The organism is Paramylibacter ulvae (assembly GCF_014652655.1).
Taxonomy (GTDB): Bacteria; Pseudomonadota; Alphaproteobacteria; order Rhodobacterales; family Rhodobacteraceae; genus Amylibacter; species Amylibacter ulvae.
Window position 1 is genome coordinate 1 of the sequence record NZ_BMZF01000006.1, and the last position, 114834, is coordinate 114834.

The following is a 114834-nucleotide window of genomic DNA, read 5'->3' on the forward strand; positions in this document are numbered from 1 at the left end:
AAACGCAACACCATCAATCAGCGCCGCTTGCAACACTTCAGAAAAGCGGCATAATCAAATCAACGACGAACCAGAGCCTCCATTAATTTATAAGCTCACGTGTTCCAATTTATCTGACGACGGACAATTAGCAGCTTAAATTTCATCATGGATGATATATGCACATAGATAAGTTGAGTCCCGATGTAGCTGTTCTCGAAGAACTGGGGCGCCGCTTACGTAATATACGGGAGCAAAGAGGATTTTCACGAGAGGAGTTATCCTGAGAGTCAGGGATCGTGTCGGCCACGCTGGAGCACATGGAAGCAGGGCTGCCTGCCCAATTGACAAGTTGGATACGCGTGTTGATGGCTTTGGAAATGTATGGGCGTTTAGATGAGTTGTTGCCTGAAAATTATTTATCTCCAATGTGGGAGGTCAAAGGCCGTAAAAAGCGCACGACTAAAGCGCCCAAAACGGCTGGCTTTAGACGTTGGGGAGATGAGTTATAATCACGTTAACGGTCTCGCTTTGTGCAAGCACCTTGGGCTTTGGCTCCCAGTCGATAGATGCCACCTTCCAGAAAAAAGAATCTGACAGTAAGAAAAAATATTAGTATATCGGCCAGAAATTTCTTTTACAAAGTCGGAAAATGTGTTTTTAATTCAGTATATTAATTCGCGTATCCGATCTCCTTAAGTTGAGTTTCAGTACGCGAAACACTATGGGTTATTAGCGAAAACTTTTGCGCAATTGCAGCGAAAATCTTTGGGCTTCAACTGTAGGAATTTTTGTTTGAAATCAGTAGGCTGCGCGAAATATTTCGCGCAGTCCTACATATAGCTTAAGTTCGTGCTTAGCATGTCGCGTGGCCTCGCAAGTTGTCGTGACTGTATCTGTATTACCCTAGGCGTTCAGGAAACCTGTTGCGTGTGCGATTTGCAAAGGCAACAAGTGAAAGCATTACAGGCACCTCAACCAATACACCGACAACGGTGGCAAGGGCGGCGCCTGAATGCAAGCCGAACAAGCTGATCGCGACCGCAACTGCAAGTTCGAAGAAATTGGACGTCCCGATCATCGCACAAGGTGCAGCGATGCGATGGGGAACCTTGAGCATGAAGGCCGCGCCATAAGCGATTGCAAAAATTCCGTAGCTTTGGATCACAATTGGCACAGCGATCAGTGCAATAACCAATGGTCTGTTCAAAATGACCTGTCCTTGTAATCCAAACAGGATCATCACGGTGGCGATTAATCCGATGATCGACCATGGTTTAACCTTTGCGCCAAACCGATCTATCGCGCGTTGCGACCCCAAAATGCGACGTGTAATTAAGCCCGCTGCCAGAGGGAGCGCAACATAGAGGATGGTTGCCAAAACCAACGTGCGCCATGGTACAACGATATCAGTTACCCCTAACAACAACGCTACAATCGGGGCAAAGGCGATTACCATGATTAGGTCATTCACCGACACCTGAACCAAGGTATAGGTTGCATCACCGCGCGTAAGTTGTGACCAGACAAAAACCATTGCTGTGCATGGTGCCGCACCCAGCAAAATCAGCCCCGCAATATATTGCGCCGCATCTTCTGGCGAAATGAACGGGGCAAAAACATATTCGAAGAATAGAACGGCCAGAAATGCCATGCTAAAGGGCTTAATCAGCCAGTTCACAACCAATGTAACGAACAAGCCCTTGGGCTGACGAGCGACGCCCGAAATGGCGCTAAAATCGACGTTGACCATCATGGGATAAACCATGGCCCAGATCAGAACAGCAACGACAAGATTGATAGATGCAATTTCTGCAGATGCAATTGCATTGACCAGCGGGGGCGAAGCAACGCCAATCGCTATCCCAATCACCATTGCTAGCGCAACCCACAATGTAAGGTAGCGTTCAAATAGACCGAGTTGAATTTCAGGAGGGGTGTTCGTGTGGTTCACGTGATGTCCTTTGGTCACAGAAAGTTGTGATTTCATTAACCCAATATCCAAGTGTGAGCGCAGTTGTAAAGTTTCGACCCCGCAAATAAGTAAGAGCATTGATCAAAGCCAGCAGATCGCAAATAATCCCGATATCGCTGGATGGTGCGAATTTAGTTTCGGACGAAGTTCATAAACCGCTTTTACAATAACCAGAAATGTGATTTTTCTGTTGTAAATCTAAGTAGGCGCAAAAATATCGCTGTGTCTTTTGTTATGAATTTGAGGAAATCCAGATGAAAAAAATCGTTTTAACGGGTGCGGCAGGACGTTTGGGATCATATCTGCGTGAACCATTGGCGGCGATGTGTGATACGTTGGTCAGTAGCGATTTGACGGAAGATATTGGCAAATTGTACGATGGAGAAACCTATGTGCGCGCCGATTTAGCAAGCCTGCCTGACATGAAAGCGTTGTTGGAAGGCGCAGATATGGTGGTTCATTTTGGTGCCATCGGGGATGAAGCGCCGTTTGATGCCATTTTGCAATCCAATATTGTTGGCGCATATAACGTATGGGAGGCTGCGTATCAAAATGGTGTGCGCCGCGTTGTTTATGCCAGTTCCGTTCATGCGGTTGGCATGCACAAATCAAGTGATGGCATTGGAACGGATGCAGCGCATCGTCCAGATACATATTATGGTTTGGCCAAATGCTTTGCCGAAGATTTGGCAAGCCTTTATTGGGATAAACGGGGGGTTGAATCTGTGTGTATGCGGATTTTTTCTTGTGCCAAGGTTACAAACCCGCGCGCCGTTGGCACGTGGCTGTCATATGACGATCTGATCCATCTTGTCGAACGTGCGATTAGCACACCTGTCACAGGGTTCAGTGTCGTTTATGGCATTTCCGACAATGACCGTGCGCCTGTTGATAATACCAAGGCAAATTTTTTGGGTTATCGGCCAAAGGATAACGCGGAACAATTTGCCAAAGAAATTTATGCAAATTCGGAACCGCTTGATCCTGCGGATCTGGCGCATCAATGCATCGGCGGCCCGTTTGCCACGGTTGAACTTGGCAACAGTGGCGTGGCAACATTGAACATCGTTGATGACGCTAAAAAAACCTAGCTTAGCCTTATGGGCAAGCTGACGGGCCCGCGAAATCCAAACCCGCGAAATGGAACATCACCTGCCAGTTGCATGTTGGGGAAACGCTCAAAAAGGATGGGTAACATGACCTGTCCGATTTGGCGACGTGCAACATGGGTACCTTGGCAAAAATGGGGGCCATTACCAAATGATTGGTGTTGGTTTTTGTCGCGAAACACATTGTACAAATGCCCGTCTGTTACGAAATCTTCGTCGTGATTGGCGGATGCCTGGATCGTCATTACGGTATCGCCTTTGGGGATGTCCAACCCACGGATTTGCGTATCGGTCATCACCAAACGCGAACTGACTTGAATCGGGGCAACCCAGCGGATCGCCTCTTCAAACGCATCGTTCCAGCGTTGGTTTTCAACGACTTCACGCTGTTGTTCAGGGTTTGAGAGCAAACCATATAAAACCGTCATCAATGCATCACGTGGTTCATTGATACCACCACCGATTGCGATTTTGATGTTTGATCGAATTTGGCTCAGCGGTAATGGGTCGTCCGCGTTTAACATCACTGATAATGCGGACGGGCCTTGTTCGGATTTGTGAAACGCGTCCATCGCCAATAATTCAGCGTCAATTTCATCATTCACCGTTTCGCAATTCGCGAACAGATCGTCGCGCCAGCCAAAATTACCTGCCCCGTCAATCAAGGTTTGTGACCAGCGTTGCATATCGTCATCGGTGGCATTTGGAATGCCCAACAGGTGCGATAAGCATTGCGCGGCAAACGGCCCCGCCAAATCGCCAAAAAACTCTACTGTTTCGCCTTTTGGCAGCGCATCGACATATTCATGTGCGATTTTTTCATAGATCGGCATCCACACATCGCGAATGTTACGTGCAGAAAACGCAGGTGCCATCGCGCCACGTTCGCGGGCGTGTTCTGCGCCATCTTTTCGCATCAATGTATGTGCACGAAACGCGCGTTCCATCGGTGTGTATGGATCGTTGCTTGAATAAAGCTCTGGGTCGTCTTTGACAGCTTTCGTATCAATCGCCTTGGTCAAAAATGTTCGCCCTACGGATTTCACCCGTAAAACGGGGCTTTCACGGCGCAGGCGGGCATAGATCGGATAGGGGTCAAGCGTTAACGCATCGATTGTGATTGTGTCGTCAAGTGGTGCGAGTGCCATGTGCTAACCTCCGCTTAAATATGCTGGGAGCCAAAGCGTGAGCGCGGGGAATGCGATCAGCAAGATAACCCGCACAATTTCGGCCATAAAAAACGGCATTACGCCTTTGAATGTTTCGATCATTGGGACATCTTTGGCCATGGCTGATATGACGAATACGTTCATACCAACGGGTGGCGTGATCAGCCCGAGTTCGACGACAATGAGCGCGAGAATACCAAACCAGATTTTCAAATCCTCGGTTGTCATACCAAACCCAGCGTTTGCTGCATCGACATAATCACCACCATTGATTTCAACCAGTACAGGCCAGAAAAATGGGATTGCCAACAGGATCATTGAAAGGCTGTCCATCAAACACCCAAGCACGATTAGTGCCACCAAAAGAATGATCATGATGGTCATTGGTGTAAGACCAGAATTCGCCATCCATTCGGCCATTGCCTGTGGCACGCCGCCCCTTGACATAAAGATTTTCAACATCTCAGCACCCAGCAAGATCAGATAGATCATCCCAGTGGTGCGCGCAGTTTCCAGCAATGCATCGCGCAATTCAGGTATCTTCACAAACCCGCGTGCCATGCCGTAAATCCAAACTAGAAATACACCGATGGCGGCGGCGGGTGTTGGGTTGAAATACCCAAAATAGATCCCGCCGATCACAAGGCCAAAAATGGTGAGCACTGGGATCAAGTTAACGGTCGCCGATATGAATTCCGCGCGATCAGGGCGTTCGCCAGCGGGGCCGGATTCTGGGTTGATCATGACATAAATCAGGATCGTTATCAAAAATAGTACGACGGCGATCAGGCCCGGGATCATTGCCGCCATGAACATGGTGACGATGTTTGCCTCGACGATAACCGCATAGATTACCAATACGATTGACGGAGGAATCAAAATTCCCAAAACACCACCAGCGGCCAATGTGCCGGTGGACAACGCCCCTGAATAATTCAAGCGCCGCAATTCGGGCAGCGCGACCTGGCCCATGGTGGAAGCGGTTGCAAGTGATGAACCGCAAACAGAGCCGAAACCCGCACAAGCCGCGATTGCAGACATCGCGACACCACCCGGTGCCCAACCAAGCCATGCGTTGGCGGCGCGAAACAAATCACGTGATAATCCCGCCTTTGATGCAATGTTGCCCATCAAAACAAACATTGGCACGACCGAAAGGTCGTAGATTGAAAATTGCCCATAGGCCAATGTCTTTAGTTGGCTGAAAAAGATGGCGGGGCCGTTTAGGATTGTTACCCCGATACCACCGACCAAGATCATTGATAATGCGATTGGCATGCGAATGGCAATCAAGCCTATCAATACGAATAGACCCGCAAACCCGATTAATAATGCATCCATATTAACGCCCCAAAGTACGTGTTGCGGCATCGCGCAAGGTTATCAAACTGGCACAAATCCAAAGTGCCAATGACATCAATATTGGAATAAACGCCCACCAATGAGGCACCAATAAAATGGTTGTTGTGTAGTCATATTCTTTTTGGTTCAACATCCCCGCATACATGCGCCAGATCAATAAACATGCGAATGCGAATGCGACGATTGATGCCAGCAATTCAAAGCGTGCAATCCAAACTGGAGAGGCGTTCGATGTGAATATATCTGCGGTTACGTGTGATCCACTGATTTGGCAGTATGGCAAAAACGCGAAAGCGGCGATTGCGACACCCATTTGGGTCATCTCAAAATCACCTGCGAATGGTGCGCCAAACATGCTTCCGATTACGGAATATGCGTTCATGAGAACAACCAACAATAACACCACGCCACCCGCCAAGGCCCAGCCTTGGATGAACCGTGCGACAGGGCCCATTGGCCCCGCCGTTTCGTTTACAGTGTCCGACATTTATTGTTGGTGTTTCGCAATTGCGGCGCGTGCAGCGTCAACCAGTGCGGCACCATCAATGCCCTTGGCAGATACTTCATCAACCCAACGATCGACAACAGGTGTCAGTGCAGTGTTCATCGCATCGGTTTCTTCTTGCGTCAGGGTGATATGTTCGTTCCCTGCTTTGACCGCCAACCCAATGCCGAATTCATCGGAAGCGCGCCAAATGTCGCCAACCTGTGCAACCCAAGCTTCATCAGATGCATCGCGGAATGCTTTTTGCACATCTTCTGGCAAGCTGTTCCAGCGATCAGCATTCATGGATACTTGGAATGTTGTTGTGCCAAAACGTACCTTGTCAGCGCCTTCGATTTGATACTTGGTCTGTTCTTGGATTTTCAACGGCGGAATAATTTCCCAAGGGATAAACGCGCCATCAACCACCTTTTTCGCCAACGCTTGGGGCAATGCAGGTACTGGCATACCAACGGGTGAGGCACCCAATGCCTCTATGATCCATGCGCCGGTACGGGTTGGAATACGCATCTTTAGGCCTGCGAAATCTTCGGGTTTGCGTGTTGCCTTGTCCACCATATGAATACCTTGGCCAGCATGAACATGCAGAAACATAACCTCTACGCCGTTGTATTCTTGTTTTAGGTCACTTTCGAACATGTCGCGCATCGCAAGGTTAGTTGCCACGGTGTCATTTGTGTAAACGGTAGGAAGTTCGAAAACCTCTGTGCGTGGGAACAGGCCAGGTGTGTATCCGTTAACCGTCCAGATGATATCAACCACACCATCGCGCGCTTGTTGAATTAGCTCTGGTGGTTTGCCGCCCAGTGACATTGCTGGGTAAATATCGATTTTAACTTTGCCACCTGAATTTGCGGCAACTTTTTCTGCCCAAGGTGCAAGCATCTGTGTGTGTGCTGGTGCTTTCTCGCTGAGCAAGTGGTGAAGTTTAAATGTATGTTCTTGGGCAAAGCTACCCGTCGCCCACAATGCGCTGATTGCGCCAATTGCAACGGCAGTGATTTTGTTAAATTTCATGATTTCCTCCCAAATCGTGATGAAAAAATAGGTTATGAAGAGATAACCCATCAAACAATCCGATTATTTCGATAGAATATATCGAATAATTAGATAATATAACACTATGAGCAGTCTTGAATCATTAAGAATAGATTTTGCAGCCCTGCGCACATTGCGCATGGTATTCGATCATGGTTCGTTTTCGGCTGCGGCTGAAATTATGAATGTGAACCAATCAACGGTGAGTTATACAATCGACCGCCTGCGCAAAGCATTCAACGACCCGCTGTTTGTACGCCAAGGGCGCGGAATTACGCCAACAGACAGATGCCGATATATCGCGGCATCTTCGGCAAGAATGTTGGATGAATTTGCGACATTGTCAGAGCCAAGCGCGTTTGATCCGCAAACCGCAACGGCAACGATTTCGATTTCGTCCAATTATTATGAGCGAATAATAATGTTGCCAAAACTTATGGCAGCGTTACGCAAAGAAGCACCGTTTTTGCGGCTTAAAATGATCCAGTCGTTGTCCGAAGGTGATATGCATTTACGCAGAGGAGATTGTGATATCTTGCTATCACCTGTCAATTACACTGCATCAGAGTTTTTCAAGCGAACACTGATCCCAGATCATTATGTTTGTGTAATGGATCAGAACAATCCGTTGGCCGATGTAACGCTAAGCGAGCAGGAATATGCGGCTGCAAATCATTTGACAGTGATTTATGGCGGTAATTGGCGATCACGCTATATGATTGATCTAGAAGCAAAAGGCCTAAGTCTTAATACAATCGTGTCGTTACCCACGCCCGAAGATCTGTCCAATTTGTTAAGGAATAGTGATCTGATATCAACCGTGCCAAGCCGAATAGCGCAAACATTGTCCGATGGGATTATCATCCGTGAATGTCCATTCCCAGCGCCACTTTCTGTGGATATGTATTGGACATCGCGTACGCATCATTCGATGATGTACAAATGGATAAGACAGCTTATTTCGGGGGTTGTTGGCGAAATTCTTCGCCCAGAACGTGATGAAATAAAACCTGTTGGCAAAACATGATTTTCACAATGCCAACAGGTATGTTGATGCGGGATTAACCGCGCATTTTTTTAACGATCATGCCAACGACGACCTGAACGATCATCCCTGACACACCGCCACCAACCAAGTTGCCAGCGATAGATGCAATATCAATGCCGCTTGCCGCCGCTGACGTGCCTGCACCCATCAAACTGCCGAGCAGTGAGCCACCGCCGATACCGCCTGCGGCACCTGCGATCAGGTTGCCAAGGCCACCCATGCTGTTGCCAGCAGAAACCTTGCCCCCTGCAGTGCCGCCCAATGCGCCACCAATTGCTTGTGCTAAAATTTGTTCCATTTGTAAGTCCTCCTGTTAGATAACGAAAGCGTTACTTGGTTTGGCTGGTATTGCAAGAATTGTTCGAAAGAATTGAGTTTAATTGCTTAATTTGTTGCTTTTTTGGATTTCCGTAGGGTCAAGATTTAACGAATTATAGTGTTAAAATTACCATGCAACTCATTCATCTCGGCAATGTCACGCCGATTGCGCGGATTTCTGCTGCGGATATAATAAATCGCGCTAAAATTGTTAAACTGGCGATGAAACATAACCAAGGGACAATGGTATATGCGGCTTTATCCAATAATACTGGGCATTTGTGTCTGCGGCACGGTTGTGTTTGCGCAAAATGGCACATTGAGCGGGACGAAAACGCGCGATCAGTTGTTCACAAAAGTTGGCGAGAGCGGGATAAAAGCAACCGAATTTTCGCCTGACGTTGTGACACTTGTCGATGATACGGGTTGGCAACAGGTGTTGCGCAATGGTGGGTTAACGTTGGATCAGCCAAGTCAAAACGAATTTATTTATAACGCAAGACTGAACGCCGAGCGACTAAACTTGCCAGAGCGAGACTGGGACGCCATTGCCAAAATGGGTTTGCCACATTTTTTTAGTACTGCGGTATTGAATATGCAGTTTGAGTTATCTCAACCATGGTCTGATCGCGCATTTGGTGATCGCGCGATACAGCGGATCGATCTGCAAAACCTGAACTTGGCACTTGCAGATATGACGTTGACGGCAAAGGGTGCGGTAAATTTCGATGACGATGCGCAAATGCAGGGCGAGATTTCTGCATATGTTACCAATTGGCGTGATGTTGTGGGTCTGCTTGATTTCCCATCCCCGACACAGAAAAAATTGACCGAAGCATTTTTAGAGGGGCTTGCAGACGGGAATGCCGTCGAAGTTACGTTTGATATCGTCGATAGCCAGCTCATGCTGGGCCCTATCCCGTTGACCAAAATTCCGTCAATCTTGCCAAAATAGCTGTTTATAGAAGCAAATATTCAGCAAAACATATGTTTTTAATTACCCTATTTACACATCTTGTTTGACGTGCGCCGATAATCGGTTCTAGTATCAAAGGGTTGAAGACGCTTGGGACGGCTGTCTGTTATGACATAGAACGACATCAGGCTTTCCCTTTGTGTTAACGCAAAACAAAAAATGAACAGGGGAAACAAATGTCCGCAAAACTAGTTATTGGTCTTGATGGCCAAGGGTCTGGTGATCGTGCCTTGGCATATGCCAAGCGTTTGGCCAAACTTATTGGCACATGCGACTTGATCATCGTCTATGTGATCGAATGGTCGCCATATTCATTCCAAACCGCTGAAGAAAACGCACAGCGCCACAAGCGCCGCGACGAAGAAATCGCAACCGCGAATGATCGGATCATGGAACCTGCTCTGGCTAGCCTAAAGGCAGACGGGTTTAATGCACGCGGTATTGTTCGCCATGGTGATGTTGCCGATACGCTGAATGCCATCTGTGTCGAAGAACGCGCTGAACAACTTGTTGTAAGCCGTTCGTCCGAAGGTGGTTTTGCCAAACGCATTTTCGGAAGCTCCACCGCGAATTTGGTAATGAGCGCAAGCGTGCCTGTAACGGTCGTAGGATAAGGGGACAGACATGAATATTTTTCAAAAATCGATGCTGACGGTTGGGGCGGCCTTTGCCACCACAGCCCCAGCAATAGCGCAAGAAGCGGCAAGCATGGATGAACGTGTGAACGCCGCATTTGCAAAGGCCACAGGCCCATTTGTAAACTTTATTTTTGCTCCCATTCCTGGCACTAGCTTTCCTTGGATTGTGATGTGGTTGGTGATTGCAGCTACAATTTTTACGCTGTATTTCGCATTTGTGCAGTTGAAATATTTTGGTCATGCAATTTCATTGGTCAAAGGTGACTATTCAGATCCAAATGATGCAGGTGAGGTAAGTCATTTTCAGGCGCTCGCAACGGCGCTTTCTGGTACTGTTGGATTGGGTAACATCGCTGGTGTTGCCGTCGCTGTTGGTATCGGTGGTCCAGGTGCTACGTTCTGGATGATCCTTGCTGGCCTGTTGGGCATGGCATCAAAATTCACCGAATGTACGTTGGGTGTAAAATACCGCAATGAATACGAAGATGGCACCGTTTCTGGTGGCCCGATGTATTACATTTCCAAAGGGTTCAAGGAACGCAACCTGCCCGGTGGCGGTTTCTTGGCAGCACTGTTTTCAGTGTTTTGTATCTTGGGTGCACTGGGTGGTGGCAACATGTTCCAAGCCAACCAAGCCCATGCGCAAATCTCTGGCATCGTTGGTGATTACCCGGGTTGGATCACGGGCATTATTTTTGCCATCGTGGTGTTTATGGTGATCGTTGGTGGTGTGAAATCCATTGCACGCGTAACCGAAAAAGTTGTGCCATTCATGGGTGTTCTATATGTGGCCGCTGCTTTGATTATCATCCTGATGAACTTTGATAAAATCGGTTGGGCATTCGGTCAAATCTTTGCGGGCGCATTCACTGGTTTGGGTGTTGCTGGCGGTATGGTTGGCGCCTTGATCCAAGGTTTCAAACGTGCGGCGTTTTCAAACGAAGCCGGCGTTGGTTCAGCGGCGATTGCGCACTCTGCGGTACGGACCAAAGAACCAATTACAGAGGGTTTTGTTTCCCTGTTGGAACCATTCATTGACACAGTGGTCATTTGTACAATGACGGCATTGGTGATCACCATTTCAGGTCAATTGATGATCGATCCTGCGACGGGCAACTATATTCTTGATGGCGGTTCAATCGCGACAGTGGGTGGAACGTCCGGTGTTGCATTGACATCCGCTGCATTCGCATCCGCGTTTAGCTGGTTCCCATACATCTTGGCGATTGCGGTGATCTTGTTCGCATTTTCAACCATGATCTCTTGGTCATACTACGGGTTGAAAGCATGGACATACCTGTTTGGTGAGGGTCAAACATCAGAACTGATTTTCAAAGTGATCTTTTGTATCTTCATCGTCATCGGTGCAGCGGCCAGCCTTGGCCCAGTGATTGATTTCTCTGATGCAGCGATCTTTGCGATGGCAGTTGTGAATATCACAGGTCTGTATTTCTTGATGTCGATTGTGAAGCAAGAACTGATTTCATATCGCACACGTTTACAATCTGGTGAGATTAAGAAATTCCACAACTAAAAAAGGCGGCCAGAAATGGCCACCTTTGATCATCTAAACGGCGCGGGTTTCTGCGCCGTTTTTTTATGTATCCATGACAACGTTTTGCCGCTGAGTTCCCAGCCCTTGGATATGTAATTCCATCACATCACCCGATTTCAAAAACACAGGATTTGGTTTCATTCCCAACCCGACACCAGGTGGTGTACCTGTTGAAATTACATCACCGGGATGCAAGGTAAACAGCGATGACAGATGTGCAATGATTTCGGCCACGCTAAAGATCATTGTTTTCGTATTCCCTGTCTGCATACGTTTGCCGTTTACATCCAGTGTCATATCTAAATTTTGCGGATCTTCGATTTCGTCACGCGTCACCAACCACGGGCCGATGGGGCCAAAGGTGTCGCATGATTTTCCCTTGGTCCAATTTCCTGACAGGGCGGTTTGAAAATGGCGTTCCGATACGTCATTCACAATGCAATAACCCGCCACATGATCAAGCGCATCATCTACGGAGACATATTTTGTGGTTTTACCAATCACAACGGCCAGTTCCACTTCCCAGTCGGATTTGTCCGATCCACGCGGCAGGGATACCGTATCGTCGGGGCCGACAATTGCCGATGTCGCCTTCATAAACAAAATGGGGTGTTCAGGGATTGATGCGCCCGTTTCTGCCGCATGATCAGAATAATTTAATCCGATGCACATGAATTTTCCCACGTCGGCGACACAGGGGCCAAATCGTGGCGTGCCATCAACGACGGGCAAATCCTCAACATCCAACGCTGCGATACGTGCCAATTCGGCATCCGATAATGCCGCGCCGTTGATATCTTTCACATGCCCAGACAGATCACGCAATACACCGTTTTCGTCAATCAATCCGGGTTCTTCGTGGCCCGTTTCGCCATATCTTACAAGTTTCATATTCGGCCTTTCTAATGGCTGTTCTAATGGCTGTGACGTAATTTGTATTTATGCGCCACGTCTTGGTAATTTGGAGCATCACGCAACACCATGCCCTCGGACAACGGCTGTACCAGATCGCGGAAAATTTGTTGCCAAGGTGTTTGGCTTTCGGGGAAGTTATATCCGCCAGCCTCGACCAGTGCTTTGTACCGTTGCTCGATCGTTTCATCGTCCAGCAACATCATGACCGTGCCTGTGTTCAGGTCAATCCGAATGGGGTCGCCGTTTTGCACAATGGCAAGCCCGCCGCCCGCGGCGGCCTCTGGTGATGCGTTCAAAATTGATGGTGATCCCGATGTACCCGATTGGCGTCCATCCCCGATACAGGGCAGTGAATTGACACCTTGTTTCAACAGATAACTTGGCGGACGCATATTCACGACCTCGGCGCCACCGGGATAGCCCAAAGGACCCGCGCCGCGCATGATCATGACACTATTTTCGGTGATGTTCAGTGCGGGATCATCAACCGTATCGTGGAAATGTTCTGGCCCGTCAAACACCATTGCGGTGCCTTCCATCGCGTTTGGATCATCAGGGTTTGACAAATACCGATCGCGGAATTCTTTGGAAATTACGGATGTTTTCATAATTGCACTGTCAAATAAATTGCCAGACAAGTTAAGGAAACCAGCGTCTTTGACCATCGGTTTTGCGATGGGAAAGATTACCTTGTCATTTGCGATTTCAACATCACGACAATTGTCGCCAATCGAATGGCCGTTTACCGTGAGCGTATCGGGGTTGGGCAACAATTTATTGCGCATCAATTCACCGACCACGGCGGGGACACCACCAGCGCGATGAAAATCTTCGCCCAGATATTCGCCTGCGGGTTGCAGATTGACCAACAATGGCAATTTATGCCCGATATTCTGCCAGTCGTCATTATTAAGTTCTACACCCAAGTGGCGCGCAATCGCGTTCAGGTGGATGGGGGCATTGGTTGACCCGCCAATAGCGCTGTTCACTGCAATTGCGTTTTCAAATGCTTGTCGTGTCATGATGTCAGATGGTTTTACATCATCCCAAACCATATCAACGATCCGTTTGCCCGTCTCATATCCCATCTGTCCACGTTCACGGTATGGCGCGGGGATGGCAGCGGAGCCGGGAAGCTGCATACCCAAGGCCTCGGCCAGTGAATTCATCGTGGTTGCCGTGCCCATGGTATTGCAAAACCCAGTGGATGGCGCGGATGATGCGATCAGATCAATCAAACCATCATCATCAATTTCGCCTTTGGCGTGTAATTCGCGTGCTTTCCAAACGATTGTGCCCGAACCTGTGCGTTCGCCGCCAAACCAGCCGTTCAACATCGGGCCAACGGAATATGCGATCGCGGGAATGTTCACCGTGGCGGCCGCCATCAACAGTGCCGGTGTGGTTTTATCACAGCCAATGGTCAGCACGACGCCATCAATGGGATAGCCATAAAGACTCTCAACAAGGCTTAAATATGCAAGATTGCGATCAAGGCTTGCCGTTGGGCGTTTGCCCGTTTCTTGGATCGGGTGGACAGGAATTTCGATCACCGTACCGCCCGCTGCGATGACCCCGTCGCGCACTCGTTTTGCCAGTTCCACATGGTGGCGATTACATGGCGACAGGTCGCTGCCCGTTTGGGCGATGCCGATAATGGGTTTTTTTCCTGCCAGTTCTTCGCGCGTGAGGCCGTAATTTAAATACCGTTCTAAATACAGCGCGGTCATTTCGGAATCTTCGGGATTGTTGAACCATGAACGCGAACGTAAATCGGATGGTTTGATTTTCTTTGTCATTGTCTTTCCTTAGCTGGCCCAACCGCCATCGATAATATGTGTTTGTCCCGTTGTGAAGCCGCTTTCATCGCTGGCAAGATAGACGACCAAGGACGCGATTTCATCAACAGTTGCCAAACGCCCCATTGGCTGTCTGGCGATGAACTGTTTCAGTGCAGCGTCATAATCACCCGTGTCGTGTAGGCGTTGTTGCAACGATGGACTGTCCACCGTGCCGGGGCAAATGCAATTGGCGCGGATGCCCGAAGCGACGTAATCTTTGGCGACGGATTTTGTCAGCCCGATCACGGCAGCTTTTGTGGTGCCATAGATAAATCGGTTTGGCGCGCCAACAATGGATGATGCGACAGATGACATGTTAATGATATTGCCCGCTCCACGATCCAACATAAATGGAAGGGCTGCGCGAATGGTGTGATACATGGATTGAACATTTAGCTGGAATGCAAAATCCCAGTCATCGTCGCTACATTCTAAAATGGTGCCGTGATGAACAAAACCTGCACAATTGAATACCGTGTCGGGTTGAATATCAGCGATAAACCGATCCACTTCCGATTTGTTGGTGACATCAAGGGGGCAGGTTTCCAAACCTTCGTGATGTTCATCGGCCAGTTGTAACATGGCGTCGGCATTGATGTCGGTGGCGTAAACGCGCGCACCTTGTTTTGCCATGGCGATGGCGCTTGCACGGCCAATGCCTTGGCCTGCGGCGCTGACAAATATGGTTTTTCCCTGCAATCGATGTTGTTGGGTCATGTGGTTTCCAATGGGTTGTGTACAGACACAACAGCAAAATTAAATGGTTTTGAAAAGGATTAGTTTTCAGCGGTTATATTTTGGGTTGCCTGTTGCCCAAAACAACGACCATCAATGCAGCCAGAGTAATCGCCGCAGCGCCGCCCAAAACAAGGGCATTCGGGTACTGAGAGAAAATCAATAAATCGAACGTAAGTGCCCAAATGATGCCCGTGTAATCAAATGGCGCAAGCGTTGATATCGGGGCGCGTGCCACTGCCTCTGTTCCTGCGATATGGGCTAAACCGCCCAAAATACCCGCCGCGATCAGCCAAAGGTACATATCATAGTCTGGCGTGATCCAGCCAAGTGGAATTGTCGAAATGCCTACCAGCGTGGATACCAACGCAAATGACAATGCGATGGTCGCGGGATGTTCGGTGGCGGTCATCGTTTTGATATGGACCCGTACAAACGCCATGGTGACCGCAAAGCCAAGCCCAGCAGCAATTCCAATGATCGCGCCATCAGTGCCAAAGGATAGCGCATCCCATAACATTGCAACAACGCCGCCAAATCCAATGGCTGTTGCGAAAATTACGATTTTGGAAATGCGCTCACCCACCATGATCGCCGCCAAAGGCAAGGTCATAATCGGTGCCATATAGGCCAATGCCTGTGCGTTTGCGACGGGTAAATATGCCAAAGATATAAACGAAAACGCCATGGACAGCACGCCAAACAATCCACGTATGAAGTGCATTTTTGGATATTTGGTTTTGAGTGCTGCGGGGAACTGACCGCGCAAAAACATATAGATTATAATCGGAATGATCGCGACCGCGCTGCGCCAGAATATGATCTGTCCGATGGGAACAGTTTTTGCAAGATGATGCACCACCGCCGACATGGCGGTGATCAACAATGCACCCAATAAGCGCAGTGCGATTCCATTGTAAATTGACACGTTTAGTATTCCAAAAGCGGGTTCTGGAATACTAAACGGTTTAACGTGTTAACGCGCAAGCTCGAAAAGTTTAGGCGGGCATGTCATCAATTGCGCTGCCACCTAACAATGCGGCGTTACCGCCCGCGGCGGTGGTATCTACGCAAACGTGGCGTTCCATCGTCAAATACTGCCCCATCGTTTCATCGCGCAACAATCCGATAATTGCCCCTTTGCGCTGGGCAAGTTTTTTGCGAATGTCCTTGGCGCTGGCGTCATCGCCCCAATACGCTACGGCATTAAATTCGCCCGTTTCAACATCGCCAGTTGTGACGGGTTCACACCCATGTTCGCGTGCAATTTTCGCCTGCGCGTCCACATCGGGACCCAAACATAGAACCCGCCCGCATGGGTGAAAGCTCAACTGGTTCGATTCCCCTGTCGGCCCTGGCAACAACATTTGTGTAACTGAGGGCGTGAGTTTTGCATTCTTTGCAAAGCGTCCCAAATACAACGGCCCACCGGCCTTGGGTCCTGTGCCAGACATACCATGCCCACCAAAGGGTTGTGAGCCCACGATTGCGCCAATTTGATTGCGATTAACGTAAATGTTGCCAGCGTGAATCGCATCGACGATATGTTGAACCCGATCATCAATACGAGTGTGCAAACCAAAGGTCAGACCATACCCCGTGGCGTTGATATCTGAAATAATCCGATCCAATTGATCTGATTTAAATCGCACAACATGGAGCACGGGGCCGAATATTTCCTCTTTCATGTCGGCGATACCGTTTACTGCAATCACCGTGGGTGGCACATAACGCCCTGTGTCATTATCGTTGAGCTGTTTTAAAACCCGACCGTCGGCGCGTGCCGTTTCGATATGCGCACGGATTTTATCCTGTGCCATAGTATCGATTACTGGCCCAACATCGGTGGATAAATCCCAAGGATTACCAACACGCAATTCATCCATTGCGCCGTATAACATTTTCAAAAATGTATCGGCGACATCGTCTTGAATATACAAACACCGCAGCGCAGAACAGCGTTGCCCAGCGGATTGAAAGCTTGACGCAACAATATCACGCACAGCCTGTTCGGGGAGCGCGGTTGAATCAACGATCATTGCATTCAAACCACCTGTTTCTGCAATCAACGGTGTGCCTGGCGCCATCGTGCCCGCCATGGCGCGATGAATTGTCTGCGCTGTTGCAGTTGAACCCGTGAAACAAATGCCAGAAACGCTTGGCGCGGATGTGAGCGCTGCACCCACAACCGAACCTTTGCCGATTAACAATTGTAACGCGGTTTTTGGCACGCCTGCTTTGTATAATAAGTTCACGCAAAACCATGCCAGCGCGGGTGTTTGTTCCGCAGGTTTTGCCAACACGGCGTTACCTGCCGCCAATGCAGCACTGATTTGGCCTGTGAAAATTGCCACAGGAAAATTCCACGGGGAAATACAGGTGAAAACGCCACGCGGGTTCAGCTTGTTCACGTTCGCTTGTTGTGCATAAAACCGTAGAAAATCCACTGCCTCGCGCAATTCAGCATCGCAATCGGCCAATGTTTTACCAGCCTCGCGCGCCAAAAGTGCGAAAATCTCTGCATAGTTTTCTTCGTAGAGGTCTGCGGCTTTGTTTAATATTTTGGCACGCTGGCCAACCGTTGCGTCCCAAGGTGTTGCGGATTGAATTGCCGCTGATACATCCTTCTCACTGGCGTTTTGAACGTCTGCAACGATATCTTTGATACTCGCGGGATTGGTGCTGTGCTCTTTTGCGCCGCCTGCGGATTTGTTTGCCAATAATGAAGCGACCTTCCAGCGTTTTGTTTCAAACGCGGCGCGATCGGTGAAAATTTTGTTCAACACGATGGGGTCGGTTAAATCAAACCCGCGTGAATTTTTACGCTCTGGCGCAAACAGTTTTGATGGTAAAACCGTGCTTGGGTTTTCCGCAGGTTTGGACAATTCCAAAACCGTATCAATTGGGTCGGCGGCAACCACTTCGGGGGGGACAGATTCATCGACAATTTGGTTTACAAACGAACTGTTCGCACCGTTTTCCAACAATCTGCGCACCAGATACGCTAGCAAGTCTTTGTGTGGGCCAACGGGGGCGTAAATGCGACAGCGTGTGTTTTCATTGGAATGCACAATCTCATGCAATGCCTCGCCCATGCCGTGCAGACGCTGAAATTCATATGCGCGTGAATCAGTTGCCATTTCCAACACGGCGGCGACAGTGCGCGCATTATGTGTGGCAAATTGTGGGTAAATGCGATCGGTCATGTTTAGCAATTTCTGCGCACACGCGATGTAGCTCACATCGGTTGCGGATTTGTTAGTGAACACAGGAAATCCATCAAGGCCAAGAACCTGTGCATTTTTGATTTCTGTGTCCCAATACGCACCCTTAACAAGGCGCACCATGATGCGTCGATCCAGTTTTTGCGACAGCGCATAAAGCCAATCCAAAACAAACGGCGCGCGTTTGCCATAAGCTTGCACAACCACACCAAACCCATCCCAATCGGCCAGCGATGGGTCGGATAAAACTGCCTCGATCACATCAAGGGATAGCTCAAGACGATCGGCCTCTTCTGCATCAATGTTGAACCCCATGCCAACAGATTTCGCAAGCAATGCGAGTGAACGGGTGCGCGGCACCAGAATATCCATCACACGTTTGCGCTGGGCTTCTTCGTAGCGTGGGAACAGCGCAGAAAGTTTGACAGAAATCCCAGGGTTTTCGCGAATGTCATCGGATGTGCATGCAGGAGCAAGTGCCGTGATCGCACGGCTATACGCCAGATGAAAACGTTTGGCGTCACCATCAGTCATCGCCGCTTCGCCGAGCATATCATAGGAATAGGTGTAACCGCGTTTTTCCTGTTTCGCGGCACGCTTCATCGCCTCTTCAATGTCACGTCCCAGCACGAATTGTGCGCCCAGCTCTTTCATTGCACGGCTGACCGCTGTGCGGATCACAGGTTCGCCCAACCGTTTGATCGCACCGCGCAATGTGCGCCCGATGCCCATTGATTGGCCTTCGTCCAAAACGGAACCTGTGATCATCAACGCCCAAGTGGATGCGTTCACCAATGAAGAACTGGAATGCCCCAGGTGCTGCCCCCATTCGGACGGGCTGATCTTGTCCTCGATCAATGCATCGATCGTGTCGGTGTCTGGAACACGCAATAACGCCTCTGCCAAACACATCAACGCGACACCTTCATCGGTGGACAGGCCGTATTCTTCGAGGAACAGTTCCATCAGGGAATTATTCCCGCCCTTGCGAATATCTTTGACCAGTTGTATCGCGCGTGCGGTAATTTGTTCGCGTAATTCAACGGGCATTGGCGTCGTGTCCAACAGTGATTTAATACAATCTGATTCAGGTTTGCGAATATTAGCGCGAATTTTATTACGAACGATTTGCATGGGTTTGATCCTTGTTTCGATTCGAGGATAGCACAAATGGATTGGTCGTTATTCCTGTTTGATTGCCTCAAATGGGATTTTCGCCTATATTTTGACTAGCGCAATAGTCATAATGGATGAAATATCGTGAGTGATAGGCAAATTGATCGGATGGACCGGAAAATATTGGATATTTTGCAAAGTGATGGACGCATATCCGTTACCGCATTGGCGAGCCGTGTGGGATTGTCAAAAACGCCATGTCAAACGCGCGTGCAAAAACTGATCAAAGACGGGATTATTCAGGGGTTTCGCGCAGTTGTTTCGCCAAAATTTCTGGGACGGGCACATATTGCCTTCGTAGAGGTAACGCTGTCGGATACGCGCGAAAAAGCATTGGGTTCATTTAACGATGCGGTGCGCAGCGTTGCCGAAATAGAAGAATGCCACATGATCGCGGGCAGCTTTGATTATCTGTTGAAAATCCGAAGCCGTGACATTGCAGATTACCGTGCCATCCTGGGCGAGGTGATTACCGCATTGCCATATGTGGCAAATACGTCAACGCATGTCGTGATGGAACCTGTTAAGGATCAGGCGGATATCGCGCCGTGATGGCGGGTGGCCAACAAAAGATTGGTTTCCGATTCCAAAATACCATCAATTCGCCGCATCGCGCTCAGCGCTGCGTCAAACGATGCAAGATCATCGGTGGCCGTTTCTACGATTAAGTCCCATTTACCATTCGTGGCGTGAATTGCATTAATCGCCGGTATTTGGTGCAGCTGATTTATAATTCGCTGTGTTTTGTTTCCCGCGATTTTTATCAAGGTCATGCCGCGCATAGGATGCGCCAAATCATCTTCGCGCAAGCGTACGGTGAATCCGGTAATCGCACCAGAATGCTGTAATTTGTCCAGTCGTGCACGCACAGTGGCGCGTGAAACGCCCAAACCCGCGGCAAGATTGGCGATGGGTTCACGCCCATTTTTTCGCAACAACGCAATGAGTGATTTGTCTATTTTGTCCATAATGTCAGTTTGATATATCAATTTGTGCATCAAGTTAACCATATTGTGCATTTATTTGGCTTAATGCTTCCAAAAAAGTTGAGAAATTGGTGAAACATTTTTTGGGGATTGATCATGCAACATTGCATATTATTGGGTGCACCAGTGCAAGAAGGTGCGAGCCAACGCGGCTGTGCTATGGGGCCAGAGGCATTGCGCACTGCCAAATTGGCAGAGGCATTGATGGAATTGGGGCACACTGTGGAAGATCGCGGCGATGTTTCACCCCGTGTGGTGCCCGTCGTTCCCCATGACAACAAAGCGATCCACAATCTGGATGAGGTATCCGCATGGATTGATGCGCTTGCGGGACAAGCGCACAATGCTGCAAATTCTGGGACACCCATTTTTCTGGGCGGCGATCATAGCATGGCAGCAGGAACCGTTAGTGGAGTTGCACGCGCTGCGGCAGAGGCGGGAAAGCCGCTGTTTGTTTTGTGGCTGGATGCGCACCCAGATTTTCATAGCTTGTCCAGCACAGGCAGTGGAAATTTACATGGTACGCCTGTGGCATATTTCACCGGCCAGTCTGGATTTGATGGATTTTTCCCTACGGTGACCCACCCCGTTGACCCCGCAAATATTTTCATGATGGGATTGCGAAGCGTTGATCCTGCCGAAAACGCGGCGATGGCGAAAACCGATATTACATTGCACGATATGCGCGCGATGGATGAATTTGGAATTGTTGCGCCATTGCGTGAATTTTTGGCGCGCGTAAAGGCGGCGGATGGTTGGTTACACGTCAGCCTTGATGTCGATTTCATTGATCCAAGTATCGCACCGGGTGTTGGCACGACAGTGCCAGGTGGTGCCACATTTCGCGAGGCGCATTTGATTTTGGAAATGGCCCAAGAAAGTGGTCTGGTTGGTTCCATGGATTTGGTCGAACTTAATCCGTTTCTGGATGAACGCGGACGAACCGCGAAATTATTGGTCGATCTGACGGCGAGCCTGTTTGGGCGTCGCATTATTGATCGTAAAACAAAGAGCTTTTGATCATGATGTTACAAGCGCCAAAATCTGTGGTTATGATACGTCCCCATCATTTTCATCCCAATCCAGAAACCAAGGCGGACAATTCGTTTCAATCGGATGGCGCGGGAACGCGTGACACTATCGCAAAAACCGCACGCGAGGAATTTGATACCGCAGTAAATTTATTGCGCGATGCCGGCGTGGTTGTCCACGATTTTGATGATACTTCGGATCAAACGCCCGACAGTGTATTTCCAAACAATTGGTTTTCAACCCATGCGGGTGGGCATGTTGCGATATATCCAATGTATGCAAAAACACGTCGGCTGGAACGGCGCTGGGATGTGATTGAATTGCTAAAACGCGATTACCGCGTACAAGATGTCATTGATTATTCTGGTTTGGAACAAGACAACCTCGCGCTGGAAGGAACAGGTGCGATGGTGTTGGATCATATCGGGCGTGTTGCCTATGTCGCGCGTTCAAATCGCGCCGATCCTGTTTTGCTGGAACGGTTTTGCACGAACTTTAATTTTGAACCAATTGCATTTGATGCGCGCGATAAAAATGGTTTGGATGTTTATCACACCAACGTTTTGATGACCGTGGCCACGGATTTTGCATTGGTCGCACTGGATATGATTACGCAGAGTGAACGGCGCAAAACCGTCCGTGATCGCCTGATAGAAAGCGATCATGATGTTATCGCATTAAGTGAGTATCAAATCGGTGAATTTTGTGGAAACGCATTTGAAATGTCGGGGCGCACTGGCCGCATCTTGGCCATTTCGGCACGTGGGTTGAATGCGCTTGAACCATCACAAATCAAAACAATTGAAAAATCGGTTCAGATTGTACCACTGAATATTCCAACAATCGAAACCGCTGGTGGATCTGTGCGGTGCATGATTGCAGGAATACATTTGGCCAAACGCTGAACATATGGAGAAGAAAATGAAAGACAACCTAAATATCGTCCCGTTCGTCAGCGTTGAAAATATGATGCGCCTTGTGTTGGATCGGGGCATGGAAAATTGCATGGCTGAAATCGCAGAATATCTCGAAGAAGATTTCCGCCGTTGGCCGTTGTTTGATAAAACACCGCGCGTTGCATCCCACAGCCGCGAAGGTGTGATTGAATTGATGCCAACGTCAGACGGAATTGATTACGGGTTTAAATATGTGAACGGCCATCCCAAAAATATGAAAGAAGGTTTGCAAACCGTAACGGCGTTTGGGCTGCTGGCATCTGTTGAAACGGGCTATCCTGTTTTGCTGTCAGAAATGACCGTGCTTACAGCGTTACGCACAGCGGCAACATCGGCGGTGGCGACAAAATATTTGGCACGCAAAGGTTCCAAAACACTGGCATTGATTGGCAATGGTGCGCAATCCGAATTTCAGGCGCTCGGTTTGAAAAAAATATGCGGGATTGATACGGTTCGTTTGTACGATATCGATCCTGCGGCCACAGAAAAATGTGCGGGTAATTTGGCCGACAGTGGGCTTACAATTGTTAAATGTGATACACCCCAAGGTGCAATCGAGGGTGCTGATGTTGTCACAACATGTACCGCAGACAAAAAATATTCGACAATTTTGACGGATAACATGGTTGGTGCAGGTATTCATATCAATGCAATCGGTGGTGATTGTCCGGGTAAAACCGAGCTTCACAAAGACATATTGTTGCGCTCTGACATCTACGTGGAATACCCTGAACAAACCCGTATCGAGGGGGATATTCAACAGCTTGATGATGACTATCCGGTCAAAGAATTGTGGCAAGTGTTGACGGGTGAAATTGACGGGCGCAGCGATGATAAGGCGATTACGTTGTTCGATGGCGTTGGTTTTGCAATCGAAGATTTTTCCGCGTTACGTTGGCTGCGCGATGCGTTAAAATCGTCCGATAAGTATCAGGATTTGGACATGATTGCAGACCCCGATGACCCGCGTGATCTGTTTGGAATGGTGCGACGCGAAGCACAGCGTCTGGCAGATTCGTAAAAAGTGTAAAGTATTGCAATGCAATTTTTTCTTGTAAAAACAAGCGCTAAAACCGCCAACTAAGCCATATACAGACAGGAAATTGTGTGTTTAACTTCGTCGCAGTAGGGCTTGGGGCGAGTCTTTCAAGGCCTAAAAAAAATCTTATAGGGAGATTACAACAATGAGAAAAACACCATTTGTATTGGGTTGCTTTGCTGCCGCACTGCTATCGTCGGCGGCACATGCAAAAACGCTTGTATATTGTTCAGAAGGTTCACCAGAGGGTTTCGATCCAGCGCTTTATACGGCTGGTACAACTTTTAATGCATCTTCAAAGCCAGTGTACAACCGTCTGGTGGAATTTGAACGTGGAAGCACCAAAATCATCCCAGGTTTGGCCGAAAGTTGGACAGCATCGGACGATGGATTGGAGTACACCTTTAATCTGCGTAAAGGTGTGAAATTTCACACAACCAGCTATTTCACGCCAACGCGTGATTTCAATGCGGACGACGTATTGTTCACATTCAATCGCCAGCGCGACGAAGGCAATGCATGGCACAAATACACCGAAGGCACGTCATGGGAATATTTCTCTGGCATGGATATGCCGGCGTTGATCAAAGACATCGTAAAGGTTGACGATAACACGGTAAAATTCATTTTGAACCGTCCAGAATCCCCAACTGTTGCCAACTTGGCGATGGATTTCGCATCCATCATGTCAAAAGAATACGCAGACAGCTTGGAAGCAGCGGGCAAACAAACAGATATGAACCAAATGCCGATCGGCACAGGTCCGTTTAAATTTGTTGCCTATCAAAAAGATGCTGTGATCCGTTATCAAGCACACGGCGATTATTGGGATGGCAAACAGCCAATCGACGATCTGGTATTTGCAATCACAACAGATAACTCTGTGCGTATGCAAAAGCTGAAAGCGGGCGAATGCCACGTTGCACCATATCCAAACCCAGCCGATCTGGAAGCGTTGAAAGCAGACCCAAATCTGGAAGTTCAAGAACAAGAAGGTCTGAACGTTGGTTACTTGGCTTACAACACCAAAGTTGCACCGTTTGATAACGCCAAAGTGCGCAAAGCATTGAACATGGCGATTAACAAACAAGCAATCTTGGATGCTGTGTTCGAAGGCGCTGGTATTGCGGCGAAAAACCCGATCCCACCAACCATGTGGTCATATAACGATGCAATCGTTGATGATGGTTACGATCCAGTTGCAGCAAAGGCGGCATTGGAAGCCGAAGGTGTAACAGACCTGTCCATGAAAATTTGGGCGATGCCAGTTGCACGACCATATAACCCAAATGCACGTCGTATGGCCGAATTGATCCAAGCGGATTTCGCGGCTGTTGGTGTTAACGCAGAGGTTACATCATACGAATGGGGCGAATATCTGAAGCTGTCAAAAGACGAAGATCGTGACGGCGCGGTATTGCTTGGTTGGACTGGTGACAACGGTGATCCCGACAACTTCTTGTCAGTATTGTTGTCATGTTCATCTGTTGGCGGTTCAAACCGTGCACAGTGGTGTAATAAAGATTTTGATGATTTGGTAAACAAAGCCAAAGCATCATCAGACGCTGCAGAGCGCACATCTTTGTATGAACAAGCACAAGTCGTGTTCAAAGAGCAAGCACCATGGGCAACCATCGCGCACTCTGTTGTGTTCATGCCAATGAGCAACAAAGTTCAAAACTACAAAATGGATCCATTGGGCGGCCACCGTTTCGACGGTGTTGATCTCGCTGAATAATCTAATCTGTCTGGGCGGCGTTTGTCGCCCAGACCTTTATCAAAGATACCCATGACAGATACCCGATTGAACCCGATCATCGCCGCGATTGAAAACGCTGGCCTTGATGCCGTTGCTTTTGTACCCGGCCCCAATTTCCGCCGCATATTTGGTCGCGATTTTCATCTGATGGAACGCCCGCTGATGGTGATTGTGCCGCGCGTCGGTGCACCGGTCGCCATTGTTCCAAATCTGGAAATGGCTTCATTTGAAAAAATCAATTTCACGGGGCAAGTTTTCGACTGGCGCGATGAAATTGGTTTTGCGGGCGCATTCAAAGACGCCGCAATCGCGCTCAACGAAATTGGTGAGGCACCGCGTATTGGATTAGAAGCACAGCGCATGCGCGTGTTTGAACAATTTGCTCTGCAAGATGTAATGCCCAATGCCACATTTTTTGATGCACATGCAGAAATTTCTGGGATAAGGCTTTGTAAGTCAGACGATGAAATTGCATTGCTGAAACGCGCCATTGAAATATCCGAAGAAGCGCTTGAAAAAACGCTACAAGATGTACGCGAAGGGCAAACCGAAAAACAGATCGAGGGGATGTTGTTAAACAACTTGTTCGCATGTGGAGCGGATGGGCTATCATTTGATCCCATCGTTGCGGCTGGTGACAATGCAGCGCAACCACATGCCCATGCGCGCCCCGATTATCAGGTGAAATCAGGGGATGCGCTATTGATTGATTTTGGTGCAAGGTATCAAGGATACAACGCCGACATCACGCGTACCTTTTTCATCAAAAAAGTATCTGATTACGATCGCGCGTTTTATGATACAGTTAAGGCAGCAAATGAGGCTGGCAAGACCGCAACGATTGCGGGGGCAACCGCGCATGAAATTGACGATACCGTACAATTGGTGTTGGAAAATTCACAATTCGCCGCATTTGCACGCCACAAGACCGGCCACGGTTTGGGGTTGGATGTACACGAAGCACCGCAAATTATGCGCGGTAATCATACCGTGCTTGAACCCAGTATGGTTTTCACCGTAGAGCCCGGCCTTTATCGTTCTGGCGAATGTGGTGTGCGCATCGAAGACGATATCGTTGTCACCGAAACGGGTCATATTTGCCTGACCAGTTTTTCACGCGAACTAAGGATAGTAGGCTAGATGATCGGTTTTCTTCTCAAACGTATCTTATTGTTGATCCCGACATTTATCGGGATCACCATCGTTTCATTCGGATTTGTGCGTGTATTGCCAGGCGATCCCGTTTTGTTGATGGCGGGCGAACGTGGGATCAGCGAAGAACGTTATGCAGCATTGCTGTCGGAATTTGGCTATGATCGCCCGATCTGGCAACAGTATTTGGAATATCTGAATAACCTTGTGCACGGGGATTTTGGCAATTCTCTGGTGACAAAACAGCCCGTGTTGTCCGAATTTTTTACCCTGTTCCCCGCGACGGTTGAATTGGCGTTTTGCGCCATTATTCTGGCCATCTTTATTGGTATTCCTGCGGGCATAATCGCGGCCACAAAACGCGGCACATTCATTGATCAAAGCATTATGGGCACCGCGTTGGTCGGTTATTCCATGCCGATCTTTTGGTGGGGTCTGCTGTTGATCATTGTGTTCAGCGGTACATTGGGATGGACGCCCGTATCGGGGCGTATTTCGTTGCTTTACTTCTTTGAGCAAAAAACGGGCTTTATGTTGATCGACAGTTTGCTGTCAGGGCAAAAAGGAGCGTTTGGGTCTGCGGTGCAGCATCTGATTTTGCCCACCATCGTTTTAGCGACGATTCCGCTCGCAGTAATTGCGCGTCAAACACGTTCTGCCATGCTCGAAGTTTTAGGCGAAGACTATGTGCGCACGGCGCGGGCGAAAGGCTTGGCATCTCGCCGCGTGGTCGGTGTTCACGCTTTGCGCAATGCGATGATCCCTGTGATCACTGTAATCGGCCTATCCGTTGGTACATTGCTGGCAGGTGCGATTTTGACGGAAACAATCTTTTCTTGGCCAGGGATTGGTAAGTGGATGATTGATAGCATTTCGCGTCGTGATTATCCCGTTGTGCAAAGCGGTTTATTGTTGATCGCAGCCATTATTATGATCGTAAATCTGTTGGTTGATATCACCTATGGTTTGATCAATCCACGCATTCGCCACCAGTAGGGGACATTAAAATGAGTGATATTACAAATCCAACCCCGAAAAAAGAAACCAGCATGCGCCGGCGTATGTTGGCGGAGTTCTGGTTTTATTTTTCTGAAAACAAAGGTGCGGTTTTGGGGCTCGCGTTGATGGTCATTTTGATCTTTATCGCGGTATTTGCGCCGATCGTTGCACCCCATGATCCGATTCAACAATATCGCGATGCGCTGCTTGTTCCACCCGTTTGGGAAGACGGGGGCGATTGGCGATTTTTGCTCGGCACTGATGCGGTTGGTCGCGATATGTTATCGCGGCTGATATATGGCGCACGGTTTTCACTGTTTATCGGTGTTGTCGTTGTTGGACTGGCCTTGTTGGGCGGTGTGACTGTTGGCTTGATTGCGGGGTATTATCGCGGTGCGGTTGATACAGTAATCATGCGGATGATGGATGTGATTTTGGCGTTTCCGTCATTGTTATTGGCGCTGGTGATGGTCGCAATTTTGGGACCAGGATTGTTAAATGCGATGATTGCGATTGCGATTGTATTGCAACCACATTTTGTGCGCCTCACGCGTGCGGCGGTGCTAAATGAATTGAACCGTGATTACGTGACATCGGCGCGTGTTGCTGGTGCATCACCGTTTTATTTGATGACGCGCACAATTTTGCCAAATTGCCTTGGCCCCGTAATCGTTCAGGCAACTTTGTCGTTTTCAAATGCAATTTTGGATGCGGCGGCACTTGGGTTCTTGGGGATGGGGGCACAGGCACCAACACCTGAATGGGGTACCATGCTGGCCGAGGCACGCGAATTCATTTCGCGCGCTTGGTGGGTTGTAACGTTCCCCGGTCTTGCCATTTTGATCACCGTATTGGCGATCAACCTGATGGGCGACGGCCTGCGCGATGCGCTTGATCCAAAGTTGAAGAGGTCATAATGGGACTGTTAGACATTCAAAACCTTAGCGTTGATTTTCAAACCGCGGGTGGATTGTTCCGCGCAGTGGACGGTGTTGATATTCAATGCGAACGCGGCGAAATCCTGTCAATTGTTGGCGAATCTGGTTCAGGTAAATCTGTGTCCATGTTGGCGATGATGGGGTTGCTGCCGTGGACGGCGAAAATCAATGCGGACAAAATGGTGTTCGACGGGAAAGATCTCACCAAAATTAGCAAGCGAGAGCGACGTAAAATCATCGGCAAAGACATGGCGATGATATTCCAAGAACCTATTTCATCATTGAATCCGTGTTTCACCGTCGGGTTTCAGCTGGGCGAAAGTTTGAAATTACATCTGGGTATGAACCGCGCAGAACGTAAAAAACGTTCGATTGAATTATTGGAACTGGTGGGGATTCCCGCACCTGAAACGCGTCTGTCTGCGTTTCCACATCAATTGTCGGGCGGAATGAACCAACGCGTGATGATTGCGATGGCGTTATCTGGTGATCCAAAACTGTTGATCGCCGATGAACCGACAACAGCATTGGACGTAACCATCCAAGCCCAGATTTTAGATTTGCTTGTTTCATTGCAAAAAGAAAAGGAAATGGCGCTGATCCTGATTACCCATGATATGGGTGTGGTTGCAGAAACCGCGGAACGGGTTCAGGTGCAATATGCGGGTCAACGTGTGGAAGAACAACATGTGACAGGCCTGTTCACAGATCCGCATCACCCTTACACATCGGCGTTGTTAAACGCGTTGCCAGAACGTGCGGTGGGGCGCAAATTGCCATCGATCCCTGGGGTTGTTCCAGGACAATATGATCGCCCAACGGGATGTTTGTTCGCACCGCGTTGCGCGCATGTGCAAGATGATTGCCATGGCAATGTAACCCGGCAATCGGCTGAACTTGGTAACGCCCTGTGTAACCACCCATTGAATGCAAAGGTGACAGCATGAGCACTGCAATTAACGCCGTTGATTTAAAAAAGCACTACGAGGTTGGGGGGGGCATGTTCCGTAAACCCGGTTTGGTAAAGGCGCTTGATGGTGCAAGTTTTACGCTGGATGCGGGTAAAACGCTGGCCGTGGTGGGTGAATCTGGCTGTGGTAAATCAACATTGGCACGTTTGGTGACAATGATCGAAACCCCAACAGAGGGGTCACTGGATATTGAGGGTAAGCCTGCGGATTCATCATCTGTCGATCATCGCAAGGCCGTTCAAATCGTTTTTCAAAACCCGTACAGTAGTTTGAACCCACGCCATAAAATTCGCACGATATTAGAAGAGCCATTGCGCCTGAACACAGACATGAGCGCAGAAGATCGCGGCAAGCGTGCCGCGCAAACCATGGAACGGGTTGGCTTGCGCCCTGAACATATTGAACGTTACCCGCACATGTTTTCGGGTGGGCAACGCCAACGTATTGCGATCGCACGCGCGTTAATGTTGAACCCGCGCGTTTTGGTGTTGGACGAACCTGTGTCGGCCTTGGATTTATCCATTCAAGCGCAGGTCTTGAATATCCTTGCCGATTTACAAGCCGAACTAGGGCTGGCGTATTTGTTTATCAGCCATGATTTGTCGGTGGTGAAACATATCGCGGACGATGTGATGGTGATGTATCTGGGCAAGGTTGTGGAATCTGGCGCGGCCAAGGATGTATTCGCCAATCCGCGACATCCCTATACCAAGGCATTGTTATCGGCGACACCGAATGCCGATCCTGTTGCGAAAAAAGAACGGATTGTTTTGACGGGTGAATTGCCATCGCCATTGAATCCGCCCGCGGGCTGTGCATTCAATCCGCGTTGTGCATATGCAAGCGACAAATGCCGTACATCTGCACCTGCGTTGGAAAAATTGGGTGACGTAGAGGTTGCATGCTATCACCCTGTTGGGTGAAAAATGAGGGGCGTTGTATCCGTGTGGCGCCCCTTTTAATCGCTATGCTTTGACTTTCTTTGCCGCGTCGATATTACCGATTGTTGTGCGCAGGAAATTTTCCAGATCGTCACGCAATTCTGGGCGTTCCAAGCCAAAAGAAATTGTGGCCTGTAAAAAGCCAGACATCGAACCGCAATCGAAACGATCACCCTCGAACCGATAACCGTAAACGCCGTTGCCTGCCGCTGCTTCTGCATTGATTGCATCGGTTAATTGAATTTCGCCAGCAACACCTGGACGGGTTTCCATCAGACGTTTCATGACGTTTGGTGATAATAAATACCGTCCAATAACCGCGTTGCGTGATGGGGTTACCTCTGGTGATGGTTTTTCCACCAGACCACTTGCCTTGACCAATCGGCCATGATCCTGTTCGACATCGAGAATACCGTATGAACCTACATTTTCTAGTGGCACTTCCATTGTGCCAACAATGTTCGCGCGTGTTTCTTCCCAGGCTTCGACCATTTGCTTTAGACAACCCGGTTTTGCAGCAACAACATCATCTGGCAACAGCACCGCGAAAAATTCGTCGTCATCTACGAAATTGCGCGCGATCCCGACTGCGTGCCCCAAACCCAAGGGTTCACCTTGGCGAAGATACGCGGTTGATCCGTTTTCGATGTTGGATGCTTGTAGTTTTTCCAACAGTTTTTGCTTGCCGTCAGCCTTTAACCGATCTTCCAATGTGGGGTGCTTGTCAAAATAATCTGCCATGGCGGATTTGCCGCGCGCGCTGACAAATAGGAAACTTTCAATACCTGCCTCGCGCGCTTCGTCCACTGCGTATTGCACCAATGGGCGATCCACGAGGGGCAGCATTTCTTTTGGGATGGATTTTGTGGCGGGTAAAAAGCGTGTGCCAAGCCCAGCGACAGGAAAGACAGCCTTGGTAATTTTCGGTTTCATGTTCTTCTTTTCAATTTGCTTTAACGAGTCATATGTACGCGCTTTAATTGAGCGTTCAAGTTGTAGATTAAAATTCTGTGGCTCATGCTTATTTATGCAGCATATCATAACTGTGACGTTTCATACTGATTTTGTGAATTCTGCTTTGAAATTTCAACAAATATTTGATGCATCGCAATTTATTGCGAGTCATTCGCAACTAGATTGACTTTATTGCGAATCATTCTCATAAGGATACCAATAGATAGATCGCAAGGAACAGCAATGACTAGATTACTTACTATTTTCATGACTATGATTATCACGGGTCTGGGCATCACCGCACATGCGAATGAGAAGTTTAAGGTTGTCACGACGTTTACCGTGATTGCCGACATGGCACAAAACGTGGCCGGTGACGCAGCAGAGGTGGTATCAATCACGCGTCCTGGTGCCGAAATTCACAACTACTCTCCGACCCCGCGTGATATTTTGCAGGCACAAAATGCGGAGTTGATTTTGTGGAATGGGTTAGGGCTTGAGATTTGGTTCGAACAGTTTTTCCAAAATTTAAGCGATGTACCAAGTGCGATTGTCACTGCGGGTGTTGAACCTATGGGAATTGCCCAAGGTCCATATATGGGCAAGCCAAATCCACATGCATGGATGTCGCTGGATGCAGCGTTGATTTATGTTGATAATATTCGTGATGCGCTGGTTGTGCACGACCCAGATAATGCAGAAATATACATCGAGAATGCGAAAATATATCAGGCAAAAATTTCTGATGTCATCGCGCCGATTAAAGCAGAGATTTTGAAAATCCCAGCGGACAAGCGTTGGCTAGTCAGCAGTGAGGGCGCGTTTAGCTATCTTGCGCGTGATTTCGATATGCAGGAACTTTACCTGTGGCCAATCAACGCCGACCAGCAGGGCACGCCAAAACAGGTGCGTGATGTTATAGATACGGTCCGCGAAAACCAAATCGGTGTGGTGTTCAGCGAAAGCACAATTTCCCCCGCGCCCGCACAACAGGTCGCGCGCGAGACGGGCGCAAAATATGGTGGTGTACTTTACGTCGATAGCCTAAGCAGTGCTGACGGTGCGGTGCCAACATATTTGGATTTGCTGCGCGTAACATCACAAACAATTTTACAAGGCTTAAATGCGCAATGACGGACATGGGGCAATCGATTGATGGAATTTGCGCACGGAATGTCACCGTAACCTATCGCAATGGTCACACGGCATTGCGCGAGGCAAGTTTTGCAATACCAACGGGCACGATCGCCGCATTAGTCGGTGTAAACGGATCAGGTAAATCGACCTTATTCAAGGCGTTGATGGGCTTTGTCCCCACCGCACAAGGTGACATTTCAATCTTGGGGCAATCGGTCAAGGATGCTTTGCGCCAGAATATTGTAGCCTATGTCCCGCAAGCAGAAGAGGTTGACTGGTCCTTTCCTGTACTTGTCGAAGATGTGGTGATGATGGGGCGATATGGTCACATGGGATTTTTACGCCGCCCGCATCAAAGAGATCACGAAATGGTGGCCGCATCACTTGAACGTGTTGGGATGCTGGAATATCGCAAGCGCCAAATAGGCGAGCTGTCAGGCGGACAAAAAAAACGGGTTTTCCTTGCACGGGCGCTGGCACAAGAGGGCAAGGTCATTTTGCTTGATGAACCTTTTACTGGCGTTGACGTCAAAACCGAAGATGCCATTATCAAACTGTTAAAAGGATTGCGCGACGAAGGCTGTGTGATGCTGGTCGCCACGCATAATCTTGGGTCGGTTCCTGAATATTGTGATCAAACAATTTTGGTCAAAGGGACCGTTTTGGCATTTGGTCCAACGCAAACCGTTTTCACCCAAGATAATTTGGAACAAACATTCGGCGGCGTATTGCGCCATTTTGTATTGGGCGGGGATGATTTACACGATGATGATGACGGGCGAACCGTCACCGTGATCACGGATGATGAGCGCCCCGTTGTGATTTACGACGATGAACATAAGACACGCAAATGATGGACTATTTGCTGGAACCATTTGGCTATCAATTCATGATCAATGCAATGTGGGTCAGCGCATTGGTCGGCGCGGTGTGCGCATTTTTATCGTGCTACCTGATGCTCAAAGGGTGGAGCTTGATCGGTGACGCCCTGTCGCATTCCATCGTGCCCGGTGTTGCAGGTGCCTATTTATTGGGGCTACCATTTTCCATAGGCGCATTTTTTGCAGGCGCTATGGCGGGTGGTGCGATGTTATTTTTAAATGAACGCAGCGGATTAAAAGAAGACACAATCATCGGCATCATCTTTACCGCCTTTTTCGGGCTAGGTTTGTTTATGGTTTCAATCTCGCCCATTCCGATAAATATTCAAACGATAACGATGGGGAATATTTTGGCGATTTCTGCCAGTGATACGTGGCAGTTGGCGATCATCGGGTTCGTGTCGATGGCTGTATTATTGGCGAAATGGAAAGACTTCATGGTCACGTTTTTTGACGAAAGCCATGCACGTTCCATTGGATTGCGCCCAGAGATTCTGAAAATTGTGTTTTTTACGATTTTGTCTGCATGTACGGTTGCCGCGATGCAAACTGTTGGTGCATTTTTGGTGATTGCCATGGTGGTGACACCTGGTGCGACGGCATATTTGTTAACGGATCGATTTCCTCGTCTGTTAAAAATCAGCGTTGCGATTGGTGCGACCACCAGCTTTGTCGGTGCCTATGTAAGCTATTTTTTGAATGGTGCCACTGGTGGCGTGATTGTGGTTTTGCAAACAATCCTATTTTTGTTGGCATTCTTTTTTGCACCAAAGCATGGCTTGATTGCAAATCGTGCACGCGCACGCGCACGGCGCAGCGTGGCATTGGACGACGACATATGATGGAAACGCTGTTCTTGCCATTTCAGTTCCCTTTCATGGTCAATGCATTTTTGATCTGCGTTTTGGTTGCGATACCCGCAGGATTGCTGTCGTGTTATCTGGTGCTTAAGGGGTGGTCATTGATGGGTGATGCGATCAGCCATGCGGTATTACCCGGTGTTGTGCTGGCCTATATCTTTAACTTTCCGATGTTGATCGGGGCATTTTTCGCGGGCATGATTTGCGCGGTGAGCACCGGATATTTAACAGAGCATAGCCGTATTAAACAGGACACTATCATGGGGGTGGTGTTCAGTGGGATGTTTGCACTTGGCATCGTTTTGTACACCAAAATTCAGACCAATGTGCATTTGGATCATATCTTGTTTGGCAACATGCTGGGCATATCTGCAAGTGATCTGATGACCACGGGTTATGTCTCTATTTTTGTGGCCGCCGCAATCCTGTTGAAATGGAAAGATTTCATGCTGCATGCCTTTGACGAGGCACAGGCCAAGGCAACGGGGTTGAACGTGAACTTGTTGCATTACGGATTACTGGTGTTGATTTCGCTAACTGTGATTGCGGCGCTCAAGGCGGTTGGGATCATTTTGGCGATTGCATTTTTGGTCACACCTGGTGGGATCGCATTTTTGTTGACCCGTCGGTTTAGCATGATGTTGATTGTATCTGTCGCAGTTGCGGTTGGATCATCAGTGATTGGAATTTATGCGAGCTTTTTCATCAACAGCGCACCTGCACCGACAATCGTTTTGATCATGACTGCATTCTTTATTGTGGCGTTGGTTTGGTCAATTCGCACTACCAAACGCCAAAGCAAATTAGCCGCGCATTCCGCGTGAAAGCGTATTTAATACGCCAAAAATTACTGCGGCACAGCACACGATTGTCGGCCCTGTGGGTGTGTCCCATATCAATGATGCTTGAATGCCAGATAACACAGATACGCTTCCGATTATCATCGCAAGACCTGCCATCATTTCGGGTGTTTTAGCAAAACCGCGTGCAGCGGCGGCGGGGATGATTAACAATGATGCGATTAATAGCGCGCCCACAACCTTGATCGCAACGGCCACGGTAATGGCCAAAGCCACTGTTAATATCAGTTGTTCGCGTTTTGGATTGATATGGTGCGATGATGCTAAATCTGCGTTTAACGTGGCCGTTAATAATGCTGACCAGCGCCAAGCAATAATGCCACAGACAATCACTGCGCCAATCCAAATGAATATCAAATCAGCCATGCTGATGGCCAGAATGTCACCGAAAAGATAGGCCATCAGATCAACGCGGATACCAGATAAAAACGATACTGCAACCAATCCAAATGCTAATGCAGAATGCGATATCACACCCAGTAATGTATCAACTGCCATGCCGCGTTCATTGAGGTTTGAAACGATAACGGCCATTCCCAGACACACAATAAGCACACCGAAAATCGTGGATGTGGAAAATGCCAATGATAGAGCAACGCCCAAAATGGCAGCATGGGCCGTTGCATCGCCGAAATAGGCCATGCGGCGCCACACCACGAAACAACCCAATGGTGCAGCGGCAATTGCCACCCCAATTCCAGCCAATGCGGCGCGAATTAAAAAGTTATCCAACATCGATTATTCCTAGTGCTCGTGATGGTGATGATCGTGACCATGGTCGTGCTCGTGTCGATAAAGCGCAAGCGCGCCACCCGTTTGTGCGCCAAACAATGCGCGATATTCAGGCGCGTTGGATACTGTTTCAGGTGTGCCATGACAACATACATGCCCATTGAGGCAAACCACGCGATCAGATGCGCTCATCACCACATGTAACTCATGGCTGACCATGACAACGGCACAATTCAATTCTGCACGAATTTCCGCGATCAGTTCATAAAACCGCGCCGATCCTGGTTGATCCAAACCCTGTGTGGGTTCGTCCAGTAATAATAAATCGGGTTCACATAACAATGCACGCGCCAACAACACGCGTTGAAATTGGCCGCCAGACAGGTCCGTCATCTGTTTGTGCATCATGTTTGTTGCACCAACGCGTTCAAGCGCGTTTTGTTTTTGCGTTTTGGTCGCACGTTTTGGAATCGACAGAAAGCGCTCAACATTCATCGGGAGGGTCGCATCAATCGCCAATGATTGCGGGACATACCCGATGCGAATGTTTTTTTCGCGCTTTATCTGACCACCCGTTGGAACGATCGCACCGACAATCGCACGCAACAAGGTGGATTTACCCGAACCATTTGGCCCCACGATTGTAAGAATTTCGCCCTTGGACAGATCCAAAGAAACATCATGCAAAATATGTTGGCCGCCAATTTTTACGGACACATTTTGAATAGAGATAAAGCTCATTGTGTGGGCTCGATACAAGCGGGGCAGATGCCGCGCGCCTCTATTACGGTTTGCTCAATGACAAATCCTGTATCCTTGGCCTGTTGGCGTAATGTGCTGGGCACATTTGGCACTTCTGCTTCGGCGACGCGTTTGCATTTTTTGCAAATCATGAACGCTGGATTGTGATCTTTGTGTGAATGTTCACATGCAACGAACGCATTCAACTGTTCGATTTTATGAGCCAAACCATTACCGACCAAAAATTCAAGCGCGCGATAAACAACAGGGGGCTGTGCCTTGCCACCTTCGCTGCTAAGTCGATCCAATATTTCATACGCACCAAGTGCTGAATGGCTCTCAAGCAATATTTCCAACACGCGTTTGCGCGCAGGTGTCAGCTTTAGATGCTGTGAATCGCAAATATTTTGGGCCGCGCTCAATGCGGTTTCGACACATGTGTCGTGATTATGCTGTCGAAAGTTTTTGATTTTATCGGTCATGAATTTTTTCATTGATATGTTATAATATATCACATACGTACACTGACTGAATTTGTCAATTGGAACGCAAAAATGAAAAATACAATTTTTGGCGCGCTCATCCTCGCGAGCAGCCACATCGGTTTTGCAAACGCAGAACCATTGAAGGTTATCGCCGATATCGCACCTGTTCATTCGTTGGTGGCAAAAGTAATGGATGGGGTTGGAACGCCAACCGTGATACTTGAACCAGGCGCATCACCGCACCATTCAAATCTCCGTCCGAGCAAAGCATCGGCAATTCAAACCGCAGATGCTGTGTTTTATATCGGCGATGAATTGACCCCGTGGTTGATCAAACCTTTGTCCAAGCTGAACAATGGCGCAGTAAAAGTATCGCTATTGAACGACGCACTGTCAGCACGATTGGCAAGTCGTGATATCGCGATGTTCGAAGAAGAGCACCACGAGCATGAGGATGATCACGGCGATGATCACCATGATGATCATGAAGATGGCCATCACCACGGTCCCATTGACCCACATGCGTGGCTATCACCGTTTAACGCCCAACAATGGGTGACTGTTATTGGCGATACATTGATCAAGCTTGATCCAGAAAATGCGTCAACTTATTCCAAAAATGTTGCTGATGCTGTTGCGGATCTTGAGAATATGAAAACAGAGTTTGCATCAAAAATTTCGATCGTTTCTTCGATGAAATTTTTGGCCTATCACGATGCATTTCAATATTTGGAAAAAGAGTTCGATTTGTCTGTTGTTGGCGCCATATCCGAAAGCGATGCATCACGCCCAAGCGCTAAGCGTTTGATCGAACTTCAAAAAAGTGTGGCAAGTCTTGGCGTAGATTGCATTTTAACTGAACCTCAGTTTAGCGAAAATTTGGTTCTAAACGTAAGTGGCGGTAAACGGCTGAATTATGCGACGATTGATCCTTTGGGTTCAAACCTGACTTTAGGACCAAATATGTATAACGAGATGTTTCATGAATTTGGTGAAGAAATCGCAAATTGCGCCGCAGAATAATCAGAAGAAAAACAAACGGCCTAGCAATGAATTGCTAGGCCGTTTTGGTAAAGTGGTGAGCCCTGATGGATTCGAACCATCGACCTACTGATTAAAAGTCAGTTGCTCTACCAACTGAGCTAAGGGCCCACTTTGCGCGGTGTTTAGGCACTTGGGCGGACAGCGTCAATACCGAAATGTCAAAAAAACATCGTTACTGGATAGATACTTCGCGGTGGTTTATATGAACCCTATGAATCAGGTGAAAAACATATCAAATGGCCTTCCATTTTTAAAAATGCACGGGCTTGGCAATGATTTCGTCATCATTGATGCGCGCGGTGCAGAATCACCTGTGACGCAACAGATGGCGCGTGCCATCGGCGAACGGCATTTTGGCGTGGGGTATGATCAATTGGCCGTGCTGACTGATTCATTGGATGCGGATGTTGATGTGGCGTTTTGGAACTCGGACGGGTCAACTGCGGATGCCTGTGGTAATGCGAGCCGCTGTGTCGCGCGATTGATTATGGATGAAACAGGTGATTCGTCGATTGTATTGCGTACGGGCAACGGATTGTTGCCTGCGGTGGATGCGGGTGATGGCCTAATTAGCGTGAACATGGGGCATCCACAGCTAACATGGGATACTGTGCCAATGTCGGAGGATGTAGATCTGAATGCACTTCCAATCGAAGGTGCGCCAGGTGCTGCTGGTATGGGTAATCCCCACTGTGTGTTCGTCGTGGATGACGCTGAGGGTGTGAATTTAGAAACCCGCGGACCAGCCATCGAACATCATCCATTATTTCCCCAACGCACAAACGTTGAATTTATCGAAATTAAAAACCGCAATACGATCCGTATGCGGGTTTGGGAACGTGGTGGCATGATCACATTGGCCTGTGGCTCTGGCGCTTGCGCGGCGGCTGTTGTGGCGCATCGCAAGGGTTTGACCGAACGCAATGTCACAATTCATTTGGACGGCGGTGAATTGAATATCGATTGGCGCGACAATGGGGTTTGGATGACAGGCCCAACCGCGCTGGTGTTTCAGGGCCATCTTTCGCCCGAATTTTTGGCGGGTATCTGATGGGTAAGCCACCAATTTTTGAAACATTCGGTTGTCGGCTGAATGCATATGAAACGCAGGCGATGAAAGATTTGTCCGATTCCGCGGGTTTGGATAACGCAATTGTGGTGAACACCTGTGCAGTTACGGCAGAGGCCGTGAGATCATCAAAACAGCGTATCCGTAAATTGCGCCGTGAACACCCCGATTCACAAATCATTGTAACGGGATGTGCGGCCCAAACCGAGCCTCAGACATATAATAATATGTCTGAGGTCGACGTCGTCATCGGTAATATCGAAAAAATGCAGGCCGACACGTGGACTGGTTTGGCCAAGGGGCCAAATTTCATCGGTGAAACGGAAAAGGTTCAGGTGAACGATATTATGTCGGTCACAGATACGGCGGGGCATTTGATCGACGGGTTTGGCACACGCAGCCGTGCGTATGTTCAGGTGCAAAATGGATGTGATCATCGCTGTACGTTTTGCATTATTCCCTATGGCCGCGGTAATTCTCGATCTGTGCCTGCCGGCGTGGTCGTTGAGCAAATTCAAAGACTTGTCGATCGCGGTTACAACGAAGTTGTATTGACTGGTGTGGATATCACAAGCTGGGGTGCGGATTTACCCGCGCTGCCAAAACTGGGTGATTTGGTGCAACGCATTTTACGACTTGTTCCTGATTTACCGCGCCTTCGGATCAGCTCGATCGATTCAGTCGAGGCAGATCCAGCATTGATTGATGCGATCGCGTCGGATCTGCGACTGATGCCGCATTTGCATCTGTCGCTGCAAGCAGGTGATGACATGATTTTGAAACGTATGAAACGTCGCCACTTGCGTGAAGATGCGATTGCGTTTTGTAATGATATGCGCAAGGCGCGCCCTGATATTATCTATGGTGCAGATATTATTGCTGGCTTCCCAACAGAAACGGAAGCTATGTTCGATAACTCTCTGAAGTTAATTGAAGAATGTGATTTAACATGGTTGCATGTTTTCCCATTTTCCCCGCGTGAGGGCACGCCAGCGGCGCGTATGCCCCAATTGCCACGCGATATTGTTAAAGATCGCGCCGCACAACTGCGAAGCGCTGGTGATAAACGTGTCAACGCGCATTTGGACGCTCAGGTCGGCAAGACCCATTCTGTATTAATGGAAAATGCCCGCATGGGCCGTACCGAAGGTTTTACCGAGGTTCTTTTCGATACAGATCAGGCCAAAGGAGAAATCGTGCGGGCGTTGATCAAGGGGCATTCAGATACCCAGCTTTTGGTGTCATGACTCGCCCAATTCTGTATTCATTTCGCCGATGCCCATATGCAATGCGCGCGAGATTGGCGATATCTGCCAGCGGGCAGCAGGTGGAATTGCGCGAAGTCGTGTTGCGCGATAAGCCAGAACATATGATTGAAATCTCTCCAAAGGCGACCGTTCCAGTGTTGTTGCTGGACGACGGAACCGTGGTGGATGAAAGTTTCGACATTATGGAATGGGCGTTAAGCCTGTCCGATCCGATGGGGATTGATCCAGAAATTCACATGGCCGCCGCGCGGGCATTGGTTGCGCGATGTGACAACGAATTTAAACCATATTTGGATCGGTATAAATATCCCAATAAGTTTGATGATATGTCGCGTGACACAGCGATTTCAAAGGCTAGTTTGTTTTTAAATGACCTTAATAAAATATTGGAAAATCAACCGTTTCTGTTCGGAAATTCGCGCGGTTTTGCCGATATTGGCATCGCGCCTTTTGTGCGCCAATTTGCGCATGTCAATCGTGAATGGTTTTTGGATCAGCCGTGGAAACATGTGATTGATTGGTATTTGGAATTTACCAACTGGGATGGATATTTGAGTATTATGCAAAAATTTCCAAAGTGGACGCCAGATAGCGAAATTACGGTATTCCCCGCAATTACGTAATTTTTCGTAACTGAAATTTAATTGAATAATAGTCACTAAGCGCCTAAACTGATGCTAGGAGGATTTCCCATGGCTTTGCCCATTATCCCAATTGCAATGGTCGCTGGCGCAATGGCGTTGGCGCGAAACGTGCATATTAGTCCTGTAGATCAACGGGTTGAAGATCGACTTGATGACATTGGCGAAGGATTTGCCGCGCATCGTAACCCTAATGGCGAGCAAGTTAATGCGAGTTATCGTTGGAAACGTGTCGTGCGATTTGGAAAATCTGGTCCAGCAATGGAAATTGACGCAAGCGCGTTGGGGCGGTTGAGGTTCAAGAAAGTAAATTAATGCAATTATATTATGCAGATGCGTCGCCTTATGCACGCAAAGTCCGCGCTTGTGCCGTGGTGTTGGGGTTAAGTGATAAAATAGAAATTATCGATGTTACAGGAACGCCTGTAAATACGGGATCAATGCCAGTTGATGTGAATCCGTTGGGCAAGGTTCCATGCTTGGTTACGGATCGCGACGAGGTTATCTATGATAGTCGCGTGATTACGGCATATCTTAACGCATCGGTAAATGGGACTCTGTATCCAGAAGGCCAAGATAAGTGGAGCAAATTGACGCTAGAGGCAACTGGCGAGGGCATGATGGATGCTGCACTTTCGATGGTTTACGAAAAACGCGTTCGCCCAGCCGAGATAGTTTTCGACGATTGGATTGAGGGACAATGGACCAAAATCGCTCGCGCATTGGTGGAAATTGAAAAGCGTTGGGTGGATGATTTGTCTGGATCGATAACGGCCGCTCAAATCGCGTTGGGGTGCGCGCTTGGGTATTTAGATTTCCGGCTTGATGATCGCAACTGGCGTGATGGACATAAAACGTTGGCAGCGTGGTACGAAGAATTTTCCAAAACTGATGCGATGGCGTTAACCGCGCCGCAAGGCTAATGTTTTTATGCCTTCGGCGAGGATATTTCGAACATTTGGAATTTCACGCGACGCGTGTTTGGCGCAAAGCCTCGCTAACGGCCATGCCTGCGGTCATGGCAACATTCAGGCTCCGCGCCGCGCCGTGCATTGGCAATTTAATGTGACAATCACAGGCATTGTGAACAGATTCTGGAACACCAGCGGATTCGCGCCCCATAACGATTGTGTCGTTTGGCTGAAATGTGAAGTTCCAAAGTGAATCTGTTGCTTTGGTTGTCATTAAAACAAGGCGACCAGCGGATTTATGACCCAAGAAGGTTTCCCACGAATCGTGGCGCGTCATGTCCGCGATATCGGCATAATCCATCGCAGTGCGGCGTAATGTTTTAAGCGAAAGCGGAAAACCGCACGGTTCGACGATATCAAGTGGGATGTCTAAACAGGCGCTGAGACGAATCATTGCGCCAAGATTTGGTGCGATATCGGGTTGATAGGTGCAAAGTCGCATAAAATTTGCCTTCTTTTTACGGCTGCGTCCAAAAGGCCGCTAGACGAAATGTGATGCCATGTGTAATACGCTGCCTGATACCCTGATTTTAATTCAGGTACACCTTATTAATTACGCCCTAATCTCTGGGGCATGGCAAGGGAGATACGTTCGTGTCTACAGACAAGAACTCTACTGGTACCCGCCGCGACTTTTTGTATGTCGCAACAGCCGCGACTGGCGCTGTCGGGGGTGCTGCCGCGGTTTGGCCGCTGATCAATCAAATGAACCCAAGCGCGGATGTGCAAGCGTTGGCCTCTATCGAGGTGGATGTGGCGGGTTTGGAGCCTGGTACACAGATGACGGTAAAATGGCGCGGCAAGCCCGTGTTCATTCGTCGCCGTACAGCGGATGAAATCAGCGCAGCACGCGATGTTGCGTTGGGTGATTTGCCAGATGGCGCGGATCGCAACGCAAATATTCCAGATGGGGATGCATCCGATGCGAACCGTACCTTGGACGAAGCGGGCGAATGGCTGGTCATGATGGGTGTGTGTACACACCTTGGCTGTGTGCCATTGGGCGACGCTGGTGATTTTGGCGGCTGGTTCTGCCCTTGTCACGGATCGCACTATGACACTGCTGGTCGTATCCGTAAGGGTCCAGCACCTGAAAACCTGCCTGTGCCAACGGCAGTGTTTTTGAACGAAACAACAATCAAGTTAGGCTAGGGGGAAAGATCATGGCTGGTATTCCACACGATCACTATGAGCCAAAGTCTGGCTTTGAAAAATGGTTGGATGCACGTTTGCCGATTGCAGGCGTTTTATATTCAACATTGATGATTCCAACTCCGAAAAACCTGAACTGGATGTGGATTTGGGGCATCGTTTTGACATTCTGTCTGGCGTTGCAAATCATCACAGGCATCATTTTGGTGATGCATTATGTTCCACATGTGGACATGGCGTTTGATTCCGTTGAACACATCATGCGTGATGTGAACGGTGGGTGGGCGTTCCGATATCTGCATGCAAACGGGGCATCTTTGTTCTTTATTGCCGTGTATATCCATATTTTCCGCGGTCTTTATTACGGTTCCTACAAGAGCCCGCGTGAAATCACGTGGATTGTGGGCATGTTGATTTACCTTGCGATGATGGCAACGGGTTTCTTGGGCTATGTTTTGCCTTGGGGTCAGATGTCATTCTGGGGTGCGACGGTTATTACTGGTTTGTTTGGTGCGATCCCTGGTGTTGGTCCAATCATTCAAGAATGGTTGTTGGGTGGACCAGCGGTTGACCAAGCGACGTTGAACCGTTTCTTTAGCCTTCACTACTTGTTGCCATTTGTGATTGTTGGTCTTGTGGTAATCCACATTTGGGCATTCCACACAACAGGCAACAACAACCCTACAGGTGTTGAGGTTCGCCGTAAATCAAAAGCAGAAGCATCGAAAGATACGCTACCGTTTTGGCCATATTTCGTGATCAAGGACTTGTTCGCGCTGGTATTGGTTCTGACAATCTTTGCGGCAATCGTTGGATTTATGCCAAACTACCTTGGCCATCCAGATAACTATATCGAGGCGAATGCGCTATCGACACCCGCACACATTGTGCCTGAATGGTATTACTTGCCGTTCTATGCCATTTTGCGTGCGATTACGTTTGATGTGTTGTTCTTGGATGCGAAATTCTTGGGCGTGTTGGCAATGTTTGGTGCGATCTTTGTGATGGCGCTGGCACCTTGGCTGGATACATCATCAACGCGTTCAGGTCGTTACCGTCCAATGTTCAAGTGGTGGTTCTGGTTGCTGGGCATTGATTTCATGGTTCTAATGTGGTGCGGTGCGCGCCCAGCAGAAGGTCTGGTTCCATTGATTTCACTGATTGGTGCGATTTATTGGTTCGCATATTTCTTGGTTATTTTGCCAATTCTTGGCCGTATCGAGAAACCTTTGCCGACACCTGAAACAATCGAAGCTGATTTTGATGCGCATTACCCGCCAAAATCAACTGAGTCACGCTAAGCGATAGATAGGATAAGAAGATGAAAAAGACAGTTCTTTCAGTTCTTGTTGCATTGGGTGTGACAACGGGTTCCGCGTTTGGCGCTGGTGATGCTGCCCATATTCACGATGTGGATTTCAGCTTTGAGGGGCCATTTGGTTCCTTTGATCAGCACCAATTGCAACGCGGCATGCAAGTGTACCAAGAGGTATGTTCAGCATGTCACGGCCTGCGCCAAGTTGCATTTCGCACATTGGCTGACGAGGGTGGTCCACACCTGACCGAAGATCAGGTAAAGGCATTTGCTGCGTTGTATGACGTATATGATGCCGAATTGGATGACACGCGTGCGGCAATTCCATCTGATAAATTCCCACGTAGTGGCGTTGAAAATGCACCAGACCTAAGCCTGATGGCAAAGGCGCGTGCAGGTTTCCATGGCCCAGCGGGTTTGGGTATCAATCAGATCGTCAAAGGTATGGGTGGCCCAGAATACATCGTGGCTATCTTGACCAGCTACACTGGTGAAGAAAAAACACAGGCCGGTTCAACATTATATGAAAATACTGCCTTCCCAGGTGGTTGGATCGCGATGGCACCGCCGTTGTCCGATGATCAGGTTGAGTTTGCCGATGGTCACGACGCCAGCGCACATCACATGGCCGAAGACACGGCCGCATTTTTGATGTGGGCAGCGGAGCCTAAAATGATGGCGCGTAAATGGACAGGTTTGTTGTCTGTTGGTTTCTTGGCGTTACTGACGGTTTTGTTGTATCTGACCAACAAAAAATTATGGGCACCACATAAGCGTAAAGCTTAACCGAACATACAATTGAAATTTTAGAAACGCGCCACTTGTTTGGCGCGTTTTTTGTTATCCATGTGCGCGACGCGTACCCAGATAACTCGCCAACGCGGGCGGTGGGCTGTGAAAGAGTGTGGTGGTGTCCACAGGTGCGTATGCGCGCCCCTGCGCCACCAAAATGGTTTGATCAGCGATATATTCGGCATCGTCGGGTTGGTGTGTTACCATCAGCAAGGTCGCATTGGCGGCCTCAACGATTTCCGCAACCAAATCCAGCATTTCATGTTTCAGCGCGGGGCCAAGTGCAGCAAACGGTTCATCTAGGCAGAGCACAGGGCGATCACGCAGTAATGCGCGCGCAAGTGCCACCCGTTGTTGTTGGCCACCTGACATTTCGCTGGGCATTTTGGAGCCATGGCCACCCAACCCAACACGGCGCAGAGCGTCTTGGATAATTTCCTTTTCTGCATCGTTCAGGCGCAAATTGGTGCGCAAACCCAAGCCGATGTTTTTTTCCACGCTGAGATGGGGAAACAAATTGTGGTCTTGGAATAACAACGACACGGGGCGTTTCGCTGGCGGGTCGGTTGATATATCGTCGCCGTTGAACAAAATGCGTCCAGACGTGATTTCTTTGAAGCCCGCGATGGCAGACAACAGCGTTGACTTCCCACCACCAGATGGGCCAAGCAATGCAATTTTGTGCCCTTCTTCGATGACAAGGTCAGCGTCGAGTTGGAAGCTTCCTTGGTTTAAAACCAGTTTATCGAGTGTGATGCTCAAGTTGACCTCCACGATCAAAAAGCCAAAATAAAATGAGGCTGAGGGATATTAACAATAGCGCAACACCGCTGGCCATTTTCAATTGATATGCCGCCATAAGGCGATACATCATCAACGGGAGCGTTTCGATATCAGGGGGGGCAAACAGCGCGATCACCCCCAGATCACCCATCGATAGCGCCGCTGACAATCCCGCAGCAAAACCGATCGGGCGTTTCAGGCGTGGCCATATGGCGATGCGAAAACGTGTCCAGCGTTCCATGCCTAAACTGTCCCCCAACGTTCCATAGTGATCTTCCGCACGGGTCATGGCAGGTAAAATGATGCGAAGGGCGAATGGCAGGCTCATCGCAGCGTTTATTAATGCTGTGACAGGCAGTGCAACGGCAAATGGGCTGACGTATGGGTTGATGATGATGAACAGGCCGGTACCGATTACAAAAGGTGACGCAGCCAAGGTTAGAAACCCCAAGCCTTCGACGATTTGTGAAACACGTTTGCGCCGACGTGCAATACGAATGATCAAGGCTGCAAGTGCGAGTGACATGACAATGGCTAACATCGCAGAGCCGACAGCGATCACAACGGAATTAAGCGCAGCTGCGTATATTTTGATTGGAAGGTGCGCAATCGGGATAAGGCCACGAATGAATAGCGCCAGCAATGGAAGGAACAGAAACAAGGTAAGCATCACTAACGAGAGGCAATCGCAAATAACGTGAAACGCACCTTTCCCGTCCCAACGTTCCGGCGGGCGATCCAAGCCAAATGCGAAATTTGTTGGCTTTGCGATAAAAATCGAGGCGAGCGCTACGCTGGTGCATAACCCAAATTGGACAACGGCCAGCATTGCTGCCTTGGACAGATCAAAATCAAAGCGCAGTGCTTGGTATATGGCGAGCTCAACCGTGGTGGCACGTGGTCCACCACCAAGTGCTAGCACAACCGCAAAGCTGGATATACACAACAAGAAAACCAGTAAAAACGCGCCGGGCAGCACCGACCAAAGCATCGGCCGTTCCAAATGTTTGCTAATTTCTGATGGCGACATATCCAACTGTGCGCAAAGTCGAAAATGTTCGGCGGGGATCGATAGCCAACCTTGTAGTAACAACCGTGTTGCCAGCGGCAGATTAAAAAATACATGCGCAAACACGACACCAAAATAGCCATAGATATTAAGCGGCGAAAACCCAAAAGGTTCGATTGCTTGACTGATCCAGCCAGAACGACCCCAGACCGCAACGATTCCCAGAACCGCAACGATTGCAGGTAAAATGAATGGAGCACCCAAAAATGATACCATCAACGTGCGACCACGAAATTTGCGCCGTGCCAACGCGCGGGCAACAGGGATGGCCAAAATAACGCTTACACTTGCGGAAACAAACGCCTGTGACAGAGTGAAACGCACCGCTGCCCAATCGGAACTGCTTAACCCCGATCCAAGTTCTGCGCGTGTCCAAACCGCGATAACCGTGCCAAATGTCAGGACAAGCAACAGTGCGAACGCACCGCCGCCTGCAATGAAATGAATCGGCCTTATTGGCTGAGCGCGGTTAGCCATTCTGCGAGTGCCGCATCACGTGTTTTTTCTGCCTCGATGGGATCAACGATCAAACTTTCTGTTGGCGTTATCAACGTTTCAAATCCAGCTGGAAGCCCTGAGTACGGAAATACGGCGGGATACATCCAGTTGGTCGTTGGGATGATATCTTGAAATTTTGGGGATGTCATAAATTTCAGAAAATCATCTGCGAGTTCTTGCTGATCGCTGCTGGCCAGTTTTCCTGCCACCTCGATCTGCATATAATGTCCCTCGGTAAACGACGCGGCTGATTTTGTATAATCATCCTCTGCAATGATGTGATACGCGGGTGATGTGGTGTAGGATAAAACCATGTCGGCCTCGCCTTCGGTGAACATACCGTATGCTTCGGACCAGCCTTTTGTCACGGTCAGGATTTTTGGCGCCAACTTTTCCCAAATTTCAGGGGCACGATCGCCATATGCCGTTTTGATCCACAACAATAAACCCAAACCAGGGGTAGAGCTTCGCGGATCTTGGATCACGATTTTCAGATCATCAGGTGCTGCGATCAACGCCTCAAAGCTATCAGGAACATCCGTGAGTTTGGTATTGTCATAAACAAATGCAAAATAACCCCAATCATAGGGCAGGAAAATTTTGTCTTCCCATGGGATAGGCACATCAAGATAGGTGGGCGATTTCCCATATGGCGCAAATAACCCAGTTTCAGCGGCGCGCGCGGTAATGTTTGTATCCAACCCCAGCACGATATCTGCCTCGGTACGTTCACCTTCCAGCAATACACGTGATAACAAAGCCGCGCCATCACCAGCCGCGACCAATTTAAGATCACATTCGCAGGTCTCTTCAAACGCTTTTTCCACAGCGGGGCCAGGGCCCCAGTCGGAAACAAAGCTGTCATAAGTATATACTGTTAATTCGGGTTTATCTTGTGCATGCGCCGATGTTGACAGCGCCACACAAAGACCCGCAGCAAAAAGTTGGAAAATTTTCATCCCGTTTCTCTCCTAGCTGCAGGCGTCAGGTGAGGTTTGCGGGCTTTTCCCATAACCTTCCCTCCGCCGGCATAATCCGGTTCAGGTTCAACGGGTTCGTAAAACGTCTCAGCCCAAAGGCTCCCCGAGGTGTGGGCAAATCTATCCTAAGCAGGGAAAAGTGCAATAGGCAGGGTTTCGTTCTGATTTGTCATAGGATAAAGCGATGACAAGGAGAATTGCGCATGTCTACGAATTCATTTGGTCGATTATTCACAGTCACAACATGGGGCGAAAGCCATGGACCCGCGTTGGGGGCAACTGTTGATGGCTGTCCACCGAACATTCCGTTGGATGCATCGATGCTGCAAGTGTGGTTGGATAAGCGAAAGCCTGGTCAAAACAAATACACCACACAGCGACAAGAAGCGGACGAAGTTGAGATTTTGTCAGGTGTGTTCGAGGGTAAGACAACAGGCACGCCAATTCAGTTGATGATCCGTAATACTGATCAACGATCCAAAGATTACGGCGATATCATGGACAAGTTCCGCCCAGGCCATGCCGATATCACATACTGGCAGAAATACGGTATTCGCGATTATCGCGGAGGCGGGCGCAGTTCGGCGCGTGAAACTGCGGCACGTGTTGCTGCAGGAGGTGTTGCGCGCGAGGTCTTGAAATCAATGCTGCCAGATTTGAAAATTACGGGGTATATGGTGCAGATGGGCCCAGATAAAATTGATCGCAATGCAATTGATTTATCTCAGATTGAACAAAATCCATTTTGGACACCAGATGCCGATGCGGCCGAGCGTTGGGCGGATTATCTGAACGGCCTGCGCAAATCTGGCAACAGCGTTGGCGCCGTGATCGAGGTGATTGCTTCGGGTGCCCCTGCGGGGCTGGGTGCACCTGTGTATGGCAAGATTGATACTGATATCGCCACGGCAATGATGTCGATCAATGCCGTCAAAGGTGTTGAAATTGGTGCTGGGTTCGGCGCGGCCGAATTAACAGGCGAAGATAATGCTGATGAAATTTTTATGGGTCAGGATGGCCCACAGTATTCATCAAATCATGCAGGTGGTATTTTGGGCGGTATTTCCACGGGCCAAGATTTGGTTTGCCGTTTTGCGGTGAAACCCACCTCGTCCATTTTGAAAACGCGCAAGACGATTACGAAATCGGGCGAAGAGGCGGAAATAATCACCAAGGGGCGACATGACCCATGTGTTGGTATTCGTGCCGTTCCCGTGGGCGAGGCGATGATGGCCTGTGTTATTTTGGATCATGTGTTGCTGCACCGCGGTCAAATCGGCGAAAACCAAGGCAAGATTGGGTAATCGGACTATATGGTTTTGCTGCGGCTTAATTGTACCGCCAAAATCCCGATCATAATAACAAACACTCCGATGACATCGGTTTGGGTGAGTTGCTCGTTTAAAATCACCGCGGCAATAGCAACGCCAAAAAACGGGTTCAGGAAATGGAATGTTGCTGCCTTAGTTGCACCAATGCGCAACACTAATTTGAACCAGATATAAGTTGCGATAATTCCAGGCACCAAAACTGTGTAGACAAACGCGATGATCACTTTCGGTGACCAGTCAAATTGCCAAGTTTCCAATAACAACGATGGGATGAACAGAGCAACGCTACCAACCAGCATTTGTAACCCAACGGTCATCAGCAAATTGTTTTGTGTGCTTGCGCTTTTTACAGTCAATGTTGCGATCGTAAGTGCCACAACACCGATGATGCATAACATCACACCAGCGATATCCACACCGCCGTTAAATCGGTAATACATGATGAGCAAAACACCGAGAAATCCCGTGATTAAACCAAGGTTACCAATCACGCTTAAGCGTTCTTTGAAAAACACAGTGGCGGCAAATGCGACAAGCAGTGGCATGGTGCTGGCGATGATCGATGCAAGCGATGCTTCGATCGTTTGCATGGCGACAAAAAATAGACCCAGATAAATTGCGTTTTGACAAATTCCAAAGATGGAAATGGCGCGCCATTGTGACCGTGAAAAATTAATACGTTGTCCCATGGCATATGCGATGGTGATTGCAATGACGCCTGCGAGTAGAAAGCGGAGCGAAGACACGGCCAACGGCGGCGCCGATTGTACGATGATCCGTGCAGATGTAAACGCGCTACTCCAGATAAAGGCAAAGCTGAGCCCCATTAAAATCGCACGAATATCCATATCGATGTCCCAAAGAAAAGGCCGCGTAAATCGCGGCCAAATCAACGTTTAAATTTATTAAACCGCTTAGTCGTTAATGACGTCTTTCAGCGCTTTTGCAATAGTAACTTTTGCAACGCGGTCAGCTGGTTTTTGGAATTGCTCGCCCGTTGCTGGGTTGCGAACCATACGTTCTGGACGTGCACGGCATTGGAATTTACCCAAACCAGGAAGTGTCACAGCACCACCAGCAGCGACTTCTTTTGATACGATTTCAGCCAGCGCTTCCAAAGAACGGTTTGCTGTTTGCTTGTCTGAACCGCAGGCGTCTGCCAAAGCGGAAACGAGTTGTGTTTTTGTCATTGGTTTTTGTGACATTGACTGCTCCTATTGTTTTTAATGTTCAACACCTGTTGGCGTAGTGCGTAAACCTAACAAGATGTTGCGGCGAAACACAACTAGGCCATGTGCAAAAATGCGCATAAAAACGCTGTTTTTATGGGTTTTAGTGATAATTTTCGGGGTTGACGAGAATGAAAAAGCACAAAATCTAGTATTTCGCATCCGATTCAGTATAAATTCATCCGAAATTTTGGGATGTTTCGGTGAGTATTGTGGGCAATATACCTACTGACATTGGCGCGGCAATGGTGAATCTAGCTTGGCACACAGCAATTTTCGCAATGCTTGTTTGGCTTTGTCGTGCTGCGAGATTTCCAAACCATTTTCCATATCTCGTAGGACAGATTTGTGGGAAAATCCGTATTCGGACAAATGCATAAAATTCTGATCAACTGTATCGTCATCTAACGATTGTGTCGCATTCAATCGAAACTGTGTGATCAAAGATGAAATCGTAGTTGGCATTTGATGATTGTTTGAATTCACCAGAACATCGCGGCGTGTATTTCGAAACAACTCTTCGATATCGATGTCGGGAATTTTCATATTATCGAGCAAGGCACCAGTAAATATGCTGTGGTTAGCAACACCATCAAACGCCTTTTTTCCGATTGTTGTGGAAAAAGTAATTAAGCTTCCCATCGGGGGGGCATTCACCGCGCGCGCATTTGAATTTTCGCCGGTGCTGTTTTGATTTAACTCGTTAAAGCAGGCGTCAAAGATGAACAGATTTGTACGCAATTGATTTGATAACGCTCCCACGATTGTTTCAACGTTTATCGCATCTATTTTTTTAGACGAGTTATTTGGATCAAAGTCGATTGGCATCAAATAATTTACACCATAATTTTGGGTGCCGTGACCTGCAAAATACACCAAAACAGTATCAGAAAATTCGACCTTTTCTTGAAAAAGAGTAAGCGCATTTCGCATGCGTTCACCATTCAAGTTTGTGGCAAGAAACACCTGAAACCCAAGCGATGAAAGTGTTTCACCCATGGTGGTCGCATCGTTTTCAGGAGTGCGCAATTGGTCCAGGTTTTCATATTTACCATTGCCTATAACTAGCGCCATGCGTGTTTCAGCATGCCCATGCTGCGCCGCGCTCGTACAAAGGCAAAGACACAACAGGTTCCGAAGTATTTTATTCACACCCATTTGATGCATCTTTCGTTGAAAACTCGACGCGACGGTTTAGTGGATTGTGACCGTCAATATTCAAAAGCGGCTGCGTTTCCCCAGCGGAAATAATTTGAATTCTGTCTGGTGAAATTTTGCTCTTTTCTGCTAACAATTTCGCAACCGTTACCGCACGCTTTTCGGAAAGCGATTTATTATATGCAGTACTTCCAATTGTATCCGTATGACCCGTGACACGGATACACGTATTGGCCATGTCTGGCGTCGAAAGCACCGTCGCGAGCCGCACAATATGGTCGACATATTGTTTTTCCAGTTGAAATGAAGCGAAGGCAAATTGAATGAAATAGCCATCATTCGATTTCGCAGCACGTCGATCAATCGCAGGAACCGGTTGTTTGAATGTGACCTTGTTCACAACAGGTGCTTTTGATGCCGTTCGCCCCAAATCTTGGGCCTTTTGCGCATTGAGTTCTTGGTCAAGCCGCAGCACGATGCCGCGCGGTGTTCCGTTTGATTTGACGTTTTGGCATCGCGTATTTAGTGCGCCCGTCAATGCGTTTTGAATCGCACAACTGCTCGCCTCGATCGGAAGCTGGATTTGGCTTTGTGCCTTGATTTCAGAACTTGCAAAGCCGAACAAGCCAAGCGTTATGATTGTGAGAAGTCGCAATTTTCGCCTCCAATATTTTGGATCCTTTTAGGAATGATTCATAAACAATTGCTTATGATCTCTCGAATCGTGAGCGCCAAATACAAATGAATTTGTGAAAATTGTTTGTTGTTTTGAAAGGATCCATATTATGGGTAATGCCAAACCACACCAGTTAAGCCGTATGGTTTGGCTTGATTGTTTGCGTTTACTTGCCAGTATTTCAATGGTCGGGCTTCATGCATCCTCTGATATTATGGGACAACCATTTCCCGATTACGAACCGCACCAACGCATTTTTCCGGTGTTGTTTCGTTCGGTTGCGTATCTGGCGCGCACGGAATTGTTCATCATTATTTCGCTGTTTTTGTTGATATGGTCGCTGGACAGCCGTAGCCGCGGATACCGCGCCACGGTTTTCGAACAAATGAAACGACTGATGCTTCCTTTTTCATTTTGGGTCGTATTTTACGCATTTTTTCGCCTGATCAAAGCCAACTATTTTGGATATGAATCTGCCTTGTTTGCTGAATTGGCTTCACCTTGGGCTTGGGTTAGTTATTTCACCTTGGGGACCGTGCAGTATCACATGCATTTCTTGCCGACACTTTTTTTACTGGTGTTGTTTTACCCCTTTTATCGTATTGCCGTCCGCATGCCATCGTTGGGTTTACTGGTGTTGTTGTCTCTTTTCGTCAAAAGAGAGGCTGATGTGTTTATGTGGGCGGAACTACGGGGCATTTATGGGTTTGAGTATCTGGTACGCGGGGTCAAGGTTCTGGCTTATGTTAGCTATGGTATTGTTGCGGCAAGTTTTTTTGGAATTCTTAAACGTGGGTTTGCCAAATCCGATGCGCAAAAAATGACAGCACTTGCGATGTTTATCTGTGGGATGCTCTACATCATCAAATTGATTTATTCCTACAAGGTCATTCACACGGGACACTGGAATTATAATTATACGCCAGCATATTGGGCTGACTTTTTGATCCCAATCGCGTTGTTCGGCATTTTTATGGGTGCGAAAGACAAACACTTTCCAACGTTCATCGGACGATTGGCACCTTTCGGATTTGGAATCTATTTGGTGCATCCTATATTTTTGGATTTGTTGGAAATTTTGTTGTGGCACGATGGCATAAACCCGAGCATTTATGTTGCCACCAAAGCAGGGCTCGCCACGGTATTGGCGACGGTCATGGTGATGATAATTTCAAAATTTACGAAAATTGCATGGATTGTTGGGCTTGGAAAGCCGCCGCGTTTACGAATTTTCAGTAATCTGCGGGCAAAAGATTTAGCAAAGGGCGCTTAGGCCACTTTGTTAAAGGAGTAAGACATGGAAATTTCAGTAGATCAGTATGGTTCAAAAACGGTCGTGAAATTGTTGGAAAACAGACTGGATGCCGCGATGGCCGTTCGATTTAAAGATGCGCTTAAAACGGTTGTCGATGACGGCGCAGATTTCATGATTTTGGATATGTCGGATGTTGGATTTATGGACAGTTCGGGTTTGGGTGCAGTCGTGGCACATATGAAATACATGGGCACGGAAAGAAATTTTGAAATCGCCAACCTCACCCCAACTGTTGAAAAAGTTTTCAAACTTACCCGCATGGATAGCGTTTTTCGAATCCATAAAACAGTTGCCGATGCGATCCCAGAGGATTTGGAAAGCGCGGTTTGATCGATACAAATATGAACGAAACGTCAGCCACCACTCAAAATATATTTCAGCGAAAATTCAAAAGCGAACAAGAAAATGTTTCGCTTGTGCTATCCGAATTTGACTTGTGGATACGTGGTGATGCAGCCTTAAAATCGCGTAGTGATGATGTGGCAATTGTTCTTGCCGAGACGCTGAATAACGTGGTGGAACACGCCTATATGGGCGCCACGAACGGCGACATTACGCTGTATGCGGCAATGGAAAAAGATCAACTTTGTTGTGAAGTCTGCGATTTCGGTGAAAAATTTCCAGGTATTCCTCAACCACAAGACATGAACGGACCAGAGCAGAATTTTGAAGACCTGCCTGAAGGCGGATTTGGTTGGTTCCTGATCCACAGTCTGACCGTGAGAATAGAGTCTCTAACAGGTGATGGCTCGAACCGCTTGCGTTTGTTTTTTGATTTTCCGTGCGAAACGGGTTGATTTAAATTTTAAGCAAGTTTCTTTCAGAAAACAGAAGCATTATCCTAAAATTTACAACCTGAACCGTATCCTTTCTAAATATTCGCCGACTCGCAGAATACTTAACTTGGAAACGACAATATGCCCGCTCAACTTCGAAACATTATCCTCATAATTCTTGCACTTGGCCTTCTTGGCTCTGCAATAAGTGGGGCAATATATCTGGGTGATGCTGTTGGTGAAACCGTGAACAGCAATGCGGTCAAGCTTGCGAATGCCCGCGCAGAAAAAACTGCTATCGAAACTGAACGCGCGGCCAATGAAAGCTTGGCGACGGAATTTTTAAAAGAAAATCCAGAATATTCTGCATTGGCATCACTTGAAAATGCGAACGTAAATGGGTTTGAAATTCGCACCGCGATTGAAAACGGCAGTGGTGCTAATGTTGACATGGAATCGTTGCCAAGCCTGTTACGTGGGCAGCTTCCTTCGCAAAGTTTGAGTACCACGTCAAACGCTGAAAAACGCGTTGCTCCGCCGCGCATGTGCGAGATGCCAGAGGATTATTTCGACAATCTCGAGCGGCCTAACGGCGATGCAAAATTGCCTGGGTATACAGATGAAAATGGCTATGTTCGTAGCTACAAGCCCCGCCGTGGTTTTTTAAATGAGCGCGAAATTCAGGCTGCTAAGGTTGCTTGGGGATATTTTGAACAATTCACCCAAGAATCTACGGGGCTCGCCAACTCGGTTGGTGGATATCCATCGACAACATTATGGGATACCGCATCGTATATCAGTGGATTGGTGGCGGCATATGAGCTTTGCTTGATTGAAAAACCTCAATTCGATAAACGAATTATGCGATTGCTGACGACATTTCGTAAGTTGAAATTGTTTCGTAACGAAATGCCGAACAAAGTGTACCATACCAAAACGGCAGCACAGGTGGATTATAGCAATAAACCTGGCGAAATTGGCTATTCTGCATTGGATATCGGGCGATTTATGGTTTGGATGCGTATCATCCGCAATCGCTATCCGTATCTTGCAAATACCATTGATAACATGTTGCTGCGATGGGACTATTCGAACATCATCGATGAAGACGGTGTTATGTTTGGTGCTGCGGTTGATAAAGAAACCAAAGAAACCATCTATGCCCAAGAAGGGCGGCTGGGATACGAAGAATACGCAGCCAAAGGCTTTGCCCTTTGGGGGTTTAAACCTTATTTCGCGCATCGTGCTGAACCATATCTCACCACAAATATTTTGGACGTGCGCGTCCCTTATGATGGGCGCGATCCACGTGTTTTTCATTCACAAAACTATGTTGTGACCGAAAGTTATCTTTTGGATGGGTTGGAGTTAAACTGGGATCTACTCCATGATGACGCGAGCTCAGATACTGTTCACTCGGATGGTTGGCGCGCTGAATTTGCGGATCGTATTTATCAGGTTCAACATAATCGATTTGAACGTGACGGCTATATGACTGCGCGTTCAGAACACAATGTGAAGGGCCCGCCATATTTCACATATGATACCATATATTCGGATGGTTACCCTTGGAATACAGTTACTCCACGGGGCGATTATTCACCTGATCATGCCGCGGTTGCAACCAAGGCTGCATTCGGACTTTGGGCGCTTTGGGATACCTACTACACCGATATTTTGTATGAGGCGGTGATCGAACTATTTGACCCCGAAAGAGGTTTTTACGAAGGCCTCTATGAGGGGGGAACAGGGCACATTGAAATTCAAACTGCAAATAACAACGGGATCTTGTTGGCGTCTTTATTGCACAAAGTTCAAGGTCGCATATTGACGGGCGGGGCTGGCGGCTCTGAAGTTTGGTACACGCGATTTCGAGATCGAGATGTGCGCATCCGACGAAAACTTCCCGACCCACCACAACAAGCAGATTGGTTACCCGCCTATCGCCATCCAGCACAAATGGAGGAAACGCAATGACGTTAAAGCCCCGACTAACATTCTGCATCGCATCAATAATTTTGGGTAGCAGTTTCAATGCCGCGATCGCGCAAGATGCGACAAACAATGCTTCATTTGAAAGTTCAACTGCGGTTTTGGATACTGCCATTCTCTTTGCTATTGGCGCTCGCGAAGCAGAGCAGGCGATCCGCGGATCATTTGGATGGCCGACATTTCAAGAGGGATTTGTTGAATCAGTGTATTTTCGATTTGATCCCGATGGTTATGCACGGTTCAGCCCGAGCCCACGATTAGACGAAGATGTATTTGAAATTCAATGTGTGCAAAATGGGTCGGCATGTATTGCGCAAAAGAACGGTGTGGAAATTGGGCTCACGCCAGAAGGGCGCGTACAGATTCGATTTGACGGAATTACCCCAAACGACAATTTCTTTGTATCAGACCGTAAATCTGAATTGCCGCTTCCTCCAACGATTTTAGAGCCATTGGACACGCGCCTTGAAACTTTGCTTTCATCCAGTAGTGAGCTAGTCATCAAACGAGAATTGGAAGTTTTACAAAGTATTTCACTCGCTGGTTTTTCAGCCGTAACGACCTATCTTCGATGGGTTGCACAGAAGCAGTCACCACGCGTGTTTCCACGCGGATGGCCCGTTCCAGCACAAGCGGGCCAATCCCATTCTTCTGGGTTAACGCAACCAAGCGAATGGGAAACCACAACAAACGCCCCGCAAGTGTCAAATACTACGTGGCACATGCAATCGAGAAATCTTTCCCAAAATCAGGGTTTTTCCAATGCTGGGCCTGTCGGGAAAGGACGCGTAAACTATCAATCAGAACAGTATGGACAATTGCAATCCGAATTTCAGGTAATGAAAGAAGAGCTTGCAGCTTTGCGCTCTGGCACAAGTGATCAAAATCCTCCAGTGAATGCTAATCAAGGTTGGGCATCACAGGTTGACCATGGCACGGTTTTTGGAAATGAGATCCAATCAGTCGGCCAACATAGTGATATTGTCGCGCCAAATTATAATGCACTCCAAAATAGCAATATCGGCTCTGCGCTAGCACCGCACAATAATTTTGCAGCGCCCTTTAACCAAGGCGAGGGCATGGATTTTCGTCCGAATACAGGTATTCAAAGTCAATTTCCCGCACAGCGGTCCGACGATGCTGTACTTACCCGTGTTGCGAACTTAGAGGCGAAACTGGAAGCGCTACACCAATTGATAACGCGCCAACACAAATATAGTGGGACGGCATCAAAAGTAGATCAACTACAGCTGTTGGAAACACCGGAAACGTCAAACAAACAAATTTACACCTCAAGTGGTGATGAACGCATTAAGGTTCTGGAAAATTTGTTGCTGCAACGGCTTGGCCCGACCAAACCCGTTGCAGATCCAACTCCTGTCATGCTGGAAACCTCCGTTTCACAAGATAGACGGGAACAGGAATTGGTGGAAGAAATGCTGCGCAAGCTCGACTTTAGCCCTGCGAAGGCCGCTACAACCATTCAAACTCGATCTTCGAATCCCGAAATTGGTGACAGCAGCGAATATGTATCTCTTTCTGACTATCTTAACCGTGTTTTAAAAAACAACGAGTTGAATACCAATAACTAGATCGCGACACGCTAACCCAATCTCGAAAATCAGAAAAGTAAACGCCATGCAAATTGAAGATTCAAATTCACTTATCAGAAGAGCGCCAGAATTAGGCCACGGGTTGCTGCACGCCATCGGGATTGGTAACGGCGAAGTTGAAAAATTGGATGAAACTCCGCCAAGCTGGGTGCGATTTATCGCAGGGGCGCTTGGCTTTTTTTCTAGTTTATTGTCGTTGGTTTTGCCTGCAATCGTACTTTTGATTATCGACAGGTTAATTCCCGCCGACAATCATTCATCACTATGGTTATTAGGCGCGCTTGGCGTTGGGATCATCTTGTCGGTTTGTCTGATTGATTTGATGCGCATGCGCGCCCTGGAAAGTTATGTCACGAATGTACGTGGATTGGTTTTGTATCAGGACAGCTGCTTTGCACTATTTTGGGTATTTTGTATCGCGTTTATTCATCCGATATTGCCATTGATTCCCTTGTTTGTCGCGATTTTTTTAGCGATTTTGTGGGCTGTTCGGAAACCGCGGAAAGCTGCGCTTGTTTCACAAACGCGCCAACAAGATTTGGACCCAATTATCATTGATACTGTTGGTTTAGGCGCCGCATATATTCAAAAAACAGCGAACGGGGAAATATCGGGCGATCTACAACCAGATTTCCAAACCGTTGGGCAATCAACATGGTTAAATTTGATTCAATTTCTGTCCGCTTTATTCAGCATCATTGCTGGGGCTTGGTTACATATTGGTGGCGCGTTGTCCCTTGGAACCATGGTTGCATTTATTTTCGTGAATCAGACCATTGTTTCGGTTTTTGTGCGAAACTATCAGGTCCAATCATTGCGCGCATCGCGTCCAAATCTGTCTTTGTTACAGCAAAGCGATACACAGGAGCGGCGTTACAAATCAAAACCCGGTAACAACACAGATGAAATGACTTTGTTATCTCTGGATAAAGTCGAGGACTTTGGTTTCGCTCCATTTTCCGCGGATCTTTTCCAAGGGCTCTGCTTGGCGATCATTGGTCCATCAGGTTCTGGTAAGTCAGAGTTGTTGCGCGCAATCGCAACCGGGCAGTTTTTCGAAGGAAAAATGAGCTACAGAGATCAAAACTGGGGGCGCAATCATGGACGTTTACCGGCGATTAGTTATGCGCCACCAACACCAGTTGTTCTGAACGGTACGATCGTAGAAAATGTTACATGTTTTGACCCAAAAGCACGGGCGCTCGATGCGATTGAGTTGGTACGCAAGTTAGACCCCTACGAAGATGTGTTCAAAGAAATTGATTTGTTGAATGAATCCGCGAGCAGTAGTTTTAGTGCACAGGGACAAATTTTGTCTTTGGCACGAGCATTTTATCGAGACAAAGAAATCATCATCCTGGATACGCCAGAAACTTATTTAGATAAGGCGTCACGCGCAGCACTGATGTCTCTGATCCTAAAGGCAAAGACAGAAGGAAAGATCGTTATACTCTCTACGGATGATGAATATTTGATGTCTGTCGCCGACGAGGTTGCGAAATTGGAGCGCGGTGAAGTTACGGATCGCGGTCCGATGGATGAAGTGTTGGCACGCTATCATCAACGATGGGTGCGCGTATCGTTTTGTCCTACAAAACGTGATGCGTTTCGACTCTCGTTGTGGTTGGAGGGTCAATTTCCCGCGTCTATGTCCCAAGATTTGAAGGAACGCGTAAAACAAACGGCACAAGACATGTTGTTTCTAGCCCCACGCGACAAATTTTTAGATGCAGAATCAGAAGTGTTGATCGACTTGCGAATAAACCAAACAGAGGTTTTTGTCACAATGCACGACAAGGGTGACTTATTGGTAAGTGAACAATTATCAGGAGAGAAGCGCCACGAAATTGAACGGGTAGAAGATGCCACAGATGGGTTTGAACAAACCTTGCGCGAAGGGTACCGCCAAATGGCGGCGCGGTTCCATGTGGACCGCATGTCTCCAGTTCAGGAAGTAGCTTGAAGTGCAGGGTTCAGATGAAATAAATGCAACGCCATTGCAGCGATCATCGCCACCTCCGAGTGAAGTTGAAAAGACGGCACAGAGGCGTCTATTGAAAACATCGCTTCGGCGAAGCGCCTTAGCAACAGGACTACTGTTTGTCGGCGGTGCAATTGCGTCTTTCGCGCTGGTTTCAGGCTTTATCGCATTCAACAAAATTGGCGTGACGCACACAATAAAGCTGCGAGGTGTTATGCAAGCGGTCGATCAATCAACGCCGATCAAACATGATTCTGGCGGGATGGTGAAAAACCTGTTTGTAACCGATGGTGAGATTGTCACAGAGGGACAGGTATTGTTGTCACTGAACACTGACGATCTCGCGACAACATATGACGAAGCACGCAAAAAAGTTTCAAAAAACTTGCTGAGATTGAATTGTTTGTCTGCATTAAAATCGCGGCTCGCAAAAATTAAAATTCCCATAGAATTGAAATTTGCGCTGGGACGATTAAACCAAACAGAAGAGCTGCATCGCGTTGAGCGCGATTGTAATGCTCAACTTGATACACTTAAATTTCAAGCGGCAGGGGACAAAACAGCGCTGACGCTTGCGAGCGATTTGTTAAATGTACACGAACGTATGGCCAAAACAGATTTTGAAATGCGGTTGAAAATTTCTGCGCTGAATGACCAGAAAAATTCGCAAGCTCTTCGCGAATTGACTGGAATGAGCACGCTAAAAACAAATCTGCGCCACTCACTTGAGGCGGCAAAGGCAAATGCAGCACTTGAAAGCTTGATCCGAGATCAAAAGCAAGATGAGCTCAATCGTGTCAACTTGATCGAAGCCGAACTAGATCGAATTTCAGATGCGTTGATGAAATCGGAAAATGACCTTTCTCGCATTGAAAACATCCGAGAAAAACGATTTGTTTATGCCAGTACCAGTGGCCGCGTTCAACGACTGCGGGTAAGCGGAGAAGGTGGGCGGATCGCCGCAGGCGCATATATCATGGAAATCGCACCGCTAACGACGGATTTTGAGGTGTTGGCGACGGTCGGAATCGCAGATTCCTCGGACGTTGTGATTGGCCAGGACGTACAAGTTCAGCTGTCTGGCGGTATGCCTAAACCAATTTGGGTGCCTGCCCAAATTGAGGACGTTAATAAAGTTACCTCAAATAAAAGATTGGTCAGAATCAAGTTGCGCCGAGAAGATTTAAACAAACGAGACTTATTATTGGGTGACCACAGTTTGAACGGACTAGGTGAGCAATCAGAAGCCATCGTTTCACTAAGCTCAGAAAGCGCAATGCATTCAATCAAGGCAATTATGTTGCGCCATCTAAGGTTTGGGAATGGAACTAGTTTGTAACACTTTAATGTTCTGATTTATATCTGACTTGTGAAGTTGAGATTGACATGGCAAAGTTTTTCCATGTTCACGATAGAAGATTTCAAACCGCTACATGGTGCCGAAGAAAAACTGTTGGTTGCGAGTGCGCATGGTGAACGGTTAACGCTTGGCGATGGTGATTTGCCTAGTATGGGTTCCACCGACGTTGGGATTCGTGCTGAACTAATCCGTTATTTGCTGTTGGGCTCAGATGTAAATGCGCCGCTCCATGCAAAAGGTATTCGCATTCGCGGCGCGAAAATCATCGGGTTGTTGGATTTGCAGGGCTGTGATTGTTCACATGATCTAACCCTGACAAGGTGCAGTTTTGATAAGGCGCCCAATTTTTTGAATGCGCGTATGCGTGGGCTACATTTAAGTGGCTGTTCCACGCCTGGTATCATCGCGGATAATGCCATTTTTGCGGGTTCGGTTTATCTGCGCCAAGGGTTTCATTCCACCGCGGAGATATCAATGCCTGGGGTGCGTATCGCAGGGGACTTACAAGTTTGTGATGCCAAAATAGAAGACGCTGGGTTCATTTCGTTTTTTGGCGCATCGATCCGTGTAGAGGGATCGGTGTTTTTAGGGGATTACCCATTTGACGACACAGAATCCGAACTTCATTCTGATGGTGCGTTGATGTTTTCATCGGCCAAAATTTCAGGAGATTTTTTCTGTAAGAATTGTGCCATCGCGCCTGACAGCGCAATGAGCACGACGCCGATCTATTTGGATGGAGAAACAATTGGTGAACTGACTGCGCTTTCGTTGGCGCGGGCGGAAATCGGTGGTGTGTTGTTTTGTAAAAACAATCAAATATCACGTGGTATGTTGAACTTTTCTGGGGCTAGGGTGCGTCGATTAAATGATGATGCCACGGGTGAATCTGCCACATATCGGGTGCGGTTGGACGGTTTTGAATATCAAGATTTCGCGCAAGAAGCCGATACAAGCGTCAAATCACGATTAGAATGGTTGGAACGTCGCCCAACCCATGTCGAATTTTCCGCGCAACCTTATGAACAACTGGCGCGCGTTTTGAATTCAATTGGGCATCGCGATGATGCCCAAGATGTGTTGATGCGAAAGGAATTGTTGCAACGCGCCGCGAACCGACATGCCATTCGACACAGTGGCGTGGGAACATGGCGGTTACCGTTTTTGGCAGCGTCCGATTTTTTTATTCGTTTTCTAATCGGGTATGGATACCGCCCGATGTTCGCAGTTTTTTGGGGGTTTCTGTTAATAGGGATATTGTCGTTTGTGTTTCAAAAGACATGGGATGCAGGAGACATGGCGCCAAATGCTGCACCGATATTGATTTCACAAGATTGGATAGATGCGACACGAACCCATCCTGACAATCCAGCACAGTTCTGGTCGTCACCCGATCAGGCAGGCAAGGATTATGAAACATTTAACGCAATTGCATATGCTGCCGATTTATTGGTTCCCATTGTTAATTTGGGTCAAGAATCTGCATGGGCACCTTCGACATCTCGTAGTGATTGGGGCCGCCAAGCGTGGTGGTTGCGTTGGTTTGCAAAGTTCATCGGCTGGGTGATTACCGCATTGGGTGCAGCAGCGGTAACAGGTGTAATTCGCCGCGATTAAATCAACCACGTTACCACGGCAAAAAATCCAATGGTGGCAGCAATTGCATACCACGTTCGTTGGATAACCTTGGTTGATTCCAAAATATCATCGCTATTGGGATTTTTGTTCCCTTGGGGATTGATATACGCATCATCGGTCAATTCACCATCGTAAATTCGCGGGCCAGCGAGGCGAATATCCAAAATTCCAGCCATTGCGGATTCGGGCCAACCTGCATTTGGTGATGCGTGCAGTGGCGCATCTGATAGCATCAAATCCCAAACATCCCATGTGTTCTTTGATGTTTGGACAAAGCACATCAACGCGCCGCAAATACGTGCTGGAATCAAATTCAGCAGGTCATCCAATTTCGCAGAACCAAACCCGAATTCCGCATAAGTTTCGGATTTATGCCCAATCATGCTGTCGGCGGTGTTCACGACTTTGTATAGGATAATACCAGGGAGCCCTAAAATCAGATACCAAAATATCGGGGCAACGACAGCATCTGAAAAGTTTTCGGCAGCACTTTCGATGGCGGCAGTGGAAACACCTGCTTCATCCAGATTACTTGTTTCGCGCCCAACGATTTTCGCGACTTCGGCTTGACCAGACGCCAAGCTTTCCATTAGCCCAGTGGCGACAGCGCGAACATGTTTGACCAAATTGTTGTGTGCGAGCAGCGCGGTCACCACCAACATTTCAATGACGCCATAATCGGGAATAATCTTGATCAGATATCCAATCCCCAGCGCCAAAAGCGCCAATAATGTGATCGACAAAATCCCTTTTTCGCGCCGCATCTTACCGCGATTTAACCGATCATCGAACCAATCAACAAAGCGCCCCATAATGACGGCGGGATGTGGAATGCGATTCCAAATTTGCAGCGGATCACCAAAGATAAAATCGAGCAACAACGCTAAAAATAATATCTGAAACCCATTCATTTTACGCTCCTAACGCAGATTCAATTTGCGCCCAATGATCTGGCTGGCCGGGCAATCCCAATCTTATCCATTCACTACTGTATGGAAAGATGCGACTCCAGATGTAATTCTGAGCAAGGTGTTTTTGAAAACTTACGGCATCATTGGTTTTATACAAGCGAAACAAATCTGTGCCACCAATAATCCCAAGCCCAGAAGCGATTGCGATTTTGTCCAATCGAAACGCGTCTGTTTGCAATCGCTTGCGTGTTTTTGTTATCCAGTCAGTATCATCAAGGGCGCGCGCACCGATATATTGCGCAGGCCCTGACACTGCCCATGGGCCAATCAGATTGCGTAGTTTTTGAATGTTAGCGGGATGCCCAATGGCAAAGCCAAGTCGCAAGCCAGCCAAACCCCAAAATTTACCAAGCCCTTTCAAAATGATAACATTTGGTCGCGTCGCAAATTTGACCAGGCTTTCACTTGGGCAAATATCACAAAAGCTTTCATCGATGATGATCAGGTCTGCGTTTTTCAATGTGTTATCGTCGATGACGTGTGTTTTGCCGTCAGGGTTGTTGGGATGAACGTAAATTTTGACCGGCGCTGAATTGTTTAAGGTAAACCCTGCGTGGACAAATGCGGCCTCATGCTCGTTATAGGTTGGCTTGGCTATTTGAAAATTAGCGCCACTCGCAATCTGGGGCAGCATTGCAATAATTTGTGACACGCCAGAGCTTGCCAAAATATTTGCGCCATTTGGGACGTGCCAAAATTTTCGGGCAGCATTGATTAACGTATTATCGCCATCCTGATCGGGAAGTCGGGTCCAGCTATCCATTGGGATATCTCCGATTGGATAGGGTATCGGATTGATCCCCGTGGACAGATCCAGCCAATGATCGCGCGTGCCACCAAATTGGGCCATTGCGGCATCTAATCCGCCCCCGTGATCACGCTTGTTTGTCACTGATCCGATTCCGGTTTTGGTAAAATTGGCAGGCGGGCAACAAAATGCCCCTTAATCGCTTGCGGCCAAGTCTTATAGGGTACTTGTCCCGTTTCGCTTGCGTTATAGAGCAAGGCGTAATCAATAATTCCCTTTGCGTCATCTGCGTTTGCATCAAACCGCCCCAGAACATATTGCAATTTATCCGCGGATTGAATCGCTATGTTGCACGCACGTTCACAGCCCATCAAACAAGACTGGCGGCGCACCTCGATCGATTGTAAATCATTCGCGGCGGATTCAACCAATTGCGCCAAAACTTCGCCATCGCGTGGCTGGTTTTTTTCGGGGTCCCAATTCTCTTTTTTGCACGTATCGCAAACGGTGATTATAGTTTTCACAACATCTCCTGATTTTTTATGCTTGTTTGGCGAAAACGGCGGAAAAACGCAAACACAAACAAATTAAAGAACCGGTTAAGGTTTTGTTAACCTAAAGTTCACAAAACTGATTTGTATTATGTAAGAGAGACACATGCGCGTATTAGTAGCAGAAGGTAATCTTGCGCTCAGCACTATTTGGTGCAGGCATTTGCGCAGACAGGGGTTAGATGTGGTTCAAGCATTGAGCCAAGATCAAGCCATGGACGAATTGCGCGACCATGATTTTGGCGCATTGATCCTGAATTTAAAGTTACCAGAATCAAATGTGCTGGCAATTTCTGACGTGGCGACCTATCGCAATCCAGATATCGCAATAATCTTGGTGACCGCCGATCGGTTTTTTTCCGACGGATCAATTTTTGATTTGGTGCCAAATGCGCGCAGTTTCGTAAATGATCAGGTGCGGCCAGATGATTTGGCTGCGATGGTGGATCACTATTCGGCCTAGCCGCGACCGTGTGGTTCATTCCAGTCGATTACTGGGTTTATCGGAATGATGCGATTGGGATTAATCGTTTCGTGACTGTAATGATAATGGCGTACGATGTGATCAAGGTTGATTGTATCCGCGACGCCATGCCATTGATAAAGCTCGCGCGCATACGCCCAAATATTTGGAAAATCGACCACGCGATTTCGATTGCATTTGAAATGCAAAACGTAAACGGGATCAAATCGCACCAACGTTGGGAATAAACGCCAATCTGCCTCGGTTATGCGATCCCCCAGCAGATAGCGATTTTCTGCCAGATGGGTTTCCAGCCAATCCATTGTTTCAAACAACGCGCCAACCGCGTCGTCATATGCGGCCTGTGTCGTGGCAAAGCCAGCTTTGTAAACGCCATTGTTGATATTTGAATAAATACGTGCGTTTACCGCATCAATATCATCGTGCAACTCGGTTGGCCAATAATCGTCCGTATTTCCCGTGATGTCATTGAATGCGGAATTAAACATACGGATGATTTCGGACGATTCATTGGACACGATTTTATTGGTATGCTTGTCCCATAAAATTGGCACGGTCACGCGACCAGACATTTGATCATCCACCCGCAAATATATATCGCGCAAGAATTTTGAATTGAACAAGCTGTCACCCTTGGCAGGCCCGCGATGCTCAAACGTCCATCCGTCGTTCAACATATCTGGATGAACCACATCGACGCTAATGTGATCGCTTAGTTGTTTTAGTTTGCGAAACAGAAGTGTGCGGTGCGCCCAAGGGCATGCCAATGATACATACAAATGATAACGACCCGATTCTGCCTTAAAACCAGCGTTTCCCGTTGCTCCCGCCGATCCATCCCGTGTAATCCAATTGCGAAACCCAGCGGTAGATCGCACGAATTTCCCATCAGATGAACTTGTGTCGTACCATTTTTCCGACCATTTTCCGTTAACAAGCAATCCCATTTGCATTCTCCTTTGTGTGCTTCATAACATCGGAGGTGGCGAAAAACACAATTTCATTGAGAACACTCTGTTTGCGATTGAGAAACAAGCGATAGGTCGCAGTCGGCAAATCATGTGCCGCGAATCTGTTGCCACTTTTCGTCTGGCTGTTTATAGATTCAAACAGACGATGCCCCAATCGGGGCCAGACAGGTGCGTTGCGTGTCGGTCGACCCACATCGGGGGCCAAACCAACTTCGTCACGACGCCACCACATTTTGAGAGGAATACCAAATGCGAATTTTAAGCGTGTTGTGCGTTGTACTGTTTCCAAACCTTGCGTTTGCCCATGTTGGACATGTTGGCGAAGTTGCGGGTCATAGCCATATTTGGGGGCTGATTGCGCTGGGTCTCGCGGGGGCTGCTGCTGCTTATGGTGCGCGGCGTGCAAAGAAAAACGCAGAGGCTTCTGATCAGGAAGAAGAAGCGGAAGAAGAATCAAGCGAAGCTCCGCAGGAGGCTTGATCAATGGCTGAAAAAATTGGTGTGATGATCTGTGGTCATGGATCACGGTCACAATCTGCTGTCGATGAATTTGCAACCTTGGCTGAAAAATTGCCGCCATTGCTGCCACCCGAATGGCCGATGGAATATGGCTATCTGGAATTTGCAAACCCTTTGATCCGCGATGGCTTGGATAGCTTGCGCGCACAGGGCTGTACAAAAATCCTTGCGGTTCCAGGTATGTTATTTGCGGCGATGCATTCAAAGAATGATATCCCAACCGTGTTAAATACTTACGCCGCAAAACACGGTGTTGATATTAGTTACGGTCAAGAGCTTGGCGTCGATCCGTTGATGATCGCGGCGGCGGGTGCGCGTGTCCAAGACGCGGTTAATGCGGCCAATGCAAAACACGGTGAACTGCCATTGTCCGAAACTGCATTGGTGGTGATTGGGCGCGGCGCATCCGATCCTGATGCGAATTCCAACGTATCAAAAATTGCCCGCCTGTTGTGGGAAGGCATGGGATTTGGTTGGTGCGAAACAGGATATTCTGGTGTTACGTTTCCCTTGGTTGAACCCTGTTTGGATCATGTGTCAAAGCTTGGATATAAGCGCGTTATCGTATTCCCGTATTTTCTGTTTTCGGGCATTCTGATTGATCGCATTTATGGGTTTACGGATAAATGCGCCGAAAAATACACGGGTATTCAATTTGAAAAGGCTGGGTATCTGGGCGATCATCCACAGGTTTTGGAGACATTTGTTCAGCGTATCACAGAGCAGGTTGGCGAAATTCCTCCGCCGAATTGTGCGATGTGTAAATATCGCACGCAGGTGTTGGGTTTTGAATCCGAGGTCGGTGCAATTCAAGAAAGCCACCACCACCACGTGGAAGGCCAAGGTGCAAATGCACCAGGTTCGAATGTCGAAGATTGTAAAATGTGCGATACATATTGCACGGGTGAATGCCGATTGGACATGGATCACCACCACCACCATCATCATGACCACGCACATGATCACAGCCATTCGCATGATCACGATCATGTTCATGCCGAATACCCCCACGCAAAACATCCACACGGCCCAGAGAGCGCGCGGAAAAAGTGACCAAGCGCCCGCCACTCCATTACATTCGTGAACCGTCAGAAATTTACGCAGAAAGCTTTGCCACTGTGCGTAAAGAGGCGCGGTTGGATCGGTTTGACCCATCCATGCAACCATTGGTCACCCGGTTGATCCATTCTTGTGGCATGGTTGAAATCGCAGACCGATTGGCATTTTCACCCAATGCCGCACGCGAGGGCATGGCCGCCCTTGCAGCAGGTGCTCCAGTGTTGTGTGATTGCGAAATGGTGGGTGCGGGCATCATTCGTCGATACTTGCCCGCCGATAATCAGGTCATTGTGACACTGAACAATCCGTCTGTCCCAACACTTGCCAAAGACATCGGAAACACACGTTCCGCCGCTGCGGTGGAGTTGTGGCGCGATCATATTGATGGCGCGGTGGTCGCCATTGGGAATGCGCCCACGGCGCTGTTCCATTTGTTGGAATTGCTAGATCAATGTTGGCCAAAACCTGCGTGTATCCTTGGGTTTCCAGTTGGGTTTGTTGGTGCGGCCGAGAGCAAAGCAGAATTGGCGGCCAATCCGCGTGGGTGTGATTTTGTGGCATTGCGTGGCCGTAAGGGTGGATCGGCAATGGCATCCGCGGGTGTAAATGCATTGGCGGCAGGCCTGCCGGAGGATGGTACATGAGCGCATGGTTACATATCGTTGGGATCGGCGAAGACGGGCTTGATGGATTAACAAGCGCCACCCGCACGGTTGTCGAAGCCGCCGAAATTATTATTGGCGGCGAACGTCATCACGCCTTGGCCAAAGATCTGGATGCCACACGCATTGCGTGGCCATCACCATTTGATGCATTGATTGAAACGTTGAAATCCAACCGCGGCAAACGGGTTGTTGTTTTGGCCACGGGCGATCCGCTGTGGTATTCGGTTGGGGCGCGGATCGGGCGCGAACTTGATCCTAGCGAAATCGTATATCACCCACAATTATCAGCGTTCCAATTGGCCGCGGCACGCATGGGGTGGTCGATGGCCGATCTTGAAACACTGACGGTTCATGGGCGTGCAATTGAACAAATGGTTGCTTTCATCCAACCAGATCAACGGTTGTTGATTTTAACTACAGGCAGCGAAACACCGGCCCAAGTTGCCGCGTTTTTAAAGCAGCGTGGTTTTGGCAATAGCCGCATGACTGTGCTTGCATCCATGGGTGGTGAAAACGAAAAACGATTTGATGGGGTGGCCAATGATTGGTCGCATGATGTGCCCGCGTTCAACACGCTGGCGGTGGAATGTATCGCCGCACAAGATGCGGCATTGCTGCCCCGCGTGCCGGGTTTGCCCGATGATCTATTTGCCCATGACGGCACAATGACGAAACAAGAAATTCGTGCGGCAACACTGGCCAAGCTTATGCCAATGCGCGGCGCGCTCTTGTGGGATGTCGGCTGTGGGTGTGGTTCAGTTGCAGTGGAATGGATGCGCGCGGCGCGTTATGCGCGGGCAATCGGGATTGAACCGCGCGATGATCGACGCGTGTTTGCGGCGCAAAATGCATTGGCGCTGGGCGTGCCAAAATTGGAATTAATCGCAGGTTCTGTACCTGAAAAATTGTTGGGGCTAACCCCACCTGATGCGATATTCATTGGCGGTGGATTGTCTATCGAAACCTTCGACGTCTGTTGGGCCGCACTTCGCCCGCTGGGTCGTTTGGTGTGCAATGCGGTGACATTGGAATCAGAGGCATTGTTAATCTCGCTTTATAAACAGCATGGCGGTCAATTGGCCAAGCTGCATGTTAACCGTGCAGAGCCGATTGGAAACCTGACAGGCTGGCGCCCATTGATGCCCGTCACACAATGGAGCCTTGTTAAACGATGATCGGTAAATTGTATGGGGTTGGACTTGGCCCAGGCGACCCAGAATTGATGACGTTAAAGGCATATCGTTTGATTCAAAATGCAGATGTCATCGCATACCCGACACTTGAGGGTGGGGAAAGTTTCGCGCGCGCCATCGCGGCGGCCGCATTGCCCGATGGTGTGGAGGAAATTGCAATTCATGTGCCAATGTCGGTGAAGCGCGAACCAGCACAAGCGGCATACGATACCGGTGCAGCGCAGATTGCCGTTGCACTGGATGTGGGCAAAAGCGTGGTTGTTCTGTGCGAAGGTGATCCGTTTTTTTACGGCAGCTTTATGTACCTGTTTTCCCGCTTGTCAGACCGATATGAAACCGAAGTTGTAGCTGGTGTAACATCTGTAACCGCATGCGCCGCGGCGATGCAAAAACCGCTGACGGCGCGCAACGAAGTGCTGACAATTATTCCTGGCCCGATAAGCGCCGATGATCTACATGCACGCGTTCGCGGTGCAGAAGCCGTTGCCATTATGAAAGTAGGGCGCCATTTGCCAAAAATCAAAAAGGTTCTGGCCGATCTGAATTTAACCCAACATGCGGTTTATGTCGAACGCGCAACCTTACCCGTGGAAAAAGTTTTGCCACTCGCGGATGCACCCGAACCCGCACCATATTTTTCAATGATACTTGTGACCAAAGGAAACGATCCGTGGCTGTAACACCCATCGTAATGTGCCTGTCAAATTCAGGCCTGCCCACCGCGAAACGCGTGGCGAAAATTCTTGGTGCGCCACTGCATGGTCGCGTGGAACGCGTTGCGGACGCGGATGTATATTTTGACCATGCACTTGATCACGCGCGCACGTTATTCGCCGCGGGTACCCCGATTGTTGGGGTTTGCGCGGCGGGTATATTGGTCCGTGCGGTTGCGCCATTATTGAGCGACAAACGCGCAGAGCCACCCGTTGTTGCGATCCCTGATGATGGGTCAACGGTTATTCCATTGTTGGGTGGGCATCGCGGCGCCAACCGTTTGGCACGCGATATCGCGGCTGGTTTGAAAACACATGTCGCGGTGACAACCGCTGGTGATGTGGCACTTGGTATCGCACTTGATGAACCGCCTGTCGGTTGGCGTTTGGCCAATCCAGATGCCGCAAAATCCGTGATGGCGACGTTGTTATCTGGTGAAAAACCACAAATTATCGGTGACAATATTTGGGATTTGGATGGTGATGACAATGGGCGCGTGAAGCTTATCGCAAGCGAGCGTAGCGTTGTAACCGATGAAGATACTCTTGCCTATCACCCGCAAAAATACACGTTGGGTTTGGGGTGTGCACGCGGTTGTGACGTTGATGAAATGTGGGATTTGGTGATGGCCAGCTTGAACAAGGCGGGCATTGCAAAGGAAACGATCGCGGCGGTTGGTTCACTTGACCTGAAGGGTGATGAACCTGCTATGATTGAAACGGCGGCGCGGTTGGGCGTTCCATTTCGATTGTTCAGCGCAAGCGAGCTTGAAGCGCAGAGTGCAAAATTGGCAAACCCATCGGATGTTGTGTTTAACGAGGTTGGATGCCACGGCGTTTCAGAAGGTGCTGCGATTGCGCTTTGTGATGGAGCGCTCATGCTGGAAAAACAAAAGACGGCGAATGCAACATGTGCGATTGCCAGCAATGGTGAATTGATAACTGAATTTGCGGGACGTTCACGCGGCAAACTATCAATCATCAGCACAGGGCCAGGTCAACATAGCTGGCGCACACCAGAGGCAAGCCATTTGGTGCTAGAGGCCGAAGAATTGGTCGGTTACGGGCTTTATATCGATCTGTTGGGTCCATTGGCACATGGCAAAACCCGTTCGGATTTTCCACTGGGTGGCGAAGAGGATCGATGCCGTTACGCATTGGAACAGGCAGGCAAGGGTAAAAATGTTGCGCTGATTTGTTCGGGTGACGCAGGCATTTATGCGATGGGCGCGTTGGTGTTTGAATTGCTGGATCGCGGTCCTGATCAAATGGGTGTTAGCGATGCGGCACGGCGCGTAGAGGTACAGTGCACCCCAGGTGTTTCCGCATTGCAAGGTGCAGCGGCACGCGCAGGTGCGCCACTTGGGCATGATTTTTGCGCGATTAGCCTGTCGGATTTATTGACGCCACGCGAAGATATTATCAAACGATTGAACGCAGCCGCGATGGGTGATTTTGTAATTGCGTTTTACAACCCAGTATCGATGCGCCGTCGTACCTTGTTGACCGAAGCACGGGATATTTTATTACAACATCGCCCAGCAGAAACGCCCGTGATGTTGGCAAGTTCGCTTGGACGACCAGAGGAACACATCAGATATCGGAAACTTTCAGAATTGGAAGTGGACGAAGTTGATATGCTGACCGTGGTGTTGATTGGTTCATCCCATTCAAAACTGGCCAATCTGGGCGAAGGTCAACGGATGTACACGCCGCGCGGTTATGCCCGCAAAATTGACGGAGATTTATCATGACGGTTTATTTTATCGGCGCTGGTCCAGGTGACCCTGATTTGATCACGGTAAAATCACGTGGATTGATAGAACGATGTCCTGTGTGTTTGTATGCAGGATCATTGGTGCCGGAGGCCGTGGTTGCATTTGCACCAAAGGATGCAATCGTCAAAGACACTGCGGCGATGACGTTGGACGATACCCACGCTGAAATCAAAGCAGCACATGCCCGTGGTCAAGATGTTGCTCGGGTTCATTCAGGTGATCCATCACTATATGGTGCAATCGCGGAACAAATCCGACGTTTGCGTGCGGATAACATCCCATTTGAAATTATCCCAGGTGTGCCTGCTTATGCGGCGGCTGCGGCGGCGATCGGACAAGAATTGACGATCCCTGAAATCGCGCAATCAATTGTTTTAACGCGCATGTCGATGCAATCCACTGGCATGCCCGAAGGTGAAACATTAGACAATTTTGGCCGTACAGGTGCAACATTGTGCATCCATTTGGCCATCCGTAATATGCGTGCGATTGAACGAGAGCTGACACCGCATTACGGTGAAGATTGCCCCGTGGTTGTTATTTATCGCGCAAGCTGGCCTGATCAAATTATCATTCGTGGAACACTAAAAGATATCCGCAACAAGGTGCGCGCCGAAAAGATCACACGTACAGCATTGGTGATGGTAGGCCCTGCATTGGCAGAAGGGCACGATTTTGTTGATAGTGCGCTTTATGACCCGACCAAGCCACATGTTTTGCGCCCAGTTGTGGGTGTTGACTTGATTGAACCAAACAACACCTGATCACAATGCGATAGCTTTTTCACCAATTCTTGCATGAATTGGTGAAAAAGGCACCGTTTCTTCGAAAAATAGTTGTTCATTGCGATGATTTGATGATTTCTTGCGCTGTCATCGCTTTATATCGTTGCGTGAACTTCTAATTTGGGAATGAAACGATGATCAAAACACCATATCTTCTTTTCTTGGGCGATGCGCCTGATGCGTTGGCGGCAAAGGTTGCCCAAGGGGTCAAAGACTGGCGCCCGGAATATTCGATTGGGCAATATCGCATGGATAATTGCCACGCGGATATGGGGCTGCCTGATATGGATTTTGATGAGGCGGTTGCCGCTGGTGTGAAGACGCTGGTCATTGGCGTTGCAAACCGTGGCGGCGTTATTTCACCCGCATGGCGAGTCGTCTTGGAACGCGCATTAGAGGCGGGGCTGGATATCGCATCTGGCCTGCACAACTTGTTGGCGGACGAACCAGAATTGGTTGCAGCGGCGGCATTGCATGGGCGTGAATTACACGATGTGCGCGTGCCATCCGTGCAATACCCGATTGCAAATGGTGTGCGCCGCGCTGGCAAACGTTGCCTTGCGGTTGGCACGGATTGTTCTGTTGGTAAAATGTACACAGCCCTTGCGATGGAAAAAGAAATGGTTGCGCGCGATATGAAAGCAACATTCCGCGCCACAGGACAAACAGGTATTTTGATCACAGGCAGCGGCGTGCCGTTGGATGCGGTGATTGCCGATTTCATGGCGGGTTCTGTGGAATATATCACCCCAGATAACGAGCCAGATCATTGGGATCTGATCGAAGGGCAGGGATCATTGTATCACGCATCATATTCTGGCGTGACCATGGCGTTGATTCACGGTGGGCAACCTGATGCGCTAATCCTGTGCCACGAGCCAACACGCAAACACATGCGTGGATTGCCAGATTACCAACAGCCAAGTTTGGAAGAACTGCGCGATACTGCGTTGATTATGGCGCGCATCGTGAATCCAGACGTAAAGGTTGTGGGAATTTCGGTGAACACTCAACATTTGTCGGACGCGGAATCGCAAGCTTATTTGGCGGAAACCGAAAAACGCATGGGGTTGCCTGCGGTTGATCCGTTCCGAAATGGCGCGGGGCGTCTGGTGGATGCGTTGGCAAACTGCTAGGCAACAATCATGGATATTACAGTTACGCATGATTGCTTTCAGCTCGCGCAGGTTTTTACCATTGCGCGTGGTTCACGTACCGAGGCTAAGGTCATCACTGTTAAGATTGCCAAAGATGGTAAAACGGGGTGGGGCGAATGTGTGCCCTATGCCCGCTACGATGAAACAATGGACAGTGTGGCGGCGCAGGTTGCGTCGTTGCCCGCAGATTTTGATCGCATGGAATTGCTGAACCTTTTGCCAGCGGGAGCGGCGCGAAATGCGGTTGATTGTGCGCTCTGGGATTTGGAATCTAAATTAGCAGATGTTCCAGTCTGGGAATTGGCAGGGCTAGACCCGCTAAGACCTGAAATCACGGCATATACGTTGTCCTTGGCTGATCCAGATATAATGGAATCCGAGGCGGCTAAAAACGCATTTCGCCCGTTGTTGAAAACCAAACTTGGTGGTGGGGATGCCGATGTCGCGCGGATCAAGGCCGTGCGTGCAGGTGCGCCAAATTCCACAATTATCGTCGATGCGAACGAGGGCTGGACGCCAGAGTTATACGCAACACTCGCACCTGTCTTGGTTGACCTTGGTGTGGCCATGGTTGAACAACCCCTTCCCGCAGGTGCCGATGATGCATTGTTGAAAATGGATCGTGTGTTGCCTGTTTGTGCTGATGAAAGCTGTCATGATCGTACAAGCCTGCCCAAGCTGAAGGGCAAATATGACATGGTGAATATCAAGTTAGATAAAACAGGTGGATTGACCGAGGCACTGGCGTTGCGATCAGACGCAATTGCGCAAGGCTTTGATGTGATGATTGGCTGTATGGTTGGATCATCGCTGGCGATGGCGCCGGCGGTTTTGTTGGCACAGGGTGCGGCGCTTGTTGATCTTGACGGGCCGCTGTTATTGGGCGAAGACCGCGAAAACGCGCTTTATTATGATGCACAAGGTGTGCATCCAGCGGATAGAAAACTCTGGGGATAAAACATCATGGAACGTATTGTTTATGTGAATGGCGAATATGTGAACGAAAGCGATGCAAAGATTTCGATTTTTGATCGCGGTTTTTTGATGGCGGATGGTGTTTATGAAGTGACCACTGTTCTGGATGGCAAACTGATCGATTTTGACGGCCATGCGAAACGCCTGACCCGTTCGTTGAATGAATTGGACATGAAGGCAGCTTGCACCGACGAAGAATTGTTGCAAATTCACCGCGAATTGGTAAAGCGCAACAATGTCGAAGAAGGCATGGTTTATTTGCAAGTGACACGCGGCGCGGCCGATCGTGATTTTGCGTATCCAAAAGATGCGAACCCCACCTTGGTTTTATTCACACAAGACAAGCCTGGTTTGGCCAATTCACCAGCCGCGAAAACGGGAATGAAAGTGATTTCAATTGACGATATTCGCTGGGGACGGCGCGATATTAAAACCGTGCAATTGCTGTATCCATCGATGGGTAAAATGATGGCAAAGGCAGCGGGTTGTGACGACGCGTGGATGGTTCAAGATGGATTGGTTACAGAGGGCACATCAAATAATGCCTATATCGTCAAAGACGGTACGATCATTACACGCCATTTGGGCAATGAGATTTTGAGCGGGATTACCCGCGCCGCCGTTTTGCGTTTCGCCAAAGAAGCGCAAATGAAAGTGGAAGAACGTAGTTTTAGCGTAACCGAAGCACAAGATGCGGATGAGGCATTTGTGAGCAGCGCGTCAACATTCGTGATGCCCGTTGTGGAAATTGATGGTGCCGCTGTGGGCACGGGCACAGTTGGCCCTGTGGCGTCACGGCTGCGCGAAATTTATCTGGACGAAATGCGCAAGGCGGCGATCTAGTTTTATTACGATAAGCTTGCGCCATTGGCGCAAGCGGTTTGCACAGTTTGTGCAAACGATGTCTGCGACGCGGATATTTAGATCATTTGGAGTGCGAGGTTTCAAACGCTGCTTTTTGCGCGGCAGATGCATCGGTTTGGTGTTTTTCTTTCCATGTCGAAAACGGCATGCCGTAAAATGCCTCGCGGCCTTCGTCTTTGGACATTTCAATGCCCTTTTCGTTTGCGGCTTCTTGATACCAGCGCGACAGGCAATTGCGGCAAAATCCAGCGAGGTTCATCATATCGATGTTTTGCACATCGCTGCGTTCTGCAAGATGATCACGCAGACGGCGAAAAGCGGCGGCTTCTAATTCGATTTGGGTTTGTTTATCCATCATTTTGCCTTTTAGGTTGTGGCTTGTTCAATTGCAGCCGTTAAATGGGGTGCTAAGCGTTCCGCCCATTCTTTTTGACCACTTTCAGTTTCGATCAAGTCGTTGCGAACCTCGATCAGCGCGTGCAAATGCCCCGCTTGCATTGCGTGGCGATCCATTGTGTCGCCATCATATTTTCCACTGTACGGTTCATTGATCCCAACCGTCAATTCGATGTCACCTTGAAGTGAAGCGATGAATGGCGTGGAAAGGCGTTTGTCATCCGCAAATAGAACACCAATTTCCCAAGGGCGTTTTGGCCGCCCGTTCAGTTGGGGGGTAAAGGAATGCACAGCAATCAGAATTGGGTTTTTATATTTGGCAACCATTTGTGTAATCGCGCGATCATACGGGCGATAACACAAATCCAAGCGGCGCAATTTTTCGGCGTCATCGGCATGGCGGTTTGCGGGAATGATTGAACCGTCGTAAAGGCGCATTAACAAGGTCGGGTCATCTTCGCCGCGATTTGGATCGATAACTAAGCGAGAGAAATTTGATGCAATAACTGGTGCATCCAACAAAACACCCAAGTGTTCAGAAACCCCCGCAGCACCCACATCATATGCAATGTGGCGGTTCATGTCGTTAGCAGATAATCCCAAACAACCATTGTTGATTTCTTGTGGTATCCTATTTGACGCATGGTCACATAAAATGATTATGTTTGCGCTACGGTCTTTGCCTTTGATCGAAAAGGCTTTATTGCATGTCATAGAGATTTCACATGGTTGGAATAATTTATGGTGCAAATAATCACAGCATTTGTGCGATGCCAACTGAAAACAAGCATGAACGGGACAAATTAATGAGACGCCTTCGCAACATCAAAATCGTAGCAACCTTGGGCCCTGCGTCCAGCACATATGAGGTGATCAAGACGTTATTTGAAGAGGGTGCGGATGTTTTCCGCCTGAACATGAGCCACGGGAGCCACGAAGAAATTCGCGAGCGCCATCAAATTATCCGTGATATCGAGCGAGACACAGGCCGTCCGATTGCGATTTTGGCAGATTTGCAAGGGCCAAAGCTGCGCTGTGGGGTGTTTAAAAACGGCAAAGAAATGCTGGAGGTTGGGGCGCCATTCCGTTTTGATCGTGATGAAACAGAGGGCGACGCAACACGCGTGTGCTTGCCACACAAAGAAATTTTTGAAGCGCTTGAGCCAGGCGCGACACTGTTGGTGAATGACGGTAAAATCAAGGTCGAAGTTGTAAAGTGTTCCAACGATCACGCCGATTGTAAGGTGATTGTGGGTGGCGAAATTTCCAATCGTAAAGGTGTGAATGTTCCTGATGTTGTTTTGCCACTTGCCGCGCTGTCGGACAAGGATCGTAAAGATTTGGAATTTGTTTGCGGCTTGGGTGTTGATTGGTTGGCGCTGTCATTTGTTCAGCGCGCGGAAGATGTGACCGAGGCACGCGAATTGGCCGACGGGCGTGCCGCGATTGTTTCCAAGATTGAAAAGCCAGCAGCGGTCAAAGCGTTCGACGAAATTTTGCAAGTGTCCGATGGCATCATGGTGGCACGCGGGGATTTGGGTGTTGAATTGCCAGTACAAGACGTTCCACCAATTCAAAAGCGATTGGTGCGTGCGTGCCGCAGTGCGGGTAAACCTGTTATTGTTGCCACACAGATGATGGAAAGCATGATTACATCACCCGTTCCAACACGTGCAGAGGTATCCGATGTTGCCACCGCAATTTACGAGGGCGCCGATGCTGTGATGTTGTCGGCTGAATCCGCCGCAGGGGATTATCCTGTGGAGGCTGTTCAAACCATGAACAATGTCGCGATTTCTGTGGAATCTGATCCAACATATCGCCAAGTAATCGACGCATTCCGCACCCAAGCCAAAACGACGGTGGCAGAGGCGATTACCGCCGCTGCACGTGAAATTGCAGAAACCACGGATATCAAAGCAATCTGTTGTTTTTCTCATTCTGGTCGCACCGCAATTTCAGCATCGCGCGAAAAACCGATCGTGCCAATTATTGCATTGACCCCATTGGTGGGGACAGCGCGTAAATTGTGTTTGGTCTGGGGCTTGCACTGTGTTCACACAAGTGAAGTCGGGCGATTTAAGCTTGCGGTTGTAAGTGCGGCGCGCGCCGCGCGAAGCCATGATTTTGCAACCAATGAAGATAAGATTGTCGTAATGGCGGGGATTCCGTTTAATACGCCAGGTTCTACAAATATTCTGCGCGTCGCACCCGCAGATGAAAAATTGATTTATCAAGGGGAATCAGATTAAATCTGTGTCGCATAGCGTAAATCAATAACAGGAGGATTGCGTGCAATACGATTATCAAATCGTTGCAACAATTTTTTTCGGTGTACTGGGGATAATCGGAGCACTATCCGCCATGGTTGATCGCCGATCACCGCTGGCGGGGGTAACGTTGATGTTGGTTGCTGCTGGGTTTGGGTACTGGGCGTGGGTTCTGTCAGAAGGGACGCTGACCATGGAAGAGATTCCCAGCGCCTTGTTTCGGATTATGGCGTCAATTCTGAATAATTGATGCGCAAGTGCGCTTGCAATATCCATGAATCACTGTATATGTGCGCGATCAATGGCGCGACCGGCCTGTAAGGGTATGCCGAGTCGTGCTTTCACCAACTCAAACGATGGAGATGGAAATGCCCAAGATGAAGACAAAATCAGGCGCCAAAAAGCGCTTTAAGGTAACGGCATCTGGCCGTGTAAAAGCAGGTCAAGCTGGCAAACGCCACGGCATGATCAAGCGATCTACAAAATTCATCCGTGACGCACGTGGTACAACCACACTTTGTGCTGCGGACGAAAAGATCGTTAAAAAATATATGCCCTACGCGCGCTAAGGAGACTGAACAATGGCACGAGTAACATCAGGTAAAGTCACCCACGCACGTCACAAGAAAGTCATCAAAGCAGCCAAAGGTTATTATGGCCGCCGCAAGAATACTTTCCGTACAGCAACACAGGCTGTGGACAAAGCGAACCAATATGCAACACGCGACCGCAAGAACCGCAAGCGCAATTTCCGCGCGTTGTGGATCCAACGTATTAACGCTGGTGTGCGCGCATATGATGACACGCTGACATACAGCAAATTCATCAATGGTTTGAACAAAGCAGGTATCGAAGTGGACCGTAAGGTTCTGGCCGATCTTGCTGTTCACGAACCAGAAGCATTTGGTGCGGTTGTCGCACAAGCAAAAGCTGCGATGTAATTTTATCATCGACAACAGATTGAGTGAAAGCCCTGCACATTGTGTGGGGCTTTTGCGTTAAAAGATGAACATATCTTCGGTGTAGTCGCTCGCGATCATTTCATAAGAACAATCGCGAATGATAATTGTTTCATCGGCAACGTGAATCATCACCTTGCCAGCTTTGTCTGTTTCAAATTCCAGTTCTGAAAACACAACATTGAACCCCGACAGATCAACTTTGTCTTTTTGGGGATCAAAGAACTTTATTACATCCGTTTCGTAATCTTCGTGAAAGATAAAAATATCTGGCTGGTCGGTGCCATTGATCCGCGATTTGCCCGATTGATCTAAAAGAATATTGGACGCCCGCGTCGCCGCACCAGTGTTAAAGATGAAACTCGTTTCATCAATCGAAAGAAAGTCATAACTCTGTCCATTTGGATCAGGTTCAAGCGTGAGCATGGTTCGCTCACCACGAATGGTAATGATGAAATTATTGCCGCTTCGATGTGCGATGTTCACTTCTTGCCAGGTGACGTTAAACGCGGACAAATCAATCAGATCATTGGCAAGATCAAATCGTCGAACATAATCCCGCAAGCCATCGCGATGCATGGTGAAAATATCATCCCCAATGTCGCCCCGTAACGTGTCGCGCCCGTTAGTGTCCAACAACACACCACCAGAGGGGCTGGCTGCTATGGCAATTATTAATCCTTTCGCGGTTTTTCCAAGTTAAATCAACTTATGGCCGACGAAGTGTTAACGCCGCCAACCCCTTGCATTTCGCGTTATCTATGCTAGGCCATCCACACGAAATTAAGAGGGCAGCGGTATGCAAGGCTTGGACGAACTCAAAGCAAAATATCTGGGTGGAATTGCGGATGCGGGTGATGAATCCACATTAGAAGACTTGCGTCTTGCCGCGGTTGGTAAAAAGGGCGAAGTCGCGTTGAAAATGCGCGAACTTGGAAAAATGACACCTGAGGAACGCCAAACGGCGGGGCCGGCACTCAATGCCCTTAAGGACGAAATCAATTCTGCCATTGCCGCGAAAAAAGCCGCCTTTGCAGATGCGATTTTGAACGAGCGCCTGCAAACGGAATGGATTGATGTATCCCTTGCCGGGCGTCCACGCCGCGCAGGAAGCATTCATCCGATCAGCCAAGTAACCGAAGAAATCTATGCGATTTTTGGTAATCTTGGGTTCGACGTGGCAGATGGTCCACAGATCGAAACGGATTATTATAATTTCGATGCGCTCAACATCCCGCCCGAACATCCCGCACGCCAAGAACATGATACGTTTTACATACACCGCGCAGATAGCGACAATCGCCCACCACATGTTTTGCGCACCCAAACCAGTGCCGTTCAAATTCACCATATGGAAAAATATGGTGCACCTTGCCGTGTGATTTGCCCCGGTCGCGTTTATCGCGCCGATTACGACCAAACCCACACACCAATGTTTCACCAATTCGAAGGCCTGTGTTTGGACAAAGACATTTCAATGGCCAACCTGAAATGGACATTAGAGGAATTCTGCCGCACATTTTTCGAAGTGGATGAAATTGAGCTGCGTTTTCGCGCATCACATTTCCCATTCACCGAACCAAGTGCAGAGGTGGACATTCGTTGTTCATGGGACAATGGCCAGTTGAAAATTGGCCAAGGCGATGATTGGTTGGAAATCCTCGGCTCTGGCATGGTTCACCCCAAGGTTCTGGCCGCGGGTGGTGTTGACCCCAAAGAATACCAAGGCTTTGCCTTTGGCATCGGGATTGATCGTATTGCGATGCTGAAATACGGCATCCCCGATCTGCGCGCATTTTTCGATTCAGATTTACGCTGGCTGCGCCACTATGGCTTTGCCGCACTTGATATGCCCAATTTGCACGGGGGGATTTCACGATGAAATTCACACTCTCTTGGCTCAAAAGCCACCTCGACACGGATGCTTCCATTGATGACATCACATATGCACTGACCGACCTTGGGTTGGAAGTGGAAGATGTGGTCAATCCACTTGATACGCTTTCTGATTTCACAATCGGTTATGTGAAACACGCAGAAAAACACCCCGATGCGGACAAGCTGCGCGTTTGCAAGGTGGACACGGACGAGGGCGAATTACAGATTATTTGCGGTGCGCCAAATGCCCGCGAAGGCATCTATGTGGTTGTCGCCAAACCCGGTGTTTATGTACCGGGCATTGATACGACCATTGGTGTTGGCAAAATCCGTGGCATTGAATCATACGGCATGATGGCGTCCGAACGTGAAATGGAATTGTCGGACGAACATGACGGGATTATCGAATTGGCTGGCGAGCCTGCCGTTGGTTCGAAATTCGTTGATTATTTGGCGAAACATTCGCCTGAAAAAATTGATCCCGTGATTGAAATTGCGATCACCCCCAATCGCCCCGATGCGTTGGGCGTGCGTGGTATTGCACGCGATCTGGCTGCACGTGGTTTGGGAGTGTTGAAACAGCGCGATTTGGAAACACCAATCGCGGGTTCGTTTGAGTCCCCAATTAAGGTCAGCATTGATGGTGATACCACCGATGGCTGCCCAGTGTTTTATGGGCGTTTGATCAAAGGTGTGAAAAACGGGCCAAGCCCCGCTTGGCTGCAAGCCGCGCTTAAGGCGGTTGGATTGCGCCCGATTTCATTCCTTGTCGATGTGACAAACTTTTTCACATATGATCGCAATCGCCCGTTGCATGTTTTTGATGCGGATAAGGTTGCGGGAAATTTGCGCGTGCATCGTGCCAAGGGTGGCGAAAAAATCACCGCGCTGGATGACAAAGAATATATATTCGATGCGGGTATGATGGTGATTTCCGATGATAATGGCGTGGAAAGCATTGCGGGTGTTATGGGGGGCTTGGACACAAGCTGTACCAATGACACGGTGAATGTGTTTGTCGAAAGTGCATATTGGGATCGAACCGCGATTGCGATCACAGGACGCAAATTGAAAATCAATTCTGATGCGCGCTATCGGTTTGAACGCGGTGTTGATCCTGCGTTCACGCCTGTTGGTTTGGATCATGCGGTGCGCATGATTTTGGATCATGCAGGTGGCGAACCATCCGATTTAATCGTTGCCGGTGAAATCCCTGATACCAGCCGGAGCTATACCTTGGACACGGATCGTGTGAAATCATTGGTTGGTATGGAAATTGCCGCCGATGATCAGGTGAAATGTCTGACCGATCTTGGCTTCAAAGTTAAGGGCGATCAAGCATTCGTGCCAAGCTGGCGCCCCGATGTGACGGGTGAAGCGGATTTGGTTGAAGAGGTTGCACGCATTGCATCCTTAACCAAATTAGTGGGCAAACCATTGCCTCCGCGCGTCGAGGGCATTTCCAAACCTGTGGTTTCACCTATGCAAAAACGCGAAACAACCGCGCGTCGCATGATTGCATCCTTGGGTTACAATGAATGTGTGACCTATAGCTTTATCGATCAAAAATCCGCGGTACTGTTTGGTGGTGGGGATGATGCCGTGATGGTTGGAAATCCGATTTCCAGCGACATGAGCCATATGCGCCCAAGCCTGCTGCCTGGATTGTTACAAGCGGCCGCACGCAACCAAGCACGGGGAATCATGGATATGGCATTATTCGAGGTCGGCCCCGTTTTTCACGGTGGTGAACCCGGTGAACAAGAGGTTCTGGCAACAGGTTTGTTGATCGGACACACGGGCCCGCGTGATCCCCACGGCGCACGTCGCGCGGTGGATGCATATGATGCGAAGGCCGATGCCGAAGCCGTTTTAAACGCCATCGGTGCACCCGAAAAATTGATGGTGTTGCGCGGTGCGCGTGAATGGTGGCACCCTGGGCGTTCTGGTAAATTATCCCTTGGCCCCAAAAACGTGATGTGTGCGTTTGGTGAATTGCACCCCAAAGTCATGAGCGAAATGGGCGTCAAAGGCCCAGCAGTTGCATTTGCCGTTCATATCGCCAACCCGCCATTCCCAAAACAAAAATCAACCACGCGACCTGCGTTAAAAATTTCAGATCTTCAGTCAGTTGATCGGGATTTTGCGTTCGTTGTCGACACGGATGTCGAGGCGCTCACATTGTTGAACGCCGCCAAAGGTGCAGACAAAGCATTGATTGTTGATGCATCTGTTTTTGACGTGTTCAGCGGTGAAAAAGCGGAATCGCAAATGGGTGCGGGTAAGAAATCCATCGCGATTACGGTCAAGCTTCAACCAAAAGATGCCACACTGACTGACAAAGACATCGAGGCCGTATCCGCCAAAGTCATCGACAAAGTTGGCAAAGCAACGGGTGGTGTCCTGCGCGGATAAAAGCCGACCTGTTGAGTTAATTAAAAGTTGCCACAATATTGTACAAATTTGTAAGGTATTGTGGCGCAAGAAATTTTTAACCTAACGATGACCCGGAGTTCCCATATGTCGATATTTAAGAGCGATGATTTTGCAAATGATATTTCAAAAGCAAATAGCGAGTTTAGTGATAGCAAGATCTCCGATGAAAACAGCAATACCATTCCGGGGAATACGAGCACAAACGCAACTATATCTGTTGGTCAAAGTTTAACGGGGACATTGGAAACTCCATCTGATGTTGACTGGTATCGGTTGACGTTGGGCGAAGACGAAACTGTATTTATCGAATTGACGGGGTCGGGATCGAATCCCGTTCAAGATACATATTTGTATTTGTATAATTCTGCAGGTGTCGAAATTGCTCAAAATGACGATTATGACGGATTCTATTCTGGCTTAACCTATACTGCGGTGTCGTCTGGAACCTACTATGTTGGTGTTGAAAGCTATTCGAACCTTTATTCTGGTGGTTATCGGTTAGAGGTTGAAACGGCACTTCCAGCGACGTTGTTGGATTCAGTGCAAGGTGTAAATCCCATTGACGATAGCGGCGCGGTATATGTGTATTTCATGCCAGGCGGGCGTAGCGTTGATGGATATGTAACAACATCGCTCAACAGCTATGAACGCGCACAATTGTTTTCGGTTTATGAAGGCATTGAAGAATTCGCAGATATCGACTTTCGCATCACAACAATTGAATCACAGGCAGACTTGACCATCGGGTCAGCAAATCTTGGCAATGGTCTTTTTGGGTATTTTAATTTTCCCGACAGCAACGGTAATGGCAGCTATGGCATGTTGAACGACACACTTGGTGGGTGGAGCACATCATCTGGTGGCGGATTGGATCAGGGTGGTTTTGCTTACAGCGTTGCGGTGCATGAATTTGGCCACGGCCTAGGGTTGGGGCATACGCATGACACCGGAATCGGCACGGCGGTTATGCAGGGTGTTTCATCGTCCAGCTCATATGGTGATTATGATTTAAACCAAACTGTTTATACCGCGATGAGCTATAACGACGGCTGGCAAACTGGACCAGACGGAATGTCGCCAAACAATAATTATGGGTTTATCTCAACCTTTGCGCCAATCGATATTGCAGCACTTCAAAATATGTACGGTGTGAACACCAGCAACAACAACGGTGTGACCAGTTACACATTGGCAAATTCGAATAATGCAAGCACTGGGTATAGCGCAATTTGGGATACCGGTGGGCGCGACAACATTACCTATACTGGATCAAGTGATGCGGTGATTGATCTGCGCGCGGCAACCCTTGAATACGAAATTGGTGGCGGTGGCTTTATGTCATATGTCGATGGGGTTTACGGTGGATTTACCATCGCAAACGGTGTCGTCATTGAACAGGCGTTTGGTGGGCGCGGCGATGATCTGATTACAGGGAATGCGGCGAACAACTTGCTTGATGGCGGTGCTGGGAATGATGATTTGATCGGTGCCGATGGCAACGATGAACTGAATGGCAGCTCTGGGAATGATGAATTGATCGGCGGCGAAGGCAGCGACGAATTAAACGGTGGGTCAGGTAATGATACCGTTTACGGGGATGCTGGGCGAGATCGTATTTCCGGCAATTCTGGGAATGACTTTTTGTATGGTGGCGATGATCGTGACACGCTTCGCGGTGGATCAGGTTCCGATGATCTTTATGGTGGAGAAGGGAATAACCGTTTGTATGGTGGCGATGATAGCGACACATTCATATTCGCAGCATCAGATACAAACGGCAACTCAATCTTGGATTATGAAGATAACGTAGACACCATCGATTTCGGTGCGTTTGGCGTTAGTTTTTCAGATTTGGAATTTGTTGAATGGCGCAGTGATACTGGCGTGCGGATTAAGGTGAACGATGATTTCTTTATCAATGTCACCAATGTGGACATATCAGATTTCCGCGCCAATGATTTTGAATTTTAGGGTTTTTGATATCCAAATTGAAAAGGCCCGCAGTTTCGCGGGCCTTTGCATTTAAATAACTTCGACAGCTAGCGGTGGAAATCCGTTGAACCCAACGGACGAATAGCTGGATGTATATGCACCACAGTTGCGGATCATGATTTTATCGCCTGATTTCAAACCAAGCGGCAATTGCACAGGGCGCAATTCGTATAACACATCAGCGGAATCACATGATGGACCTGCAAGGATACAAGCACCTGTATCTTCGTGGTCGCGATCGGTGATGAATTGATAGCGGATTGCTTCGTCCATTGTTTCGGCAAGACCCGAAAATTTACCGATGTCGAGATATACCCAACGATGTGTGTCGTTGTTTGATTTTTTTGACACGAGCAAAACCTCGGCAGCGATCATGCCTGCCTCTGCGACCAAGCCACGACCGGGTTCGGCCATGATGCGTGGCACATTGCCAAAACGCGCGTGAACTAATTTCATGACACCAGCGGCATATGCAGTTGGGCCTTCGATTTCTTCGCCATAAAACGCGGGAAAACCGCCGCCGATGTTCAATAGGTCAAGTTTGAAACCAGCATCCTGTGCATCTAACCAGACTTGCGCGATTTGATCCAAAGTGACGGTCCACATTGCAGAACGGCGTGTTTGCGAACCTACGTGGAAGGAAAAACCAACAGGTTTCAATCCCAAATCACGGGCATAACCAAGCAATGACAATGCTTTGTCACGGGCGCATCCAAATTTGCGCGACAATGGCCAATCGGCCTCGGACGCATCGACGATCAGGCGAATGTATACTTCAGATTTTGGCGCGTGCGCGGCCAGTTTTTCCAACTCTTCTTCGGCATCGGCGGCGAATAATGTAATGCCAGCTTGATATGCAAATGCGATATCGGATGCGCGTTTGACAGTGTTGCCAAATGAAATATCTGATGGCTGTGCGCCAAGTGACAAACACAATTCAATTTCACCACGCGATGCGGCATCAAAATGCGAGCCCTGTGCGACCAATGTTTCAATGATTTCGCGTGTTGGGTTCGCTTTCACTGCATAGTGAATATTGGCGTTACCCAAGCCAGCCTTAAGTTGTTGGTAATGTTGCGCAACGATATCGGTGTCCAACACCAATGTCGGGCGATCGAATGTTGTGTTGCGGATGTAATTTTCAACGGCGCTGTATCGCATTGAAGTTGGCACGGGAAAAGCGCCGCGCGCGTCGGGTGTGTGTACGTTCATTGGTCATCTCCAAAAGACCCGGCCATATATGACCGCTCAGTTCCAAGGGAGACGTTACCGTCGCTACGTAAACACGGGCGGAGAACCCGCCGGCCAGAGGCGCGTGCGTTGGCGTCTGATGCGCGATGTAATCCAATTTCGAAACAATGCAAGAAAAAAATTATCGTTACAGAAAAAACTTCGTAATGCATTGTATTTTATAAATAAAGTTGTCGAATATTCACGGGCTGTTACGCACGAAAAGAATCGATATTTCGATGTGGACCACTCAATTCAATGCAAAATTCTGTGTGATCAGATCTCGCTGGTAAGTAAATCGTTTTTGTTTTTGGTTGATTTTGTTTGGAAAATCGATTGGTTGGTGTATTTCTGCGGTCGGAATACTTGAAATATTACTTTTACTTTACCAAATAACCGTCAAGCGCAGGAACATCTGTGCAAGCATAATAAAGGGGAACACTCATGCTTAAAGAATTTAAAGACTTTATTGCCAAAGGTAACGTCATGGACATGGCCGTTGGTATTATCATTGGTGCAGCATTCACAGCGATTGTTGGATCATTGGTATCTGATTTGATTAACCCAATTATCAGCCTGTTTATGGGGGGTATCGATTTCTCTAGCATGTACGCATTGCTGGGCGAAGGTGAATACGCATCTATGGCAGCAGCCGAAGAAGCGGGTGCGGCAGTATTCGCATACGGTCGTTTCATCATGGCAATCATCAACTTCTTGATCATCGCGTTTGTTGTTTTCATGCTTGTAAAAGCTGTGAACAAAACGAAAAAAGCAGAAGAGCCAGCAGAAGAAGCACCAGCAGGCCCAACAGACAACGAATTGTTGGCTGATATCTTGGCTGCGTTGAAAAAATAATCCAACCTATTTGGATCGAAAGCCCGTCATTTTGGCGGGCTTTTTTTATGGGTTGTGCGTAAATGTCGAATAGAGCGTTTGGCGTTTCGTGGTTAGGTTTCCCATATGAAAAATGCAAAAACTCCATACTCATTTCAACAAGTGGCAGAGATTAGCCATGATGGCCCATTCACAGTGATGGATGCCCATTGTTCATTATGCGCCAAAGGAGCCGCGTGGATTGCACGAAATGATCACGTAGGCGCATTTCGGATCATTCCGATTCAGTCCGAATTGGGTAAAAGTTTATTAGGCCACTATGGGCTGGATCCCGACGATCCAAGCAGTTGGTTGTTTGTGGAAAACGGATTGGCCTATCATTCTCTGGATGCGTTAATACGCGTTGGCCGACGGCTCGGAGGTGTTTGGAATATGCTTGTTCTTTTGCGCGTTTTGCCCAAGTCATTGCAAAATGGTTTATATAATTTTGTCGCACGCAATCGATATCGATTTTTTGGTCGGGCAGATTTGTGCAATATGCCCGACCCCGCCGTCAAAAAACGGCTATTGTTAGACGCTTAGATTTTCAATGCATCTTGTGGCGTGATGGTATCAATGCCAAGTGCGGTGCCAACGGCCGCGTAGGTCAATTTTCCGGCATGTGTATTCAACCCCGCCATTAGGTGTGGATTGTCTGAACAGGCCTGTTTCCAACCCTTGTTTGCAAGCTGTAACATGAATGGCATGGTCGCATTGCCAAGGCCAATTGTGGATGTTCGTGCAACTGCTCCTGGCATATTGGCTACACAGTAATGAACGATACCATCTACTTCGTAGATTGGATCATCATGTGTGGTGGCTTTGGATGTTTCAAAACAACCACCTTGGTCGATTGCAACATCCACCAATACGGCACCGGGTTTCATACCCGCCAATTCAGCGCGTGAAATCAATTTTGGCGCGGCAGCACCGGGAACAAGCACAGCACCAACAACCATGTCTGCCGTGGCGATCAAATCTAATGTGTTGGATTTGGATGCGAAACAGGTTTTGAATGTGCCACCGAACACATCGTCAAGGTAACGCATGCGATCAAGAGACATATCCAAAACGGTGACATCCGCGCCCATACCAGCGGCAACGCGCGCCGCGTGGGTGCCAACATTGCCCCCGCCAATCACCACAACCTTTGCAGGGTTTACCCCCGGTATGCCGCCAATCAAAACACCGCGTCCGCCATTTGCCTTTTGCAACGCCCAGCTGCCGACTTGGGGGGCGAGCTTTCCTGCGACTTCGGACATTGGTGCGAGCAATGGCAAACCGCCGTTGCGATCCGTGACGGTTTCATATGCGATTGCGGTCACGCCAGATTCCAACAAATCTTTGGTTTGTTCTGGGTCGGGGGCAAGGTGAAGATAGGTGAACAACACCTGACCCTTACGCAGTTGTTTGCGTTCAACGGCTTGGGGTTCTTTGACCTTAACCACCATTTCGGATTGTTCGAAAATATCGCTGGCCTTGGCCACGATTTTTGCGCCGACTGCTTCGTAATCAGCATCCGAAAACCCCGCGCCAACACCAGCGTTGGTTTCGATAAGAACATTATGCCCGTGATGCACGGCCTCAAACGCGGCACTTGGGGTGATGCCAACGCGATATTCTTGGTTTTTGATTTCCTTGGGACAGCCAATAATCATGTTTTCCTCCATTGATTGCATCAACATTGCATCCAAATTTACGGAGTTTCTTGCCTAAATGACGAAGGATTGGCATAAAGATAGTGGATAATTCGAATAATAATGAAAATATTGAAAGAATTGTAGTAAAAATGCAGATTGACGAAATCGATCGTAGAATATTGAACACTTTGCAACGTTTCGGGCGCATGTCCAATGCTGATCTTGCAGAAAAAATATCTCTGTCAGCATCCGCGTGTTACCGCCGTGTTCAATTGTTGGAAAAGGCTGGGATTATAAAGGATTACGTTGCATTGCTTGATGCACGTAAAATTAATCGTCGCACCACGGTTTTTGTTGAAATTACCCTGTCGGGCCAAACCGATGCAATTTTGGAAGAATTCGAACGCGGTGTTGCCCTGATCCCTGATGTTTTGGAATGCCACCTGATGGCGGGTGCGGCGGATTATTTGTTAAAGGTTGTCGCGCGCGATACGGATGATTTTGCCGCAATTCACCGCAGCAGACTGTCACGCCTGCCACATGTGGCACAGATGCAATCAAGTTTCGCGTTGCGTACGGTGTTCAAAACCACCGCTTTGCCAGTTTAACCAAATAAATATAGCGCCAGATAAAGCACGATAAACCCTGCCAATACCGCTGCGATCACGCTCTTACGCCAAATGCCAAATGCAAATGCGGCCAGTGCTGCCAGCATCCTTGGGGCATCCAACACGCCATCGGTTGCCGCTGGCCAAACCACCATCGGGGCAATCAAACCTGGCATGACGGCGACGGCGACAAAATTTAAATGCCGTAAGAACCACTTTGGCAATTCACGATCACCGATAATTCCCAAAAAGGAAAAGCGGATTAAAAATGTACCCAGCCCCAGACCGATGATGATGAACCAGATAGTGCCCTGAGTTAACGTCATGATGCGATCCTTTTCTTGAGCCACTGTTCGGTTTGTGCGCCAACGATCATGGCGATAATCGCGGCAAGGATCAGGCCGAGGCTGTAAGGGATGTTCACAAACAATAGGGCAAATATGATCGATGTAATCGCGGCCACAAAATGGGGCAGGCTGCGCATCATTGGGGCCGACAGTGCGATGAAACAAATGGGCACCGCAAAATCGAGTGCAAATTCAGCAGGTATTTGCGCGCCAACCAACGCACCGACCAGTGTGAACACATACCAAAACGGTGCAATGAAACAAAAGGTGCCTGTGAAATATCCTGCCTTTGCCGCGAGCGTCATGCCCGGATTTTCTTCGTATTTATTCAATGACATTGCAAACGTTTGATCGACCAGGAAATAAGAAAATATCGCGCGTGTTGTTAATGGTAATCGCCCGATATGGGGAACCAATGCGGCAGAATACATTGCCATGCGCAAATTCACCGCCAATGAGGTTAACAGCACAATGAAGGTTGGCGCATTTTCCGTCATCAGCGCGAGTGCTGTGAATTGAGAAGAACCGGCAATGACCAAGATGCTAAACGCCATGGTTTGCGAAATGTTTAAACCCGCTTCGGTCCCTACCGCGCCAAACAGTAATGCAAATGGTACGACAATTAATAAAAACGGAACCATATCGCGAAACCCCAACCAAAAGGCGGATTTGGGCGAAAGCGGTTTATCATTCATTGTTATGACCTTGGAAAAGAAGTTTTTGCGCATTACGCTGTTTTCTGGATAATCCATCAACAGCAAAGTCGCAATTGTCAAAAAAGTGATCAAAGACATGACGAACAGTGATACCCAATATATTGTCGCGCCAAATGTCGAAAACCCACGGTTAACCCGACGTGTCATTGGCCGTGATCAACACGGTGTAGAGCAAGAAATCTCTGTCGTCGAAGAACGCCCATTGACGATTTTCTTGAACGGAACTGAAATCGTTACGGCGATGACGATTGGGGATTATCCAGAATATTTGGCACTCGGATTTTTGCGAAACCAACGCATGCTGGCGGATGAAGAAACCGTGCAATCTGTCGATTTTGACGCGGAATTGGAAACCGTTGTCGTGCGCACAGATGGTCGCGCAAATTTTGAAGAAAAGTTACGAAAGAAAACGCGCACATCTGGCTGTGCGGTTGGCACCGTATTTGGCGACATGATGGAAGGGTTGGATGGGTTGCAACTGCCTGCTGTAACGCTGCGAACATCATGGCTTTATGCGCTGTCACGTGACATAAATTTGACGCCTAGTTTGTATCTGAATGCGGGTGCAATTCATGGAACTGTTTTGTGCCAACAAGACAAACCGCTGGTGTATATGGAAGACGTCGGACGCCATAACGCGGTGGACAAGGTCGCGGGTTGGATGCTGTCGAATAACGTGACTGGTGATGATAAAATTCTTTATACTACGGGGCGTTTAACATCAGAAATGGTGATAAAAACCGCGCTAATGGGGATACCTGTTTTGGTATCGCGATCTGGATTTACTGCATGGGGCGTTGAAATTGCAAATCAGGTTGGATTAACGTTGATCGGTCGGCTGCGCGGGCAACGGTTTGTATGTCTAAGTGGCGATACACGGGTCGAATATGACGCCGATTTATCAACTGTTCGCGATGATGTGGCAAAACAAAAAGGGCGCAAATAATGTTGGGCGTTATCCTTGCGGGGGGGCAATCAACACGCATGGGCGGGGGCGATAAATGTTTACGCATGCTTGGCGCGCGCACGTTGTTGGAACATGTAATTGAACGGCTTGAACCGCAAGTTGGGGGTATCGCGTTAAATGCAAATGGTGATGCGTCACGGTTTGCCGATTTTGGGTTGCCAGTGATTGCCGATAGCGTTGCCGATTTTGCGGGACCATTGGCGGGCGTGTTGGCAGGGTTGGATTGGGCGGCATCAATGGGTGCAAATCAAATCGCAACAGTTGCCGCCGATACACCGTTTTTCCCAACCGACTTTGTTCAACGCATGCGCGATGGTAAGGGCGAACATAAATTGGCAATGGCGATGGGTGGCGATGAAAACCCACGGTTTGCCCGCCATCCAACATTTGGAATTTGGCCGGTTGCATTGCGCCATGATCTACGTGATGCGCTAGCCAATGATGTGCGAAAGGTCGTGCAATGGACATCGCGCCATGACTGTGTTGGCGTTGTGTTTGACGTTTCAAATTTCGATCCATTCTTTAACGTCAATACGCCCGATGATATGGCGGCGGCAGAACGTATGTACCAGGAGCATTTCGCGTGAAAATATTCGGTGTGGTTGGGTGGAAAAACTCCGGCAAAACAGGTTTAGTTGAACGATTAGTCACGGAGATAACGGGGCGCGGCTATTCGGTTTCAACGGTAAAGCACGCTCATCACGATTTTGATGTTGATCAGCCTGGCCGTGATAGTTTCCGCCACCGTGCGGCGGGTGCACAACAGGTGATGCTCGCCTCCGCAAATCGATGGGCATTGATGACGGAACTTTGCAATATGCCCGAACCGAGATTGGATGATTTGCTCGCGAACATGGCACCCGTCGATTTGGTGCTGGTAGAAGGGTTTAAAACAGAGGCTCACGAAAAACTGGAATGTCATCGTGTCGTGAATGAAAAACAATTGTTGGCACAGACTGATCCCGCGATATGTTTGATTGCAAGCGATGGGGATCAAATTATGCTGGATAAAAAGACGCTGCATTTGGATGATACAATGGCGATTGCGGATTTTGTATTGATGCAAGTGGGGTTGAAATGACGCAACCGCCCAAGCTTTCTAACGATTGTTTCGCATTGCCCCGTGGTGTGGATTGGACACCTGTGGATGATGCGCTTGCAATGTTAAAGGGCGCGATGAAAACGGTTGTCGGTGTGGAAACCATCGATGTGAATATGTCCGGTGAACGCATATTGGCCAACGATATTACCGCACTGCAATCAAACCCACCCTTCGCAAATTCTGCCGTTGATGGTTATGGGTTTAGATTTGATAGCCTGCCAGTGGGCGAACAAATTTCCGTGCCTCTGATTGATGGTCGCGCGGCGGCGGGGCAGGCATTCCAGGGTGTTGTGCCAGCGTGCACCGCAATCCGTGTTTTAACGGGGGCGCGTTTGCCCGATGGCGTTGATACCGTTATTTTACAAGAAGACATACGCATCGAAAGCGACCATGTGCAGTTTGAATCTGGATTGAAACAAGGTGCGAATACTCGGCGCGCCGGCGAAGATGTCACCGCAGGGGAAATGTTGTTTCGCGCTCGCCACCGAATTCAACCCCAAGATATCGCAATCATGTCGGCGACGGGTGTGCAACATGTGGATGTGTTTAAAAAGCTGCGTGTCGGTGTTTTATCGACGGGTGATGAATTGGTCTCGGATGGAAATATCACAAAGACAGCACAAATTTTTGATGCCAACCGACCGATGTTATTAGATTTGTTGACGCGTTGGGGATACGCGGCGGTGGATTTAGGCCATGTTGGGGATAACTCAGATCAAATACGCAAGGCATTTGCCAAGGGTGCGGATATTGCTGATGCGATTATCACCACGGGTGGTGCATCCGCGGGTGACGAAGATCACGTATCAAACATCCTAACAACAGAGGCGACGCTGCATACGTGGCGTGTTGCCATAAAACCGGGGCGCCCGCTGGCCCTTGCGATGTGGAATGACACCCCGATATTTGGGTTTCCTGGCAACCCCGTTGCTGCGTTTGTTTGCAGCTTGGTTTTTGCCCGCCCCGCGCTGGGCGTGATGGCTGGTACGGGATGGAATGCGCCGCGCGGGTTCCAATTACCAGCCGCATTCAGTAAATCCAAAAAGGCCGGACGTCGCGAATTTTTGCGTGCACGATTAACCAATGACAACCACGTGGAAGTGTTCAAATCCGAAGGGTCGGGGCGTATTTCTGGGTTAAGCTGGGCAACTGGATTGGTTGAATTGCCAGATCACAAAATGGAGGTCTGTACAGGTGATTTGGTTACCTTTTATCCCTACAGCGCATTTGGGATCTAGGTGTTGGTAAATGTACCACTGACACGCCCAAGTAACATAAAACACATCGCTGATCGTGTTTCAGACATAGCAATCAATTCGCCATCTTCTGCATTTTTTTCAAATTCTTCGAACACGGTTACAAACTGCTGCATAAATACATGTGCGATTTCGCGAAAGTTTGGATCGTTTTTCAAACGCCCATTGGCCAGCGCCAGTGCCGATTCATCACGAATACCACCCAATGCCTCGACAGTTTTGCCGCGTTTTCCATTGGCGAATTGGCGCCATAAGTCGGGTTTTGCGCGGTCTGGTTTGAAATCATCCATGTAAATGCCGTCTTCGGATAAAAGGGTAAGCAAATCTTTGGCGCTGCTGATCAATGGGGCTGTTCGGTAATCTTCCAGTGCGCGGCGCAGTACACGAAAGCCTTCTCTGTCTTTTGCGTCATCGGGAAAATTCAACGCCTTGATAAACTCAGGGATTGAAATGGGTACACGCCCATCTTCGTTTGATAACGGCAACGGAAGATCGCCTTGGTTCAGATCATCCGCCGTTGGAATTTTGCGCGTATTTAATGCGGGTGTTTGGCGCGGCGGTGCGGGATGACCCGTTTCGCCCAGCGTTTTAGCGGCAATCGCAGACATGCGTGAATCGTTGCGACGTGTCAGATCAGCAATCTGGTCTAGTTGCTGGCGCACCTCAAAATCTTGGGTCAAGGATGGCGGCGTCCCTTGGCGCAGTGCGGCGTTGCGAATGTCTTGCATTTCGTTGCGCAGGGCATACGTTTCGTCGCGAATTTCTTTTGCGGCTGCGGCGATCAGCACCGCTGACCATATCACAACCAAGGGTAACACGATTCCGACCAATGAAATGAAGTCCATTCCATTTTGCAAAGGTGCAAAAATAAAAAATGCAATGACACCGAATACCCAAATCGCGCTGATGGCGGCGCCAATGCGAATGATTTTATTGTTCAGAATTGCTTCCACAGATGAATTCCGCTGCTAGATGAATTTGACCGCTAAAATTTCGTAGTCTTTCACGCCGCCTGGTGTTTTCACCTCGACGCTGTCGCCTTCTTCTTTGCCGATCAACGCACGTGCGATTGGCGAATTGATATTCAACAGATTGCGTTCGATATCCGCCTCGTGTTCGCCAACGATTTGATACGTTTTTTCCGCATCGGTGTCTTCGTCAACCAATGTGACGGTCGCACCAAATTTGATTGCACCAGATAATTTGGCAACGTCGATAATATCGGCACGGCTGATGATCGCTTCCAATTCTTTGATGCGCCCTTCGATGTGGCTTTGAAGTTCGCGTGCAGAATGGTATTCGGCATTTTCCGACAGATCACCATGTTCGCGTGCCTCGGCGATGGCGCGAATAACTGATGGGCGATCGACCGATTTTAGCTTTTTCAACTCGTCATCAGCGGATTTAAAGCCTGCTCTGGTCAGTGGAATTTTTTCCATTATCAAATGCCTTTTCTTCTTTTTGTCTTAATCGACACTATGCTTGCGGGCGCATGGGCGCAATAGCATGTTAAAATAGCCGTTAGAAAGGTAATAATCGGCCAAAATACGCCGCGTCTATCTTTCATATCAATTATTTCTCGGTTACGCTATTTGCAACAATAAAGCGAAGGGGTGCGCCCCACAGCCGGAGAGAAAAATATGAGCGAAAACATGCGCGAGTCTATGGAATATGATGTGGTTATCGTGGGCGCTGGCCCTGCTGGCCTGTCTGCTGCGATCCGATTGAAACAACTTGATGAAAATCTGGACGTTGTTGTTTTGGAAAAAGGGTCCGAAGTGGGGGCGCATATTTTATCAGGTGCTGTGCTTGATCCGTCTGGCATCAATAAACTGATCCCAGATTGGAAAGAAAAAGGCGCGCCGATCAACGTTGCGGTCAAAGAAGATAACTTTTTGATGTTGTCCGAAAAAGGCAGCACTAAGCTTCCTAATTTTGCGATGCCACCTTTGATGAACAATCACGGCAATTATATTGTTTCGATGGCGAATGTTTGCCGCTGGATGGCGGAACAGGCCGAGGCATTGGGCGTCGAAGTGTTCCCAGGCATGGCCTGTTCGGAATTGGTTTACGGTGAAAACGGTGAGCTAAAGGGCGTTGTTGCGGGTGAATTTGGCAAAAACCCAGATGGCACCGAGGGTTCGGGATACGAACCTGGCATGGAATTGCACGGCAAATATGTGTTCCTGTCCGAAGGTGTGCGTGGTTCGCTGTCCAAACAGGTGATTGCCAAATATGATCTTGCCAAAGATGCCGATGTCCCAAAGTTCGGTCTGGGGATGAAAGAGATTTGGGAAATCAAACCCGAAAACCATAACGAAGGCGAAGTAACGCATACGTTGGGTTGGCCGCTGGGCAACGAAGCGGGTGGTGGTTCGTTCCTTTATCACATCGATAATAACCAAGTGTACGTGGGTTATATAATTGATTTAAATTATAAAAATCCACATCTGTTTCCATATATGGAATTTCAGCGCTGGAAACATCACCCCGACATCGCCAAGGTGTTAGAGGGCGGCAAACGCGTGGCATATGGCGCACGCGCCGTAACCAAGGGCGGTTTCCAATCAATGCCAAAGGCAAGCTTTCCTGGTGGTGCATTGTTGGGCTGTTCCGTTGGTTTGGTGAATTTGCCACGGATCAAGGGCAATCATAACGCAATGTTGTCGGGCATGGCGGCGGCAGAGGCTGCGCATGAGGCATTAAAGGCTGGGCGTTCTGGTGATGAACTAACGGCATATGACACCGAATTGCGCGAAGGCGCGGTTGGCAAAGATTTGAAACCAGTGCGAAATGTTGCACCGATGAACGGCAAATTTGGCCCGAAAATCGGTATGATGCTGGGCGGATTTGATATGTGGTTTCAAACCATTTTCAAATTTAGCCTGTTTGGCACGGTAAAACACGGTAAAAACGATGCGGAGTCAACGGGTAAGGCCGCAGATTACGCACCGATCAATTATCCCAAGCCAGATGGCAAGCTCAGCTTTGATCGTCTCACAAACGTGAGTTTTTCTGCGACAAACCACGCCGAAGAACAGCCATGCCATTTGCAATTACGCGACCCTAACATCCCGATTGATGTCAATTTGCCCGAATTTGCAGAACCCGCACAACGGTACTGCCCCGCGGGCGTTTACGAGGTGTTGCGCGATGATGATGGTTCAAACCCACGTTTCCAAATTAATGCGCAAAACTGTGTGCATTGTAAAACCTGTGACATCAAAGACCCAAGCCAGAACATCACTTGGGTAACACCACAAGGTGGTGAAGGTCCAAATTATCCAAATATGTGATGCAAATGCGCCGATACTGAATTGTGATGTATCGGCGCATTACTGCGAATTGCCTTTGGTATCTGGTACGGCTAGCATGTATGCTTGAACGGATATAAGGCAGGTTTCAATGGCGCTCAAAAAGACAATTCACGCAGGCTTACTCGGTTGCTTTTTGGCATGCCCAACTCAGGTGTTTTCTGATGGGCTGGCGGGCGCCTATCTATCCGGAAATCTGGCCAATGCACAAAATGATTATGCGGCGGCGGCGCGATATTTTTCTCAAGCGTTGATTGATGATCCAGACAATGTTTACCTGATGCAAAGCGCGTTATTGGCGATGGTTGCCAAAGGTGACGTTGGCGATGCTGCTGTTCTGGCCGAAAAAATTGCCGAGCTTGGCGAAAATTCACACCTTTCTGATTTGGTGTTGTTGGCCGACAGTATCAAACGTTCTGATTTTAATGCGGCTGCGCGTTTGTTGTCGCGTGAAGATCACGATTTCACAGAATTATTGTCTGGTTTGATGTCAGGCTGGGTTGAACTTGGTCTTGGGAAAATGGCATCTGCGTCGGATGTTTTTGATGCACTTCAGGAACCAGAGGTCGTGCGATTATTTGGCCAATATCACAAGGCATTGGCGCTGGCCGTCGTCGGTGATTTTGGTGGTGCTGATAAGTTACTAGAAGGCGATGAACGCGGTAATTTGCGCCTTAATCGCGGTAGTTTGATCGCACATGCACAAATATTAAGCCAACTTGATCGCAACCCAGAAGCGGTCGAAATGCTGAACGACAGTTTGAATGGGACAATTGATTTGCAACTGACGCAATTGCGCGACCAGCTCCAAAATAACGAACCTGTAGAATATAATTTCATTACGAGTGCCCAAGAAGGCGCTGCAGAGGTGTTCTTTACCCTTGCCAGCGCGTTGAATGATGATGACAATGAATATTCCAGCCTGCTTTACACACGCTTGGCTCAATATTTGCGCCCACAAAACACGGGCGCGATATTGCTTGCTGCGGAAATTTTGCGAGACCAAGGTCAGTTCGAGCTGGCGACAGAAATTTATTCCGAAGTGGAAGCCAGCGATCCGTTGTTTTTGGATGCGGAACTAGGGCGTGCGGATACGTTACTGGACGCGGACAAACCCGAAGCGGCGATCGAAGTTTTGCGAAACCTTAGCCGCAGCCACAGCGACATCCCGCGAGTTTTCATGTCGCTTGGTGATGCCCTGCGCAGCACGAGTGATTTTGCGCAATCGCGCAAAGCATATGAAAAAGCGCTCGCAATGATTCCGAACCCACAGCGCAACCACTGGTTTTTGCTCTATGCGATGGGAATTTGTTCGGAACAGTTGAAAGATTGGGATCGCGCGGAACGTGAATTTAGGCAGGCTCTTGAGCTTTCACCTGGGCAACCGTTGGTGCTCAATTATTTGGGTTATTCGTTGGTGGAACAACGCATGAAGCTCGACGAAGCATTGGCGATGATCAAAGAAGCGGTCGCTGCACGACCAGATAGTGGTTTCATCACCGACAGTTTGGGATGGGTTTTGTATCGTCTTGAAAAATATGAAGAAGCGGTTGAACCAATGGAACTCGCTATTGAACTTATTCCTGATGATCCAGTGATTAACGATCATTTGGGGGATGTTTATTGGAAGGTAGATCGTAAACGCGAGGCCGAATTTCAATGGAAACGCGCACTGTCATTTGACCCCGAACCAGAAGACGCAACGCGTATTCGCCGCAAGCTCGAAGTTGGGCTAGATGTGGTATTAGAATCTGAAGATGCGCAAAAGGCGACTACTGGAAATGGAAATTAAGGCCCGCGCAAAGGTAAATTTATGTTTGCATGTGGTTGGTCAACGCGAAGACGGGTATCACCTGTTAGACAGCTTGGTGGTCTTTGCTGATATTGGCGATGATATCTCTGTGGAGCCAGACAATAAGTTTTTGCTGGAAATCGATGGGCCGTTCGCTGCGGGGCTTTCGAATGGTTCCGACAATTTGGTGCTACGTGCTGCCAAGATGTACGAAAACACATGTAACGGTGCTGCAATTCGTTTGACCAAGACCCTCCCGATTTCGTCGGGCATTGGCGGTGGATCTGCGGATGCGGCGGCGGTTTTACGCGCGATCAGTGACATGTCTGGCGCTCCAATTCCTGCAGATAACGGTTTGTCGCTGGGAGCAGATGTTCCCGTTTGCTTGATGGGCAGTGCCTGTCGTATGCGTGGGATTGGGGGTGAATTAACGCCGTTACATAATATCCCAACGCTTAATGCGGTTTTGGTGAACCCAAATGTTTCGGTATCAACGCCCGAAATTTTTCGCGCATTGGATTGCAAAACAAACCCAAATATCGGTGACTTTGACGGTACAAATTTTTTGGAAGAACTCAAAAATACACGCAACGATTTGCAAAAAACTGCAATTCAAATTGAACCTATTATCGCGGATTGTTTGGCCAGCCTTATGCAGTCTGATGCAAATTTTGTGCGGATGTCGGGATCTGGGGCCACATGCTTTGGTCTGTTCGATTCGGCATCAAACGCAAGCCATGCCGCCAAAATTATCAAAAAAGACCATCCCGAATGGTGGGTCGCACCCTGTGTTTTAAACGGCGCGTGACACGACAAAATCTGCCAAATCAAGCAAGATTTCTTTTAATTCACTGTCGGGAATTTCTGATAATGCAGATTTTGCCTGGTTGGCATATGCGATTGCTTGATCTTTGGTGTCATCTAAACAATTGTATTTGTCGAGCAACGTAAGTGCAGTTTCCAAGTCACCTTCGTCTTGCTTGCCTTTTTCGATCACACGTTCCCAGTATTGTTTTTCATCGGGCGTCGCGTTTGCCACGGCTTTGATCACAGGCAATGTAAGTTTGCGTTCGCGAAAGTCATCGCCGATGTTTTTACCCAAACTAGCCGCAACACCGCTGTAATCCAAAAGATCATCAACAATTTGAAAGCTGATGCCCAAAGCGTCGCCGTAATTATAGAGCGCGGCGATATGACTTTCAGGTGCCGATGCGATCACACCGCCGACCTGTGTAGCCGCGGAAAACAATGCCGCGGTTTTACCACGGATCACTTTGAAATATGTGTCTTCGTTGGTTTTTAGGTTCTGTGCAGCTGTAAGTTGCAAAACTTCACCCTCTGCGATGGTTGCAGACGCGTTTGCCAGAATATCCAACACACGCAAGTTTCCAGTTTCAACCATCAATTGGAATGAGCGTGAAAACAGATAGTCGCCCACCAATACGGATGATTGATTGTCCCACAACAAATTAGCGGTCGGGCGGCCACGACGTTGGGCACTTTCATCAACGACATCATCATGGAGCAAAGTCGCAGTGTGAATGAATTCAACCGTTGCCGCCAGATGGATGTGATATGGGCCGTCATATCCACAGAGTTTCGCCGCCGCCAATGTTAACAACGGGCGCAAACGTTTTCCGCCAGCTTCGACCAAATGCTTTGTTACCTCTGGGATACGCGGCGCATTTTTTGACGCCATTCGCGCTGTAATCAATTGATTAACAGCATTCATTTCATCGTTTAGCAATGACATTAAGCGATCTTGAGGTTTGCTCACGGCGGTAATTCCTAGGCTAATTGTAATTCGGATCTCGACATTGCATCGAAACACCCGTTAAGCCAAGGATATGAAAGAATTGCTTCGTACAACAGACCCAACGTTGGTTCCCTTTGTCACAGCCTTGCTTATGGCAGAGGATATAGAGTGCTTTGATCTGGACGTCCATATGAGCATTCTGGAAGGGTCGATTGGCGTGATGCCGCGACGCATCATGGTGGCCGATCGTCATTTGTTTCGTGCGCGCGCCATTTTACGTGACAACGATGTTGAATATTCGCAAAGTTGAGCGAAATGAAAACCACAACTGACAAATTTTTAGATGGCCGTATTGCCGCCAAACAGCCGATCAATGGGTATCGCGCGGCAACTGATCCAGTATTGTTGGCAGCAAGTGTTGATATTTCGCTGGGACGTCGTGTGTTGGATGTTGGCTGTGGTGTTGGGGTCGCGAGCCTGTGTTTGGCGGCGCGATTGCCCGATGTGGAAATATCTGGACTAGAGATTCAGGATCTATACGCAAGGTTGGCGTCACAAAATGCCAGCGCAAACAATGTGAATTTGGCTGTGCATCACGGTGATCTAAACGCGCTACCAATCGCGTTGAAAGATCAGGTGTTTGACCAAGTCATAACCAACCCACCGTTTCACCGAAATAAATCAGTGTCACAGAATGCTGGCAAAGCCTTGGCCGATCACGAAACGCTGGGTTTGTCAAAATGGATCGCGTTATCGCTACGCCGCGTTCGTCCACATGGGTATTTTACGATTATCCATATGGCAGAGGTTTTGCCCGATATTTTACAAGCGTTGGATAACTGTGGTGATATCCGCATCCTACCTTTTGCACCGCGGCGCGGGCAAATGGCGAACCGCGTTTTGGTTCGTGCGCGAAAATTGAGTAAAACTCCCGCACGATTATTGCCACCATTCATTATGCATCGGGGTAAAGCACATGACGTGGACGGCGACAGTTATACCAAACAAGCCAAAAAAATCTTGCGCGACGCCGCGCCGCTTCAAATTTAACATTTTGTTTAGGCCTGCATGTGCAAAATCATGCGCATGCAGGCCAATTCACGAAGCTTAAAATTTGTTTTACGTGACAGGAATCGATTTCTGTGGTGAACTTGGGTTGTGACAATTCAAAAAATGGAGGTGCCTATGACTATGAGTTCACACATTTCAGAGCTCAAAAAGAAGCATGAAAAGCTTTCTCAGAAAATCGAACTTATCCAACAAAAGCCGAGTACGGATGTGTTGGAGGTAAGTAGCCTCAAAAAACAAAAACTTCAGCTAAAAGAAGAAATCGAGCGTTTGTCAGCTTAGATTTCAATAGGGCGTTCAAATTAACTGAACGCCCGATATTTCGATATATTTTGATGCTGGCCGAAACTATCCAGCCGCCGAATACATTGACGAAGTCCATTCAGGAACAATTTGCGGTTTGCCAAGGTGAAAACCTTGCAGACAATCAATGCCGACCTTTTGCAAAAAGGCCATTTCTTCTGCAGTTTCTACATGTTCCGCCACGGTGAACATATCAAATTGTTGCGCAATTGCGATCAGGGCGGTCGTTAATACTTGGTTATCGGCATCTTGGTGAATATTTTTAATAAACTGGCCGTCAATTTTCACGATATCAAATTGAAACTCCTTAAAAAAACGAAATGCGGTATAGCCCGCACCAAAATCATCCAGTGCAAAGGAGACGCCACGTTTATGCAAATCGGCCATAAACACGCAGACAATATCTGGCATAAGCATTGCAGAGGATTCGGTGATTTCCAAAATCAACCGCTCTGCGATTGTGGGGTCTTGTGCGAACCCTTGGTTGATAATTTCGTTCCAGCGTGGATAACCAATACTGCGCGCGGACATATTAATGGCGAGTCGCAGGCTTGGTTCTGATGCAAGCGCGGCCAAGCCAAGTTCCAGTGCTTGGCAATCCAATATCCGGCCGAGTTCCGAGGTTTCGACCGCAGGCATGAAATCCTTGGCTGGGATAACTTCTTGGGTTTCATCGATCACTCGAATTAGCCCTTCGTAATAAGCTGCCTTTTCAGGGTGCTTTGCGTGTAAAATCGGCTGATAGGCGAGCAAAACATTTTTATTTTGAAACGCGCGACGTACGGTTTCAACAACCGGTTCTTCGCGTTTATTAACCACATATTCAAATGGGTTTTCGGGACGTTTTGGTATTTTATAAGTTTGCGAAACCATTACCCCAACCTTTCTGACAGAATTGATGCTAACATTCGCCATAATCACTAATTGAAAGTTAATTGTTCACATTTTGTTCTAATTTGATTAAACTTGGAACAATACGCCTAAGCCATTTAACTGTAAGGGAAAAACCATGAATGATCGCTGTGAATGGTGCGGAACAGATCCAATTTATATTAAATACCACGATGAAGAATGGGGCGTTCCCGAATATGATGGCCGTGCCTTGTGGGAAAAATTGGTTCTGGACGGGTTTCAGGCGGGATTAAGTTGGATAACGATTCTTAAAAAGCGCGATGCATTTCGCGATGCGTTTCATGGATTTGACCCACACAAAGTTGCCGAATTTAACGAAGATAACATTCAGCATTTGTTGTGAAATGCTGGTATCATTCGCCATCGCGGCAAGATAGAAGCGGCGATCAAGGGTGCGCGTGCTTGGCAAACCATTGAGGCCGATATCGGGTTTAGCGACTATTTATGGGGTTTTGTCGATGGCGCACCGATTCAAAATCAATTCGATTTACGCGAACAGGTTCCAACACAATCCCCGCTGTCGGTGACCATTTCAAAAGATCTTAAAAAAAGAGGCTTCAATTTTTGCGGCCCGACAATTGTTTATGCGTTTATGGAGGCATGTGGATTGGTGAACGATCATCAAACAACTTGCCCGCGCCACACAGACGTGCAGAAATTGATGCGATAACGACCAACAAGGAAAAGCAATGTCCCAAAAATCGATTAGCAGATTTCCAGTGCCAGAAATCAAAGACATGCCAGATGACATCAAACAACGTGTTCTGGCGGTGCAAGAAAAGGCGGGATTTGTTCCCAATGTATTTTTGGCACTTGCGCATCGCCCCGATGAATTCCGCGCCTTTTTTGCGTATCACGATGCCTTAATGGAAAAAGACAGCGGTCTGTCACAGGCAGAACGGGAAATGATTATTGTGGCCACATCAAACGTAAACGGTTGTTTATATTGCGTGGTCGCACATGGTGCAGTTTTGCGTATCCGTGCGAAAAACGCTTTGATTGCGGATCAGGTCGCCGTGAATTATCGCAAAGCGGATATTTCGCCGCGCGAACATGCGATGCTGGATTTCGCGATGAAAGTTTGCAACAATAGCGCAGAAGTGAGCGATAAGGACTATAAGACGTTAGGCGAACACGGGTTTAGCAAAGAAGACGTTTGGGACATCGCCGCCATCACCGCATTTTTTGGACTGTCTAATCGAATGGTAAACACCATCGCGATGCGTCCGAATGATGAATTTTTTGGAATGGCACGCGAATTCTAATCAAATAGCGGAGGAAGTGATGACGGATCAAAGCGGTTTAATCTGGTGGACAGAACTTAACACTTGGGACGCGGATAAGGCGTTGGATTATTATGGTTCTGTGATGGGCTGGACGTTCGAGAAAACGCAAAATGCAGGTGGCGAAGATGCGCGCCCATATTATATCGCAAAACGAGGCGACCAACCTGTTGCGGGGATATTTACACTGGTCAGCCCAGATTTTGACGGCGTTCCAGATCATTGGTTCACCTATCTGTCGGTCGCAGATATTGATGCAACATTGGTCAATGCGGTGGATCGGGGCGGTAAAATATACAGGCCAGCGTTTGAAATACCTGGTTTTGGACGTATGGCGGTTGTAGCCGATGTGAATGGCGCTGTTGCGGGTTATATTCAACCTGCGACTTGACGGTTTTTACAGGCCTGGTTTCCCTTTTGCTTCTGGATTGCGTTCAACATATTTGCGTTTGATGATACGTGATGTATCGCGCGATCCGTCATGGCTCCAACCAGGTGGGGCGAATGCATATCGAAAACGATCAGACATGGAAATGTTGGGTTGGGTGATATCTTTGAATATACCAATCCATTCGTGAAATGCGGCGCGAATGGGGTTGAATGTGCCAAGGTTTACAACCAGCCCGTAGTCAACCTTTTCACCCTCGGGGACAAATGTGCCAAACATTTTATCCCAAATAATTAACACCCCTGCGTAGTTCGCATCCAAATACTGTGCATTGCGCCCGTGGTGTACGCGGTGATGCGACGGGGTGTTCATTACCGCCTCAAACCAGCGGGGCATTTTTGTGATGGCTTCTGTGTGGATCCAAAATTGATAAATCAAGTTAATGCCGCCGACAAACAGAACCATCGCAGGGTGAAAGCCGAGCAATAACAATGGCACGGAAACAATCATCAACCCCGTAAATTCACCTGTCCACGTTTGACGCAGAGCTGTGGTTAAATTGTAATGTTGTGACGAATGATGCACCACATGGCTCGCCCATGCCCAACGGATTGTATGACCAAACCGATGCACCCAATAGTAACGAAGATCATCGAGCAAAAAGCAGATAAAAATAATCGGTATTGATGTGCCAAGATCGAAAAAACGGAATTGCCAAACCCAGTTGTAAAATCCCCATGCAACAAACCCAAGTAAGATACCAGTGACCACATTGCCCGCACCCAATAAAACGGATGTCATGGCATCGCGTGTTTCATATCGGCCGCCACGACGTTTGATCGTGATCCATGTCAATTCCAGCACGATCGCGAGAATGAAAAATGGTACGGCCAATTGCACGGTGTCTGGGAATGTTAGGTTGTCCATGATGGCTCCTTCGCTGCGAGGATCGCGATCCAGTGTGACTGATTTTGTTCGGTATTCAAATCGACTTTGATGCGCGGGGCGGTGAAATCATTGAGCTTGATTGAAATGCCAGATTGGCGATTTTTTGTTTCAATTGGCAGCGCAATTATTCGGCTGGCAGTGTCAAAGCCCATGACCCAAATCAGACCGATTCCTGCATCAGTTTTTACCAGTGCCTGATGTCCGCTGTCCGAAATTTCTACACGTTCCACTGATGTTTCGGGATGCTCGCGGTGCCAGCGATCAATCACTTGATCGGCATTGGTAAAAACCATGCGCTTACTGTTGCCCAAAAGGTGCAGCAAAATACCGATGCTGATAATGCCGATCAAAACCATCGGCCCCAAGATATGAAGTGGCACGCGTTCCTCCCTAGCAGCCACAATTAAGATGGCGCAGGTTGGGTGGCGCTGTCAATTCGGCGCGCCTATGCCGTGGCGTCACACGGCATCTATCCATGTGCCATTGTCGATGCCGTCAATTGTCCAATTTCCGATCTGATAGCGGACCAAGCGTAATGTCGGCAAACCAACGGCGGCTGTCATGCGGCGCACCTGGCGATTGCGTCCTTCGGTGATTGTTATTTCCAGCCAACAATCGGGTACGGTTTTGCGAAACCGCACGGGTGGGGTGCGTTCCCAGACCGCTGGTGGTTCCATACGTGAAACCTTGGCGGGGGCTGTCATTCCGTCTTTGAGCTCCACACCGTTTTGCAAAGCGTTCAGTGCGTCGTCGGTTGCCACTCCTTCAACTTGAACCCAATATGTTTTTGGCATTTTGTTTTTCGGATCGGCAATGCGGTGTTGGAGCTTGCCATTGTCGGTCAAAACCAACAAACCTTCGCTGTCTTTATCAAGCCGCCCCGCCGCATATACATTTGGCACATCAATGAATTCCGACAGGGTTTTGTGATTGCTGCCTGCCGTTCCTGCGTCAGTGAACTGTGATAAAACACCGAATGGTTTATTGAATAAAATTGTCCGCGTCATGGCTGTGAAATTTTGCGCAACAACGTCAACATGTCTGGGGCGTCCCAAATGGCCTCGCCCTTGGTACGAGCGATTTCTTGCCCCTCAGGATTAATAATAACTGTCACGGGCAGTCCGCGAACTCCCATCTCTTTGGCGAATTTCATATCAGGATCACGGTATTTGGGCAGATTGGTCAGGTTTTCACGTTCGAAAAAACGCTCGATCATGGGCAATGGATTGCGCCCTGCGGCGACTGTGACAACCTGAAATGTCTCGCTCCCCATCGTGGCTTGCAATGTGTCCAAGGATGGCATTTCGGCCACACATGGTGCGCACCATGTGGCCCAAAAATTCAAAACGATGGTTTGACCATGGAATTGCGACAGATCAATTTGCGACCCATCTGCATTGATAAATGCGGCGGTGGTAACGGGTTTTGGCGCATTATGGATTATAAAATGCACAGCATCGGCGGGAATCATTGCACGAATGTCCGTCAGTTCTGCATTTTGCCCAAAGCTGGGATTTGCACCAGCCAGCATTGCAGTATAAAGCATGCCAGCAACTATTGATTTACCAAGGGTCATTTTTGGCCTTTCTTCAGCGAGCAGTATCTATGTCGGACAAAAAAACATCAAATGCAATGTGGGGCGGGCGGTTTGCCGCGGGGCCAGACGCAATCATGGAAGCAATCAATGCATCTATCAGCTTTGATAAACGCATGGCCGCCCAAGATATCGCTGGTTCACGCGCTCACGCTGCGATGTTAGCCAAACAAGATATCATTACTGATAAGGATGCGGAAACAATTCGGGAAGGGCTGCTCACCGTTTTGTCAGAAATCGAGAGCGGAACGTTTGAATATTCAACAGCACTCGAAGACATTCACATGAATGTCGAAGCACGATTGAAAGAAATCATCGGCGAACCCGCAGGGCGCTTGCACACAGGGCGTTCGCGCAATGATCAGGTTGCGACGGATTTCAAACTGTGGACGCGCGATCAATTTGATGCTGCAATCAGCGGGCTTACTGCATTGATGGCGGCATTGCTTGAACAAGCGGAGCAAGGTGCCGATTTATGTATGCCCGGGTTTACGCATTTACAGGTCGCACAGCCTGTCACATGGGGGCATCATATGATGGCCTATGTCGAAATGTTTGCACGTGACCGTTCACGTTTTAACGATGCACGTGCGCGTATGAACGAAAGCCCACTTGGCGCAGCAGCGCTCGCAGGTACGGGTTTTCCGATTGATCGCGATATGACCGCGGCGGCACTCGGGTTCGACCGCCCATCCGCGAACAGCTTGGATGCCGTATCTGATCGTGACTTTGCCTTGGAATTTTTAAGCGCCGCATCAATTTGCGCCACACACCTGAGCCGTTTTGCCGAAGAATTGGTAATCTGGTCATCGGCACAGTTCAAATTTGTGACCATATCGGATCGGTTCAGCACGGGTTCATCCATTATGCCGCAAAAGAAAAACCCTGATGCGGCGGAATTGATTCGCGCAAAAGTTGGCCGTATCAACGGTTCGTTGGTCGGTTTGCTGACAGTGATGAAAGGTTTGCCGCTGGCCTATTCCAAAGACATGCAAGAAGACAAAGAACAGGTGTTCGATGCCGCAGACAGCCTGATGTTAGCACTTGCTGCGATGACGGGCATGGTGGGGGATATGAAACCAAACGCACCACAGCTCGAAGCCGCCGCCGCAACTGGATTTTCTACGGCGACAGATTTGGCCGATTGGTTGGTACGTGAATTGGGTATGCCATTTCGTGATGCGCACCATGTTACGGGCGCATTAGTGGCGATGGCCGAAACAAACGGCGTTGATTTGCCAGAATTAACATTGGAACAAATGCAAACAGCATGCGCCGATATTAATGAAAATGTTTTTGAAGTGTTAACGGTGCAAAAGTCAGTTGCCTCGCGGATCAGTTACGGCGGCACTGCCCCCGCAAATGTGCGCGCACAGGTGAAACGCTGGAAGGCGGAATTGGAATGAAAACATTGTTGATTTTGATACTTGCCGCAGCCGCGTTAACCGCATGTGGAATCAAAAATGATCCACTGCCCGTCGAAGCATACGAAATTTAGGCCATCCAACTCAAAGACCAAAGGATAAATCATGGATCATTTTCTTTACCGTGATGGCGTTTTGCACGCCGAAGACGTTGCGATTACAGAAATCGCGGCCAAGGTTGGCACGCCATTTTACGTTTATTCGACGGCGACTCTGACGCGTCATTTTCAGGTATTTGATGATGCGCTTAAGGGGATGGATCATCTGATCTGTTACGCGATGAAGGCCAATTCAAACATTGCAGTTTTAAAAACGCTGGGCGATTTGGGCGCGGGTATGGATGTGGTATCGGGTGGAGAATATATGCGCGCCAAGGCCGCAGGTGTACCGGGTGATCGTATCGTTTTTTCGGGCGTTGGAAAAACAGCGGATGAAATGAAACTGGCTCTGACGGGTGGCATTCGGCAATTCAACGTGGAATCCGAACCTGAATTGGATCGCCTGAACGAAGTGGCAATGTCGCTTGGGCTGGTTGCTCCAATAACGGTGCGTGTAAACCCAGATGTTGATGCTAAAACCCATGCGAAAATCGCAACGGGCAAATCCGAAAACAAGTTTGGCATTCCCATTCGCCAAGCGCGCGATGTTTATGCCAAGGCTGCCAAAATGGATGGTATTGAAATCGTTGGCATTGATGTGCACATCGGAAGTCAGCTCACCGATTTGGAGCCGTTCCGTCAGGCATATTTAAAGGTTCGCGATTTGACAGAGCAACTTCGCGCCGATGGACATAACATCCGCCGTCTTGATCTGGGCGGGGGGCTTGGCATTCCGTACGAACGTTCAAACAGTGCACCACCACTTCCCGTTGATTACGGACAAGTTATTCGTGAAACCGTTGGCGATCTGGGGTGTGAAATCGAAATTGAACCGGGGCGTTTATTGGCAGGAAATGCGGGGCTGTTGGTCAGTTCTGTTATATACAATAAAAATGGCGATGGACGTGATTTTTTGATTATTGATGCGGCCATGAATGATTTGATCCGCCCCGCAATGTACGAGGCTTATCACGATATTATCCCTGTGATCGAACCTGCTGTTGCTGCTGGTTCCAATCCGATTGATATCGTTGGTCCCGTTTGTGAAACGGGTGATACGTTTGCAAAACAACGTGACATGCCAGCGGTTGCAGATGGTGAAATGGTCGCCTTTCGGTCCGCTGGTGCGTATGGTGCCGTTATGTCATCGGAATATAACACCCGCCCCATGATCCCAGAGGTTTTGGTAAAGGGTGATCAATTTGCGGTTATTCGCGCACGTCCAAGCTTTGAAGAAATGATAAAACGCGATACAGTACCAGAATGGGTGTAGCATTCTGCGCCCAATTCAAAGGCGCAAAATGGACACAGACGACCAAACAGCCCAAGAAATAGCAACGCGTGCAGTCAAAAAACTGCGCCGCAAAATCGCGATTTCGCGCGGCGTTTTGGCATGTGAGCGATTCATCGCTTCATTTTGGCCCGTGGCAATATTGTTTTTGCTGGCCTTTACGTTGATGTATCTGGGCGTATTTTCAATATTGCCGACGTATGTATTTTTGGCGTTATGTCTAATCGTCGCGATTGTTCTGGTTGTTTTCATCCGAAACCCGAAGCGAAAATTTGCATGGCCATCCGAACAGGCCGCGATCAACCGTTTGGATATTGGATTAAATGGCCGCCCGATTGCAGGTTTGCATGATCGCATCGCACTTGGGCAAGGTGACCCAGCGGCGGAATATCTCTGGGCGTTAAATCTACAGCGTTTGGCAGATAGGGCAAAAACCGCAACAATATCGGTGCCTGAAATCAGATTGGCTGGACAGGATAAATGGGCCACGCGTTTGGTGGTGTTATTGCTATTTGCTGTTTCGATTTTGTTTGTACGCGGTGATGCTGGGCGCAATTTGTTGGGTGGCATCGTACCATCGGCCCAGAGCATTGCATCGGGTCCAAGCTTTGAAGCATGGGCAGAACCACCATCATATACGGGTTTGCCAACAATATATTTAAATGATGTTCCCCAAGACACGACATTAAAATTGCCCCAAGACAGCCAAATCACGCTGCGCATCTATGGGTTTGATGGGCGTGCAACCTTGCGGGAAACAATCAGCGAAAATATAAATGCGCCGTTACCCGAAGAACCACAGGATGTGCTTGAACACACATTAATTGTAAAATCTTCTGGTACATTTGAGGTCGCGACAAAATTGTTTGAAGATCGCACGTGGCAGATTGAAATGACACCTGATCGTGCGCCAAAAATTGCATTTGGCGAAGATATTTCGCGCAGTATTCAGGGTGAAATGGAAATACCTTTTGTCGCCACGGATGATTACGGTGTGACGGGTGGTACGTTATCCGTTAGCCTAAACCTTGATGCGATTGATCGCAAATATGGGTTGGCGCGTGAACCAGAAGCGCAGACACCACTGGAAATTGAAATTCCAATGCCCTTTGCGGCTGATCTAACAAATGTCGATGATATATTGGTCGACAATCAAGCCAAGCACCCATGGGCAAGTTTACCGTCGATTTTGCAACTTCGTGCGACAGATACGATTGGCAACGTCGGTCAATCCGATGTGTTGGAAACCAATCTGCCGGGCAAGCGATTTTTTGATACCTTGGCCGCAGGCATCGTCGATGTGCGCCGAGAGTTGTTGTGGAATCGCGAAAATATCGATCGTGCAGTTTATGTCATCAAGGCAATCACGCATCGCCCTGATGGGCTTTTCCCAGATGAAAAAGCGTATCTCATGGTGCGCACTGCGTTGCGCCGTATGGAATATAACCATGAAACAATGAACGATGAAGCCTTGGCAGAGGTTACAGATTTATTGTGGAACGCAGCGCTTTTGATCGAAGATGGCGATCTGGATGACGCCAAAGATCGGCTTCGCCGCGCACAAGAGCGCCTGCAAGAGGCGATGGAAAATGGCGCAACGGATGAGGAAATCGAAGAGCTAATGCAAGAGCTGCGCGATGCCACGGAAAACTATTTAGCTCAGTTAGAGCGCCGCCAAGGGGACGAACAACAGCAATCCAACAACCAAGGTGAAACCATATCCCAAGATCAAATCCAACAGATGATGGATGAAATCCAAGAGTTGATGGAACAGGGACGTATGGAAGAAGCGCAGGCATTGATGGAACAGTTGCAAAAACTGTTGGAAGAAATGCGTTACGTTGAAATGCAACCTGGATCAGGTGGTGAAAATTCCGAAGATTTGCAACAAACTCTACGTGATCAACAAGAATTAGCGGACGATACGTTCCAAGAATTGCAAGAAGAGTTTGATCGTCAACGCCAACAGCAAAATGGTCAAGACGATCAGCAAGGTCAACCGCAACAAGGTAACCAGCAAGGCCAGCAGGGGCAACAACAGGGCGGCCAACAAGGCCAACAGCAAGGGCAGGGTGAACAACAAGGCCAGCAGCAAGGTCAAGGTCAGCAGGGCAACCAACAAGGCCAGCAACAGGGTCAAAATGGTGGGTCGCAAAATGACCAACGCGGTGGCCAAGGCGACAGCGGATTGGCCGAACGTCAAGAAGCATTGCGCCGCATGCTACGCGGCCAACGTGGTGGTGTTCCAAATGATGGATCAGAGGCTGGACAAGCCGCGCGTGATGCATTGGAGCAAGCTGAGCGCGAAATGGATCGCGCGCGCGAAAACCTGGAAAACGGCGATGTGGCAGGCGCATTGGACAATCAATCGGACGCAATGGATTCCATGCGCGAGGGAATGCGCCAAATGAATGAACAATCGCGCCAAGCGCAACAAGGTCAGCAACAGGGTGGTGAAGGCCAAGCCGAGGGCGAAGGCCAAGGGCAAAACCCAAATGGGCGCGCCACCGCGCTGGATCCATTGGGACGCTCTCAAGGTGGGATGTTTAACGATACGCTCACGCCAAACGGGCTTGGCGAAGAAAATGCCAAGCGCCAAAACGAAGTGCTGGACGAAATTAAGCGCCGTTCTAATGAGCGCACACGCCCAGAATTAGAGCTGGATTATCTAAAACGATTGCTTGATCGGTTTTAGATTAATTTCCAGTTATCGCTTTCCAAGTGTTGCTCGCAAAATTGCTTAGGCTTGGTTCACCACCTTCGGTGTAAAGATTTTGCACATGCATACGCCCAGTATCCACAAATGCAGTATAGCTGTTCACCGTTGCTTCTGTTGCGGGAATTGTTTTGCTAACGCTTGGGGCCATAATATAAAGTAGGGTCGCCAACACCACGGCGATGCATGCTGCGTAAAATCCATTCC

General features: G+C 48.5%; 118 protein-coding genes, 1 tRNA gene, 1 pseudogene and 1 riboswitch (1 of these 121 only partly in view). Of the genes and pseudogenes, 75 read left to right on the forward strand and 45 right to left on the reverse strand.

Translation table 11 applies throughout. From position 1 onward, the window contains the following. Positions 1 to 278 precede the first annotated feature (278 nt). Positions 279 to 491 (forward strand): hypothetical protein, encoded by a 213-nt coding sequence (locus IE094_RS10985; RefSeq protein WP_189640762.1) that lies wholly within the window; start codon positions 279 to 281, stop codon positions 489 to 491. A gap of 389 nt (positions 492 to 880) precedes the next feature. Here the strand turns inward: IE094_RS10985 and arsB are convergent, their stop codons facing one another. Then, positions 881 to 1933 carry an ACR3 family arsenite efflux transporter gene (gene arsB, locus IE094_RS10990; protein ID WP_268247233.1) on the reverse strand — a complete coding sequence of 351 codons (1053 nt, stop codon included), beginning with the start codon at positions 1931 to 1933 and terminating at the stop codon, positions 881 to 883. A 275-nt stretch (positions 1934 to 2208) separates the two neighbouring features. Between arsB and IE094_RS10995 the strand changes: the two genes are divergently transcribed. Then, positions 2209 to 3045, forward strand: a complete 837-nt coding sequence (locus IE094_RS10995) for an NAD-dependent epimerase/dehydratase family protein (RefSeq protein ID WP_189640764.1) — start codon at positions 2209 to 2211, stop codon at positions 3043 to 3045. On the opposite strand, the gene IE094_RS11000 is transcribed toward IE094_RS10995, so the two are convergent. Genes IE094_RS11000 through IE094_RS11015 form a run of 4 tightly spaced genes read right to left on the reverse strand, consistent with a single transcriptional unit; the run spans position 3042 to position 7116 of the window. Next, positions 3042 to 4211 (reverse strand): cytochrome P450, encoded by a 1170-nt coding sequence (locus tag IE094_RS11000; protein WP_189640765.1) that lies wholly within the window; start codon positions 4209 to 4211, stop codon positions 3042 to 3044. The two genes, IE094_RS10995 and IE094_RS11000, sit on opposite strands and share 4 nt — an antisense overlap. A gap of 3 nt (positions 4212 to 4214) precedes the next feature. Further along, the gene (locus IE094_RS11005) at positions 4215 to 5573 is read right to left on the reverse strand and encodes a TRAP transporter large permease (protein ID WP_189640766.1); all 1359 of its coding nucleotides are present in this window, start codon (positions 5571 to 5573) and stop codon (positions 4215 to 4217) included. 1 nt (position 5574) lies between these two features. After that, on the reverse strand, positions 5575 to 6081 hold the full coding sequence (locus IE094_RS11010; protein ID WP_189640767.1) for a TRAP transporter small permease: 507 nt from the start codon (positions 6079 to 6081) through the stop codon (positions 5575 to 5577). Further along, complete coding sequence (locus tag IE094_RS11015; protein ID WP_189640768.1) at positions 6082 to 7116, reverse strand: TRAP transporter substrate-binding protein; 1035 nt, start codon at positions 7114 to 7116, stop codon at positions 6082 to 6084. Between the two features lie 106 nt (positions 7117 to 7222). Between IE094_RS11015 and IE094_RS11020 the strand changes: the two genes are divergently transcribed. Beyond that, positions 7223 to 8164, forward strand: a complete 942-nt coding sequence (locus tag IE094_RS11020; protein WP_189640769.1) for a LysR family transcriptional regulator — start codon at positions 7223 to 7225, stop codon at positions 8162 to 8164. 34 nt (positions 8165 to 8198) lie between these two features. Here IE094_RS11020 and IE094_RS11025 read toward each other — a convergent pair whose 3' ends face one another. After that, positions 8199 to 8483 carry a hypothetical protein gene (locus IE094_RS11025; RefSeq protein ID WP_099594420.1) on the reverse strand — a complete coding sequence of 95 codons (285 nt, stop codon included), beginning with the start codon at positions 8481 to 8483 and terminating at the stop codon, positions 8199 to 8201. Positions 8484 to 8753: 270 nt separating this feature from the next. On the opposite strand from IE094_RS11025, the gene IE094_RS11030 reads away from it, so the two are divergent. The 3 genes from IE094_RS11030 to IE094_RS11040 all read left to right on the forward strand — a co-directional run bounded on the left by IE094_RS11030 (position 8754) and on the right by IE094_RS11040 (position 11651). Continuing rightward, positions 8754 to 9458: a DUF2125 domain-containing protein gene (locus tag IE094_RS11030; RefSeq protein ID WP_189640770.1), complete on the forward strand. Its 705-nt coding sequence runs from the start codon at positions 8754 to 8756 to the stop codon at positions 9456 to 9458. Positions 9459 to 9655: 197 nt separating this feature from the next. Then, positions 9656 to 10093, forward strand: coding sequence for a universal stress protein (locus IE094_RS11035; protein ID WP_189640771.1), 438 nt, complete (start codon positions 9656 to 9658; stop codon positions 10091 to 10093). Positions 10094 to 10103: 10 nt separating this feature from the next. Next, positions 10104 to 11651, forward strand: a complete 1548-nt coding sequence (locus IE094_RS11040; protein WP_189640772.1) for an alanine/glycine:cation symporter family protein — start codon at positions 10104 to 10106, stop codon at positions 11649 to 11651. Between the two features lie 63 nt (positions 11652 to 11714). Here the strand turns inward: IE094_RS11040 and IE094_RS11045 are convergent, their stop codons facing one another. From IE094_RS11045 to putA, 5 genes are all read right to left on the reverse strand, one after another. Beyond that, the gene (locus tag IE094_RS11045; protein ID WP_189640773.1) at positions 11715 to 12563 is read right to left on the reverse strand and encodes a fumarylacetoacetate hydrolase family protein; all 849 of its coding nucleotides are present in this window, start codon (positions 12561 to 12563) and stop codon (positions 11715 to 11717) included. 23 nt (positions 12564 to 12586) lie between these two features. Further along, positions 12587 to 14386 carry an IlvD/Edd family dehydratase gene (locus IE094_RS11050; RefSeq protein ID WP_189640774.1) on the reverse strand — a complete coding sequence of 600 codons (1800 nt, stop codon included), beginning with the start codon at positions 14384 to 14386 and terminating at the stop codon, positions 12587 to 12589. A gap of 9 nt (positions 14387 to 14395) precedes the next feature. After that, positions 14396 to 15145 carry an SDR family oxidoreductase gene (locus IE094_RS11055; RefSeq protein ID WP_189640775.1) on the reverse strand — a complete coding sequence of 250 codons (750 nt, stop codon included), beginning with the start codon at positions 15143 to 15145 and terminating at the stop codon, positions 14396 to 14398. A 73-nt stretch (positions 15146 to 15218) separates the two neighbouring features. Further along, entirely contained in the window at positions 15219 to 16091 is an 873-nt protein-coding gene (locus IE094_RS11060; RefSeq protein ID WP_229802273.1) for a DMT family transporter, read from the reverse strand. Positions 16092 to 16161: 70 nt separating this feature from the next. Next, positions 16162 to 19521, reverse strand: coding sequence for a bifunctional proline dehydrogenase/L-glutamate gamma-semialdehyde dehydrogenase PutA (gene putA, locus IE094_RS11065; protein WP_189640776.1), 3360 nt, complete (start codon positions 19519 to 19521; stop codon positions 16162 to 16164). A gap of 150 nt (positions 19522 to 19671) precedes the next feature. Here putA and IE094_RS11070 point away from each other — a divergent pair, with 150 nt between their 5' ends. Then, a complete protein-coding gene (locus IE094_RS11070; RefSeq protein WP_189640906.1) occupies positions 19672 to 20115 on the forward strand; it encodes an Lrp/AsnC ligand binding domain-containing protein in 444 nt (147 codons plus the stop codon). Here IE094_RS11070 and IE094_RS11075 read toward each other — a convergent pair. Beyond that, on the reverse strand, positions 20094 to 20531 hold the full coding sequence (locus IE094_RS11075) for an Lrp/AsnC family transcriptional regulator (RefSeq protein WP_189640907.1): 438 nt from the start codon (positions 20529 to 20531) through the stop codon (positions 20094 to 20096). The two genes, IE094_RS11070 and IE094_RS11075, sit on opposite strands and share 22 nt — an antisense overlap. Positions 20532 to 20645: 114 nt before the next feature. Here IE094_RS11075 and rocF point away from each other — a divergent pair, with 114 nt between their 5' ends. From rocF to IE094_RS11120, 9 genes are all read left to right on the forward strand, one after another. Continuing rightward, positions 20646 to 21569 (forward strand): arginase, encoded by a 924-nt coding sequence (gene rocF / locus IE094_RS11080; protein WP_189640777.1) that lies wholly within the window; start codon positions 20646 to 20648, stop codon positions 21567 to 21569. Continuing rightward, a complete protein-coding gene (gene ctlX / locus IE094_RS11085) occupies positions 21569 to 22486 on the forward strand; it encodes a citrulline utilization hydrolase CtlX (protein ID WP_189640908.1) in 918 nt (305 codons plus the stop codon). The genes rocF and ctlX overlap by 1 nt, the downstream gene beginning before the upstream one ends. 16 nt (positions 22487 to 22502) lie before the next feature. Next, positions 22503 to 23558: an ornithine cyclodeaminase gene (gene ocd, locus IE094_RS11090; protein ID WP_229802275.1), complete on the forward strand. Its 1056-nt coding sequence runs from the start codon at positions 22503 to 22505 to the stop codon at positions 23556 to 23558. A gap of 163 nt (positions 23559 to 23721) precedes the next feature. Continuing rightward, complete coding sequence (locus IE094_RS11095) at positions 23722 to 25314, forward strand: ABC transporter substrate-binding protein (RefSeq protein ID WP_189640779.1); 1593 nt, start codon at positions 23722 to 23724, stop codon at positions 25312 to 25314. A 51-nt stretch (positions 25315 to 25365) separates the two neighbouring features. Continuing rightward, positions 25366 to 26475 (forward strand): M24 family metallopeptidase, encoded by a 1110-nt coding sequence (locus IE094_RS11100; protein WP_189640780.1) that lies wholly within the window; start codon positions 25366 to 25368, stop codon positions 26473 to 26475. Then, on the forward strand, positions 26476 to 27483 hold the full coding sequence (locus IE094_RS11105; protein ID WP_189640781.1) for an ABC transporter permease subunit: 1008 nt from the start codon (positions 26476 to 26478) through the stop codon (positions 27481 to 27483). A gap of 11 nt (positions 27484 to 27494) precedes the next feature. After that, positions 27495 to 28403 carry an ABC transporter permease subunit gene (locus tag IE094_RS11110; RefSeq protein ID WP_189640782.1) on the forward strand — a complete coding sequence of 303 codons (909 nt, stop codon included), beginning with the start codon at positions 27495 to 27497 and terminating at the stop codon, positions 28401 to 28403. Continuing rightward, positions 28403 to 29371 (forward strand): ABC transporter ATP-binding protein, encoded by a 969-nt coding sequence (locus tag IE094_RS11115; RefSeq protein ID WP_189640783.1) that lies wholly within the window; start codon positions 28403 to 28405, stop codon positions 29369 to 29371. Before IE094_RS11110 ends, IE094_RS11115 begins: the two co-directional genes overlap by 1 nt. Continuing rightward, entirely contained in the window at positions 29368 to 30318 is a 951-nt protein-coding gene (locus tag IE094_RS11120; RefSeq protein WP_189640784.1) for a dipeptide ABC transporter ATP-binding protein, read from the forward strand. The genes IE094_RS11115 and IE094_RS11120 overlap by 4 nt, the downstream gene beginning before the upstream one ends. 42 nt (positions 30319 to 30360) lie before the next feature. Here IE094_RS11120 and IE094_RS11125 read toward each other — a convergent pair whose 3' ends face one another. Next, positions 30361 to 31269: a UTP--glucose-1-phosphate uridylyltransferase gene (locus IE094_RS11125; RefSeq protein ID WP_189640785.1), complete on the reverse strand. Its 909-nt coding sequence runs from the start codon at positions 31267 to 31269 to the stop codon at positions 30361 to 30363. A gap of 264 nt (positions 31270 to 31533) precedes the next feature. On the opposite strand from IE094_RS11125, the gene IE094_RS11130 reads away from it, so the two are divergent. From IE094_RS11130 to IE094_RS11145, 4 genes are read left to right on the forward strand one after another with little or no spacing between them, the layout of a single operon-like run. Further along, positions 31534 to 32424 carry a metal ABC transporter substrate-binding protein gene (locus IE094_RS11130; protein ID WP_189640786.1) on the forward strand — a complete coding sequence of 297 codons (891 nt, stop codon included), beginning with the start codon at positions 31534 to 31536 and terminating at the stop codon, positions 32422 to 32424. Then, positions 32421 to 33281, forward strand: coding sequence for a manganese/iron ABC transporter ATP-binding protein (locus IE094_RS11135; protein WP_373295874.1), 861 nt, complete (start codon positions 32421 to 32423; stop codon positions 33279 to 33281). Before IE094_RS11130 ends, IE094_RS11135 begins: the two co-directional genes overlap by 4 nt. After that, a complete protein-coding gene (locus tag IE094_RS11140) occupies positions 33278 to 34150 on the forward strand; it encodes a metal ABC transporter permease (protein WP_308429217.1) in 873 nt (290 codons plus the stop codon). The genes IE094_RS11135 and IE094_RS11140 overlap by 4 nt, the downstream gene beginning before the upstream one ends. Beyond that, the gene (locus tag IE094_RS11145; RefSeq protein ID WP_308429218.1) at positions 34147 to 34992 is read left to right on the forward strand and encodes a metal ABC transporter permease; all 846 of its coding nucleotides are present in this window, start codon (positions 34147 to 34149) and stop codon (positions 34990 to 34992) included. The genes IE094_RS11140 and IE094_RS11145 overlap by 4 nt, the downstream gene beginning before the upstream one ends. On the opposite strand, the gene IE094_RS11150 is transcribed toward IE094_RS11145, so the two are convergent. Genes IE094_RS11150 through IE094_RS11160 form a run of 3 tightly spaced genes read right to left on the reverse strand, consistent with a single transcriptional unit; the run spans position 34972 to position 36983 of the window. Continuing rightward, positions 34972 to 35763, reverse strand: a complete 792-nt coding sequence (locus IE094_RS11150; protein WP_189640787.1) for a metal ABC transporter permease — start codon at positions 35761 to 35763, stop codon at positions 34972 to 34974. The genes IE094_RS11145 and IE094_RS11150 overlap by 21 nt on opposite strands. 9 nt (positions 35764 to 35772) lie before the next feature. Next, positions 35773 to 36501 carry a zinc ABC transporter ATP-binding protein ZnuC gene (gene znuC, locus IE094_RS11155; RefSeq protein WP_189640788.1) on the reverse strand — a complete coding sequence of 243 codons (729 nt, stop codon included), beginning with the start codon at positions 36499 to 36501 and terminating at the stop codon, positions 35773 to 35775. Continuing rightward, the gene (locus tag IE094_RS11160; protein ID WP_189640789.1) at positions 36498 to 36983 is read right to left on the reverse strand and encodes a Fur family transcriptional regulator; all 486 of its coding nucleotides are present in this window, start codon (positions 36981 to 36983) and stop codon (positions 36498 to 36500) included. Before IE094_RS11160 ends, znuC begins: the two co-directional genes overlap by 4 nt. A gap of 72 nt (positions 36984 to 37055) precedes the next feature. Here IE094_RS11160 and IE094_RS11165 point away from each other — a divergent pair, with 72 nt between their 5' ends. After that, positions 37056 to 38009 carry a zinc ABC transporter substrate-binding protein gene (locus IE094_RS11165; protein WP_189640790.1) on the forward strand — a complete coding sequence of 318 codons (954 nt, stop codon included), beginning with the start codon at positions 37056 to 37058 and terminating at the stop codon, positions 38007 to 38009. A gap of 53 nt (positions 38010 to 38062) precedes the next feature. On the opposite strand, the gene IE094_RS11170 is transcribed toward IE094_RS11165, so the two are convergent. Beyond that, positions 38063 to 38138: transfer RNA gene (locus IE094_RS11170), tRNA-Lys, on the reverse strand. Between the two features lie 94 nt (positions 38139 to 38232). On the opposite strand from IE094_RS11170, the gene dapF reads away from it, so the two are divergent. The 5 genes from dapF to IE094_RS11195 all read left to right on the forward strand — a co-directional run bounded on the left by dapF (position 38233) and on the right by IE094_RS11195 (position 41931). Then, positions 38233 to 39081 (forward strand): diaminopimelate epimerase, encoded by an 849-nt coding sequence (dapF, locus tag IE094_RS11175; protein WP_373295875.1) that lies wholly within the window; start codon positions 38233 to 38235, stop codon positions 39079 to 39081. Then, the gene (gene mtaB, locus IE094_RS11180; protein WP_189640791.1) at positions 39081 to 40346 is read left to right on the forward strand and encodes a tRNA (N(6)-L-threonylcarbamoyladenosine(37)-C(2))-methylthiotransferase MtaB; all 1266 of its coding nucleotides are present in this window, start codon (positions 39081 to 39083) and stop codon (positions 40344 to 40346) included. The genes dapF and mtaB overlap by 1 nt, the downstream gene beginning before the upstream one ends. Beyond that, on the forward strand, positions 40343 to 40990 hold the full coding sequence (locus tag IE094_RS11185) for a glutathione S-transferase (protein WP_189640792.1): 648 nt from the start codon (positions 40343 to 40345) through the stop codon (positions 40988 to 40990). Before mtaB ends, IE094_RS11185 begins: the two co-directional genes overlap by 4 nt. Positions 40991 to 41059: 69 nt before the next feature. Next, entirely contained in the window at positions 41060 to 41323 is a 264-nt protein-coding gene (locus tag IE094_RS11190; protein ID WP_189640793.1) for a hypothetical protein, read from the forward strand. Continuing rightward, the gene (locus IE094_RS11195) at positions 41323 to 41931 is read left to right on the forward strand and encodes a glutathione S-transferase family protein (protein WP_189640794.1); all 609 of its coding nucleotides are present in this window, start codon (positions 41323 to 41325) and stop codon (positions 41929 to 41931) included. Before IE094_RS11190 ends, IE094_RS11195 begins: the two co-directional genes overlap by 1 nt. Before the next feature lie 43 nt (positions 41932 to 41974). On the opposite strand, the gene IE094_RS11200 is transcribed toward IE094_RS11195, so the two are convergent. After that, positions 41975 to 42421, reverse strand: a complete 447-nt coding sequence (locus tag IE094_RS11200; RefSeq protein WP_189640795.1) for a tRNA (cytidine(34)-2'-O)-methyltransferase — start codon at positions 42419 to 42421, stop codon at positions 41975 to 41977. A 152-nt stretch (positions 42422 to 42573) separates the two neighbouring features. On the opposite strand from IE094_RS11200, the gene petA reads away from it, so the two are divergent. The 3 genes from petA to IE094_RS11215 are packed head-to-tail and all read left to right on the forward strand — an operon-like array spanning position 42574 to position 45232. Next, positions 42574 to 43131, forward strand: a complete 558-nt coding sequence (petA, locus tag IE094_RS11205; RefSeq protein WP_189640796.1) for a ubiquinol-cytochrome c reductase iron-sulfur subunit — start codon at positions 42574 to 42576, stop codon at positions 43129 to 43131. Positions 43132 to 43142: 11 nt separating this feature from the next. Continuing rightward, positions 43143 to 44432 (forward strand): cytochrome b, encoded by a 1290-nt coding sequence (locus IE094_RS11210; protein ID WP_189640797.1) that lies wholly within the window; start codon positions 43143 to 43145, stop codon positions 44430 to 44432. A gap of 20 nt (positions 44433 to 44452) precedes the next feature. After that, entirely contained in the window at positions 44453 to 45232 is a 780-nt protein-coding gene (locus IE094_RS11215) for a cytochrome c1 (RefSeq protein WP_189640798.1), read from the forward strand. 54 nt (positions 45233 to 45286) lie between these two features. On the opposite strand, the gene thiQ is transcribed toward IE094_RS11215, so the two are convergent. Genes thiQ through thiB form a run of 3 tightly spaced genes read right to left on the reverse strand, consistent with a single transcriptional unit; the run spans position 45287 to position 48547 of the window. After that, the gene (gene thiQ / locus IE094_RS11220; RefSeq protein WP_189640799.1) at positions 45287 to 46000 is read right to left on the reverse strand and encodes a thiamine ABC transporter ATP-binding protein; all 714 of its coding nucleotides are present in this window, start codon (positions 45998 to 46000) and stop codon (positions 45287 to 45289) included. Next, entirely contained in the window at positions 45981 to 47567 is a 1587-nt protein-coding gene (locus IE094_RS11225; RefSeq protein ID WP_189640800.1) for a thiamine/thiamine pyrophosphate ABC transporter permease ThiP, read from the reverse strand. Before IE094_RS11225 ends, thiQ begins: the two co-directional genes overlap by 20 nt. Continuing rightward, entirely contained in the window at positions 47543 to 48547 is a 1005-nt protein-coding gene (gene thiB / locus IE094_RS11230) for a thiamine ABC transporter substrate binding subunit (protein ID WP_189640801.1), read from the reverse strand. Before thiB ends, IE094_RS11225 begins: the two co-directional genes overlap by 25 nt. A 41-nt stretch (positions 48548 to 48588) precedes the next feature. After that, a riboswitch (TPP riboswitch) is annotated at positions 48589 to 48684 on the reverse strand. A gap of 87 nt (positions 48685 to 48771) precedes the next feature. Between thiB and aroC the strand changes: the two genes are divergently transcribed. Beyond that, positions 48772 to 49872: a chorismate synthase gene (gene aroC, locus IE094_RS11235; RefSeq protein WP_189640802.1), complete on the forward strand. Its 1101-nt coding sequence runs from the start codon at positions 48772 to 48774 to the stop codon at positions 49870 to 49872. A gap of 5 nt (positions 49873 to 49877) precedes the next feature. On the opposite strand, the gene IE094_RS11240 is transcribed toward aroC, so the two are convergent. The 4 genes from IE094_RS11240 to IE094_RS11255 form a co-directional block, all read right to left on the reverse strand. Further along, the gene (locus tag IE094_RS11240; protein WP_189640803.1) at positions 49878 to 50747 is read right to left on the reverse strand and encodes a DMT family transporter; all 870 of its coding nucleotides are present in this window, start codon (positions 50745 to 50747) and stop codon (positions 49878 to 49880) included. A gap of 66 nt (positions 50748 to 50813) precedes the next feature. Then, positions 50814 to 51104, reverse strand: a complete 291-nt coding sequence (locus IE094_RS11245) for an HU family DNA-binding protein (RefSeq protein WP_099594460.1) — start codon at positions 51102 to 51104, stop codon at positions 50814 to 50816. A 249-nt stretch (positions 51105 to 51353) separates the two neighbouring features. Further along, positions 51354 to 52202 carry a caspase family protein gene (locus IE094_RS11250; RefSeq protein ID WP_189640804.1) on the reverse strand — a complete coding sequence of 283 codons (849 nt, stop codon included), beginning with the start codon at positions 52200 to 52202 and terminating at the stop codon, positions 51354 to 51356. A 70-nt stretch (positions 52203 to 52272) separates the two neighbouring features. Further along, positions 52273 to 52941 carry an OmpA family protein gene (locus tag IE094_RS11255; RefSeq protein ID WP_189640805.1) on the reverse strand — a complete coding sequence of 223 codons (669 nt, stop codon included), beginning with the start codon at positions 52939 to 52941 and terminating at the stop codon, positions 52273 to 52275. A gap of 130 nt (positions 52942 to 53071) precedes the next feature. On the opposite strand from IE094_RS11255, the gene IE094_RS11260 reads away from it, so the two are divergent. The 8 genes from IE094_RS11260 (at position 53072) to IE094_RS11295 (ending at position 63616) form a co-directional block, all read left to right on the forward strand. Continuing rightward, a complete protein-coding gene (locus IE094_RS11260; protein ID WP_189640806.1) occupies positions 53072 to 54235 on the forward strand; it encodes an acyltransferase in 1164 nt (387 codons plus the stop codon). Positions 54236 to 54259: 24 nt separating this feature from the next. Then, positions 54260 to 54607 carry an STAS domain-containing protein gene (locus IE094_RS11265; protein ID WP_189640807.1) on the forward strand — a complete coding sequence of 116 codons (348 nt, stop codon included), beginning with the start codon at positions 54260 to 54262 and terminating at the stop codon, positions 54605 to 54607. An 11-nt stretch (positions 54608 to 54618) separates the two neighbouring features. Beyond that, on the forward strand, positions 54619 to 55074 hold the full coding sequence (locus IE094_RS11270) for an ATP-binding protein (RefSeq protein ID WP_229802278.1): 456 nt from the start codon (positions 54619 to 54621) through the stop codon (positions 55072 to 55074). Between the two features lie 120 nt (positions 55075 to 55194). Continuing rightward, positions 55195 to 57030: a DUF3131 domain-containing protein gene (locus tag IE094_RS11275; RefSeq protein ID WP_229802281.1), complete on the forward strand. Its 1836-nt coding sequence runs from the start codon at positions 55195 to 55197 to the stop codon at positions 57028 to 57030. Positions 57031 to 57071: 41 nt separating this feature from the next. Beyond that, entirely contained in the window at positions 57072 to 58637 is a 1566-nt protein-coding gene (locus IE094_RS11280) for a hypothetical protein (protein ID WP_229802283.1), read from the forward strand. Positions 58638 to 58683: 46 nt separating this feature from the next. After that, the gene (locus IE094_RS11285; protein WP_189640810.1) at positions 58684 to 60621 is read left to right on the forward strand and encodes an ATP-binding cassette domain-containing protein; all 1938 of its coding nucleotides are present in this window, start codon (positions 58684 to 58686) and stop codon (positions 60619 to 60621) included. 334 nt (positions 60622 to 60955) lie between these two features. Continuing rightward, positions 60956 to 61978, forward strand: a complete 1023-nt coding sequence (locus tag IE094_RS11290; RefSeq protein ID WP_229802284.1) for an HlyD family secretion protein — start codon at positions 60956 to 60958, stop codon at positions 61976 to 61978. 63 nt (positions 61979 to 62041) lie between these two features. Next, positions 62042 to 63616, forward strand: coding sequence for a hypothetical protein (locus tag IE094_RS11295; protein ID WP_189640812.1), 1575 nt, complete (start codon positions 62042 to 62044; stop codon positions 63614 to 63616). Here IE094_RS11295 and cbiB read toward each other — a convergent pair. The 3 genes from cbiB to IE094_RS11310 are packed head-to-tail and all read right to left on the reverse strand — an operon-like array spanning position 63613 to position 65880. Continuing rightward, a complete protein-coding gene (cbiB, locus tag IE094_RS11300) occupies positions 63613 to 64548 on the reverse strand; it encodes an adenosylcobinamide-phosphate synthase CbiB (RefSeq protein ID WP_189640813.1) in 936 nt (311 codons plus the stop codon). The two genes, IE094_RS11295 and cbiB, sit on opposite strands and share 4 nt — an antisense overlap. Position 64549: 1 nt before the next feature. Beyond that, the gene (locus IE094_RS11305; RefSeq protein ID WP_189640814.1) at positions 64550 to 65500 is read right to left on the reverse strand and encodes a threonine-phosphate decarboxylase; all 951 of its coding nucleotides are present in this window, start codon (positions 65498 to 65500) and stop codon (positions 64550 to 64552) included. After that, positions 65497 to 65880, reverse strand: a complete 384-nt coding sequence (locus IE094_RS11310) for a DUF1636 family protein (protein WP_189640815.1) — start codon at positions 65878 to 65880, stop codon at positions 65497 to 65499. Before IE094_RS11310 ends, IE094_RS11305 begins: the two co-directional genes overlap by 4 nt. A 133-nt stretch (positions 65881 to 66013) precedes the next feature. Between IE094_RS11310 and IE094_RS11315 the strand changes: the two genes are divergently transcribed. Beyond that, on the forward strand, positions 66014 to 66370 hold the full coding sequence (locus IE094_RS11315) for a response regulator (RefSeq protein WP_189640816.1): 357 nt from the start codon (positions 66014 to 66016) through the stop codon (positions 66368 to 66370). On the opposite strand, the gene IE094_RS11320 is transcribed toward IE094_RS11315, so the two are convergent. Next, positions 66367 to 67338 carry a glutathione S-transferase family protein gene (locus IE094_RS11320; RefSeq protein ID WP_189640817.1) on the reverse strand — a complete coding sequence of 324 codons (972 nt, stop codon included), beginning with the start codon at positions 67336 to 67338 and terminating at the stop codon, positions 66367 to 66369. The two genes, IE094_RS11315 and IE094_RS11320, sit on opposite strands and share 4 nt — an antisense overlap. 273 nt (positions 67339 to 67611) lie before the next feature. Between IE094_RS11320 and IE094_RS11325 the strand changes: the two genes are divergently transcribed. From IE094_RS11325 to IE094_RS11370, 10 genes are all read left to right on the forward strand, one after another. Then, entirely contained in the window at positions 67612 to 67842 is a 231-nt protein-coding gene (locus IE094_RS11325; protein ID WP_189640818.1) for a DUF6732 family protein, read from the forward strand. Between the two features lie 3 nt (positions 67843 to 67845). After that, entirely contained in the window at positions 67846 to 68934 is a 1089-nt protein-coding gene (locus tag IE094_RS11330; RefSeq protein ID WP_189640819.1) for a sirohydrochlorin chelatase, read from the forward strand. Continuing rightward, on the forward strand, positions 68931 to 69584 hold the full coding sequence (locus IE094_RS11335) for a precorrin-8X methylmutase (protein WP_189640820.1): 654 nt from the start codon (positions 68931 to 68933) through the stop codon (positions 69582 to 69584). Before IE094_RS11330 ends, IE094_RS11335 begins: the two co-directional genes overlap by 4 nt. Next, on the forward strand, positions 69581 to 70780 hold the full coding sequence (cbiE, locus tag IE094_RS11340) for a precorrin-6y C5,15-methyltransferase (decarboxylating) subunit CbiE (RefSeq protein ID WP_189640821.1): 1200 nt from the start codon (positions 69581 to 69583) through the stop codon (positions 70778 to 70780). Before IE094_RS11335 ends, cbiE begins: the two co-directional genes overlap by 4 nt. After that, positions 70777 to 71478: a precorrin-2 C(20)-methyltransferase gene (gene cobI, locus IE094_RS11345; protein ID WP_189640822.1), complete on the forward strand. Its 702-nt coding sequence runs from the start codon at positions 70777 to 70779 to the stop codon at positions 71476 to 71478. The genes cbiE and cobI overlap by 4 nt, the downstream gene beginning before the upstream one ends. Continuing rightward, positions 71469 to 73265: a precorrin-3B C(17)-methyltransferase gene (cobJ, locus tag IE094_RS11350; RefSeq protein WP_189640823.1), complete on the forward strand. Its 1797-nt coding sequence runs from the start codon at positions 71469 to 71471 to the stop codon at positions 73263 to 73265. The genes cobI and cobJ overlap by 10 nt, the downstream gene beginning before the upstream one ends. Beyond that, positions 73262 to 74053 carry a precorrin-4 C(11)-methyltransferase gene (cobM, locus tag IE094_RS11355; protein ID WP_189640824.1) on the forward strand — a complete coding sequence of 264 codons (792 nt, stop codon included), beginning with the start codon at positions 73262 to 73264 and terminating at the stop codon, positions 74051 to 74053. The genes cobJ and cobM overlap by 4 nt, the downstream gene beginning before the upstream one ends. Positions 74054 to 74208: 155 nt before the next feature. After that, a complete protein-coding gene (gene dgcN / locus IE094_RS11360; protein ID WP_189640825.1) occupies positions 74209 to 75210 on the forward strand; it encodes an N-acetyltransferase DgcN in 1002 nt (333 codons plus the stop codon). Positions 75211 to 75219: 9 nt separating this feature from the next. Next, positions 75220 to 76188, forward strand: coding sequence for an N-acetyl-D-Glu racemase DgcA (gene dgcA / locus IE094_RS11365; protein WP_189640826.1), 969 nt, complete (start codon positions 75220 to 75222; stop codon positions 76186 to 76188). 6 nt (positions 76189 to 76194) lie between these two features. Then, positions 76195 to 77049, forward strand: coding sequence for a D-amino-acid transaminase (locus IE094_RS11370; protein ID WP_189640827.1), 855 nt, complete (start codon positions 76195 to 76197; stop codon positions 77047 to 77049). 82 nt (positions 77050 to 77131) lie between these two features. On the opposite strand, the gene IE094_RS11375 is transcribed toward IE094_RS11370, so the two are convergent. Both IE094_RS11375 and IE094_RS11380 read right to left on the reverse strand, forming a co-directional pair. Further along, positions 77132 to 77425, reverse strand: a complete 294-nt coding sequence (locus tag IE094_RS11375) for a DUF1244 domain-containing protein (RefSeq protein WP_189640914.1) — start codon at positions 77423 to 77425, stop codon at positions 77132 to 77134. Between the two features lie 11 nt (positions 77426 to 77436). Further along, on the reverse strand, positions 77437 to 78180 hold the full coding sequence (locus IE094_RS11380) for an N-formylglutamate amidohydrolase (RefSeq protein WP_189640828.1): 744 nt from the start codon (positions 78178 to 78180) through the stop codon (positions 77437 to 77439). Between the two features lie 92 nt (positions 78181 to 78272). Between IE094_RS11380 and pyk the strand changes: the two genes are divergently transcribed. The 4 genes from pyk to rplT all read left to right on the forward strand — a co-directional run bounded on the left by pyk (position 78273) and on the right by rplT (position 80677). Then, complete coding sequence (gene pyk / locus IE094_RS11385) at positions 78273 to 79718, forward strand: pyruvate kinase (RefSeq protein ID WP_189640829.1); 1446 nt, start codon at positions 78273 to 78275, stop codon at positions 79716 to 79718. 40 nt (positions 79719 to 79758) lie between these two features. After that, complete coding sequence (locus IE094_RS11390) at positions 79759 to 79986, forward strand: hypothetical protein (RefSeq protein WP_189640830.1); 228 nt, start codon at positions 79759 to 79761, stop codon at positions 79984 to 79986. Between the two features lie 118 nt (positions 79987 to 80104). After that, entirely contained in the window at positions 80105 to 80305 is a 201-nt protein-coding gene (rpmI, locus tag IE094_RS11395) for a 50S ribosomal protein L35 (protein ID WP_099594489.1), read from the forward strand. 12 nt (positions 80306 to 80317) lie between these two features. Then, on the forward strand, positions 80318 to 80677 hold the full coding sequence (rplT, locus tag IE094_RS11400) for a 50S ribosomal protein L20 (RefSeq protein ID WP_099594490.1): 360 nt from the start codon (positions 80318 to 80320) through the stop codon (positions 80675 to 80677). A gap of 57 nt (positions 80678 to 80734) precedes the next feature. Here the strand turns inward: rplT and IE094_RS11405 are convergent, their stop codons facing one another. Beyond that, on the reverse strand, positions 80735 to 81331 hold the full coding sequence (locus tag IE094_RS11405; RefSeq protein ID WP_229802285.1) for a hypothetical protein: 597 nt from the start codon (positions 81329 to 81331) through the stop codon (positions 80735 to 80737). A gap of 172 nt (positions 81332 to 81503) precedes the next feature. Here IE094_RS11405 and pheS point away from each other — a divergent pair, with 172 nt between their 5' ends. The 3 genes from pheS to IE094_RS11420 all read left to right on the forward strand — a co-directional run bounded on the left by pheS (position 81504) and on the right by IE094_RS11420 (position 86980). Further along, on the forward strand, positions 81504 to 82577 hold the full coding sequence (gene pheS / locus IE094_RS11410; RefSeq protein WP_189640915.1) for a phenylalanine--tRNA ligase subunit alpha: 1074 nt from the start codon (positions 81504 to 81506) through the stop codon (positions 82575 to 82577). Beyond that, positions 82574 to 84988 carry a phenylalanine--tRNA ligase subunit beta gene (gene pheT, locus IE094_RS11415; protein ID WP_189640832.1) on the forward strand — a complete coding sequence of 805 codons (2415 nt, stop codon included), beginning with the start codon at positions 82574 to 82576 and terminating at the stop codon, positions 84986 to 84988. Before pheS ends, pheT begins: the two co-directional genes overlap by 4 nt. Before the next feature lie 105 nt (positions 84989 to 85093). After that, entirely contained in the window at positions 85094 to 86980 is a 1887-nt protein-coding gene (locus IE094_RS11420; RefSeq protein WP_189640833.1) for a M10 family metallopeptidase C-terminal domain-containing protein, read from the forward strand. A gap of 51 nt (positions 86981 to 87031) precedes the next feature. Here the strand turns inward: IE094_RS11420 and IE094_RS11425 are convergent, their stop codons facing one another. Then, a complete protein-coding gene (locus IE094_RS11425; RefSeq protein ID WP_189640834.1) occupies positions 87032 to 88213 on the reverse strand; it encodes a type III PLP-dependent enzyme in 1182 nt (393 codons plus the stop codon). A 462-nt stretch (positions 88214 to 88675) separates the two neighbouring features. On the opposite strand from IE094_RS11425, the gene mscL reads away from it, so the two are divergent. Both mscL and IE094_RS11435 read left to right on the forward strand, forming a co-directional pair. Then, entirely contained in the window at positions 88676 to 89086 is a 411-nt protein-coding gene (gene mscL, locus IE094_RS11430) for a large conductance mechanosensitive channel protein MscL (protein WP_189640835.1), read from the forward strand. Between the two features lie 105 nt (positions 89087 to 89191). After that, positions 89192 to 89647, forward strand: a complete 456-nt coding sequence (locus tag IE094_RS11435; RefSeq protein ID WP_189640836.1) for a thiol-disulfide oxidoreductase DCC family protein — start codon at positions 89192 to 89194, stop codon at positions 89645 to 89647. Here IE094_RS11435 and ald read toward each other — a convergent pair. Next, positions 89644 to 90762, reverse strand: a complete 1119-nt coding sequence (gene ald / locus IE094_RS11440; RefSeq protein ID WP_189640837.1) for an alanine dehydrogenase — start codon at positions 90760 to 90762, stop codon at positions 89644 to 89646. The genes IE094_RS11435 and ald overlap by 4 nt on opposite strands. A gap of 131 nt (positions 90763 to 90893) precedes the next feature. On the opposite strand from ald, the gene IE094_RS11445 reads away from it, so the two are divergent. After that, on the forward strand, positions 90894 to 91352 hold the full coding sequence (locus IE094_RS11445; protein WP_189640838.1) for an Lrp/AsnC family transcriptional regulator: 459 nt from the start codon (positions 90894 to 90896) through the stop codon (positions 91350 to 91352). Here IE094_RS11445 and IE094_RS11450 read toward each other — a convergent pair. Both IE094_RS11450 and IE094_RS11455 read right to left on the reverse strand, forming a co-directional pair. Continuing rightward, entirely contained in the window at positions 91349 to 91678 is a 330-nt protein-coding gene (locus IE094_RS11450) for an AzlD domain-containing protein (RefSeq protein WP_189640839.1), read from the reverse strand. The genes IE094_RS11445 and IE094_RS11450 overlap by 4 nt on opposite strands. Then, the gene (locus IE094_RS11455; protein WP_189640840.1) at positions 91675 to 92394 is read right to left on the reverse strand and encodes an AzlC family ABC transporter permease; all 720 of its coding nucleotides are present in this window, start codon (positions 92392 to 92394) and stop codon (positions 91675 to 91677) included. The genes IE094_RS11450 and IE094_RS11455 overlap by 4 nt, the downstream gene beginning before the upstream one ends. 97 nt (positions 92395 to 92491) lie before the next feature. Between IE094_RS11455 and IE094_RS11460 the strand changes: the two genes are divergently transcribed. The 4 genes from IE094_RS11460 to IE094_RS11475 are packed head-to-tail and all read left to right on the forward strand — an operon-like array spanning position 92492 to position 95722. Continuing rightward, complete coding sequence (locus tag IE094_RS11460) at positions 92492 to 93361, forward strand: formate dehydrogenase accessory sulfurtransferase FdhD (protein ID WP_189640841.1); 870 nt, start codon at positions 92492 to 92494, stop codon at positions 93359 to 93361. Further along, entirely contained in the window at positions 93361 to 93969 is a 609-nt protein-coding gene (mobA, locus tag IE094_RS11465; RefSeq protein ID WP_189640842.1) for a molybdenum cofactor guanylyltransferase MobA, read from the forward strand. Before IE094_RS11460 ends, mobA begins: the two co-directional genes overlap by 1 nt. After that, complete coding sequence (gene mobB, locus IE094_RS11470; protein ID WP_189640843.1) at positions 93966 to 94463, forward strand: molybdopterin-guanine dinucleotide biosynthesis protein B; 498 nt, start codon at positions 93966 to 93968, stop codon at positions 94461 to 94463. Before mobA ends, mobB begins: the two co-directional genes overlap by 4 nt. Continuing rightward, positions 94460 to 95722: a molybdopterin-binding protein gene (locus IE094_RS11475; protein WP_189640844.1), complete on the forward strand. Its 1263-nt coding sequence runs from the start codon at positions 94460 to 94462 to the stop codon at positions 95720 to 95722. The genes mobB and IE094_RS11475 overlap by 4 nt, the downstream gene beginning before the upstream one ends. On the opposite strand, the gene IE094_RS11480 is transcribed toward IE094_RS11475, so the two are convergent. Together IE094_RS11480 and greA are read right to left on the reverse strand one after the other, a co-directional pair. Further along, positions 95719 to 96693, reverse strand: a complete 975-nt coding sequence (locus tag IE094_RS11480) for a hypothetical protein (protein WP_189640845.1) — start codon at positions 96691 to 96693, stop codon at positions 95719 to 95721. The two genes, IE094_RS11475 and IE094_RS11480, sit on opposite strands and share 4 nt — an antisense overlap. 15 nt (positions 96694 to 96708) lie before the next feature. Then, positions 96709 to 97179 (reverse strand): transcription elongation factor GreA, encoded by a 471-nt coding sequence (greA, locus tag IE094_RS11485; RefSeq protein WP_189640846.1) that lies wholly within the window; start codon positions 97177 to 97179, stop codon positions 96709 to 96711. Positions 97180 to 97380: 201 nt separating this feature from the next. On the opposite strand from greA, the gene IE094_RS11490 reads away from it, so the two are divergent. The 3 genes from IE094_RS11490 to IE094_RS11500 all read left to right on the forward strand — a co-directional run bounded on the left by IE094_RS11490 (position 97381) and on the right by IE094_RS11500 (position 101654). Beyond that, positions 97381 to 99036 (forward strand): electron transfer flavoprotein-ubiquinone oxidoreductase, encoded by a 1656-nt coding sequence (locus IE094_RS11490; RefSeq protein WP_189640847.1) that lies wholly within the window; start codon positions 97381 to 97383, stop codon positions 99034 to 99036. Positions 99037 to 99145: 109 nt separating this feature from the next. Continuing rightward, positions 99146 to 100846 carry a tetratricopeptide repeat protein gene (locus IE094_RS11495; RefSeq protein WP_189640848.1) on the forward strand — a complete coding sequence of 567 codons (1701 nt, stop codon included), beginning with the start codon at positions 99146 to 99148 and terminating at the stop codon, positions 100844 to 100846. Then, entirely contained in the window at positions 100836 to 101654 is an 819-nt protein-coding gene (locus IE094_RS11500) for a 4-(cytidine 5'-diphospho)-2-C-methyl-D-erythritol kinase (RefSeq protein ID WP_229802287.1), read from the forward strand. The genes IE094_RS11495 and IE094_RS11500 overlap by 11 nt, the downstream gene beginning before the upstream one ends. Here IE094_RS11500 and IE094_RS11505 read toward each other — a convergent pair. After that, positions 101640 to 102599, reverse strand: coding sequence for a polyprenyl synthetase family protein (locus IE094_RS11505; RefSeq protein ID WP_189640916.1), 960 nt, complete (start codon positions 102597 to 102599; stop codon positions 101640 to 101642). The genes IE094_RS11500 and IE094_RS11505 overlap by 15 nt on opposite strands. A gap of 94 nt (positions 102600 to 102693) precedes the next feature. Between IE094_RS11505 and IE094_RS11510 the strand changes: the two genes are divergently transcribed. The 3 genes from IE094_RS11510 to IE094_RS11520 all read left to right on the forward strand — a co-directional run bounded on the left by IE094_RS11510 (position 102694) and on the right by IE094_RS11520 (position 103952). Beyond that, entirely contained in the window at positions 102694 to 102912 is a 219-nt protein-coding gene (locus IE094_RS11510) for a putative signal transducing protein (protein WP_189640850.1), read from the forward strand. A gap of 5 nt (positions 102913 to 102917) precedes the next feature. Beyond that, a complete protein-coding gene (locus IE094_RS11515; RefSeq protein ID WP_189640851.1) occupies positions 102918 to 103652 on the forward strand; it encodes a tRNA1(Val) (adenine(37)-N6)-methyltransferase in 735 nt (244 codons plus the stop codon). 135 nt (positions 103653 to 103787) lie between these two features. Continuing rightward, entirely contained in the window at positions 103788 to 103952 is a 165-nt protein-coding gene (locus IE094_RS11520) for a YdcH family protein (protein ID WP_189640852.1), read from the forward strand. Between the two features lie 66 nt (positions 103953 to 104018). On the opposite strand, the gene IE094_RS11525 is transcribed toward IE094_RS11520, so the two are convergent. Further along, entirely contained in the window at positions 104019 to 104846 is an 828-nt protein-coding gene (locus tag IE094_RS11525) for an EAL domain-containing protein (protein ID WP_189640853.1), read from the reverse strand. A gap of 136 nt (positions 104847 to 104982) precedes the next feature. Between IE094_RS11525 and IE094_RS11530 the strand changes: the two are divergent. From IE094_RS11530 to IE094_RS11540, 3 genes and pseudogenes are all read left to right on the forward strand, one after another. After that, positions 104983 to 105555: pseudogene (locus IE094_RS11530) on the forward strand (DNA-3-methyladenine glycosylase I). A gap of 19 nt (positions 105556 to 105574) precedes the next feature. Then, positions 105575 to 106150, forward strand: a complete 576-nt coding sequence (locus IE094_RS11535; RefSeq protein WP_189640854.1) for a peroxidase-related enzyme — start codon at positions 105575 to 105577, stop codon at positions 106148 to 106150. A gap of 19 nt (positions 106151 to 106169) precedes the next feature. Then, on the forward strand, positions 106170 to 106559 hold the full coding sequence (locus IE094_RS11540; RefSeq protein ID WP_189640855.1) for a VOC family protein: 390 nt from the start codon (positions 106170 to 106172) through the stop codon (positions 106557 to 106559). A gap of 6 nt (positions 106560 to 106565) precedes the next feature. On the opposite strand, the gene IE094_RS11545 is transcribed toward IE094_RS11540, so the two are convergent. From IE094_RS11545 to IE094_RS11560, 4 genes are all read right to left on the reverse strand, one after another. Next, positions 106566 to 107483, reverse strand: a complete 918-nt coding sequence (locus IE094_RS11545) for a sterol desaturase family protein (protein WP_373295876.1) — start codon at positions 107481 to 107483, stop codon at positions 106566 to 106568. Next, positions 107471 to 107884, reverse strand: coding sequence for a hypothetical protein (locus IE094_RS11550; RefSeq protein WP_189640856.1), 414 nt, complete (start codon positions 107882 to 107884; stop codon positions 107471 to 107473). The genes IE094_RS11545 and IE094_RS11550 overlap by 13 nt, the downstream gene beginning before the upstream one ends. 78 nt (positions 107885 to 107962) lie before the next feature. Then, positions 107963 to 108511: an rRNA large subunit pseudouridine synthase E gene (locus IE094_RS11555; protein WP_189640918.1), complete on the reverse strand. Its 549-nt coding sequence runs from the start codon at positions 108509 to 108511 to the stop codon at positions 107963 to 107965. Further along, positions 108508 to 109080, reverse strand: coding sequence for a TlpA family protein disulfide reductase (locus tag IE094_RS11560; protein ID WP_189640857.1), 573 nt, complete (start codon positions 109078 to 109080; stop codon positions 108508 to 108510). Before IE094_RS11560 ends, IE094_RS11555 begins: the two co-directional genes overlap by 4 nt. Before the next feature lie 29 nt (positions 109081 to 109109). Between IE094_RS11560 and argH the strand changes: the two genes are divergently transcribed. From argH to IE094_RS11575, 3 genes are all read left to right on the forward strand, one after another. Continuing rightward, the gene (gene argH, locus IE094_RS11565; protein ID WP_189640858.1) at positions 109110 to 110504 is read left to right on the forward strand and encodes an argininosuccinate lyase; all 1395 of its coding nucleotides are present in this window, start codon (positions 109110 to 109112) and stop codon (positions 110502 to 110504) included. Positions 110505 to 110627: 123 nt separating this feature from the next. After that, positions 110628 to 111893: a diaminopimelate decarboxylase gene (lysA, locus tag IE094_RS11570; RefSeq protein WP_189640859.1), complete on the forward strand. Its 1266-nt coding sequence runs from the start codon at positions 110628 to 110630 to the stop codon at positions 111891 to 111893. Between the two features lie 28 nt (positions 111894 to 111921). Further along, complete coding sequence (locus tag IE094_RS11575) at positions 111922 to 114606, forward strand: DUF4175 domain-containing protein (protein ID WP_189640860.1); 2685 nt, start codon at positions 111922 to 111924, stop codon at positions 114604 to 114606. 1 nt (position 114607) lies between these two features. On the opposite strand, the gene IE094_RS11580 is transcribed toward IE094_RS11575, so the two are convergent. Next, a protein-coding gene (locus IE094_RS11580) for a zinc-ribbon domain-containing protein (RefSeq protein WP_189640861.1) crosses the window boundary here: on the reverse strand, positions 114608 to 114834 show its end. The gene runs 1372 nt beyond the window's last position; 227 of the gene's 1599 nt are visible here — the last part of the coding sequence; the start codon falls outside the window, past its right edge; its stop codon occupies positions 114608 to 114610.

Excerpts from the sequence above, each read along its gene's own strand:
- IE094_RS10995 (WP_189640764.1), top strand. The coding sequence starts at position 2,209 with ATGAAAAAAATCGTTTTAACGGGTGCGGCAGGACGTTTGGGATCATAT.
- IE094_RS11000 (WP_189640765.1), bottom strand. The coding sequence starts at position 4,211 with ATGGCACTCGCACCACTTGACGACACAATCACAATCGATGCGTTAACG.
- IE094_RS11005 (WP_189640766.1), bottom strand. The coding sequence starts at position 5,573 with ATGGATGCATTATTAATCGGGTTTGCGGGTCTATTCGTATTGATAGGC.
- IE094_RS11010 (WP_189640767.1), bottom strand. The coding sequence starts at position 6,081 with ATGTCGGACACTGTAAACGAAACGGCGGGGCCAATGGGCCCTGTCGCA.
- IE094_RS11015 (WP_189640768.1), bottom strand. The coding sequence starts at position 7,116 with ATGAAATTTAACAAAATCACTGCCGTTGCAATTGGCGCAATCAGCGCA.
- IE094_RS11020 (WP_189640769.1), top strand. The coding sequence starts at position 7,223 with ATGAGCAGTCTTGAATCATTAAGAATAGATTTTGCAGCCCTGCGCACA.
- IE094_RS11025 (WP_099594420.1), bottom strand. The coding sequence starts at position 8,483 with ATGGAACAAATTTTAGCACAAGCAATTGGTGGCGCATTGGGCGGCACT.
- IE094_RS11030 (WP_189640770.1), top strand. The coding sequence starts at position 8,754 with ATGCGGCTTTATCCAATAATACTGGGCATTTGTGTCTGCGGCACGGTT.
- IE094_RS11035 (WP_189640771.1), top strand. The coding sequence starts at position 9,656 with ATGTCCGCAAAACTAGTTATTGGTCTTGATGGCCAAGGGTCTGGTGAT.
- IE094_RS11040 (WP_189640772.1), top strand. The coding sequence starts at position 10,104 with ATGAATATTTTTCAAAAATCGATGCTGACGGTTGGGGCGGCCTTTGCC.
- IE094_RS11045 (WP_189640773.1), bottom strand. The coding sequence starts at position 12,563 with ATGAAACTTGTAAGATATGGCGAAACGGGCCACGAAGAACCCGGATTG.
- IE094_RS11050 (WP_189640774.1), bottom strand. The coding sequence starts at position 14,386 with ATGACAAAGAAAATCAAACCATCCGATTTACGTTCGCGTTCATGGTTC.
- IE094_RS11055 (WP_189640775.1), bottom strand. The coding sequence starts at position 15,145 with ATGACCCAACAACATCGATTGCAGGGAAAAACCATATTTGTCAGCGCC.
- putA (WP_189640776.1), bottom strand. The coding sequence starts at position 19,521 with ATGCAAATCGTTCGTAATAAAATTCGCGCTAATATTCGCAAACCTGAA.
- IE094_RS11070 (WP_189640906.1), top strand. The coding sequence starts at position 19,672 with ATGGACCGGAAAATATTGGATATTTTGCAAAGTGATGGACGCATATCC.
- IE094_RS11075 (WP_189640907.1), bottom strand. The coding sequence starts at position 20,531 with ATGGACAAAATAGACAAATCACTCATTGCGTTGTTGCGAAAAAATGGG.
- rocF (WP_189640777.1), top strand. The coding sequence starts at position 20,646 with ATGCAACATTGCATATTATTGGGTGCACCAGTGCAAGAAGGTGCGAGC.
- ocd (WP_229802275.1), top strand. The coding sequence starts at position 22,503 with ATGAAAGACAACCTAAATATCGTCCCGTTCGTCAGCGTTGAAAATATG.
- IE094_RS11095 (WP_189640779.1), top strand. The coding sequence starts at position 23,722 with ATGAGAAAAACACCATTTGTATTGGGTTGCTTTGCTGCCGCACTGCTA.
- IE094_RS11100 (WP_189640780.1), top strand. The coding sequence starts at position 25,366 with ATGACAGATACCCGATTGAACCCGATCATCGCCGCGATTGAAAACGCT.
- IE094_RS11105 (WP_189640781.1), top strand. The coding sequence starts at position 26,476 with ATGATCGGTTTTCTTCTCAAACGTATCTTATTGTTGATCCCGACATTT.
- IE094_RS11110 (WP_189640782.1), top strand. The coding sequence starts at position 27,495 with ATGAGTGATATTACAAATCCAACCCCGAAAAAAGAAACCAGCATGCGC.
- IE094_RS11115 (WP_189640783.1), top strand. The coding sequence starts at position 28,403 with ATGGGACTGTTAGACATTCAAAACCTTAGCGTTGATTTTCAAACCGCG.
- IE094_RS11120 (WP_189640784.1), top strand. The coding sequence starts at position 29,368 with ATGAGCACTGCAATTAACGCCGTTGATTTAAAAAAGCACTACGAGGTT.
- IE094_RS11125 (WP_189640785.1), bottom strand. The coding sequence starts at position 31,269 with ATGAAACCGAAAATTACCAAGGCTGTCTTTCCTGTCGCTGGGCTTGGC.
- IE094_RS11130 (WP_189640786.1), top strand. The coding sequence starts at position 31,534 with ATGACTAGATTACTTACTATTTTCATGACTATGATTATCACGGGTCTG.
- IE094_RS11135 (WP_373295874.1), top strand. The coding sequence starts at position 32,421 with ATGACGGACATGGGGCAATCGATTGATGGAATTTGCGCACGGAATGTC.
- IE094_RS11140 (WP_308429217.1), top strand. The coding sequence starts at position 33,278 with ATGATGGACTATTTGCTGGAACCATTTGGCTATCAATTCATGATCAAT.
- IE094_RS11145 (WP_308429218.1), top strand. The coding sequence starts at position 34,147 with ATGATGGAAACGCTGTTCTTGCCATTTCAGTTCCCTTTCATGGTCAAT.
- IE094_RS11150 (WP_189640787.1), bottom strand. The coding sequence starts at position 35,763 with ATGTTGGATAACTTTTTAATTCGCGCCGCATTGGCTGGAATTGGGGTG.
- znuC (WP_189640788.1), bottom strand. The coding sequence starts at position 36,501 with ATGAGCTTTATCTCTATTCAAAATGTGTCCGTAAAAATTGGCGGCCAA.
- IE094_RS11160 (WP_189640789.1), bottom strand. The coding sequence starts at position 36,983 with ATGACCGATAAAATCAAAAACTTTCGACAGCATAATCACGACACATGT.
- IE094_RS11165 (WP_189640790.1), top strand. The coding sequence starts at position 37,056 with ATGAAAAATACAATTTTTGGCGCGCTCATCCTCGCGAGCAGCCACATC.
- dapF (WP_373295875.1), top strand. The coding sequence starts at position 38,233 with ATGAACCCTATGAATCAGGTGAAAAACATATCAAATGGCCTTCCATTT.
- mtaB (WP_189640791.1), top strand. The coding sequence starts at position 39,081 with ATGGGTAAGCCACCAATTTTTGAAACATTCGGTTGTCGGCTGAATGCA.
- IE094_RS11185 (WP_189640792.1), top strand. The coding sequence starts at position 40,343 with ATGACTCGCCCAATTCTGTATTCATTTCGCCGATGCCCATATGCAATG.
- IE094_RS11190 (WP_189640793.1), top strand. The coding sequence starts at position 41,060 with ATGGCTTTGCCCATTATCCCAATTGCAATGGTCGCTGGCGCAATGGCG.
- IE094_RS11195 (WP_189640794.1), top strand. The coding sequence starts at position 41,323 with ATGCAATTATATTATGCAGATGCGTCGCCTTATGCACGCAAAGTCCGC.
- IE094_RS11200 (WP_189640795.1), bottom strand. The coding sequence starts at position 42,421 with ATGCGACTTTGCACCTATCAACCCGATATCGCACCAAATCTTGGCGCA.
- IE094_RS11210 (WP_189640797.1), top strand. The coding sequence starts at position 43,143 with ATGGCTGGTATTCCACACGATCACTATGAGCCAAAGTCTGGCTTTGAA.
- IE094_RS11215 (WP_189640798.1), top strand. The coding sequence starts at position 44,453 with ATGAAAAAGACAGTTCTTTCAGTTCTTGTTGCATTGGGTGTGACAACG.
- IE094_RS11225 (WP_189640800.1), bottom strand. The coding sequence starts at position 47,567 with ATGGCTAACCGCGCTCAGCCAATAAGGCCGATTCATTTCATTGCAGGC.
- thiB (WP_189640801.1), bottom strand. The coding sequence starts at position 48,547 with ATGAAAATTTTCCAACTTTTTGCTGCGGGTCTTTGTGTGGCGCTGTCA.
- aroC (WP_189640802.1), top strand. The coding sequence starts at position 48,772 with ATGTCTACGAATTCATTTGGTCGATTATTCACAGTCACAACATGGGGC.
- IE094_RS11240 (WP_189640803.1), bottom strand. The coding sequence starts at position 50,747 with ATGGATATTCGTGCGATTTTAATGGGGCTCAGCTTTGCCTTTATCTGG.
- IE094_RS11245 (WP_099594460.1), bottom strand. The coding sequence starts at position 51,104 with ATGTCACAAAAACCAATGACAAAAACACAACTCGTTTCCGCTTTGGCA.
- IE094_RS11250 (WP_189640804.1), bottom strand. The coding sequence starts at position 52,202 with ATGGCGCTAGTTATAGGCAATGGTAAATATGAAAACCTGGACCAATTG.
- IE094_RS11260 (WP_189640806.1), top strand. The coding sequence starts at position 53,072 with ATGGGTAATGCCAAACCACACCAGTTAAGCCGTATGGTTTGGCTTGAT.
- IE094_RS11265 (WP_189640807.1), top strand. The coding sequence starts at position 54,260 with ATGGAAATTTCAGTAGATCAGTATGGTTCAAAAACGGTCGTGAAATTG.
- IE094_RS11270 (WP_229802278.1), top strand. The coding sequence starts at position 54,619 with ATGAACGAAACGTCAGCCACCACTCAAAATATATTTCAGCGAAAATTC.
- IE094_RS11275 (WP_229802281.1), top strand. The coding sequence starts at position 55,195 with ATGCCCGCTCAACTTCGAAACATTATCCTCATAATTCTTGCACTTGGC.
- IE094_RS11285 (WP_189640810.1), top strand. The coding sequence starts at position 58,684 with ATGCAAATTGAAGATTCAAATTCACTTATCAGAAGAGCGCCAGAATTA.
- IE094_RS11295 (WP_189640812.1), top strand. The coding sequence starts at position 62,042 with ATGTTCACGATAGAAGATTTCAAACCGCTACATGGTGCCGAAGAAAAA.
- cbiB (WP_189640813.1), bottom strand. The coding sequence starts at position 64,548 with ATGAATGGGTTTCAGATATTATTTTTAGCGTTGTTGCTCGATTTTATC.
- IE094_RS11315 (WP_189640816.1), top strand. The coding sequence starts at position 66,014 with ATGCGCGTATTAGTAGCAGAAGGTAATCTTGCGCTCAGCACTATTTGG.
- IE094_RS11320 (WP_189640817.1), bottom strand. The coding sequence starts at position 67,338 with ATGGGATTGCTTGTTAACGGAAAATGGTCGGAAAAATGGTACGACACA.
- IE094_RS11325 (WP_189640818.1), top strand. The coding sequence starts at position 67,612 with ATGCGAATTTTAAGCGTGTTGTGCGTTGTACTGTTTCCAAACCTTGCG.
- IE094_RS11330 (WP_189640819.1), top strand. The coding sequence starts at position 67,846 with ATGGCTGAAAAAATTGGTGTGATGATCTGTGGTCATGGATCACGGTCA.
- cbiE (WP_189640821.1), top strand. The coding sequence starts at position 69,581 with ATGAGCGCATGGTTACATATCGTTGGGATCGGCGAAGACGGGCTTGAT.
- cobI (WP_189640822.1), top strand. The coding sequence starts at position 70,777 with ATGATCGGTAAATTGTATGGGGTTGGACTTGGCCCAGGCGACCCAGAA.
- cobM (WP_189640824.1), top strand. The coding sequence starts at position 73,262 with ATGACGGTTTATTTTATCGGCGCTGGTCCAGGTGACCCTGATTTGATC.
- dgcN (WP_189640825.1), top strand. The coding sequence starts at position 74,209 with ATGATCAAAACACCATATCTTCTTTTCTTGGGCGATGCGCCTGATGCG.
- dgcA (WP_189640826.1), top strand. The coding sequence starts at position 75,220 with ATGGATATTACAGTTACGCATGATTGCTTTCAGCTCGCGCAGGTTTTT.
- IE094_RS11370 (WP_189640827.1), top strand. The coding sequence starts at position 76,195 with ATGGAACGTATTGTTTATGTGAATGGCGAATATGTGAACGAAAGCGAT.
- IE094_RS11375 (WP_189640914.1), bottom strand. The coding sequence starts at position 77,425 with ATGGATAAACAAACCCAAATCGAATTAGAAGCCGCCGCTTTTCGCCGT.
- IE094_RS11380 (WP_189640828.1), bottom strand. The coding sequence starts at position 78,180 with ATGACATGCAATAAAGCCTTTTCGATCAAAGGCAAAGACCGTAGCGCA.
- pyk (WP_189640829.1), top strand. The coding sequence starts at position 78,273 with ATGAGACGCCTTCGCAACATCAAAATCGTAGCAACCTTGGGCCCTGCG.
- rpmI (WP_099594489.1), top strand. The coding sequence starts at position 80,105 with ATGCCCAAGATGAAGACAAAATCAGGCGCCAAAAAGCGCTTTAAGGTA.
- rplT (WP_099594490.1), top strand. The coding sequence starts at position 80,318 with ATGGCACGAGTAACATCAGGTAAAGTCACCCACGCACGTCACAAGAAA.
- pheT (WP_189640832.1), top strand. The coding sequence starts at position 82,574 with ATGAAATTCACACTCTCTTGGCTCAAAAGCCACCTCGACACGGATGCT.
- IE094_RS11420 (WP_189640833.1), top strand. The coding sequence starts at position 85,094 with ATGTCGATATTTAAGAGCGATGATTTTGCAAATGATATTTCAAAAGCA.
- IE094_RS11425 (WP_189640834.1), bottom strand. The coding sequence starts at position 88,213 with ATGAACGTACACACACCCGACGCGCGCGGCGCTTTTCCCGTGCCAACT.
- mscL (WP_189640835.1), top strand. The coding sequence starts at position 88,676 with ATGCTTAAAGAATTTAAAGACTTTATTGCCAAAGGTAACGTCATGGAC.
- IE094_RS11435 (WP_189640836.1), top strand. The coding sequence starts at position 89,192 with ATGAAAAATGCAAAAACTCCATACTCATTTCAACAAGTGGCAGAGATT.
- ald (WP_189640837.1), bottom strand. The coding sequence starts at position 90,762 with ATGATTATTGGCTGTCCCAAGGAAATCAAAAACCAAGAATATCGCGTT.
- IE094_RS11445 (WP_189640838.1), top strand. The coding sequence starts at position 90,894 with ATGCAGATTGACGAAATCGATCGTAGAATATTGAACACTTTGCAACGT.
- IE094_RS11450 (WP_189640839.1), bottom strand. The coding sequence starts at position 91,678 with ATGACGTTAACTCAGGGCACTATCTGGTTCATCATCATCGGTCTGGGG.
- IE094_RS11455 (WP_189640840.1), bottom strand. The coding sequence starts at position 92,394 with ATGAATGATAAACCGCTTTCGCCCAAATCCGCCTTTTGGTTGGGGTTT.
- IE094_RS11460 (WP_189640841.1), top strand. The coding sequence starts at position 92,492 with ATGACGAACAGTGATACCCAATATATTGTCGCGCCAAATGTCGAAAAC.
- mobA (WP_189640842.1), top strand. The coding sequence starts at position 93,361 with ATGTTGGGCGTTATCCTTGCGGGGGGGCAATCAACACGCATGGGCGGG.
- IE094_RS11475 (WP_189640844.1), top strand. The coding sequence starts at position 94,460 with ATGACGCAACCGCCCAAGCTTTCTAACGATTGTTTCGCATTGCCCCGT.
- greA (WP_189640846.1), bottom strand. The coding sequence starts at position 97,179 with ATGGAAAAAATTCCACTGACCAGAGCAGGCTTTAAATCCGCTGATGAC.
- IE094_RS11490 (WP_189640847.1), top strand. The coding sequence starts at position 97,381 with ATGAGCGAAAACATGCGCGAGTCTATGGAATATGATGTGGTTATCGTG.
- IE094_RS11495 (WP_189640848.1), top strand. The coding sequence starts at position 99,146 with ATGGCGCTCAAAAAGACAATTCACGCAGGCTTACTCGGTTGCTTTTTG.
- IE094_RS11500 (WP_229802287.1), top strand. The coding sequence starts at position 100,836 with ATGGAAATTAAGGCCCGCGCAAAGGTAAATTTATGTTTGCATGTGGTT.
- IE094_RS11505 (WP_189640916.1), bottom strand. The coding sequence starts at position 102,599 with ATGTCATTGCTAAACGATGAAATGAATGCTGTTAATCAATTGATTACA.
- IE094_RS11510 (WP_189640850.1), top strand. The coding sequence starts at position 102,694 with ATGAAAGAATTGCTTCGTACAACAGACCCAACGTTGGTTCCCTTTGTC.
- IE094_RS11515 (WP_189640851.1), top strand. The coding sequence starts at position 102,918 with ATGAAAACCACAACTGACAAATTTTTAGATGGCCGTATTGCCGCCAAA.
- IE094_RS11520 (WP_189640852.1), top strand. The coding sequence starts at position 103,788 with ATGACTATGAGTTCACACATTTCAGAGCTCAAAAAGAAGCATGAAAAG.
- IE094_RS11525 (WP_189640853.1), bottom strand. The coding sequence starts at position 104,846 with ATGGTTTCGCAAACTTATAAAATACCAAAACGTCCCGAAAACCCATTT.
- IE094_RS11535 (WP_189640854.1), top strand. The coding sequence starts at position 105,575 with ATGTCCCAAAAATCGATTAGCAGATTTCCAGTGCCAGAAATCAAAGAC.
- IE094_RS11540 (WP_189640855.1), top strand. The coding sequence starts at position 106,170 with ATGACGGATCAAAGCGGTTTAATCTGGTGGACAGAACTTAACACTTGG.
- IE094_RS11545 (WP_373295876.1), bottom strand. The coding sequence starts at position 107,483 with ATGGACAACCTAACATTCCCAGACACCGTGCAATTGGCCGTACCATTT.
- IE094_RS11555 (WP_189640918.1), bottom strand. The coding sequence starts at position 108,511 with ATGACGCGGACAATTTTATTCAATAAACCATTCGGTGTTTTATCACAG.
- IE094_RS11560 (WP_189640857.1), bottom strand. The coding sequence starts at position 109,080 with ATGACCCTTGGTAAATCAATAGTTGCTGGCATGCTTTATACTGCAATG.
- argH (WP_189640858.1), top strand. The coding sequence starts at position 109,110 with ATGTCGGACAAAAAAACATCAAATGCAATGTGGGGCGGGCGGTTTGCC.
- lysA (WP_189640859.1), top strand. The coding sequence starts at position 110,628 with ATGGATCATTTTCTTTACCGTGATGGCGTTTTGCACGCCGAAGACGTT.
- IE094_RS11575 (WP_189640860.1), top strand. The coding sequence starts at position 111,922 with ATGGACACAGACGACCAAACAGCCCAAGAAATAGCAACGCGTGCAGTC.